This is a genomic window from Nitratireductor aestuarii (genome assembly GCF_014641695.1).
Classification (GTDB): domain Bacteria; phylum Pseudomonadota; class Alphaproteobacteria; order Rhizobiales; family Rhizobiaceae; genus Chelativorans; species Chelativorans aestuarii.
Genome location: NZ_BMIF01000013.1, coordinates 1 through 115,106, shown reverse-complemented (window position 1 = coordinate 115,106; position 115,106 = coordinate 1). Strand labels below are relative to the sequence as shown.

Annotated in this window: 102 protein-coding genes and 1 riboswitch; of the genes, 48 read left to right on the top strand and 54 right to left on the bottom strand. The window is 61.6% G+C overall.

All coding sequences use genetic code 11. The features are described 5' to 3' along the window. Positions 1-84: 84 nt before the first annotated feature. The 11 genes from IEX27_RS17730 to IEX27_RS17680 all read right to left on the bottom strand — a co-directional run bounded on the left by IEX27_RS17730 (position 85) and on the right by IEX27_RS17680 (position 11,642). Positions 85-1,059: a Bug family tripartite tricarboxylate transporter substrate binding protein gene (locus tag IEX27_RS17730; RefSeq protein ID WP_188722419.1), complete on the bottom strand. Its 975-nt coding sequence runs from the start codon at positions 1,057-1,059 to the stop codon at positions 85-87. 303 nt (positions 1,060-1,362) lie between these two features. Continuing rightward, complete coding sequence (locus IEX27_RS17725) at positions 1,363-2,340, bottom strand: Bug family tripartite tricarboxylate transporter substrate binding protein (RefSeq protein ID WP_188722418.1); 978 nt, start codon at positions 2,338-2,340, stop codon at positions 1,363-1,365. Positions 2,341-2,468: 128 nt separating this feature from the next. Beyond that, positions 2,469-3,092, bottom strand: coding sequence for a nuclear transport factor 2 family protein (locus IEX27_RS17720; RefSeq protein WP_188722417.1), 624 nt, complete (start codon positions 3,090-3,092; stop codon positions 2,469-2,471). A gap of 77 nt (positions 3,093-3,169) precedes the next feature. Further along, the gene (locus tag IEX27_RS17715; protein ID WP_188722416.1) at positions 3,170-4,675 is read right to left on the bottom strand and encodes a tripartite tricarboxylate transporter permease; all 1,506 of its coding nucleotides are present in this window, start codon (positions 4,673-4,675) and stop codon (positions 3,170-3,172) included. 17 nt (positions 4,676-4,692) lie between these two features. Beyond that, positions 4,693-5,154, bottom strand: coding sequence for a tripartite tricarboxylate transporter TctB family protein (locus IEX27_RS17710; RefSeq protein WP_188722415.1), 462 nt, complete (start codon positions 5,152-5,154; stop codon positions 4,693-4,695). 201 nt (positions 5,155-5,355) lie between these two features. Beyond that, positions 5,356-6,780, bottom strand: coding sequence for an aldehyde dehydrogenase family protein (locus IEX27_RS17705; protein ID WP_188722414.1), 1,425 nt, complete (start codon positions 6,778-6,780; stop codon positions 5,356-5,358). Positions 6,781-6,824: 44 nt separating this feature from the next. Beyond that, complete coding sequence (locus IEX27_RS17700) at positions 6,825-7,586, bottom strand: SDR family NAD(P)-dependent oxidoreductase (RefSeq protein WP_244630432.1); 762 nt, start codon at positions 7,584-7,586, stop codon at positions 6,825-6,827. After that, positions 7,583-9,097 carry a class I adenylate-forming enzyme family protein gene (locus IEX27_RS17695; RefSeq protein WP_188722413.1) on the bottom strand — a complete coding sequence of 505 codons (1,515 nt, stop codon included), beginning with the start codon at positions 9,095-9,097 and terminating at the stop codon, positions 7,583-7,585. The genes IEX27_RS17700 and IEX27_RS17695 overlap by 4 nt, the downstream gene beginning before the upstream one ends. Further along, positions 9,097-9,558, bottom strand: coding sequence for a MaoC family dehydratase (locus IEX27_RS17690; protein ID WP_188722412.1), 462 nt, complete (start codon positions 9,556-9,558; stop codon positions 9,097-9,099). The genes IEX27_RS17695 and IEX27_RS17690 overlap by 1 nt, the downstream gene beginning before the upstream one ends. Next, positions 9,558-10,583: an NAD(P)H-quinone oxidoreductase gene (locus tag IEX27_RS17685; RefSeq protein ID WP_244630431.1), complete on the bottom strand. Its 1,026-nt coding sequence runs from the start codon at positions 10,581-10,583 to the stop codon at positions 9,558-9,560. The genes IEX27_RS17690 and IEX27_RS17685 overlap by 1 nt, the downstream gene beginning before the upstream one ends. A gap of 120 nt (positions 10,584-10,703) precedes the next feature. Further along, positions 10,704-11,642: a DUF6282 family protein gene (locus IEX27_RS17680; protein WP_188722411.1), complete on the bottom strand. Its 939-nt coding sequence runs from the start codon at positions 11,640-11,642 to the stop codon at positions 10,704-10,706. Positions 11,643-11,759: 117 nt separating this feature from the next. On the opposite strand from IEX27_RS17680, the gene IEX27_RS17675 reads away from it, so the two are divergent. Next, complete coding sequence (locus IEX27_RS17675; RefSeq protein ID WP_188722410.1) at positions 11,760-12,536, top strand: IclR family transcriptional regulator domain-containing protein; 777 nt, start codon at positions 11,760-11,762, stop codon at positions 12,534-12,536. A 58-nt stretch (positions 12,537-12,594) separates the two neighbouring features. Here the strand turns inward: IEX27_RS17675 and IEX27_RS17670 are convergent, their stop codons facing one another. Next, positions 12,595-13,047 carry a MaoC family dehydratase gene (locus tag IEX27_RS17670; RefSeq protein ID WP_244630430.1) on the bottom strand — a complete coding sequence of 151 codons (453 nt, stop codon included), beginning with the start codon at positions 13,045-13,047 and terminating at the stop codon, positions 12,595-12,597. A gap of 194 nt (positions 13,048-13,241) precedes the next feature. Here IEX27_RS17670 and IEX27_RS17665 point away from each other — a divergent pair, with 194 nt between their 5' ends. Further along, on the top strand, positions 13,242-15,563 hold the full coding sequence (locus tag IEX27_RS17665; protein WP_188722409.1) for a xanthine dehydrogenase family protein molybdopterin-binding subunit: 2,322 nt from the start codon (positions 13,242-13,244) through the stop codon (positions 15,561-15,563). On the opposite strand, the gene IEX27_RS17660 is transcribed toward IEX27_RS17665, so the two are convergent. Together IEX27_RS17660 and IEX27_RS17655 are read right to left on the bottom strand one after the other, a co-directional pair. Further along, the gene (locus IEX27_RS17660) at positions 15,564-16,250 is read right to left on the bottom strand and encodes a response regulator (RefSeq protein WP_188722408.1); all 687 of its coding nucleotides are present in this window, start codon (positions 16,248-16,250) and stop codon (positions 15,564-15,566) included. Continuing rightward, a complete protein-coding gene (locus IEX27_RS17655) occupies positions 16,247-17,653 on the bottom strand; it encodes a sensor histidine kinase (RefSeq protein WP_188722407.1) in 1,407 nt (468 codons plus the stop codon). Before IEX27_RS17655 ends, IEX27_RS17660 begins: the two co-directional genes overlap by 4 nt. A 262-nt stretch (positions 17,654-17,915) precedes the next feature. Here IEX27_RS17655 and IEX27_RS17650 point away from each other — a divergent pair, with 262 nt between their 5' ends. From IEX27_RS17650 to IEX27_RS17625, 6 genes are all read left to right on the top strand, one after another. Continuing rightward, positions 17,916-25,268 (top strand): peroxidase family protein, encoded by a 7,353-nt coding sequence (locus IEX27_RS17650; protein ID WP_188722406.1) that lies wholly within the window; start codon positions 17,916-17,918, stop codon positions 25,266-25,268. 69 nt (positions 25,269-25,337) lie between these two features. After that, on the top strand, positions 25,338-27,092 hold the full coding sequence (locus IEX27_RS17645; protein WP_188722405.1) for a type I secretion system permease/ATPase: 1,755 nt from the start codon (positions 25,338-25,340) through the stop codon (positions 27,090-27,092). A gap of 8 nt (positions 27,093-27,100) precedes the next feature. Beyond that, on the top strand, positions 27,101-29,029 hold the full coding sequence (locus IEX27_RS17640; protein WP_188722404.1) for a calcium-binding protein: 1,929 nt from the start codon (positions 27,101-27,103) through the stop codon (positions 29,027-29,029). 11 nt (positions 29,030-29,040) lie between these two features. Beyond that, the gene (locus IEX27_RS17635; RefSeq protein ID WP_188722403.1) at positions 29,041-30,339 is read left to right on the top strand and encodes an HlyD family type I secretion periplasmic adaptor subunit; all 1,299 of its coding nucleotides are present in this window, start codon (positions 29,041-29,043) and stop codon (positions 30,337-30,339) included. An 83-nt stretch (positions 30,340-30,422) separates the two neighbouring features. Then, on the top strand, positions 30,423-31,883 hold the full coding sequence (locus IEX27_RS17630; protein ID WP_188722402.1) for a sensor histidine kinase: 1,461 nt from the start codon (positions 30,423-30,425) through the stop codon (positions 31,881-31,883). A 314-nt stretch (positions 31,884-32,197) separates the two neighbouring features. Further along, entirely contained in the window at positions 32,198-33,133 is a 936-nt protein-coding gene (locus IEX27_RS17625; protein WP_188722401.1) for an IS110 family RNA-guided transposase, read from the top strand. A gap of 14 nt (positions 33,134-33,147) precedes the next feature. Here the strand turns inward: IEX27_RS17625 and IEX27_RS17620 are convergent, their stop codons facing one another. From IEX27_RS17620 to IEX27_RS17610, 3 genes are all read right to left on the bottom strand, one after another. Next, positions 33,148-33,828, bottom strand: coding sequence for a response regulator (locus tag IEX27_RS17620; protein ID WP_188722400.1), 681 nt, complete (start codon positions 33,826-33,828; stop codon positions 33,148-33,150). 198 nt (positions 33,829-34,026) lie between these two features. Further along, positions 34,027-34,206 carry a hypothetical protein gene (locus IEX27_RS17615; RefSeq protein ID WP_188722399.1) on the bottom strand — a complete coding sequence of 60 codons (180 nt, stop codon included), beginning with the start codon at positions 34,204-34,206 and terminating at the stop codon, positions 34,027-34,029. 63 nt (positions 34,207-34,269) lie between these two features. Further along, positions 34,270-35,865, bottom strand: coding sequence for an isocitrate lyase (locus IEX27_RS17610; protein ID WP_188722398.1), 1,596 nt, complete (start codon positions 35,863-35,865; stop codon positions 34,270-34,272). 124 nt (positions 35,866-35,989) lie between these two features. Here IEX27_RS17610 and IEX27_RS17605 point away from each other — a divergent pair, with 124 nt between their 5' ends. Next, positions 35,990-37,390, top strand: coding sequence for a helix-turn-helix domain-containing protein (locus tag IEX27_RS17605; protein ID WP_188722397.1), 1,401 nt, complete (start codon positions 35,990-35,992; stop codon positions 37,388-37,390). Between the two features lie 3 nt (positions 37,391-37,393). Here the strand turns inward: IEX27_RS17605 and IEX27_RS17600 are convergent, their stop codons facing one another. The 8 genes from IEX27_RS17600 to IEX27_RS17565 form a co-directional block, all read right to left on the bottom strand. Next, on the bottom strand, positions 37,394-37,606 hold the full coding sequence (locus IEX27_RS17600; RefSeq protein WP_188722396.1) for a hypothetical protein: 213 nt from the start codon (positions 37,604-37,606) through the stop codon (positions 37,394-37,396). A gap of 15 nt (positions 37,607-37,621) precedes the next feature. Then, the gene (locus tag IEX27_RS17595; RefSeq protein ID WP_188722395.1) at positions 37,622-37,834 is read right to left on the bottom strand and encodes a hypothetical protein; all 213 of its coding nucleotides are present in this window, start codon (positions 37,832-37,834) and stop codon (positions 37,622-37,624) included. Between the two features lie 80 nt (positions 37,835-37,914). Next, entirely contained in the window at positions 37,915-38,835 is a 921-nt protein-coding gene (gene cbbX / locus IEX27_RS17590; protein ID WP_188722394.1) for a CbbX protein, read from the bottom strand. A gap of 63 nt (positions 38,836-38,898) precedes the next feature. Further along, positions 38,899-39,318, bottom strand: a complete 420-nt coding sequence (locus IEX27_RS17585; protein WP_188722393.1) for a ribulose bisphosphate carboxylase small subunit — start codon at positions 39,316-39,318, stop codon at positions 38,899-38,901. A 25-nt stretch (positions 39,319-39,343) separates the two neighbouring features. Continuing rightward, the gene (locus tag IEX27_RS17580; protein WP_188722392.1) at positions 39,344-40,801 is read right to left on the bottom strand and encodes a form I ribulose bisphosphate carboxylase large subunit; all 1,458 of its coding nucleotides are present in this window, start codon (positions 40,799-40,801) and stop codon (positions 39,344-39,346) included. 30 nt (positions 40,802-40,831) lie between these two features. Continuing rightward, a complete protein-coding gene (gene fba, locus IEX27_RS17575; protein ID WP_188722391.1) occupies positions 40,832-41,911 on the bottom strand; it encodes a class II fructose-bisphosphate aldolase in 1,080 nt (359 codons plus the stop codon). 13 nt (positions 41,912-41,924) lie between these two features. After that, positions 41,925-42,797 (bottom strand): phosphoribulokinase, encoded by an 873-nt coding sequence (locus IEX27_RS17570; protein ID WP_188722390.1) that lies wholly within the window; start codon positions 42,795-42,797, stop codon positions 41,925-41,927. A gap of 8 nt (positions 42,798-42,805) precedes the next feature. After that, positions 42,806-43,852, bottom strand: coding sequence for a class 1 fructose-bisphosphatase (locus IEX27_RS17565; protein WP_188722389.1), 1,047 nt, complete (start codon positions 43,850-43,852; stop codon positions 42,806-42,808). Positions 43,853-43,950: 98 nt separating this feature from the next. Here IEX27_RS17565 and IEX27_RS17560 point away from each other — a divergent pair, with 98 nt between their 5' ends. Further along, entirely contained in the window at positions 43,951-44,967 is a 1,017-nt protein-coding gene (locus IEX27_RS17560) for a LysR family transcriptional regulator (RefSeq protein ID WP_188722388.1), read from the top strand. Here the strand turns inward: IEX27_RS17560 and IEX27_RS17555 are convergent. The 4 genes from IEX27_RS17555 to IEX27_RS17540 all read right to left on the bottom strand — a co-directional run bounded on the left by IEX27_RS17555 (position 44,900) and on the right by IEX27_RS17540 (position 48,431). Beyond that, positions 44,900-45,253 (bottom strand): hypothetical protein, encoded by a 354-nt coding sequence (locus tag IEX27_RS17555; protein ID WP_188722387.1) that lies wholly within the window; start codon positions 45,251-45,253, stop codon positions 44,900-44,902. The genes IEX27_RS17560 and IEX27_RS17555 overlap by 68 nt on opposite strands. A gap of 109 nt (positions 45,254-45,362) precedes the next feature. Further along, positions 45,363-46,316 carry an ABC transporter permease gene (locus tag IEX27_RS17550; protein WP_188722386.1) on the bottom strand — a complete coding sequence of 318 codons (954 nt, stop codon included), beginning with the start codon at positions 46,314-46,316 and terminating at the stop codon, positions 45,363-45,365. Further along, positions 46,306-47,244 carry an ABC transporter ATP-binding protein gene (locus IEX27_RS17545; protein ID WP_188722385.1) on the bottom strand — a complete coding sequence of 313 codons (939 nt, stop codon included), beginning with the start codon at positions 47,242-47,244 and terminating at the stop codon, positions 46,306-46,308. The genes IEX27_RS17550 and IEX27_RS17545 overlap by 11 nt, the downstream gene beginning before the upstream one ends. After that, entirely contained in the window at positions 47,241-48,431 is a 1,191-nt protein-coding gene (locus tag IEX27_RS17540; protein WP_188722384.1) for a COG1470 family protein, read from the bottom strand. Before IEX27_RS17540 ends, IEX27_RS17545 begins: the two co-directional genes overlap by 4 nt. 714 nt (positions 48,432-49,145) lie before the next feature. Between IEX27_RS17540 and IEX27_RS17535 the strand changes: the two genes are divergently transcribed. Beyond that, positions 49,146-50,147: a LysR family transcriptional regulator gene (locus IEX27_RS17535; RefSeq protein WP_188722383.1), complete on the top strand. Its 1,002-nt coding sequence runs from the start codon at positions 49,146-49,148 to the stop codon at positions 50,145-50,147. Between the two features lie 4 nt (positions 50,148-50,151). Beyond that, positions 50,152-52,842, top strand: coding sequence for an insulinase family protein (locus IEX27_RS17530; protein WP_188722382.1), 2,691 nt, complete (start codon positions 50,152-50,154; stop codon positions 52,840-52,842). On the opposite strand, the gene pqqE is transcribed toward IEX27_RS17530, so the two are convergent. From pqqE to IEX27_RS17500, 6 genes are all read right to left on the bottom strand, one after another. Then, on the bottom strand, positions 52,808-53,971 hold the full coding sequence (gene pqqE, locus IEX27_RS17525) for a pyrroloquinoline quinone biosynthesis protein PqqE (RefSeq protein ID WP_188722381.1): 1,164 nt from the start codon (positions 53,969-53,971) through the stop codon (positions 52,808-52,810). The two genes, IEX27_RS17530 and pqqE, sit on opposite strands and share 35 nt — an antisense overlap. After that, positions 53,968-54,291, bottom strand: coding sequence for a pyrroloquinoline quinone biosynthesis peptide chaperone PqqD (pqqD, locus tag IEX27_RS17520; protein ID WP_188722380.1), 324 nt, complete (start codon positions 54,289-54,291; stop codon positions 53,968-53,970). The genes pqqE and pqqD overlap by 4 nt, the downstream gene beginning before the upstream one ends. Then, a complete protein-coding gene (gene pqqC, locus IEX27_RS17515) occupies positions 54,288-55,055 on the bottom strand; it encodes a pyrroloquinoline-quinone synthase PqqC (protein ID WP_188722379.1) in 768 nt (255 codons plus the stop codon). Before pqqC ends, pqqD begins: the two co-directional genes overlap by 4 nt. Further along, positions 55,052-55,972, bottom strand: coding sequence for a pyrroloquinoline quinone biosynthesis protein PqqB (gene pqqB, locus IEX27_RS17510; RefSeq protein ID WP_188722378.1), 921 nt, complete (start codon positions 55,970-55,972; stop codon positions 55,052-55,054). The genes pqqC and pqqB overlap by 4 nt, the downstream gene beginning before the upstream one ends. A gap of 38 nt (positions 55,973-56,010) precedes the next feature. Further along, the gene (gene pqqA, locus IEX27_RS17505) at positions 56,011-56,091 is read right to left on the bottom strand and encodes a pyrroloquinoline quinone precursor peptide PqqA (protein WP_188722430.1); all 81 of its coding nucleotides are present in this window, start codon (positions 56,089-56,091) and stop codon (positions 56,011-56,013) included. Between the two features lie 140 nt (positions 56,092-56,231). Next, entirely contained in the window at positions 56,232-57,065 is an 834-nt protein-coding gene (locus IEX27_RS17500; protein ID WP_188722377.1) for a universal stress protein, read from the bottom strand. Between the two features lie 202 nt (positions 57,066-57,267). Between IEX27_RS17500 and hemN the strand changes: the two genes are divergently transcribed. Continuing rightward, positions 57,268-58,644, top strand: coding sequence for an oxygen-independent coproporphyrinogen III oxidase (hemN, locus tag IEX27_RS17495; protein WP_188722376.1), 1,377 nt, complete (start codon positions 57,268-57,270; stop codon positions 58,642-58,644). Positions 58,645-58,713: 69 nt separating this feature from the next. Next, on the top strand, positions 58,714-59,016 hold the full coding sequence (locus IEX27_RS17490) for an alkylphosphonate utilization protein (protein ID WP_188722375.1): 303 nt from the start codon (positions 58,714-58,716) through the stop codon (positions 59,014-59,016). Between the two features lie 78 nt (positions 59,017-59,094). Here IEX27_RS17490 and IEX27_RS17485 read toward each other — a convergent pair whose 3' ends face one another. From IEX27_RS17485 to IEX27_RS17440, 10 genes are all read right to left on the bottom strand, one after another. Next, complete coding sequence (locus tag IEX27_RS17485) at positions 59,095-59,721, bottom strand: hypothetical protein (protein ID WP_188722374.1); 627 nt, start codon at positions 59,719-59,721, stop codon at positions 59,095-59,097. A gap of 94 nt (positions 59,722-59,815) precedes the next feature. Continuing rightward, positions 59,816-61,282, bottom strand: coding sequence for a SulP family inorganic anion transporter (locus IEX27_RS17480; protein ID WP_188722373.1), 1,467 nt, complete (start codon positions 61,280-61,282; stop codon positions 59,816-59,818). A 192-nt stretch (positions 61,283-61,474) separates the two neighbouring features. Then, on the bottom strand, positions 61,475-61,885 hold the full coding sequence (locus IEX27_RS17475) for a DUF3830 family protein (RefSeq protein ID WP_188722372.1): 411 nt from the start codon (positions 61,883-61,885) through the stop codon (positions 61,475-61,477). A gap of 15 nt (positions 61,886-61,900) precedes the next feature. After that, positions 61,901-63,310 carry a dihydropyrimidinase gene (hydA, locus tag IEX27_RS17470; RefSeq protein WP_188722371.1) on the bottom strand — a complete coding sequence of 470 codons (1,410 nt, stop codon included), beginning with the start codon at positions 63,308-63,310 and terminating at the stop codon, positions 61,901-61,903. Positions 63,311-63,318: 8 nt separating this feature from the next. After that, complete coding sequence (locus IEX27_RS17465) at positions 63,319-64,047, bottom strand: amino acid ABC transporter ATP-binding protein (RefSeq protein WP_188722370.1); 729 nt, start codon at positions 64,045-64,047, stop codon at positions 63,319-63,321. An 11-nt stretch (positions 64,048-64,058) separates the two neighbouring features. Beyond that, positions 64,059-66,944 carry an FAD-dependent oxidoreductase gene (locus IEX27_RS17460; protein ID WP_188722369.1) on the bottom strand — a complete coding sequence of 962 codons (2,886 nt, stop codon included), beginning with the start codon at positions 66,942-66,944 and terminating at the stop codon, positions 64,059-64,061. A 15-nt stretch (positions 66,945-66,959) separates the two neighbouring features. After that, positions 66,960-67,850 (bottom strand): dihydrodipicolinate synthase family protein, encoded by an 891-nt coding sequence (locus IEX27_RS17455; protein ID WP_188722368.1) that lies wholly within the window; start codon positions 67,848-67,850, stop codon positions 66,960-66,962. A 21-nt stretch (positions 67,851-67,871) separates the two neighbouring features. Further along, positions 67,872-68,564 carry an amino acid ABC transporter permease gene (locus IEX27_RS17450; protein WP_188722367.1) on the bottom strand — a complete coding sequence of 231 codons (693 nt, stop codon included), beginning with the start codon at positions 68,562-68,564 and terminating at the stop codon, positions 67,872-67,874. 121 nt (positions 68,565-68,685) lie between these two features. Further along, positions 68,686-69,507 carry an ABC transporter substrate-binding protein gene (locus IEX27_RS17445; protein WP_188722366.1) on the bottom strand — a complete coding sequence of 274 codons (822 nt, stop codon included), beginning with the start codon at positions 69,505-69,507 and terminating at the stop codon, positions 68,686-68,688. Positions 69,508-69,771: 264 nt separating this feature from the next. Continuing rightward, positions 69,772-70,413: a GntR family transcriptional regulator gene (locus tag IEX27_RS17440; protein ID WP_188722365.1), complete on the bottom strand. Its 642-nt coding sequence runs from the start codon at positions 70,411-70,413 to the stop codon at positions 69,772-69,774. Between the two features lie 110 nt (positions 70,414-70,523). On the opposite strand from IEX27_RS17440, the gene IEX27_RS17435 reads away from it, so the two are divergent. Continuing rightward, the gene (locus IEX27_RS17435; protein WP_244630429.1) at positions 70,524-71,198 is read left to right on the top strand and encodes a GntR family transcriptional regulator; all 675 of its coding nucleotides are present in this window, start codon (positions 70,524-70,526) and stop codon (positions 71,196-71,198) included. A gap of 104 nt (positions 71,199-71,302) precedes the next feature. Here the strand turns inward: IEX27_RS17435 and IEX27_RS17430 are convergent, their stop codons facing one another. After that, a complete protein-coding gene (locus IEX27_RS17430; protein ID WP_188722364.1) occupies positions 71,303-72,331 on the bottom strand; it encodes a phosphotriesterase family protein in 1,029 nt (342 codons plus the stop codon). Positions 72,332-72,437: 106 nt separating this feature from the next. Between IEX27_RS17430 and IEX27_RS17425 the strand changes: the two genes are divergently transcribed. The 4 genes from IEX27_RS17425 to IEX27_RS17410 are packed head-to-tail and all read left to right on the top strand — an operon-like array spanning position 72,438 to position 76,002. After that, on the top strand, positions 72,438-73,316 hold the full coding sequence (locus IEX27_RS17425; RefSeq protein ID WP_188722363.1) for an ABC transporter substrate-binding protein: 879 nt from the start codon (positions 72,438-72,440) through the stop codon (positions 73,314-73,316). 22 nt (positions 73,317-73,338) lie between these two features. After that, positions 73,339-74,202 (top strand): aspartate dehydrogenase domain-containing protein, encoded by an 864-nt coding sequence (locus IEX27_RS17420; protein WP_188722362.1) that lies wholly within the window; start codon positions 73,339-73,341, stop codon positions 74,200-74,202. Between the two features lie 9 nt (positions 74,203-74,211). Beyond that, positions 74,212-75,522 carry a M20/M25/M40 family metallo-hydrolase gene (locus IEX27_RS17415; RefSeq protein ID WP_188722361.1) on the top strand — a complete coding sequence of 437 codons (1,311 nt, stop codon included), beginning with the start codon at positions 74,212-74,214 and terminating at the stop codon, positions 75,520-75,522. Positions 75,523-75,579: 57 nt separating this feature from the next. Further along, positions 75,580-76,002, top strand: a complete 423-nt coding sequence (locus IEX27_RS17410) for a GlcG/HbpS family heme-binding protein (RefSeq protein ID WP_188722360.1) — start codon at positions 75,580-75,582, stop codon at positions 76,000-76,002. A 36-nt stretch (positions 76,003-76,038) separates the two neighbouring features. Here IEX27_RS17410 and IEX27_RS17405 read toward each other — a convergent pair whose 3' ends face one another. After that, entirely contained in the window at positions 76,039-76,473 is a 435-nt protein-coding gene (locus IEX27_RS17405) for an OsmC family protein (RefSeq protein WP_188722359.1), read from the bottom strand. Positions 76,474-76,764: 291 nt separating this feature from the next. Here IEX27_RS17405 and IEX27_RS17400 point away from each other — a divergent pair, with 291 nt between their 5' ends. Genes IEX27_RS17400 through IEX27_RS17380 form a run of 5 tightly spaced genes read left to right on the top strand, consistent with a single transcriptional unit; the run spans position 76,765 to position 81,655 of the window. Further along, positions 76,765-78,264: an ABC transporter substrate-binding protein gene (locus IEX27_RS17400; protein ID WP_188722358.1), complete on the top strand. Its 1,500-nt coding sequence runs from the start codon at positions 76,765-76,767 to the stop codon at positions 78,262-78,264. Positions 78,265-78,307: 43 nt separating this feature from the next. Next, positions 78,308-79,258 carry an ABC transporter permease gene (locus IEX27_RS17395; protein ID WP_244630434.1) on the top strand — a complete coding sequence of 317 codons (951 nt, stop codon included), beginning with the start codon at positions 78,308-78,310 and terminating at the stop codon, positions 79,256-79,258. After that, positions 79,255-80,109, top strand: a complete 855-nt coding sequence (locus IEX27_RS17390) for an ABC transporter permease (RefSeq protein ID WP_188722357.1) — start codon at positions 79,255-79,257, stop codon at positions 80,107-80,109. Before IEX27_RS17395 ends, IEX27_RS17390 begins: the two co-directional genes overlap by 4 nt. Then, a complete protein-coding gene (locus IEX27_RS17385; RefSeq protein WP_188722356.1) occupies positions 80,106-80,915 on the top strand; it encodes an ATP-binding cassette domain-containing protein in 810 nt (269 codons plus the stop codon). Before IEX27_RS17390 ends, IEX27_RS17385 begins: the two co-directional genes overlap by 4 nt. After that, a complete protein-coding gene (locus IEX27_RS17380; RefSeq protein ID WP_188722355.1) occupies positions 80,912-81,655 on the top strand; it encodes an ABC transporter ATP-binding protein in 744 nt (247 codons plus the stop codon). Before IEX27_RS17385 ends, IEX27_RS17380 begins: the two co-directional genes overlap by 4 nt. Here IEX27_RS17380 and IEX27_RS17375 read toward each other — a convergent pair. Both IEX27_RS17375 and IEX27_RS17370 read right to left on the bottom strand, forming a co-directional pair. Next, complete coding sequence (locus tag IEX27_RS17375) at positions 81,652-81,909, bottom strand: hypothetical protein (protein WP_188722354.1); 258 nt, start codon at positions 81,907-81,909, stop codon at positions 81,652-81,654. The two genes, IEX27_RS17380 and IEX27_RS17375, sit on opposite strands and share 4 nt — an antisense overlap. Before the next feature lie 175 nt (positions 81,910-82,084). Next, entirely contained in the window at positions 82,085-82,774 is a 690-nt protein-coding gene (locus tag IEX27_RS17370) for a fumarylacetoacetate hydrolase family protein (protein WP_188722353.1), read from the bottom strand. A 221-nt stretch (positions 82,775-82,995) separates the two neighbouring features. On the opposite strand from IEX27_RS17370, the gene IEX27_RS17365 reads away from it, so the two are divergent. The 7 genes from IEX27_RS17365 (at position 82,996) to IEX27_RS17335 (ending at position 91,605) form a co-directional block, all read left to right on the top strand. After that, positions 82,996-84,000 carry an ABC transporter substrate-binding protein gene (locus tag IEX27_RS17365; protein ID WP_188722352.1) on the top strand — a complete coding sequence of 335 codons (1,005 nt, stop codon included), beginning with the start codon at positions 82,996-82,998 and terminating at the stop codon, positions 83,998-84,000. Between the two features lie 2 nt (positions 84,001-84,002). After that, on the top strand, positions 84,003-84,821 hold the full coding sequence (locus tag IEX27_RS17360; protein WP_188722351.1) for an ABC transporter ATP-binding protein: 819 nt from the start codon (positions 84,003-84,005) through the stop codon (positions 84,819-84,821). Continuing rightward, complete coding sequence (locus IEX27_RS17355) at positions 84,818-85,705, top strand: ABC transporter permease (protein WP_244630428.1); 888 nt, start codon at positions 84,818-84,820, stop codon at positions 85,703-85,705. The genes IEX27_RS17360 and IEX27_RS17355 overlap by 4 nt, the downstream gene beginning before the upstream one ends. A 60-nt stretch (positions 85,706-85,765) precedes the next feature. Continuing rightward, positions 85,766-86,446 carry a GntR family transcriptional regulator gene (locus tag IEX27_RS17350; RefSeq protein ID WP_188722350.1) on the top strand — a complete coding sequence of 227 codons (681 nt, stop codon included), beginning with the start codon at positions 85,766-85,768 and terminating at the stop codon, positions 86,444-86,446. Continuing rightward, positions 86,443-87,273 carry a sulfite exporter TauE/SafE family protein gene (locus IEX27_RS17345; RefSeq protein ID WP_188722349.1) on the top strand — a complete coding sequence of 277 codons (831 nt, stop codon included), beginning with the start codon at positions 86,443-86,445 and terminating at the stop codon, positions 87,271-87,273. The genes IEX27_RS17350 and IEX27_RS17345 overlap by 4 nt, the downstream gene beginning before the upstream one ends. Before the next feature lie 60 nt (positions 87,274-87,333). Then, positions 87,334-87,536: riboswitch (cobalamin riboswitch) on the top strand. Positions 87,537-87,631: 95 nt separating this feature from the next. Next, entirely contained in the window at positions 87,632-90,472 is a 2,841-nt protein-coding gene (locus IEX27_RS17340; protein ID WP_188722348.1) for a ribonucleoside-diphosphate reductase subunit alpha, read from the top strand. A gap of 23 nt (positions 90,473-90,495) precedes the next feature. Beyond that, positions 90,496-91,605, top strand: a complete 1,110-nt coding sequence (locus IEX27_RS17335) for a ribonucleotide-diphosphate reductase subunit beta (RefSeq protein WP_188722347.1) — start codon at positions 90,496-90,498, stop codon at positions 91,603-91,605. A gap of 19 nt (positions 91,606-91,624) precedes the next feature. Here IEX27_RS17335 and IEX27_RS17330 read toward each other — a convergent pair whose 3' ends face one another. Further along, positions 91,625-92,545 carry a LysR substrate-binding domain-containing protein gene (locus IEX27_RS17330; RefSeq protein ID WP_188722346.1) on the bottom strand — a complete coding sequence of 307 codons (921 nt, stop codon included), beginning with the start codon at positions 92,543-92,545 and terminating at the stop codon, positions 91,625-91,627. A 132-nt stretch (positions 92,546-92,677) separates the two neighbouring features. Here IEX27_RS17330 and IEX27_RS17325 point away from each other — a divergent pair, with 132 nt between their 5' ends. The 14 genes from IEX27_RS17325 to IEX27_RS17260 all read left to right on the top strand — a co-directional run bounded on the left by IEX27_RS17325 (position 92,678) and on the right by IEX27_RS17260 (position 107,050). Beyond that, positions 92,678-93,649, top strand: coding sequence for an ABC transporter permease (locus IEX27_RS17325; RefSeq protein WP_188722345.1), 972 nt, complete (start codon positions 92,678-92,680; stop codon positions 93,647-93,649). Next, entirely contained in the window at positions 93,646-94,545 is a 900-nt protein-coding gene (locus IEX27_RS17320) for an ABC transporter permease (RefSeq protein WP_188722344.1), read from the top strand. Before IEX27_RS17325 ends, IEX27_RS17320 begins: the two co-directional genes overlap by 4 nt. 2 nt (positions 94,546-94,547) lie before the next feature. After that, the gene (locus tag IEX27_RS17315; protein WP_188722426.1) at positions 94,548-95,552 is read left to right on the top strand and encodes an ABC transporter ATP-binding protein; all 1,005 of its coding nucleotides are present in this window, start codon (positions 94,548-94,550) and stop codon (positions 95,550-95,552) included. Further along, the gene (locus IEX27_RS17310) at positions 95,549-96,595 is read left to right on the top strand and encodes an ABC transporter ATP-binding protein (RefSeq protein ID WP_188722343.1); all 1,047 of its coding nucleotides are present in this window, start codon (positions 95,549-95,551) and stop codon (positions 96,593-96,595) included. The genes IEX27_RS17315 and IEX27_RS17310 overlap by 4 nt, the downstream gene beginning before the upstream one ends. Further along, positions 96,592-98,175: an ABC transporter substrate-binding protein gene (locus tag IEX27_RS17305; RefSeq protein ID WP_244630426.1), complete on the top strand. Its 1,584-nt coding sequence runs from the start codon at positions 96,592-96,594 to the stop codon at positions 98,173-98,175. The genes IEX27_RS17310 and IEX27_RS17305 overlap by 4 nt, the downstream gene beginning before the upstream one ends. Further along, complete coding sequence (locus IEX27_RS17300) at positions 98,172-100,058, top strand: CocE/NonD family hydrolase (RefSeq protein WP_244630425.1); 1,887 nt, start codon at positions 98,172-98,174, stop codon at positions 100,056-100,058. Before IEX27_RS17305 ends, IEX27_RS17300 begins: the two co-directional genes overlap by 4 nt. Before the next feature lie 141 nt (positions 100,059-100,199). Beyond that, entirely contained in the window at positions 100,200-100,577 is a 378-nt protein-coding gene (locus IEX27_RS17295; protein ID WP_188722342.1) for a DUF6152 family protein, read from the top strand. A gap of 7 nt (positions 100,578-100,584) precedes the next feature. Continuing rightward, positions 100,585-101,058 (top strand): DUF6644 family protein, encoded by a 474-nt coding sequence (locus IEX27_RS17290; RefSeq protein ID WP_188722341.1) that lies wholly within the window; start codon positions 100,585-100,587, stop codon positions 101,056-101,058. 207 nt (positions 101,059-101,265) lie between these two features. Continuing rightward, a complete protein-coding gene (locus IEX27_RS17285) occupies positions 101,266-102,354 on the top strand; it encodes an ABC transporter ATP-binding protein (RefSeq protein WP_188722340.1) in 1,089 nt (362 codons plus the stop codon). Between the two features lie 31 nt (positions 102,355-102,385). Then, positions 102,386-103,675, top strand: a complete 1,290-nt coding sequence (locus tag IEX27_RS17280; protein WP_188722339.1) for an ABC transporter substrate-binding protein — start codon at positions 102,386-102,388, stop codon at positions 103,673-103,675. A 74-nt stretch (positions 103,676-103,749) separates the two neighbouring features. Continuing rightward, entirely contained in the window at positions 103,750-104,652 is a 903-nt protein-coding gene (locus IEX27_RS17275) for an ABC transporter permease (RefSeq protein WP_188722423.1), read from the top strand. A 2-nt stretch (positions 104,653-104,654) separates the two neighbouring features. Beyond that, a complete protein-coding gene (locus tag IEX27_RS17270; protein WP_188722338.1) occupies positions 104,655-105,470 on the top strand; it encodes an ABC transporter permease in 816 nt (271 codons plus the stop codon). Positions 105,471-105,476: 6 nt separating this feature from the next. Further along, positions 105,477-106,220, top strand: coding sequence for an aspartate/glutamate racemase family protein (locus tag IEX27_RS17265; RefSeq protein ID WP_188722337.1), 744 nt, complete (start codon positions 105,477-105,479; stop codon positions 106,218-106,220). Continuing rightward, complete coding sequence (locus IEX27_RS17260) at positions 106,217-107,050, top strand: GNAT family N-acetyltransferase (protein ID WP_188722336.1); 834 nt, start codon at positions 106,217-106,219, stop codon at positions 107,048-107,050. Before IEX27_RS17265 ends, IEX27_RS17260 begins: the two co-directional genes overlap by 4 nt. Positions 107,051-107,092: 42 nt before the next feature. On the opposite strand, the gene IEX27_RS17255 is transcribed toward IEX27_RS17260, so the two are convergent. The 4 genes from IEX27_RS17255 to IEX27_RS17240 are packed head-to-tail and all read right to left on the bottom strand — an operon-like array spanning position 107,093 to position 111,568. Next, complete coding sequence (locus IEX27_RS17255) at positions 107,093-107,974, bottom strand: amidohydrolase family protein (RefSeq protein ID WP_210315557.1); 882 nt, start codon at positions 107,972-107,974, stop codon at positions 107,093-107,095. Between the two features lie 4 nt (positions 107,975-107,978). Beyond that, positions 107,979-109,925: a TRAP transporter permease gene (locus IEX27_RS17250; RefSeq protein ID WP_188722335.1), complete on the bottom strand. Its 1,947-nt coding sequence runs from the start codon at positions 109,923-109,925 to the stop codon at positions 107,979-107,981. A gap of 15 nt (positions 109,926-109,940) precedes the next feature. Then, positions 109,941-110,873 (bottom strand): TAXI family TRAP transporter solute-binding subunit, encoded by a 933-nt coding sequence (locus tag IEX27_RS17245; RefSeq protein WP_188722334.1) that lies wholly within the window; start codon positions 110,871-110,873, stop codon positions 109,941-109,943. Between the two features lie 29 nt (positions 110,874-110,902). Continuing rightward, positions 110,903-111,568, bottom strand: coding sequence for a TetR/AcrR family transcriptional regulator (locus IEX27_RS17240; protein WP_188722333.1), 666 nt, complete (start codon positions 111,566-111,568; stop codon positions 110,903-110,905). A gap of 407 nt (positions 111,569-111,975) precedes the next feature. On the opposite strand from IEX27_RS17240, the gene proV reads away from it, so the two are divergent. The 3 genes from proV to IEX27_RS17225 are packed head-to-tail and all read left to right on the top strand — an operon-like array spanning position 111,976 to position 114,948. Further along, positions 111,976-113,106, top strand: a complete 1,131-nt coding sequence (gene proV, locus IEX27_RS17235; RefSeq protein ID WP_373869896.1) for a glycine betaine/L-proline ABC transporter ATP-binding protein ProV — start codon at positions 111,976-111,978, stop codon at positions 113,104-113,106. Positions 113,107-113,126: 20 nt separating this feature from the next. Continuing rightward, on the top strand, positions 113,127-114,056 hold the full coding sequence (locus IEX27_RS17230) for an ABC transporter permease (protein ID WP_188722332.1): 930 nt from the start codon (positions 113,127-113,129) through the stop codon (positions 114,054-114,056). 28 nt (positions 114,057-114,084) lie between these two features. Next, positions 114,085-114,948 (top strand): glycine betaine ABC transporter substrate-binding protein, encoded by an 864-nt coding sequence (locus IEX27_RS17225; protein WP_188722331.1) that lies wholly within the window; start codon positions 114,085-114,087, stop codon positions 114,946-114,948. Positions 114,949-115,106 lie beyond the last annotated feature (158 nt).

Sequence of the window (115,106 nt, the reverse complement as noted above, 5' to 3'; positions counted from 1 at the left end):
TCCGGGCCTCTTGCCCATCCACTTCAAAAAAACGGCGCAGAAGCTTCCAGAAGCTTCTGCGCCGAGTGGGAGGTTAGCTTACCTCTATTTCTTGACGCCCATCTCGGTCAGAAGCGTGCTGTAATGGTCGTATTCTTCCTTGAGAGCCTGAGACAGCTCTTCGCTGGAAATGAAACGAGGGTTCACGTTGGCGCGCCGAAGCGTTTCCTTGAACTCTTCCGTTTCACTGCTTGCCTTGAGCGCGGCTTCGACGGCCGCCAGCACTTCTGCCGGCGTTCCGGCCGGAGCCATTACCATCTGCAGACCGGTGCCGCGGATGGATTCAAAGCCCAGCTCGCCAAGCGAAGGGATGTCCGGATATTCCGGAAGGCGCTCGATGCCCGGCACTGCAAGCGGCGTCACGGTTCCCTGCTTCACCTGGGCGAAGGCGGCGGCATCAAGCATGAACTGGATGTCGCCCGACAGGACGGCCTGGACCACCTGGGCGGCGCCAGAATAGGGAATGTGATTGGCTTCGATGCCGACGGCGCGAAGCATGTCAACCGTCGCGATATGCCCGGTGGAGCCCACGCCGACGCTGCCATAGTTCAATTCGCCTGGATGCTCCTTCGCATAGGCGACGAATTCCTCGAAATTGTTGACCGGCAGCGACTTCGAAGCGACGAGCGCACGCGGCGCCTCGCTGACATTGGCAACTGCCTTCAGATCGGCGATCGGATCAAACCCGACGTCGGAAAGATGCGGAGCCGTGGTGATGATCGCATTGCCTGCGAGGAGCAGGATCGAACCATCGGCCGCACCACGTGCGGCGCGCTCGGCGCCGATCGTTCCACTGCCGCCACCAACATTCTCCACCACGAAAGTGGCGTCAAACTTCTTGCCCAGTTCGTCGGCCACAATGCGGCCCACAATGTCGCCCGAACCGCCGGGGGCGTAGGGCACGATCATGGTCACCGTATCGACAGGATACGGATCCTTGGCAGCCGCCGAGGCCATGAGCCCCCCGCTTACCAGAGCAGCACCCAGAAGCCCGCCGCCAATTCTTACAAAGATGTTCATTAACTCTCCTCCAAGAGAAACTGTCTGATCTACCCAGTACCAGCTTTCTGAGTCCTTCGGCCTTCCTTGGGAACGCTGACGGGATCCAGATCAATTGTTTGTTGGTAGTCCCAGACGGGAACTGGTGCCCACTGTTCCGGGGACTGCTCTATAGAGCATCCGCGGAAGGCGACAGGCAACAAATGGTTCAACGGCAGGCCTATTCCTGCCGTCTCATATCGCGCTATCGGCGAACTCCCCCAGCCGGCTAATAAGCCGCGAGCGGAGTTCCCGACAGTGTTAGACTTTGCAGCCTGCTGCGGATCAGCTCGGCTGGACCAGTCCTGCGTCGACCAGCGGGCGGATCGAGTCGATCTCCTTCTGAATGGTGACGCGCATCTCGTCCGGTGTATTGGCAACGGCCTGCAGCCCGAGGGTGGCAAGCTTCTCCTTGGCTTCCGGCGTGTCCGACCATTCCTTGATCGCCTGCTGGATCGCCAGCGCAATCTCGTCAGGCATTCCCTTCGGCCCGACCGCTCCGAACCATAGCGTGGCCTCAAAGCCTTCCACACCTGCCTCGGCTACAGTGGGAACATCCGGAATTTCGGGAAGACGCTGGGCCGAGGTCACAGCGAGCCCCTTGATTTTCCCGTTCTTGATATGCGGCAGATAGTTGGAAGGAGCATCAAGGGCGAAGTCGATGTGTCCGCCAAGGACGTCTGTCATGAGCGGCGGCGAACCCTTGTAGGGGATGTGGTTGAGCTCGACACCCATCTGCAGGCCGATGGCGGCGGCGCAAATGTGGCCCTTGGTGCCTGCACCGGGATTGCCGATGTTGACCTTGCCCGGATTTGCCTTGGCATAGTCAAGCAATTCCTGGAGGGTGTTCGCCGGCGCCTTGGAGCTGGCGGAAAGCAACGCCGGGCTTTCTGCAACAACCGTGATTGGTACGAAATCCTCCTGGGGATCGTACGACAGATCCTTTTGGACCACCTTGTTGGCCGCAATCGGCGCACTGCCGCTAACGAGGATCGTGTAGCCGTCTGGGGCAGAACGCGCGAGCTTGCTACCGGCAAGGGCGCCGGCCGCTCCCGCAATGTTCTCCACCGTGAACTGCTGGTTGTACTTCGCCGCCAGAAGGTCGGCCACCAGGCGAGCGATAATATCGCTGCTTCCGCCAGGCGGGTAGGCGGAAATGACGGTCACCGGTTTCTTCGACGGCCAGTCATCTGCGAACGAAATTCCGGTAGAGGCCAGCACTGCTGCGGACCCACCGAGAACGATGAGTTCACGTCTATTCATGGTCAATCCTCCCGATCCGTATCGGGCCTCCTCAGCGCCGATATCAATGGACATTAACCCGTCTCACGGGCATTCAAAATTCATGGTTGCAACCGTTCCGCCCTTTGGAACAGGGACTGGGCTGCAACTCAGTCCCCGCCCCGGAGCCAGCGTTCTTCCTCCTGGTGGAAGGCGCTCAGTTCCTCAGGACGGTCGTCCCCCAGAAGCTCCTGGTTCACCTTTATGCCGCGTGTGTGCTGCATGTAGCTCAAGAACTTGTAGGAAGGCCGCATGGTGGAAAGTACGTCCCAATCGATCGGCAAGACTTCCGAAGGATTGATCGGCTTCATTACATCGCGTTCGAAGAAGACGTGGAAGCTCAAGAGCTTCCACACTCCATCTTCTCGAACTGCACGCGAGTAAAAGCGGCAGAAGACAAAAAAATCCACCTCCACGCCCTCTACCTTGGCGCGGTTGAAGATGGTTGCCGGGCTCTCGACGGTCGCGCGATCGCCAACCACCTGCGCGAAGGCCGGGAACACCCAGTGTTTGCTGTTGCCGGTCTTCGTCATCCAGGTGCGCGTGGCGTCCACATAGGCCTGTCCACCGCGAGCGTCGTACCAGCTGGTGCGGATATAGGCGTCGCGGTGGAAGCAGTCGCTCATCACGTCGAAGCGCTGCTGGTCCCGGGCAAAGCGCTCGCGCCGCACCAGGTCAAACAGTTCCTCCCGATCGAGCATCGCCTGAAGTCTTGCTTCATTCTGCTGGTGCATTTTTTCTCCCTGAGACTGTTATTCAACGAAATCTGACAAGATACTGATATTAAACGGATGTTGTTCTACTTGGAGTATCAATCGACTTCCTGCAGCCCCTCCTCCCGCACCTTGCGGAACTGCGGCAGCAGGATCGAAGCAACCAGCAGCGCGGCGACAATCAACGTGCCGAGGCTCAGGGGGCTGGTAACGAACACGCTCGCGTCGCCATGCGACAGGAGCAGTGCGCGCCGTAGGTATTCCTCCGCCATAGGCCCGAGGATAAGCGCCAGGATCAGCGGTGCGGGCTCCGCACCCACCTTCCGGAAGCAGTATCCGAGCAGGCCGAACAGTGCCATCAGGTAGATGTCGAACACGCTGTTGCTGATGCTGTAGGCGCCGATGACCGTGAACACGCAGATGATCGGGAACAGGAAGTGGTACGGCACCGAGATGAGCCTCGCCCAGACGCCGACCAGCGGCAGGTTCAGGAACAGAAGCATCACGTTGCCGATCCACATGGATACGATGAGGCCCCAGAAGAGCGCCGGCTGTTGGGTGAGGATCTCCGGACCCGGCTGCACACCCTGAACGATCATCGCACCGATCATCAGCGCCATGGTCGCGGTGCCGGGAAGGCCCAGCGTCAGCATCGGGATGAAGCAGGTCTGCGCGGCGGCATTGTTGGCCGATTCCGGACCAGCTACACCTTCGATCGCGCCCTGACCGAACTGTTCGGGATGCTTGGACACCTTCTTTTCCAGCGCATAGGCGGAAAATGAAGCGAGCAGCACACCGGCACCCGGCAGCACGCCGAGGACAACGCCAAGGCCCGTGCCGCGCAGGATCGGCCCGACCATACGTTTCCAGTCTTCGCGTGTTGGGAACAGGCTGCTGACCTTCGCGATGGTCGCTTTCCGCGTATGCTCGTTCTCCAGATTGGCGAGCACATCGCCCAGGCCGAAGATTCCGGTAGCAATCACCACGAAATCGAGACCGTCGTAGAGATGGGGTGTACCAAACGTGTAGCGGGCAGCACCGGAGTTAACATCAGTGCCCACCATGCCGAGCAGCATGCCGAACAGCACCATGCCGAGGGCCGTCAGCAGTGATCCGCTGGTGAGAACCATGGACGTCACAAGTCCCAGCACGATCAGCGAGAAATACTCTGCCGGTCCAAAGGTGAGAGCCAGGCTTGCAAGCAGTGGGGCGGCGATGACGATGAACAACGTGCCGATACTTCCGGCAAAGAAGCTGCCGATTGCAGCGGCCGCAAGCGCTCGGCCGGCCTTCCCCTGCATTGCCATCTGGTGGCCGTCCAGCGTGGTGACGACCGATGACGCCTCACCCGGCAGGTTCATGAGGATCGCAGTTGTGGAACCGCCGTATTGCGAGCCGTAGAAGATGCCCGCCAGCATGATCAGCGCCGTATCCACCGGCAGGCCGAAGGTGAACGGCAGCAGCATGGAGATCGTGGCCACCGGCCCGAGACCCGGCAGCACTCCAACGGCAGTTCCAAGCACCACGCCGGCGAAACAATAGGCGAAGTTTGTGAAGGTTGTGGCAGTGGCGAACCCGAGCAGGATCCCGTCAAATACGTCCATGTCTTCCTCCCAGGATTCTAGAGGCCAACCGCCTGGAGCCACGTTCCGAACATCGGAATGGGGATCCCCAGGAGGCGGACAAAGAGCAGACCGCAGATTGCGGAGAAGACTGCCGCTGCGGCAGCGGTGCGCCAGTTCCACGAGAATTTAACGCTTCCCATGGCCGCGATGACGATCAGGACGAAAACCGACACCGGCAAACCCAGTCCCTCGACCAGAAGTCCAAAGATGACAATGGATGCGAGAACGATGGCCAGCGGTTTCAAACGGCCCCTTTCAACAATGGCCGTTTGTCCGATACGTCCGCGCAGCAGGATGGCCGCACCCGTCAGAGCGAGCAGCGCCGAGATGATGACCGGAAAATAGCCGGGACCCATTCTGGCGGTCGTTCCGAACGAATATTGGCGCGCCATCAAAAATGCGGTGACGCCGATGACCACAAAGAATGTCCCAAGTATAGTGTCTTGACGAATGTTCACGGAGCCTCCCTTCCGCTGGCCTGCCGCTCTACGAAACGGCAGAAGCGTTTATCTCCAGGCATCAGGTTAGGCTGTTCACTCGGCCAAACATAGCTTTCACCATTGGCGTTCCGACAAGTGGAACACGGAAGCCAGAGGCGAGCCACCAAGCGCAGCAGAGATATTTCTGCCGTTTAACCTGCAAGTTATTCTTTTTGGGCGCTACTCAGGGAATCCGACAAGCGCCTTTACTTCCAGATATTCCATGAAGCCATGTAAACCGAACTCACGGCCGTTACCCGATTGCTTGTAGCCACCAAAAGGCAGACTCCGGTCGAACGGTGCTCCATTGAAATAGACGCGGCCGGCCCGGATGCGGTTTGCCACCTTGCGTGCCCGCACCGGATCTGCGGACTGGACAAAGCCTGCAAGACCGAAGGACGTATCGTTGGCAATCGCGATCGCCTCTTCCTCCGTATCGTAGCTCATGATCGCGAGCACCGGCCCGAAAATTTCCTCGCGCGCAATGGTCATGTCGGACGTGACGTCACCGAACACGGTCGGACGCACATAGTAGCCATGGTTGAGCTCGGCCGGACGCCCTGGACCGCCGGCCACCAGCGTCGCACCCTCGTCCACGCCCAGCTGGATATAGCGCTGCACCCGGTCGGCTTGCGCCTGGCTGACAAGCGGACCCATGGTCGTCGCCGGATCCAGCGGATCGCCAAGCCGGATGCTGTCGATCGCCACGCGGGCAGCGTCAAATGCTTCATCACGGTGCGAGCGGTGCACCAGCATCCGCGTCGGCGACTGGCAGTTCTGCCCGGCATTGGTGTTGCAGGCATGCACGCCTGCAATGACGGACTTGCGGATATCGGCATTGGGCAGGATGATATTGGCAGACTTGCCGCCAAGTTCCTGGGCCACGCGCTTGACGCCATCGGCGGCGAGCTTTGCCACCTTGATGCCGGCAGAAGTCGAGCCGGTGAACGACACCATGTCGATCTCCGGATGAGAAGCGATCGCTTCTCCGACGGTGGGACCATCGCCATTCACAAGATTGAAAACGCCCGCCGGCAGCCCCGAGCTATGAATGATGTCGGCCAGCAGCATGGAGCTCAGCGGTGCAATCTCGCTCGGCTTCAGCACCACCGTGCAGCCCGCCGCAATCGCCGGGGCAACCTTGGACGCAACCTGGTTGAGCGGCCAGTTCCACGGCGTGATCAACCCGCACACGCCGATCGGCTCATGGCGGACGATACCCGTTGGCCAGCGTTCCTCGAACTCGAACTTTTCGAGGACACGGGCTGCTTCTTCAAAATGGAACAGCGCGACCGTAGCCTGGCGTTCGGTCGAGAAGGTGATGGGCGAGCCCATTTCCAGCGTCATCGTGCGAGCCAGCTCCGGCAAGTGGAGCTTGAAGCCGGCAATGATGCGCTCAAGATAGCGCAGACGCTCCTCGACACTCGTTTCCGAATAGGTTGCGAAGGCGCGCCGGGCCGCTTTTGCCGCCCGGTCAACGTCCGCAGCGGAGCCGAGGTTGATGTCGGCGATAGCCTCTTCCGTCGCCGGATTGATGACAGGCAACGGCTTGGGCTCGAGCGGATCGACCCAGGAACCATCAATGTAGAATTTCAATCTGTGCATCGGCTCCGGTCTCCTCTACCGCTGCCCCACTGGGTCTGCTTGATCTAAAGATGCCGGCCCTCATCAACCGGCACGACAATTCCTGTGGCGCTTGTCAGGTAGACGATGCAGGCGATTACCGCCCGCGCCACGTCGTCCGGCTGCGTCAGGCGGGCAAGCGGCTGCTTCTCCGCAGACTTCAGCAGCAGTTCCCGCGATCTGCCCGGAACGAAATCGGTGTCGACGCCCGCCGGAGACACGGAAAAAACGCGGATCTTTGGCGCCAAAACCTTCGCCAGCGCGATCGTCAGCGCGTCCACACCAGCCTTGGCCGCCAGATAGGCGAGGCTGCTTCCCTGCCCGGTCCGCGCCGCGATGGACGAAATGTTGACGATCGCCGCCCCTTCGCCCTTTTCAAGCAGCGGACGGAAGGCGCGGATCATGGCAAACGGACCGCGCAGGTTGGTGGTCACGGTCCGGTCGAAGATCTCGTCGCTCAACTTGTCGAGATCATTGGCCGGAACCGCCGTCGTCGCACCGCCATTGTTCACCAATGCATCCAGCCGGCCGAATGTGCGCTCCACCTCAGCGGCGGCTTCGATGATGGAAGCCGGCTCATCAATCGCGATGCGCAGAGCAATGTGGCCGGAGCCCTCAAGGCTCTGGACAACCGCCTCAGCAGCATCGCGGCGGCTGTGATAGCCGACAATGACGGTAGAGCCGAGAGCGGCGAGCCTGCGCGCGGTGGCCATGCCGATGCCACTGCTGGCGCCCGTGACAAGCGCCACTTGCGGAGCCCCAAGGGCAGGAATTGACGCGTCACTCACGGCCGTTTCTCCCAATAGGGCTTCCGCAATTCCTGCTTCAGCACCTTGCCGAGGGGCGACCTTGGAAGTTCGTCGCGGAGTTCCAGGGCGGAGAGCCGCTGCATCCTGCCGAGCTGGTCATTTGCCCATTCGAGCACGGCCTGCGGGTCAAGTTTCGCACCGTTGCGCGGCACGATGAAACCTAGCGGCGTCTCGCCCCAGCGTTCGCTCGGTATGGCAATCACGGCTGCGTCGCTTACATCCGGGTGGGCAAGGAGCTTCTCTTCAAGATCGGAGGCATAGATATTGAACCCGCCGGAGATGATCATGTCCTTGCGGCGGTCAACCAGCACGACAAAGCCGTCTTCGTCGAACATGCCGATGTCGCCGGTGCGGTGAAACAGCGTTCCCTCCGCATCGCGCCAGTAGAACGCACGGCTCGCTTCCTCATTGCGGAAATAGCCGGACATCATGGTCGCCGAGCGCCCGACAATCTCGCCGCGCTCACCGGCGGGCAGGAAATTGCCTGCTTCATCAATGACGCGGATGTCGTTGCCGTCGGCAGGCCTTCCCACCGTGTGCGCCTTGTGCGGAAAGGCGGTGAGGTCGAGAATGCAGGTGCAGCCGCCTTCGGTGAGGCCATAGACATCCAGGAAACGCCCCGGCCACCTCTCAAGCAAAGCCTGCTTGATGCTGGCGTGCAGCGGCGCACCGGTGCTCTGCTTTATCCTGAAAGATGTAAGGTCGCGATCGTCGAAACCTTCAACCGCCATCACGCGCTGATATTGCACCGGCACCAGCATCGTATGGGTCGCACGCTCCGCTTCGGCCAGATCGAGATAGGTCTGCGCATCGAACTTGGGCATCAGGATTACCCGCGCGCCATGGAAAAGGGCAGCGAGCAGCGGCATCAGCGTCGTGTTGGAATAGAGCGGCGTCGCGAGCAGCATGGTGCAATCCGGCCCAAGGCCGAAGAGGCTCCGCGCCGACTGCCGATAGCGCATTGTGTGAGAATGCACGATGCCCTTGGGCCGTCCCGTCGTGCCGGAACTGTAGATGATGTTGAAAGGTGTCTCGCCTGGCACAGGAACGGGAGCTTCGAGAGACGCTGCGATCAGCTCCTCCGGCATGCCCTTACCCGGCCGAACAGAGACGACCGGCGCGTTGGCGATCCCGTCCAGCATGGAAAGAGCATCTTCATGCGCGATGATGAGGTCCGGCTCGCAGTCCGTCAGCATTCCGGCAAGCGCATCGCGATGTGCCGAGACCGGCAGGGGAACGGCGCAGCCACCGGCAGCGATCGTAGCGAGATAGGCGACCACCAATTCAGCACTGGCGCCCCCCAGGAGTGCGATACGACCGCCGCCACTCGCCAGGATCGGGCGAAGATGGCCCGCGACCGAGAGCACATTGCTGCGTAGCTCACCCCAGCTGAGGCTCACCGAACCGCTGCGCAGGGCTTCTTCACCCTGACGCTCAACTCCGTGCGCAAGTATCTGCTTTACGATACTGTTTCCATCCTCGGGCGACATCACCGCTCATCCTCGAACAGAATAAGGCTGCGTGCCACCAGCGCGGGCTTTTCGGATCCTTCAAGCTCCAGCGTGGATTCGAACTCGACGCGTGTGCCAGTCGCCTGCCGCGTTGCCTGCACCGGGCTCATGCTCAACCGGATGCGGCTGCCGACCTCCACAGGCTTCAGGAAGCGGACGCGCTCGTAGCCGTAATTGAAGCCGCGCCCGCGCCGCTGGATGGAGAAAATCTCGCGCTGCAGCCACGGGATCAGGGACAGGAGATAGACCCCATGGGCGATGGTCTTGCCGCCCGGCATTTCGCGGGCGGCCCGCTCCGTGTCGATGTGCATCCAGTTGTCGTCACCGGACAGCCGGGCGAAATCGTCGATGTTCTTCTGCTCGACCAGGAACCAGTGGGAGGAGCCGATGGTCTCTCCCACATGGGCCTGGAAATCCGTGGCGTGTTCGACGGTCAGCATCACGCAGTACCCACCGCGTACGGAACCTCGGCAGCAGCGTCCGGATCGAGCGCCAGCACCACCTTGCCGATCTGCTCGTTGAGGTCGAGCAGCGTATGTGCGTCGCGCACCTCTTCCCATGGGAAGACGGCGTGGATGCGGGTCACGATCTTGCCCTGCTCGAGCAGAGGCCAGACCTGTTGCACCAGTTCCCGCGCAATCGCACCCTTGTAGGAGGCGGGACGCGGCCGCAGCGTCGAGCCGGTGAGCGTCAGACGGCGGCGCACGATGGCGCGGATATTGACCTCGGCGAATTCGCCCTTGTGGCTTGCGATGAACACCAGACGCCCATCCGGCTTCAACAGGTTGAGCTGCTTCTGGGTGTAGTCGCCCGCCTGTGCGTCCAGCACGACATCAACGCCTTCACCATTGGTGAGACGCTTGACCTCGCTCTCCCAGTCGCCGCGATAATCGATCGCGTGATGCGCACCGATCTCGAGGCAGGCCTGACGCTTTTCCGGCGTCCCGGCGGTCGCGATGACGGTGGCGTCGCGCAGCTGCCGCGCGATCTGGATCGCCGCCATGCCGACGCCGCTGGTTCCGCCCTGCACCAGCAGGCTCTCGCCCTGGGCAAGCTGTCCGAGCCAGATCACGTTGTTCCATGCAGTGAAATAGACCTCCGGGAGCGACGCTCCCTCGACATAGCTCAAGCCACGCGGGATCTGCATGCATTGCTCGGCGGGAACGCTGCAGAACTGCGCATAGCCGCCACCGTTGGTTAGCGCACAGACGCTGTCGCCGACCTTCGGCATCTCTACACCAGCGCCGACCTCTTCGACCACGCCGGCCACGTCGAGACCGGGGATGGGCGAAGCTCCAGGCGGCGGCGGATAAAGGCCGCGCCGCTGCTGGATATCAGGACGATTTACGCCCGCGGCAAGGACGCGGATCACCACTTGCCCTGCTTCCGCGCGTGGTTTGGGCATCTCGGTCCTGCGCAGAACCTCTGGTCCGCCCGGACGTTCTATCTCGATTGCCTGCATCATCCCGCCGCCTCCCGAATGGCTATTCGCCTGCATTGTAGTGGATTATCGGATTGGAAAGCCGACCTGGTCCATTCTTTTTCAAGCGTTGCCGACGTCAGCGCCGACAACGCAGTCTACCCCTCACTCGACGGGCAGACCCACCAGCCTTGCCGGGTTGTCGCGCACCATCAGGCGCACTTCATCCTCGGTGAAGCCGAGGGCAAGGCAGAGCTTGATAGCCTGCCGCATGCCTTCGACCGGCGTGGGATTGTCCACCTGACCGAGGTCCGAACCGATGGAGGAACGCTCCACACCGGCGGCAAGGATATGCTCCTTGAGTTCCTGCGGAGAAAAGACATTGAAGCGCGAGTCGATGTAGAGGCAGGCCGACTGTTCAACCAGCGCGCCAAGGTCGGCAAGCCCCGCGATATCGTCATAGGTGAAGTGCAGGCCATACATCGGGTGGTTGATCAGCAGCCGCTTCACGCCGCGCTTCTTTGCTTCCTCGAACAGCGTCCAGATCTCGGAAACATGCAGGTGACCGGACGACAGGATCGCGTCGGATCCCGCGATCAGATCGAGGATCTCCTTCACCTCATCCAAGAGGTTGCCGTAAGCATCGATGACCGTGATGCCGGGCGCAGGCTTCAGCTTGACGTTGGACGCAAGGCGGGTCTTGCCGTGCGAACTGCGGATGTGATTGGCCGATTGAGCCGTCGGCATCCAGATCAGCTTGGCGCCCATCTTGAGCTGCGCGTCCACCACGAACGGGTTCAGCCCGCCGACGGTATTGTTGAGCACAAGGCCGCTGTACATGGCGACGCCGAGGTGGCCCAGCACGCGATCCATGATCGGGATGAAGGGCGCGACCGAATAGTGATGGTCCTTGAACAGCAGGGCTCGCATGCCCGCTGCCGCCGCCTCTTCCGTGGCCTGGAAATGGTCCACCTGGCGCGGCATCGTTGATGGGCCAGAATGGACGTGTAGGTCCAGAGCGCCTTTCAGAAGCGCATTGGCTACCTCATCATCGATCGTGTCGATAAGCTCTCGCGCCTCTTGCCGGTACGTGCCCGAAGCCATGCAAAATTCCTCCGTGTTTGGTGAGGAGGACCATAGAGCTTGACAGTTTTGGTAGCCAACGTAAGGATCATGGCGTTTCGCGCAACGGAACAGGAGGGTCCAAGAGGGAGGGTCCACGTGGGAATTCGTGCCATTGAACGGGCAATGCTCGTGCTGCAGGAAATGAATATGCAGCCATACTCATCCATCGCTCATCTGCATGCCCGAACCAGACTGCCAAAGCCGACGCTTGTCCGCATCCTGCAGACGCTTGAGAGCCTGGGCTTTGTCGAAAGCGATCCGCGAGTCGGCGGATACCAGGTGAGTGCGCTGGTCGGATCGCTGAGCTCGGGCTTTCACAAGGAACCTATGGTGGTCGAAGCCGGCCGGCCCTGGGCAGTGGCGCTGACGCGCAAGTACCAGTGGCCGGTCTCGATTTCGCTGCTCGACCGCGACGCTGTGGTGGTGCGCTTCAGCACGGTGCCGGACAGCTCCATGTCGCCGTTCCACAAGACGATCAACATGCGCCTCGGCCTGCTGACGCGCGGCATGGGGCTCGCCTATCTGGCCTTCACGCCGAGGGAGGAGTTCGACCTGATCATCGAGATGCTACGGCATTCGGACGATCCGGAAAACATGCTGGCGCATGATCCGGCGCGGTTGGAGCAGCTTGTGAAGAAGGTGCAGGCCCAGGGCTTCGCCTCACGCGTGCGGCATGTGGAACCGCGCAACTCCAACACCATCGCCGTGCCGATCATGAACGAGAACGGCCGGGTGGTGGCGAGCCTGGGGCTCACCTATTTCACCTCAGCCTTTTCCGAGCCCGAAGCCTGTGAGCGCTACGTGCCATCCTTGAAATCGACCTCGGCCGAGATCACCCGCGACCTCGCCCGGATCAAGGACTCGTTCACCTAAAGCAGTTCCAGGAAAACTGGAAACCAGTTTTCCGTCCGGAACCGCGAAAACCAAAAACTCAGATCGGGCGACAGGGAACCTGCCCCAGCGACATCAGTGTCATGACGGTCTCGCCATCCTGGTTTGTCATCGTCACCTGGGTCTTGACGATACCGAACTCCGGCCTCGTCTTGTGGCGGTCAAGCTCCACGACCTCGCGGGTGACTTGCAGCGTGTCGCCAGGACGAACCGGGCGTCGCCAGCGCAGGGTGTCGATGCCGAGCCCCACCATGGGCGTCTCGCCATAGCCGCCTGATTCCACGAAGAGCTTCATGGAAAGCGCGGCGATCTGCCAGCCGCTGGCAATCACGGAGCCAAACCGGCCGGCCGCTGCCTTCTCCGGATCCGTGTGGATCGGCTGCGGATCGTAGTGGCGTGCGTAGGTGATGATATCTTCTTCCGTCAGGGTGACGGGTTTGCTCGTCCACGTTTCGCCGAGGCTAAAATCTTCGAAGTAGCGCCGCATGTTCATCCAATCGTCAACGTTGCCTTGGACCGAGACTATCGCCCCGGCGCCGCATTCCAAGTGCCGTGCTCCCGCCGTTCCGGCTGGCGAAGCGGGAGAATGATGGGGCGGAATCAGCATCGCTTGGCGGTTGTGACTGCCTGAATAGTTTGTATAGTCGCATCACCATTCTCCCGCATCATCGCCACGAAGAGCTATCCGTGAACGAGATCACCTTTGGAAAATCCGTCAGGCGGCGTGAAGATGACCGCTTTGTCTCCGGTCGGGGTCAGTATACCGATGACGTGCATCGCGAGGGGGCGCTCTGGACTGCGTTCGCACGGGCACCCGTCGCTTCCGCGAAGATCCTCTCTGTCGATGTGTCGGCTGCGCTCGAAGTCCCCGGTGTTGTTGCGGTTCTGACGGCCGAAGATCTTGCCACCGACGGCATTCCCGATTTTTCCGTCCCGATCGGTATTCACAACATCGACGGCAGCCCGACGAAAGCCACGCCGCGGCCCCTGCTCGCTCGTGACAGGATACGCTTCCTGGCCGAACCCGTGGCCATGGTGCTCGCCGAGTCGTCTGCCATCGCGCAGGACGCGATTGAACTCGTCACGATCGACTATGACGACATACCCGCAGTGCTCACACCGGCGGACGCGGGCGCAGAAGGTGCCGCGCTCCTCTGGGATGACCGCCCAGCAAACGAGGCTTTCCATTGGCGCGCGGGCGACGTAGAGGGCACCGCCAAGGCTCTCGCCTCGTCGCATCATGTCGCACGGCTCAGCACCCATATCACCCGCGTCTCGGCGATGCCGATGGAGCCGCGGTCGGCGCTTGCCTATGTCGATGAGAACGGCAAGTCCGTCCTGCAGCTCAGCCACCAGAACCCGCACGCCCTTCGCGCCAACCTCTGCGAGGTATTTGGGCTCGGCCGCGATGATGTCCGCGTCCTTATCGGAGACGTTGGTGGTTCCTTCGGCATGAAGTCGGCGTTTCTGCGTGAGGAAGCGATGGTGTTCTGGGCAGCGCGTCGGCTCAACCGTCCCGTCCGCTGGACCGCCACGCGGAGCGAAACCTTTCTCTCCGATGAGCAGGGTCGCGACGTCTACGTCGATGCGGAACTGGGTCTCGACGCGGATGGCCGCTTTACCGCCTTCCATGTCCGCTACGACATCAATGTCGGGGCCTATCTTTCCGGACGCTCGGCGGCACCGGTCCTCAACTTCGGCGGTATCGCGGGCGTCTACACGACACCCTATATCGTCGGCGAAGCTACCGCCTACTTTACCAACACACCACCCACCGCACCCTACCGCGGAGCGGGGCGTCCCGATGCGACCTATGTCATCGAGCGCATCATCGACATTGCCGCACAGGACATGGGCATCGACCCGGCGGAGCTGCGGCGGCGCAACCTGATCCCGCCTGAAGCCATGCCCTACCAGACGCCGTTCCTCTTCCGCTACGACTGCGGAGAGTTCGAGCGCAACATGAATCGGGCTCTGGAAATGGCTGAATATGAAGGCTTTCCTGCTCGTCAGAGGCAAGCGCGGGAGCGGGGCAAGTTGCGCGGCCTCGGCATTGCCAATCCGATTGAAGTGGCGGCAGGCCCCTACGCCAAACCGGGCAAGGACTTTGCCACCATCCGCGCCCACGCCGACGGTACAGTGACGCTCTACGCGGGCGCAATGTCGGTCGGCCAGGGACTCGACACCGCGCTGTCGAGCCTTGTTGCGGAGCGCCTTGGCCTGCCGCTTGAAAAGGTCCGCTACGTGCAGGGCGACACCGATGCCATGGACAATGGCAAGGGCAGCGGCGGTTCCGCCGCGCTGACGGTTGGAGGCTCGGCGATCGTCGTCGGCGTGGATGCGCTCCTGGAGAAGGGTCGCGAAATCGCGGCCGAAGAGCTTGAGGCGGCTGCATTCGACATCGAATATGTGAACGGAAGCTTCCGCATTGTCGGGTCGGATCGCCAGATCAGCCTTGCCGATGTGGCGGCGATTGCCGAACAACGCGCAGAGGATGAGGCAGGACTGTCCGCCGCCGGCGAATTCGTACCGCCCCATGCGACCTTCCCGAACGGCTGTCATGTCTGCGAGGTCGAGATCGATCCCGAGACTGGACGGACGGAAGTGATACGCTATGTCAGCGTCGAGGATGTGGGCCGGGTTTTGAACCCCCTTCTCGTCGAGGGACAGATCCACGGCGGCGTTGCGCAGGGTCTCGGACAGGTGCTGATGGAGGAAATCCGCTTCGGCAGTGACGGCCAGCTGGTGAGCGGCTCGTTCATGGACTACGCCATGCCGCGCGCCGACGATCTTCCCATGATCGAGAGCGACAACCTCGAAACGCCGACGGAACTCAACCCGCTCGGCGTCAAGGGTGTAGGCGAGGCTGGCACCGTGGGTGGAATTGCTGCAGCCATGAATGCCGTCAACAACGCGCTCGCGCAGGTCGGCGTCCGCCACTTCGACATGCCCGCAACGCCCAGCCGCGTATGGGAAGCGATCCGGAACGCTCAGGCTACCAAAGCATAGCTAAGCGGCATTCCGCCCATCGATCGCCCCGCGCGCCTTCGCCATGCCCCTATCCTGCCCGCGTTCTGCAAGGATCAGCGCGGCCTCGACACGGTTGCGGACGTTCAGCTTCCGGAAGAGGTTGGTGACGTGGAATTTCACGGTCTTCTCGCCGACGCCGAGATGTACGCCGATCTCGCGATTGCCGAGGCCCGTCGCGACCATCTGCAGGATACGGCGTTCCTGCGGGGTAAGTGTCGCCAAGGGATCAGGTTTGCTAGCCTTGCCCAGCGCGGTGAGCAGGTTGAAGCTCAGGTTCGGTGACATGAAGGTCTCGCCCGCCGCCACGCTCTTGACCGCGTGGATCAGATCGGTCGCGTTGATGCCCTTCAGCACGTAGCCGGCAGCACCCGCATCGACCGCGCGCATCACGTCGGTGGTTTCGCCCGACACGGTCAGCATCAGGATGCGGGGAGCCTCTTCCTTCACGGCAATGGCGGTGGCGGCTGCAATCCCGTCTCCGCCGGGCAAGGAAATGTCGAGCAGCATCACATCCGGGTGGTGCTTTTCCGCAAGCTCAATCGCCTCGCTTGCCGAACCTCCTTCAGCAACCACCTCGATCCCCTCGTCCAGCTCCAGGGCCTGCACGACGCCCGACCTGAACAATGGATGATCGTCCACGACAACAACTCTGACGCGCTCACTCATGGCTCTTCCCCCTGACCCAGATTGACTGTCATTTCTACGGTTGTGCCCGAGGCCGTGCGGCTCATGGAAAATGTGCCGCCGAGGCTTTCTACCCGCTCGCGCAGACCTGTGAGCCCCAAACCGCGACCCCGTGACCGGCCCGACGAACCTGAGCCGCCATCGCTGACCCTGAGCGACAGCAGGCGGCCGTCCACCCGACCTGTTACCGTCTGACCGTTGGCTCCGGCGTGCCGGAACGCGTTGTTCAGCCCTTCCTGCACAAAACGGTAGGCGCAGATGCGCAGGGCTTGCGAAACATTGCCACCGATCTCGTCGCAGTTCACGGTTACCACCGTTCCGGTGCGCCGTTCGTGCGCCGCCGCAGCCGATCGGATGGTCTCGCAGAGCGTCAGCCCGGCGATCTCGGGGATCATCAGGCCGTGCGCAATGGTGCGCATGTTATGCAGGGCCTCCTTCAGCACGCTCTCAAGCGACCGCAAAATTCCCTCTCGCTTCTCCCGTTCATCGGCGCGCCGGATCTGTTCCAGCTTCAGGGCGGCAAGGCTCACAAGCTGCGCCGGCCCATCGTGGAGCTCCGCGCCAACGTTGCGGAGATAGGCCTCGTTCATCTCGGCAAGGCGCGCCGAGGCACGCTGCACCTTGTCTCGCAGCTTCCGGTTCTGTTCGGAAACGAGTTCGATCTCTTTCAGGCGGTTTCGCAGGGCGAGCTGATGTTCAGCGAGCAATCGGCCGCTGTGCCAGACGATGGTGATCAAAGCGGCGCCGATGAGGAAGGTCGCCACGGCCATGACGATCCAGGTCTGCGTTCTCAGCCACAGCAGTTTCTCATGGAGAGGCTCCGCCAGTTCATGCACCTCGACAACCGCAATAACCCGGCCAGAGAGATGCTCGCGAATGGGCACATAGATCTCGAGGTAGCGCGTCTTCCACCCGCGGGCCACGTGTTCGCCTGCTGCGAGATCCGTATATCTCGCCTCTATATTGCCGGAAAGCGCGTGAAGAGCGCCGTCGGGTGTCTCGAAGCTGCCGCCCATGAGCTCGCGGCTGGTCGAATAGGCAATTGAACCGGTGGGCAGCCAGAGATCCACGTGCACGAAGCGCTCAGCGATGGGACCACTCTTCAAGAGAGCGTCCAACTGGACGATGCTGTCCGGCTCCAGGGCATCCTTCGTGGCAAGTTCCTGAACGACGGGCGAGATCAGGCTGTCGAGAAACAGCGCCGACCTGGTCGCCGTGCTGTCGATTGTGGCGCGTGCGATGATGCCGGAGATGATGAGGCCACCGACGGTCATTGCCGCCAGCATCACCATGCCGCCGGCGAGCGCGAACTGTGACGACTGGCTCATGCGGGTGAAGCCGTCAGCCCATCGTCTGCGCGGTACCGTGAATGCGAGAACCCCCATGATCCAATTCCCCGCCTCTTCCCCATTGCACATTATAACACGTTACGCGTCTGTGCACGTCCGATAGTCGGATGAGGATGCTGGACCAAAGTCGGGGTCGAGGCCAAGGCTACGGAACTGGGCCTGTTGCCCTTCTGGGGAAGTGATTTATCGGACCATCCGAAATATCTCCCCGCCCCCGTTCCCAGCATCATGTCTCCCAAGGCGCGATCTGTCCCCAGAGCAGAGCGCACGGTTTTCAAACCAAGACGGGAGGCGGAAAATGGTAAATATCGTCAAACACGATCTGGAGTTCATCCTCAAACAGATCAAGATCGCAGAACGGCATGCGGCGGGCGAAGATCTGGACAAGCTCGTTGCAGAAGCTGGCGGCTTCGATACGGAGTCGCCCGCCTCGCCGCAGGCTCATCTGTTGCCCTATGGCCTGCGCACGGTCGACGGCAGCTACAACAACCTCTTGCCTGGACGTAGCGAATGGGGTGCAGCGGACTATGAGTTCACGTACCTGACGGAACAAAGCTACGTTGAGGGCACTGGTACGTTCCCCTATTCCTTGAACAACGACTACGGTGCCAATGGCGACGTTGTCGACTCCCATCCGCGCCTGATCTCGAACCTGATCGTTGACCAGACGCTGGACAATCCGGCCGCGATCATTGCAGCGCTTGAACACGCTGGCGTCACCGGGGCCGCGCAGGCCACGGCTCTGCAGGACATTCGATCGGCCTATCAGACCCTGAAGGATCTATCGCCGAACTCGCAGAGCTATGCGACGGTAAAGGCCAACCTGGACACGTTGCTGGAGCAGCACGGCATCGAGATGGATGGCGTTACGATCCTGCTGCCGAACGTGTCGCCTGATATCGGCGACTCCGCGTCCTACAACTCGATGTTTACGCTGTTCGGCCAATTCTTCGACCACGGCCTCGACCTGGTCGCAAAAGGCGGCAACGGCACGGTCTACATTCCGCTCTCGCCAGACGATCCGCTCTACAATCCGGCCAGCCCGCAGACGAATTTCATGGTGCTGACCCGGGCGAGCACCGGTGAGGATGCGCGCAACACGACGACGCCCTGGGTCGACCAGAACCAGACCTATGGCTCGCACGCATCGAAGCAGGTCTTCATGCGCGAGTATACCTTGGTTGACGGCAAGCCGGTGGATACCGGTTATCTGCTGGGTCACCCCGATGGCATGGCTACCTGGGCTGACGTGAAGCAACAAGCACGGGAAATGCTCGGCATCGAGCTTTCCGACACGGACGTTGGTAACATCCCACTGATCGCCGCCGACGAATACGGCAATTTCATCCCTGGCCCGTACGGCTATCCGCAGCTCGTGGTGGGCGTTGGCGGCGACGGCATATTCGGTACGGCAGACGACGTGCTGGTCGAAGGCGATCCAGATAGTCCCGTGAGCCCGGCTGCCGTCAACGCCTTCCGCACCGGCCATGCCTTCATCGATGATATTGCGCACAATGCTGTGCCTACAGCTGGGCTTCCTGCTGATGATGACGATGTGGCCGGTAACATTATCCCGACCAATATGGGCAACAACCTTGCCTACGACGACGAGCTTCTCGATGCTCACTATGTGACCGGCGATGGTCGCGGCAACGAGAACATCGGCCTGACCGCGATCCACCATGTCTTCCACAGCGAGCACAATCGCATGGTGGACGAAACGAAGCGGGTGGCGCTGGAAGCTGCCGAGGACGGCGATCTCGCATTCCTTAATGAATGGCTGCTGGTGAAGGTTACCGCTCTCCCAGCTGACGACGATCTCGAAGATCTCGTCTGGGACGGCGCTCGCCTCTTCCAGGCCGCGCGCTTCGTCACGGAAATGGAGTACCAGCACCTCGTCTTCGAGGAATTCGCGCGCAAGATGCAGCCGGATGTCGATGCGTTCCTGTTCGAGCCGGATCCGGACATCAATCCGGCCATCTTCGCCGAGTTTGCGAACGTGGTGTATCGCTTCGGCCATTCGATGCTGAACGAAAACGTAGAGCGCCAGTATGCCGATGGCGAACGTGACGACATGGCGCTGTTCGAAGCGTTCCTCAACCCGGTGGGCTATGACAACAACGGGGCGCTGACGCACGAACAGGCTGCGGGTGCGATCATCCGTGGCATGAGCGGCCAGCTTGGCAACGAAATTGACGAATTCGTCACCAACACGCTGCGCAACCAGCTGCTGGGCATACCGCTCGACCTGGCAACCATCAACATCGCTCGCGGCCGCGACACCGGTATGCCGACGCTGAACGAAGCACGTGCCCAGTTCCAGGCGATGGCGGGTGGCGATACCCAGCTCAAGCCGTACGACAACTGGATCGACTTCGCGGTCAATCTCAAGAACCCGGCATCGATCGTCAACTTCATTGCAGCCTATGGCACGCATGCATTGATCGAGGCTGAAACCACGATCGACGGCAAGCGCGCGGCGGCGATGGCAATAGTCTTCGGTACGGACGAACAGGTGTGGGTGCCCGCGACGGACGACACGCCAGGCCATTACCGCACCATTACAGCTCCCTCGGCTGAGGATCGTGCCGCGTTCCTCGGCGCCAGCGGCGCCTATGCATCCAATCTTGGCGGCCTGAACAGAGTCGATCTTTGGGTCGGCGGCCTGGCCGAAAAGAAGATGGACTTCGGCGGCATGCTGGGCTCCACTTTCTCCTTCATCTTCGAAATGCAGATGGAACGGCTGCAGGATGCAGATCGCTTCTATTACCTGTCTCGCGTCCAGGGTCTGAACCTGATCTCGGAGCTGGAAGGCAATTCGCTTGCCAAGATGATCCAGCGCAACACGGACATTGGCGAGACCGGCACGGCCATACCGGGAGATATCTTCTCGACGCCAGACCGGGTGCTCTATGTCAATTACGACAAGCAGCTGGCCATGACGGGGCTCGATGATCCGCAGCACGAGAACATTTTCTGGGAAGCCCTTCTCGGCAAGATGGTCCAGCGTGGCGTTGACGCCCAAGACAGGAATTATCTGCGCTACGATGGTGTGGAGCACGTCGTCATCCAGGGTACCGATGATGACGACCATATCATCGCCGGTGAAGGTGACGACACGGTCTGGGGTGGCGAGGGCAACGATCGCATCGAGGCTGGCTACGGCGTCGACCATATCCACGGCGGCAAGGGCGACGACATCATCACCAATGCCGGCACCGACATCGGCCAGATGGACTTCCTGCATGGCGAGGAAGGCAATGACGTCATCCATGGCGGCAGTGGCCTTGCTCTCATCTTCGGCAATCAGGGCAACGACTTCCTGATCGCAGGTCCGGACGGCAAGCAGGTCTGGGGTGGCATCGGCGACGACTTCATCATGGGTGGCGACGGCATGGACTTCCTGCTGGGCGAAGCCGGTGATGACTGGATCGAAGGCGGCGACCGCTTCGACACGCTGGCGGGCGAGAACTCCGAGCTGATGTTCAACTCGACCATCAAGGGCAATGACGTCCTCAACGGCCAGGGCGGCGACACCGACTACGATGCCGAAGCCGGCGACGACATCATGTTCCAGGGCAGCGGCATCCAGCGCAATAACGGTATGTCCGGCTTCGACTGGGCGATCCACAAGGACGATCCGAACGCGGCAAATTCCGACCTCGGCATCCCTATTTTCGCCAATCAGGAGGCCTTCATCCTGCGCGACCGCTTCGACCTGGTCGAAGGCCTGTCGGGCTGGAAGCACAACGATACGCTGACCGGTCGCGTGGTCCCTGTGAACACGCGTGTCGAAGCAACCGGTACGGCCGCAATTCCAGCGCCGGGCATGCCGCTCTACGCCTACTCAAACGCACTGCTTGAAGAGAACGTGAGCCTCATCGACGGGCTCGACAAGATCGTCGCGCACCTGACTGCCTACACCGAAGTGGGCCGGGACGGCGTTCCGGTGCAGGTTCTCTTCGAGACGGCGGATGCATCCGACATTCTGCTCGGTGGCGGCGGCAGCGACCGCATCAAGGGCCTCGCCGGTAACGACATTATCGATGGCGATAAGTGGCTGAACGTCCGCATCCGCATCACCGTCGGAGACCAGGTCTATACCGCCGACGGCATGAGCAAGAAGGTCTACCGCGAAGCTGACATGGTGAATGGCGAGCTCGTGGAGGGAGCCGTCGCGCAGTTCGGCGGCAAGGGCCTCGACACCCTGATGCTGGAAGGGGAACTCAATCCGGGCCAGCTCTCCATCGTGCGTGAGATCGTCGACGGCAACAAGGCGGGCGACATCGATACGGCTGTCTACACCGACGTTCGCGTGAACTACGACTTCGGCGTGAACAAGGACGACAGCCTCTATGTCGAACACGCCCCGCCTGCCTCGGATGAAACTGACCCGCTGACCGACAACATCGAAGGCGTAACGGAACGGCCGGTTCTGGACGGCCGCGACACCGTCCGCAACATCGAAAGGCTCGAGTTCACCGACCTCACGATGAACGTGATCAACGGAACAGGCGCAACCGAAACGCTGAACGGCGACCAGGAGGACACCGGCCTCATCCACGATGTTCTTATGGGCTTCGACGGCAATGACATCCTGAACGGCGGTGAAGGCAATGACGTGCTGATCGGTGGCGCGGGCAACGATACACTGCGGGGCGGTGCCGACGACGACCTCTACGTCTTTGGCATCAATGATGGCGACGACAAGATCGAGGACTCCTCGGGCAACGACCGCATCAAGATCGCGACCAATGGCGCGAGCCTTGATGCGCTCAACTTCGGTCGAGCCAACAACGGCGACCTGGTCATCAACGTCAACGGCAATGAGATCCGTGTCGTTGGCCACTTCAACGGCAACTCTGTCGAGACGATCAACTTCGACGGCGGCGACTTCAAGGGCTACCAGCTCTACCTGGCCGACGACGAAGGCGACGAGGTCTTCCGCGGGTCCTTTGCCCTCAGCACAGCCGTAGCAGCAGACGAAAACGGCGTACTGACGCTTCGGGCAGAGGCTGGTGTCAGCACCATCCTCGCCGACGCTCAGGGAGCCGGTGCAACGACCCTGCTGGGTGACAGCGCGGACGACATGCTCTTCGGCAACAACGGCGCTGATAGGCTCAATGGTGGTGCAGGCGCGGATCTGCTGGTCGGCGGCGCTGGTAACGACACCTACATTGTCGACGACTACGGCGATACCGTCGTAGAACTCGCCGGCGGTGGCACGGACACGATCGAAGCCAGCATCGACAGCTACAATCTCGATGCTAATGTCGAGCGTCTGACCTACACCGGAACGGGCGACTTTACCGGTGCAGGCAATGAGCTGGACAACATCATCCGCGGTGGTGCAGGCAATGACAGCCTCTACGGCGGTGGTGGCAATGATACGCTCCACGGCGATGAGGGTGACGACTATATCAGCGGTGGTGACGGAGACGACACGCTGAACGGCAATGCCGGCAACGACTACCTCGATGGTGGTGACGGAAACGACACGCTCAACGGCGGTGCCGGTGATGACATCATCCGGGGCGGCGCAGGGGATGACACCATCACTGGTGGCGGCGGAAATGACATCCTTGTGTACGACACGCCGGACTTCGGCCATGACAGGGTCATCGGCTTCGACGCCAACCCGAATGGTGGTCAGGACAGGATTGACCTGCGCGGCCTCGGTATCACCGACGCCAACTTTGACACCAGGGTGGTAATACAGACCGGCGCAACCGAAACTGTCATTACGATCGATGGTGAGAGCACGATCACGCTCGAGGGAGTGACGGGAGCCGGCGCTAACGCAATTTCCTGGGCCGACTTCATCCTCGAGGGTCAGACCGACATCATCGGTACGCCTCAGGACGACACGCTGACCGGAACTTCGGCCAGCGACACCATCCGCGGCGAATTGGGGAACGACACGATCAACGGTCTGGCCGGCGACGACATCATCTTCGGCGGCGCAGGCAACGATGAAGTCTTCGGCGGCAGCGGCGACGACGTCATCCACTGGCAGGCGCCAAGCGGAGGCTGGGACGTGGTCGATGGCGGATCGGAAGGCATTGCTGGCGATACGTTCGTCATCACCGGCGACGACTCTGTCTACGAGATCTTTCGCTTCTATCCGGCTGAAGATGCGCAGGATGTCATCCCGGGGCTCGTGCTTCGGGGTGCAGCCACCGAAATCGTTGTCACACGCACGGTCGTGGCCAACGGCGTCGAGGGCACGCCTGAGGTGATCGCCGAACTGACCGAGATCGAGGAAATCGTCCTCAACGGTACCGGTGCGGGCGGCGACCGCTACGAATTCATCGGCGACTTCGCGGAATCCGGTGAAGAAACGAGCCTGCGTCTCAACACGCTGACGGTGATCGGTTCAGCGGGTGATGACACGGTCGACATCTCCGGTCTGGCATCGGCACACCGCCTGGTGTTCAGGTCCAATGGCGGCAACGACAAGATCATCGGCCCGATGCGTCCTCAGGATGTCATCGTCCTGCCTCCGAACACGACGCAAGACGACTATGACGTCGTGCAGAACGTGGACGGCACGATGACGCTGGTCGGCACCAGCAGCAACTTCAAGATCACCTTCTCCACGCAGAGCGGCATACCGAACATTGCGCTGGACAACGGGGACAATGAACTTGTGATGCAGGCGATCCAGCTCGCTTCCCTCGCCCTCAACGACGGTGAAATCATCGACGAAGGCAACGAGGATGAGCAGGGCGCGCCCGGCCAGAACGAGAACCCGGACACCAACGGCGACGAGGGTGGCGACACCAACGACACCGAGACGCCGCCGACCGGGAACGAGCCTCCCGCCAACCAGGAAGAAGATCCTGCAGAGGAAGTGCCCGGGCCTTCGGGCGACGATCAGGGCAACGAGAATGTTGTTCTTGGTGTAGCGGGTGAAGATAGCTTGAACGGTACGAGTGGTCGCGACGTGATGATCGGTAAGGGCGGCAATGACGTCATCTCCGGTGGAAGCGGCGCGGACATGATCTTCGGCGACGACGGCGACGATCTTCTGTTTGGAGAAGCCGGGAACGACATGATCGAGGGCGGTGACGGCGACGACCGGATCTTCGGCGGTGACGGCGATGATACCTTCCTCGCCACCAAGAACGACGGCGATGACTTCTACTTCGGCGACGCGGGCATCGACACGCTGGACATGAGGACGATCACGGCAGACGTGTTCGCTGATCTCAGCCAGGGCTCGGTGAACAGCGCACAGACTGGCAACGACAGTCTCTGGGACGTTGAGAACATCAAGACCGGCATCGGCAATGACGTCATCGTCGCCAACTCTGCGGTGAACGTCATGGACGGTGGCGCGGGCGAAGATACCTTCATCTTCCTGTCATCCGCTGATGCCGATGGCGATACGCTCCTGAGCTTCCAGCCCGGCGACAAGATCGATCTCAGCGGCATCGATGCGAACCTTTCGCTCGGCGGCAACCAGGCCTTCACGCTGGTTTCCGATGCCTTCACCGGGGCACATGGCGAGCTTCTGGTCACCCACGAGAACCGCGACGGCCAGGACTACACCGTGGTCCAGGGCAACACGTCGGGCGGCGCTGAGGCGGACTTCAAGATCTCCATCAAGGGATCGCACAACCTCACCTCGAGCGACTTCGAGCTCTAACGAACCGGAGGCCGGGGGCGTCAAAAGCGCTCCCGGCTTTCCCAACAATGATGACTGGGGGAGTGTGTCATGCGTCAACGGGACAAGAAGCAGGTTTCAAGCAACAGAAGCGCGGAGAAGCTCACGAAGGGTTTTCGTTCTATCGCGGTCTTTCTGTTCTTCATGTCGGGGATCATCAACATTCTGGCGCTGACCGGCGCTTTCTACATGCTGCAGGTCTATGATCGTGCGCTGACCAGCGCGAGCATGCCCACCCTGCTCGCCATTTCGCTACTGGCTGTCGGGCTCTACTTCTTCCAGGGCCTGTTCGATATGCTGCGCTCGCAGATCCTGGTGCGGATCGGCGCCCGGCTCGACCGGCAGGTCGCCCCCCTCGCCCATCAGGTCGCTGTCGACATGCCCCGTTTCGGCTTCTCGACGGCTGAAGCCCTGGAGCGCGGGCGCGACGTCGACACGGTGCGCGGCTTCCTTAGCGGACAGGGACCGGTTGCACTCTTCGACCTGCCGTGGATGCCAATCTTCATCCTCTTCGTCTACACGCTGCATCCGCTCCTCGGAGCGCTCGCGATCGGTGGCGCCGTGGTCCTGACCCTGCTTACCATCGCTACCGAGCTGATGACGCGCAATCTCCAGAGCTCGACGCATCATGCTGTTGTGACACGCAACACGATCGCCGACTCCAATGCCCGCAATGCCGAGGTGCTGAAGGCGATGGGCTTTGCGAGCCGCGCTGTCGCCCGCTTCAACCGCGCCAATGAGGAGCATTTGACCCTCCAGACGCGGGCGAACGACGTGACCGGCACCTTCGGCGCGATCTCCCGCGTGCTGCGCATGATCCTGCAATCGGCGGTGCTGGGCCTCGGCGCGTATCTCACCATCCAGGGCCAGTTGTCACCCGGTGCGATCATTGCGGCCTCCGTTGCTTCGGCAAGGGCGCTCGCGCCGATCGACCTTGCCATCGGCAACTGGAAAGGCGTCGTCGCCGCCCGCTCCGCCTATGGTCGCCTGAAGGAGACGGTAGCGGCACTCGCGTCCATGACCACGCCGCTCGAATTGCCGGCTCCGACCTGTTCGCTGAAGGTGGAAGGTGTGACCGTGGCTGCTCCGGGCTCCGGCCGCGTTCTCCTGAGCGACGTCACCTTCGAACTGAAGGCCGGCGACGCGCTCGGCATCATCGGTTCCAGCGGCGGCGGCAAGACCACCCTCGCCCGCGCTCTGACTGGCATCTGGCCAACGCTGCGCGGCAGCGTGCGGCTTGACGATGCGGATCTCGCCCAGTGGAACGATGCGAAGCTCGGCTCCTACATCGGCTTCCTGCCGCAGGAAGTGGCGCTGCTGGATGCAACCATCGAGGAAAACATCGCTCGCCTTGAGGAAGCGCCGGACCCGCATGCGGTCGTGAAAGCCGCCGCAGCCGCCGGCGTGCACCAGATGATCGTCCGCCTGCCGGAGGGTTACAGGACCGAGCTCGGACCCATGGGTGCATCGCTCTCCGGTGGCCAGCGCCAGCGCATCGGGCTCGCCCGCGCGCTCTATGGCGACCCGTTCCTCGTCGTGCTCGACGAACCAAACTCCAATCTCGACGCCGAAGGCGAAGCTGCACTAACCACGGCAATTGAAAGCGTGAAGCGCCGCGGCGGTATTGTCGTCGTCATCGCACATCGGCCGAGCGCACTGGCAGCAGTCGACCTGGTGGCGGTGGTTCAGAACGGCAAGATGTCAGCCTTCGGGCCGAAGGAAGAAATACTTGCCGCGATGCTGCACTCCACGCCTCCTGCAGCCGCACCTGGCGTCACCAAGGTTAGGGAGCGCGCCGCTGGCTAAGCGCGCGAATGGCCATGATCATCAACGTCAAAGGTACAAAGCAGACACAGGTCGAAACGGATCCGGGGCAGAAATATCTGCACAGCGATCTCGACCGGAAGACGCAGACGCCATTCGCGATCGGCATGATCCTGATGAGCTTCGCGCTCTACCTGAAGTCGTTCCTCGGCGGTTCAGAACCCGAGCGGGTGGCGCAGGACGAGCACGCAGAGGAATCCCAGGGCGATGCCGACCCGATGGGCGGGTATATCGCGGCTGACATCATCGAGCTGCCTGTCCAGCCGAAGGGAAGCGCCGGCCAAGTGGTCGAACACGTCCCGATGCTGAGCGAGGAGTTTCCGTCGGGGATCTTCTACGATCCGATCATCGGGCCGATCGCCTACGAGATCGATCCGGAAAGCGTGTTCGCGACAAGGCCGCTTATCGTTGCCGCACTCGCCGCCAACGACAACGACCACCTGAACATACCACCAGTTACCTCGGGTGGCTCCAACCCCACTGGTCCTGGATTGCCCCCCAATCCCACCACACCAGGCCAGGGAGCCCCCGAGGGACCTACCAACCCCGATCCGGACGATAATGACGACGGCGATACCCCCGGAGGAGGGGACGATGAGGAAGACGGGGAGGACCGCACCAACCGCGCACCCCGCAGCGGCGGACCAATCACGCTGTGGGACCTGAGCGGTTGTGCGCCCTTCCTCATCGGTCTTTCCGACCTCCTCGGTAATGCGGTCGACCCTGACGGGGACACGCTGGCCGTGCGGAACGTGGTAGCATCGCATGGAACGATGACCTGGGAGGACGGGCAATGGTCCTTCCAGGCAGAACCCGGGTTCGAGGGCCTCGTGGTGCTGCGCTACGAGGTCACCGACGGCGAATACTCGTTCCAGCAGGTTGCCTATATCCAGGTCCAGCCCAACACGATCCAAGGGACGGTTGCCGACGACAATATCGTCGGCACCGACTGCGGGGAGATCATCATGGGTCTCGCCGGCGACGATAACATCTACGCCCGCGCCGGTGACGACGTGATCTATGGCGGCGACGGTGACGATCATATCGTTGCTGGCGCCGGCGACGACGTGGTGTTCGGCGGCAATGGCGATGACATCATCTTCGGCGGGGACGGAAATGATGTGCTCTACGGAGAGGCGGGCGACGACTACCTGGCCGGCGACGACGGAGACGACATCCTTTTCGGTGGCGACGGCAATGACTGGATCTTCGGCGGTGCCGGAGACGATGTTGCCGACGGCGGCGATGGCGACGACCTGATCTACGGCGGTGACGGCAACGACACGCTGAAAGGTGGCAACGGGAGCGACATCGTCGCGGGCGGTGCCGGTGATGACCTGGTGATTGCAGCAGCCGATGCGGCCGACGACCAGTACGACGGCGGCGCAGGCTTCGATACCCTCGACTATTCGGCAACGAGCGAAGGCATTGTTGTCGATCTCGCGGAAGGCATTGCTACCGGCGAAGAGATCGGAACCGATACCTTCACCGATTTCGAAACCATTGTCGGCGGAACGGGCGACGATCATTTCGTCGCCGGCGAAGGAGAGTTCACGCTGGCCGGCGGCGGTGGCGATGACGTCTTCGAGTTCCTTCCGACGACCGAGCCTGCCGTCGTCGCGGAGACGACACCAGCGCCGACGGCCAACTACACAATCCTCGACTTCGACGTCGGCGACCGGGTGCGGATGTCCAAATACGACATCTTCGAACGGGCCCTCGACAAGTATGAGGACACGTTCGAGGAGATTTATGGCGACGACTTCGACGACGATGACATTCCGATACGCTACCGCCACGACAACGTCGACGCGCTCAATCAGACCATCATCGAGGCGGATTTCAACAATGACGGGATCTGGGAAACGGTCGTGACGATCGAGGGAACCCGGGCCTTCTTCATCATCGAGCATGCTTAGGGGAGGTTGCTATGCGCAACAGGGGCAATGAAACATTTCGCATCGGATCACGCGTGATCGCGGGTACGGTGCTTGGAGTTCTTCTGGTTGGCGGCGCTGGCGGCTGGGCTGCGACAGCCCAGCTTGCGGGGGCTGTGATTGCACAGGGCCAGGTGGCCGTCGACCAGCGGATCAAGGCGATCCAGCATCATGATGGCGGCATCGTCAGCGCGATCCTGATCCGCGAGGGCGACGTCGTCGAGGAAGGCCAGGTGCTGATGCGCCTCGACGACACCCAAACCCGGGCGGAACTGTCGATCATCGACGCGCAGATGCTGGAACTGACGGTGCGCCGCGCCCGCCTTCTTGCCGAGCGCGACCTGCTCGACACGATAGAGTTCCCGCCTCGCCTCGATCTCGGCAATCGTGATGTGCAGTTTCTGGTCAATGGCGAGACCCGTCTCTTCGACGGCAATCTGGCGAACCGCGAGAGCCGGAAGCAGCAGCTCGAGCTGGTGCTGAGCCAGGTGGCCGAGGAGATCAGGGGACTGGAAGCCCAGCTGGGCTCAAAGGGCGACGAAATAAAGCTCGTCGACGAGCAACGCGCCAAGATTGCGCATCTCGTCAGCAAAAAGCTGATGGAGCACACGCCGCTCTATTCGATCGAGCGGGAAGTCGCGCGGATGCTTGGCGAGCGCGGAGAGATCGAGGCTTCGATCGCGCGCGCCCGCACCAAGATGAACGAGATCCGGCTCCAGATCCTGGCCGTCGATGAAATGGCCCGCACGGAAGCGCAGCGGGAGCTGACCACGGTCGACACCAAGCTTTCGGAACTGCGCGACCGGCACATGGCGATCTCCGACCGACTGTCGCGCACGGAAATCCGTTCACCGATTGCAGGCACTGTTCACGAGCTCAACATTTACACCATCGGTGGTGTCATCACGCCTGCGGAAGTGCTCGCCACGGTGGTGCCGGTCGATGCCCGACTGAAGGTGGAGGTAATGCTGCCGCCCAACTCCATCGATCAGGTGGCCGTCGGCAGCACGGCCCGCATCCGCCTGCCCGCGCTCAACCAGCGCACGACGCCGGAACTCTTCGCCCGCGTTTCGCACGTCTCGCCTGCCACCACGCGGGACCAGGCGACCGGGCAGTATTATTACAAAGGCGATGTGGAGCTGAAGGAAGGAGAGATCGAGAAGATTGGCGAAAGCAAGCTCATCCCCGGCATGCCGGTGGAGGTGTTTGTCACGACAAGCGAGCGCACGGCCCTCTCCTACTTCGTCAAGCCTATCACAGACCAGCTGAGCAAGGCGTTCCGTGAGCGCTGATGAAATTTAGATCCTCGGCTCAATAAACAGGTTATCGAGGTGAATAACATGTAGTAGTCTCTTCCCGTTGGTGGGGCCAGTTCATGCCGCATACGGGAAGAGACAGGGGCACCCTTTTCGGGCTTAGCCTCTCCATGCAATTCATGGCAGCCGCAGCCGTGGTCCTGTGCGTGTCCATGGCGGTTCTTGGCTCATGGGTAAACCACCAGATCACCCGCAGCGTTCTTGCAACGTCCGGATCGGCCGCAGTCGGCTTCCTGCAGGCTTTCGTCGAGCCCATTCTGCGAGAGCTCGATACACACGAAGAACTGCCGCCACAGGTGCATGAAAAGCTCGACGCGCTGTTCGCGGAGGGCGAGCCAATCCTCACAAGCTTCGTGACCCTGAAGCTCTGGCGTGCCGACGGCACCGTGCTCTACGTCAACAAGCCGAAGTCGCTCATCGGAAAACAGTTTGCGTCGAACGATGTGGCGCGGGCTGCGTCCGGTGAGGTCGTCGCCGAATTCGAGGACATGAAAAGCGAGGAAAGCGCTCACGAGCAGTCGCTCGGCCTTTCGCTTATCGAGGTCTATGCGCCACTCCGCGATGCGTCGGGAAACATCATTGCCGTCGGTGAGGTCTACGAGAACGCGACCGTTCTCGATCAACAGCTGGACGTCAGCGAATTCCGCACCTGGATCTTCGTCTGTTTCACCACGGTCGTCATGCTCGCTTTCCTCTACCTGATCGTCCGGCGGGGAAACCAGCTGATCGAGCGGCAGCGCTCGGCGCTACAGCAGCGCTTCCAGGAAACGATCGCCCTTGCCCGGACGAACCAGCATCTGCGGGTCGAAGCTGACAAGGCCCGGCTTGACGCCAATGCTGCCAATGAGGAATTGATCAGCCGCATCGGCCTCGACCTGCACGACGGACCGATCCAGCTCCTCAGCCTTCTGATGCTGCGACTGGGGCGGCTGCGTCGCAATGACATGAGCCCGGATGAGCAAGCTGTCGTGACGTCCATCCAGAAGCTGACGGCCTCTGTCATCCGTGAATTGCGCGAACTTTCAGCCGGGCTTGTGCTGCCTGAAATCAGCGAGATCGGGCTTGTGGAGGCAATCCGCCACGCCGCCGAGCGCCATGAAAACCTCACCGGAACCACCGTCGAGGTGGATCTCGGCCCCCTGCCCTCAGCCCTGTCGAACGCGCTCAAGATCTGCATCTATCGCATCATTCAGGAGTCCCTGAACAACTCTTTCAAGCATGCTGGTGGCCAAGGCCAGCGCGTCTCGGCTCGGGAGAACAAGGGGCGGATCCTGCTCACCATCTCCAACAGCGGTGAACAGATCATGGAGACCGTGGAGGAGACCGGGACCAGCGTGAGGACCAAGCTCGGCATGCACAGCATCCGCAACCGGGTCGCGACGTTCGGGGGCGAATTGAACATCAAGTCCGATGAGCAGGGCACAATCGTTTCGGTCGAGCTGCCGCTCGTGGCACCGACACCCGCCAGTGATCCGCTACCCATAAGCAAAGCGGATCAAGATGTTAGCGAACAGGTTTGATCCAGTGTCTGAACTAGAGCAGTTCAGACTTACAGAAACTCTGAACTGCTCTAATTCTTTGTTTTCTCGCGGTTCCGGACGGAAAACCGGTTCCCACTTTTCCTGGAACCGCTTGTCTTATGACTTTCTTCGCTGAACGGGCGAATATGAACCGCTGCGAGAGGGTTGTGGCCCTCCCTCAGCGGCGAGGGTCGGATCGATGAACCGCGGACTATTCAGGTTCGAACTAGAGTGTGATCGCCCTCGTCTTTCTCCCTGGTCCTGAACGGATACACGGAGTTTGGCTCCGATGACAAGCAGAGGACGAGCGAAAGATGACCCACGATACCATCGGCGTCGACATCTCAAAAGACCATCTCGATGCCTATCGCATGAGCGATGGTGCTAGCCGCCGCTTCACCAATGACCGAGCCGGTCACACAGCCCTCCTGTCATGGCTCGGGGCATCGCATCCCCGCGTTATTTACGAGCCGACAGGACCCTATCACCGGACCTTCGAGCGCAGGCTGGCAGACGCAGGCTTTGCACTGGTCAAGGTCAACCCGCGCCAGGCAAGACGGTTTGCCGAAGCCACCGGCAAGCTGGCCAAGACCGATCGGCTGGACGCGGCGATGCTGGCGCGCATGGGCGCACTGCTTGAGCTCGAGGCCAGACCGGCATGCAGCCCGATCCTCAGCGATCTCAAAGACCTGCATATGGCCCGCGAGGCGCTGGTCAAGGACCGCACGGCGGCCAAGAACAGGGCGACGACCCTGACCCTGGCCATCCTCAAGCGACAGAATGGCGAGCAGCTCAGGCAGATCGCGCGCCAGATTGCCGCTATCGAGGCAGAGATCATGACGCACATCAAGGCCGATCCTGAACTGGCGCATCGCTTCGCCATTCTCGTCTCGATCCCTGGCGTCTCGACGATCACCGCCTTCGCGCTCCTGATCGACATGCCCGAACTGGGTTTGCTCAACAACGGTCAGGCGGCATCACTTGCAGGGCTCGCGCCCATTGCAAGGCAGTCGGGCACGTGGACCGGCCGCGCTTTCATTCGCGGCGGCCGGGCCAATGTCCGGCGGGCACTCTATATGCCGGCCCTCGTCGCAATCCGGTTCAACCGGGACCTCAAGGCAAAATACGATCAGCTCAAGACAGCCGGAAAAGCGTTCAAAGTCGCCATCACGGCCATCATGCGAAAAATGATCATCCTCGCAAACGCACTGCTGCGGGATGGCCGAAAATGGGCACAGTCCGTGACTTGACCAACACGGATACTCTAGTTGAGCAATGTGCTGCGCTGAGGTTCGCCGCGCGGCGCAACGAATGTCCCCAGTTCCTGGGCGGCGAGGACAACTTCCACGCGGTTGCGCGCATGCAGCTTCTGCATCAGCAGCGTCATGTAATGCTTGACCGTCTTCTCGCTGATCTTCAGCCGTTCAGCGATTTCCTTGTTCGTGCGCCCCATTAGCAGCAGGCGGACGATCTGGTCTTCGCGCACGCTGAGCTTGACTGACTGCCCCACCGGCTTTCGCGTCGACGTGTTGCGCAGCGCCGAGATCACCTTGCTGGCAAAGCTCGGTGTGATGAAGGTCTCGCCCGCCATGACGGTGTCGATCGCCTGCAGAAGTTCGTCATCCGTGCTGCCCTTCAGCACGTAGCCGGTTGCCCCCGCCTCCAGCGCCTTGACGGCGTGGTCGATACCGGCGGAGGCCGTGAACACGATGATATGCGTCGGCGGCGAAATTTCATGGCTGCGCCGGATTGCCGAAAACGCATCGCCCGGCATGTTGAGATCCACGAGAATGATGTCGGGATTTTTCTCCGAGATCTGTTCGACATCGGACGCGCAGCGCCCCGTGCCTACAACTTCAAACTCGGGCATTTCGGAAAAGATGTGAGCCAGTCCTCCAAGCAGGACCGGATGATCGTCCACAAACGCGATTGAAATCTGACGCATAACAAGCCCCCCTCCGTTATGGCGAAACGATTTTCGCGGGAAGCAGAGGCGCTTTCAACGTATCCTAATGGTGGTAAGGGAACATCACCGAAAGGCGTAACCCAGACGTGGGCCTAGCCGGTGCATAGGCTGCGCATGATGTCGGGCGAATGCAGTGGTTGCAATCGCCCGGAGAAGGCTATCCTCAGAAAACTCGCCTCAGCCGATGCGGCCGAGGCGGTGATAGAGGCTTGAATACTTCCCGAGGTTCGGGTCGTCCTTGGCTTCCTGCAGGTAATGCGCGATGGCAGTGCGCAGGAGCTTGAAGTCTTCGTTCGAGAAGACCGCGCGGGGACGCTGCGGTTCGCTTGGCTTCTGGATTTCAGCGGTTTCTGTCATGGTATGCACTCCAGATAGGGCGGCGAGAGGTTAGGGAATACCCCTCGCCTTGGTCCCGGCGGGTCAGGCGGCCGAGAACTGGTTCATGGTGTTGTGAGCGCCGCCAGCCTTGAGCGCTGCTTCACCGGCAAAGTATTCCTTGTGATCGTCACCGATGTCGGAACCGGCCATGTTCTGATGCTTGACGCAGGCGATGCCCTGGCGGATCTCCTTGCGCTGAACATTGGCAACGTAGCCCAGCATGCCAGCCTCACCGAAGTATTCCTTGGCGAGATTGTCGGTCGACAGAGCAGCCGTATGGTAGGTCGGCAGCGTGATCAGGTGATGGAAGATGCCGGCACGCTGCGCTGCGTCGCGCTGGAAGGTGCGGATCCGCTCGTCAGCCTCGGCAGCCAGTTCGCTCTCGTCGTAGTCGGCGCTCATCAGGCGGGCACGGTCATAGGCCGAGACATCCTTGCCTTCTGCCTGCCAGGCGTCAAACACCTGCTGGCGGAAGTTGAGCGTCCAGTTGAAGGACGGCGAGTTGTTGTAGACGAGCTTCGCGTTCGGAACGACTTCGCGGATGCGGTCGACCATGCTGGCGATCTGGCCGATATGCGGCTTTTCGGTCTCGATCCAGAGCAGGTCGGCACCGTTCTGCAGCGAGGTGATGCAGTCGAGAACGACGCGGTCCACGCCCGTGCCTTCACGGAACTGGTAGAGGTTCGACGGCAGGCGCTTCGGGCGGACTAGCTTGCCATTGCGGTTGATGAGGACATCACCGTTAGCGCTGTTCAGATCCGTGATCTCCTCGCAATCGAGGAAGGAGTTGTACTGATCGCCCAGGTCACCCGGCTCCTTGCTGAAGGCGATCTGCTTGGTCAGGCCGGCGCCCAGCGAGTCCGTGCGGGCAACGATGATGCCGTCTTCAACGCCGAGCTCGAGGAAGGCATAGCGGCAGGCGCGGATCTTGGCGATGAAGTCCTCATGCGGAACGGTGACCTTGCCGTCCTGATGGCCGCACTGCTTCTCGTCGGAAACCTGGTTCTCGATCTGCAGCGCGCAGGCACCAGCCTCGATCATCTTCTTGGCGAGCAGGTAGGTCGCTTCGGCATTGCCGAAACCGGCGTCGATGTCGGCGATGATCGGAACGACGTGCGTCTCATGGTTGTCGATGGCGTTCAGGATCTGCTGTTCGCGGATCTGGTCGCCAGCCGAGCGTGCATTGTCGAGGTCCCGGAACATCATGCCGAGCTCGCGGGCATCGGCCTGGCGCAGGAACGTGTAGAGCTCCTCGATCAGCGCTGGAACGGACGTCTTCTCGTGCATCGACTGGTCCGGCAGCGGGCCGAACTCAGAGCGGAGTGCTGCAACCATCCAGCCTGAGAGGTAGAGGTAGCGGCCCTTGGTGGTGCCGAAGTGCTTCTTGATCGAGATGATCTTCTGCTGGCCGATGAAGCCGTGCCAGCAGCCGAGCGACTGTGTGTAGTTTGCCGGGTCGAGATCATAGGCGGCCATGTCGCGGCGCATGATCTTGGCGGTGTAGCGAGCGATGTCGAGTCCGGTGCGGAAACGGTTCTGCAACTGCATCCGTGCTGCGGATTCAGCAGAGATGCCGTTCCAGTTCTGGTTGGTTCCGATGACCTGATCGAGGTCGCGAATGCTGGCCCTGTAGTCCATGAATGCCTCCGTAAAGTTGAAGGCAACCTACCCGCCACCGCCGGATACTCAATCCGGTTCGTTGTGCACTTGTCATTCCTTACAAACAATGCTTGTAAGGTTGTAAGGATGTAAAGGTGCTCCCATGGCGGACTTTGTAACGTACCTTGGACCAAGGATCAGGCGGCTGCGGCGCGATCTCGGCCTGACGCAGGCCGAAATGGCGGCGGATCTCGAAATCTCGCCCTCCTACGTGGCACTGATCGAGCGTAACCACAGGCCGGTGACCGCCGAGATCCTTCTGCGTCTTGCCCGCGCTTACAAGGTCGACTTCTCTGACCTGAGCGAAGGCACGCAGGAGGAACTGCAGACGAAGCTCCGCACCGCCTTTCGCGACCCTCTTCTTGCGGACGTAGAGATCTCCGCTTCCGAACTCGGCGACGTGGCAAACAGTTTCCCGACCTTTGCGGAAGCCTTCATCCGGCTGCACACGACCTACAAGGAAGAGCAGCTTGCGCTCGCGGAAAAACGACAGGACAGGCCGGGCGCCAGCGCCAGCTCGTCCGGCGACCCAGTGGCGGCAGTGCGCAATTTCCTCGCCGCCCGCAAGAACTGCTTTCCCGCGCTCGACTCGGCATCCGAGACCCTTGCCGCAAAGATCAGCGAGGAAGGCGGGTTCGCCGCCCATCTGAAGAAGCGCCACAACCTTATCGTCCGCCGCCTCCCCTCGGACGTCATGGTTGGCTCCGTCCGTCGCCTCGACTGGCACCGCAAGGCAGTGCTGCTCGATGAAACGCTCGACGCTGCGAGCCAGAACTTTCAGCTGGCCCAGCAGCTTGCCTATCTCGAACTCGAGCCGCAGATCGCCCAGGCTGTTGAGGAAGGAAACTTCCCCAATGACAACACCCGTCGCCTCGCCACACGAACGCTCGCAGCCTATTGCGCCGCCGCGATCCTGATGCCCTATGCGCGTTTCGCCAAGTCGGTGGAAACACGCCGCTATGACATCGAGGGACTGGCGCGCGAGTTCGGCACCAGCTTCGAACAGACTGCCCATCGCCTGACCACGCTGCAGAAGCCCGGTCAGGAGCGCGTCCCCTTCTTCTTCATCCGCGTCGATGCCGCCGGAAACGTCTCCAAGCGGCTGAACAGCGGCACCTTCCCATTCGCCCGCCACGGCGGCGGGTGCCCGCTTTGGACCGTGCATCAGACCTTCAAGATGCCACGCCAGATCGTGACACAATGGCTGGAACTGCCGGACGGCCAGCGCTTCTTCTCCGTCGCCCGCACCGTCTATTCAGGCGGCGGAAGCTATCGGGCGCTCAGCGTCGAGCGTTCCGTCGCGCTTGTCTGTGAGGCTAAATACGCGGACCGTCTGGTTTATAGCGATGGTCAGCAGAACGTGGCTCCGACGCCGATCGGCATCGCCTGCCACCTCTGCCACCGCATCACCTGCACCGCGCGTTCCGAGCCGCCGATCGGTCGTCAGCTGCTGCCGGACAATTTTAGAAGGACAGATACACCGTTCGGCTTCTCGGACTCCTGAGCACTACTTGTTGGTGCGACCGGTCTGATCGGGGTTCACGCCGCCCTGCTGCGTGACGTCGTTCTCGACATCACCTTCAAAGGTATTGTCGCCGCCGGTGCCTTCCTCATCAAGGATATCGCCGCCCTTGATCGTGCCTTTGGAAGTGCCAATTCCGGGGTTCTCGCGCAGATCCTTGTCGGATGGTGTCTCCGTCTTGGGGTGCTTGCTGGTCATGGAATACTCCTGCGGTCAGGGACGGCGGTTGGCCGCATGGTCCTGGCCCTGCTCGGATTTGATCGCGTTGCCGTCCTGCCCGCGTTCCTGCGAATGCTGCTTCTTGTCCCGGTTCGACAGGACCTCGTTCTCACCGACGGTATCCTTGTCGAGTTCGGTCATCGCGCCCGAACCGGAACCCTTTCCTTGCGATCCCTTGCCGATGTGTTTCTTGTCGGCGTTAGCCATGGAAACTCTCCTCGTGTTTGAGGTGGTGGTGAAGGGCTAGTGCTGTGGACGAAACCTCCACCATCCGGTCTTGTTCCAGACTATGAACCTGCTGCCGCCGCATCGAAAACGCGGCTGGCGCGGATATCTTCGGCGCGGATGGTCGAGAGTTCGTCAGCATCGAGCGGGCCGCTCGCGGTCTCGAACAGCCGGTTTGCCTGACGCAAGCGCGCCCTGTCGAGCGCATTGCGGATGGAGCGCGCATTGGCGAAGTGCGGCTGCTGACGGCGGCGAGAGATGTAATCGCGCATCGCCGCCTCGGCTTCCTCATCGAGACGATAGTTCTGCTTCTCCAACATCTTCACCCCGATCTGCAGCAGCTCCGGGTCGTCGTAGTCAGGGAAGTCAATGTGGTGAGCAATCCGCGAGCGGAACCCCGGATTGCTCTCGAAGAAGCGCTCCATGCGCGCCGCATAGCCGGCGAGGATCACCACCAGATCGTCGCGCTGGTTTTCCATCACCTGCAGAAGGATCTCGATCGCCTCCTGTCCGTAATCGCGTTCGTTCTCGGGGCGATAAAGGTAGTAGGCCTCATCGATGAACAACACGCCGCCCATTGCCCGCTTCAGCACCTCCTTGGTCTTGGGCGCGGTGTGGCCGATGTACTGACCGACGAGATCATCGCGCGTCACGGAGACGAGATGCCCTTTGCGGATATAGCCGAGCCGGTGCAGCAGGTCCGCCATGCGAAGCGCCACCGTGGTTTTTCCGGTACCGGGATTGCCGGTGAAGCTCATGTGAAGCGTCGGCGTTTCATGCGCGAGCCCCATGCTGCGGCGGGCACGCTCCACCAGAAGCAGCGCCGCCGTCTCGCGGATGCGCTTCTTCACCGGGGCAAGGCCGATCAGATCGCGGTCAAGCTCCGCCAGCACCTCGCCGACGCCAGACGCCTCGTATTCGGCGCGCAGATCGACGGAGGTCGGAACGCTGTTTGCCTCTTCGGCGAGTGCCGTTGCAGACATGGGAGTCTCCTGTTGCCCATCCTCCAGGTCCAAAGGCCCTCATGGTGAGGAAGGGTTGCACAGTCAGCTATAGCGTTGGCCGGCGGGCCTGTCCGATGCGTAGGACCGGGTCGTGTAGCCCATCATGCGGCCGCCGCGTTCGTGCCGTTCCAGCTGGAAGCCAGGTTCGTCAGGAGGACGGTTGACGATGAAGGAGAGCTTCACCGACTCCCAGCCATGAGTGGCATCGAACGCGACGACACGGATGTAGCGGTCGCCGTACACCTTCCGGCACTCCGCCAACTCGAACATCAGTGCGGCTGCATCAGGATTGTCGAACATCGGGTGCCCCCACATATCCCAGTAGGTGTTGCGGGGATGCGGGTCGTCGGTGAATTCGAGGCTCACCGCCCAGCCATTGTCGATGCAGTACTGTACCTGCGCCCGGATCTGATCGTCAGTGAGATCGGGCAGGAATGAGAATGCTCCCTGGGTGATGCGCATTGGTTTTCTCCAAGATCGGGTTGGCTCATTCCGCTGCCGTCGCAACGGGCACGAAGTCGGGTGTATCGGTCGAAGCGTAGTTGAAGGAGACGTCCTTCCACGTCTCGAGCGCCTGCTTCAGCGGCATGCAATGACGCGCCGCAGCCTCTAGGATCTCAGGCCCTTCGCGGACATAGTCCCGGCCTTCGTTGCGCGCGAACACCATCGCTTCGAGCGCCACGCGGTTGGCCGTTGCACCCGCCGCAATGCCCATCGGGTGACCAATTGTGCCGCCGCCGAACTGCAGCACCACGTCTTCGCCGAGCAGGTGCAGGAGTTGGTGCATCTGGCCGGCATGGATGCCGCCGGAAGCCACCGGCATCAGCCGGTTGAGCGACGCCCAATTCTGGTCGAAGAAGATGCCGTTTTCGAGCCGCATCGGGTTAAACTCCTCGCGGCAGACGTCGTAATAGCCTTTGGTCGTCGCCGGATCACCCTCCAGCTTGCCGACCACCGTGCCCGCATGGATGTGGTCGACGCCCGCAAGCCGCATCCACTTGGCGATGACGCGGAAAGAGACGCCGTGGTTCTTCTGGCGCGTGTAGGTGGAATGACCGGCGCGGTGCAGATGCAGGACCATGTCGTTTTTCCGCGCCCACTTCGCCATCGACTGAATGGCCGTATAGCCGATCACGAGGTCGATCATGACGATCACCGAGCCCAGCTCCTTGGCGAATTCGGCGCGCTCGTACATGTCCTCCATGGTCGCGGCGGTAACATTGAGGTAGGTGCCCTTTATCTCGCCTGTCTCGGCCTGCGCCTTGTTGACGGCCTCCATGCAGTAGAGGAAGCGGTCGCGCCAGTGCATGAAGGGCTGTGAGTTGATGTTCTCGTCGTCCTTGGTGAAATCGAGACCACCTTTCAGCGCCTCATAGACCACGCGGCCATAGTTGCGGCCGGAAAGGCCGAGCTTCGGCTTCACGGTGGCGCCGAGCAGCGGCCGACCGAACTTGTCCAGACGCTCGCGCTCCACGACGATGCCGGTCGCCGGGCCCTGGAAGGTTTTGACGTATGCCGTTGGCAGGCGCATGTCTTCGAGCCTGAGCGCCTTCAGCGCCTTGAAACCGAAGACATTGCCGATGATGGAGGCGGTCAGGTTTGCGATCGAACTCGGCTCGAACAGGTCGAGATCATAGGCGATGTAGGCGAAATACTGGCCGGGCGTGTGCGGCACCGGGTCCACGCGATAGGCTTTGGCGCGGTACTTGTCGCAGGCGGTCAGCCGATCGGTCCAGACGACGGTCCAGGTAGCCGTGGAGGATTCACCGGCAACGGCTGCCGCCGCCTCGACCGGGTCCACACCTTCCTGTGGCGTGATGCGGAAGAGCGCGATGATGTCCGTATCCTTGGGCTCATAGTCCGGTTCCCAGTAGCCCATCTTCTTGTATTCGAGGACGCCGGCCGAATAGCGTGCGGCGCCGGTGAGCGTTGTGGTCTCAGCCATGGTCGTGTTCCTTTCTTCGGTCCGGTGCCGTCAGGCAGCCCTGGCTATGGTTGATTGGGGATCGAGTTCGCCGCTGGCGTAGCGCTTCGCCATCTCGTCCATGGAGATGACCTTGATCTTCGGCGCGTGCCCGGCGGTGCCGAAGCGCTCGAAACGGTCGCGGCAGAGCTCCCGCAGCGCATCCATTGCAGGTTTCAAAAACTTGCGCGGGTCGAACTCGGCCGGATCTTCCACCGCGACACGGCGGAATTGCCCGGCCATCGCCATGCGGCAGTCGGTGTCAATGTTGACCTTGCGGACGCCGTGGCGGATGCCGCGCTCGATCTCTTCGACTGGAACGCCATAGGTCTGCGGCATCCGCCCGCCGAAGCGGTTGATGACGTCCTGCAGTTCCTGCGGCACCGAGGAAGAGCCGTGCATCACCAGATGCGTGTTCGGCAGCCTCCGGTTGATCTCCTCGATCACATGCATCGCGAGAATGTCGCCGTCCGGACGACGCGAGAACTTGTAAGCCCCGTGCGAGGTGCCACAGGCGATGGCCAGCGCATCGACGCCCGTCCTGCGGACGAAGTCCACCGCCTGATCCGGATCGGTCAGCAGTTGGTCGTGCGAGAGCTCCCCTTCCGCGCCGTGGCCGTCCTCGGCCTCACCGCCTCCGGTCTCCAGAGAGCCCAGCACGCCAAGCTCGCCTTCCACGGAAGCGCCAACCCAGTGGGCCATGCGCGCGACGCGCTCGGTGATCGCAGCATTGTATTCATAGCTTGCGGGTGTCTTCGCGTCGGCCGCGAGCGAACCGTCCATCATCACGGAGGTGAAACCGTGGCGGATGGCGCTAAGGCAGGTGGCCTCGTCATTGCCGTGGTCCTGATGCAGGCAGACGGGAATGGACGGATACATCTCCACCAGCGCGTCGATCATCTTCGAGAGCATGATGTCGCCCGCATAGCTGCGCGCGCCGCGCGACACCTGAAGGATGACTGGTGCATCGCAGGCCTTCGCCGCCTCCATGATGGCAAGGCCCTGCTCCATGTTGTTGATGTTGAAGGCTGGGACGCCGTAGCCATGCTCGGCGGCATGGTCGAGCAGCTGTCGCAACGTGATCTTCGCCATGGTCAGTTCCTCCTCAGGACGCGCGCTGCTTGCGCTCTATGAGTTGCAGGATGAGCGGGGTCAGGATCAGCTGCATCGCCAGATCCAGCTTGTTGCCCGGCACAACGATGGAATTCGCCCGCGACATGAAGGAGTTGTGGATCATCGCCAGCAGGTACGGGAAATCGATGCCGCGCGGGTTGCGGAAGCGGATCACCAGCATCGATTCATCAGGCGTCGGTATCCAGCGGGCAATGAACGGATTGGAGGTATCCACCACCGGCACGCGCTGGAAGTTGATATCCGTCTCGGTGAACTGCGGGGTGATGTAGCGGACATAGTCCGGCATGCGGCGCAGGATCATGTCCATCACCGCTTCCGTCGAATAACCGCGTGCCTCGCGATCGCGGTGGATCTTCTGGATCCATTCCAGATTTATGACCGGCGCGACACCGATCTTGAGATCGCAATGGCGGGCGAGGTTCAGCGTCTCGCTGACCACGCAACCGTGCAGCCCTTCATAGAAGAGCAAATCCGTCTCCTCAAATTCACGCCAGGGAGTGAAATTGCCGGGCTGAATGCCGTAGTCTCTGGCCTCTTCCTGGTCATGGACATAGGTGCGGGTGCGCCCTGTGCCGTGCCGGCCGTACTCCTCGAAGATCGACTCGAGCAGATGCAGCTCGTTCGCCTCGACGTTGAAGTGGGTAAAGTTGGGATTGCCCCGGGCGGCCTCCTCGGCGACCTTCCTCTTCATGTCCTCGCGATTGTAGCGATGGAAAGCATCGCCTTCGATGAAGGCGGCCCTGATCTGCTCGCGGCGGAAGATCAGCTCGAAGATCCGCTTGACCGACGTGGTGCCGGCGCCCGAGGAACCCGTGATCGATATGATTGGATGGCGGACTGACATGGCTCACCTCACGCACGCAACAGGCCGCGGCGATTGAATAGCGGCGCGCGCTCCGCGATGGAGCTTGGCTGGGAGAGGTAGCGGGTGACGCGATTGACTTCGCGGCTCGCGCCGAAGACGAGCGGCACCCGCTGGTGCAGGCTTTCCGGCTCCAGATCGAGGATGCGGTTCAGCGTGTCGCTGGCAGCACCGCCAGCCTGCTCGATGAGCAAGGCGACAGGATTTGCCTCATAGACGAGCCGGAGGCGTCCGTCCCGATAGCCCCTGCGCTTATCGCCCGGATAGAGATAGACGCCGCCGCGCGTAAGGATGCGGTAGCACTCAGCCACCATCGAGGCGATCCAGCGCATGTTGAAGTCCTTCTCGCGCGGACCTTCCCTGCCCTTCAGGCAATCGTCCACGTAGAGGCGGATGCCCTCGTCCCAATGCCGGTAGTTGGACATGTTGATGGCAAATTCCTGCGTCCGCTCCGGGACTTGCGGCGCCCGGGGTGTGAGAACGAACGCGCCGTGTGCCGGCGAATAGGCGAAAAGATGCGTGCCGCTGCCGAGTGTCAGCGCCAGCGCCAGCTGCGGCCCGTAGATGAAAAAGCCCGCAGCAAGCTGACGATGTCCCGCCTGAAGAAAAGGTGCGGCCGGATTTGAGCCCGGCACGCCAGCAGTCGGGAGAAGAGAGAAAATGGTGCCTATCGAGATGTTCGTGTCGATGTTTGAGGATCCGTCGACCGGATCGATGGCGACGGCAATCGGTGCGTGTTCGTCGAGAAGCAGTGCTTCCGGCCGCTCTTCAGAAGCATAGGCTGCCACACGGGCTTCGCGGCAGGCAGCGAGAAACATCTCGTCAGCCTTTACGTCCAGGCCCTTCTGGTCGTCGCCTTCTCCATTGGAACCACGCCTGGCGCCGAGTTCATCCGGAAGCGGACCTGCTCCGATCAGTTCCTTCACCTTCACGGCGGTGGCCGCGAGCTGGCGAATGGTGCCGGCGACTGCAAGCTGAACATCGTTTCCTCGCGATGCGTAATCAGCCAGAAAGCTTTGCAGGGTCGTGGTCATCATGCTTCCTCCTCAGATGAACCAGGTCAGGAAAGCAGACGACAAAAGGTAAGTACATTTTAATTACTTTACGTTGGCACTAAAATTAGTTTAGCTATGCCATGCGCAACCTTACACTCCGACAGCTCCGCACCCTTCAGGTGGTAGCCAGCCACGGCAGAATTGTCAGTGCTGCCAAGGAGTTGGCGCTAACTCCTCCAGCAGTGACCATCCAGCTCCGTCAGGCTGAGGAAGAGCTCGGTCTGGAGCTCTTCGACCGCCTGCGGGACGGTTTGCGACCGACCACCGCTGGGCTGGCGGTGATTGAAGCGGCGGGTGCGATCGAGGATAGGCTGCGCCAGCTCGCCGAGGAGATCGATGCGATCAAGGGTGTGCGCGCAGGGTCACTGCGGCTGGGCGTCGCCTCAACGGCAAAATATTTCGCGCCGCGCATGATGGCGGGTTTCATGAAGCAGCACCCCAACATCCAGGTGCAGCTCCTGGTGGGAAACCGCGCCGAAATCATCGAGAAACTAAGGACGCATGAGGTGGACATTGCCGTCATGGGTCGTGCGCCGCGGGACCTGCCGGCAACGGCCGTCGCCTTCGGCGATCACCCGCTCGTCATCATTGCGCCGCCTGATCATCCGCTGGCTCCTGTGCAGGACATTTCGAAAGACCGCATTGCGCAGGAGAATTTTCTCATCCGTGAGCCTGGATCCGGCACCCGCAGTGCGCTCGAGATCTTCCTGAGCGATATTCCGGGCCGTGTCGAAGCGCTCGGGCTCGAGATGGATTCGAACGAGACCATCAAGCAGGCTGTTATGGCGGGCCTAGGCATTGCGTTCATCTCCGCGCACACGATCGAGGCTGAGGTTCAGGCAAAACGGCTGGTCATTCTGGATGTAGTCGGGCTGCCGGTCCGGCGCCAATGGTTTGCGGTTACCCGTGCGGATCGCGCAATGTCGCCTGCAATGGCGGCGTTCAAAGCGTTTCTGTTGAGCAATGGTGCCAGGTACCTGCCCGTGGTCGGCACGCTCTATCCCGAAACGGCGATCAGAAAAACCCGGCCTAAAGGGGCGAATGCTGATGGAAAGCCAGCTTCCAGCCGTCGTCGCGGCGGAAATAACCGGAGCTGACGAGCGCGGAATATTGCATGCCGTCGGCCCTCGTCACGTCTGCCTTGTAGCTGATGATGGCGGCTTCTCCGCAATGCAGGAACTGCCGGTCGCCCATGGTAAGCTCCCGCCACCTGTTCACCAGTGTAGCGGTGGCAGCCACCTGATCGCGATCGAACACGCCATGCATTTCGCCAGCCTGCGGAAAAGCAAGCAGCGCTTTCTCGTCGAGATGCTCGAGAAAATGGTCCCGGCCTCGCAGCCAGAAGCCTTCATCAATGGCGAACAGTTGATCTTCAAGTGTCATGCGGCACCTCCCCACCTACAACAAGGGCCGCCCTTAGATGTTCCCCGATTCCCGCCGGAGCGCAAGACCCCAGCGGGAACAAATCGTGAAAATATTCAGATCATGCCGATCAGGCCCTCACCTCCTGTCGCTGGAAGACGACATAGGTCAGCGTGAACAGGATCAGCATGGCGGCGACCAGGCTGACGATCTGCGGCCACACGATCAGCAGGCTCTGTGTGGTTGGCAGGGGAGCCCCGACCACCGCACCGCGCAGCTGGTGCGCGAAGACCGGGCCGACGGAGCGCGCCTGCGGGTCAAGCAGCAGACCAGTCACCTCGCCATAGAGCGTCTGCGGCGAGAACCGCGCGATGAGCTGCTGCCACTCGAAGCGGTTGACGATGCTCATCGGATCGAACGGATCGATCGGTGCGATGATGCCCGCAACAAGCGGCGCGATCATGCTCCAGAACACCGTGAGCACCAGCCAGACCGAGAGCGCGGCAAGCGCCGAAGTCGCGGGCGAGCGCACCACCGTCGAGAAGGCGATGGCGAGCGCCAGCCACACGCCCGCATAGGCCAGTGTTACCGCGAGCCATGCCACGCCCCGGACGATGTCCGCCGCAGATGGCGGCAGGCCGAGGAACATGATGCCAAGCCCCACCATCATCAGCCAGAGGGTGAGCAGCGCGATCGCGATGACAAGCAGACCGCCGAGGAACTTTCCGAACAGCACCGCATCGCGATAGATGGGCTGCGCCAACAGGCGGCTAAGCGTCCGCCGGTTGAACTCGCCATTGATGGCATCAAAGCCTAGCGCGATCGCCACCAACGGAAGCAGGAAGCCCAGGAAAGCCGCGAAGGATGGCAGCGGCTCCCTCGCCACCGTAAAGAGCTTCAGGAACAGGTGCGGATCTTCAGCCGTCGTGTCGCGGATCCGGTCGATGGCGCCATAAACGGAGCCGATGGCGGTCAGCAGCACCAGAAGCATGATCAGGTGCATGCGCGCACTGGTCATGTGGTCTGCCGCCTCCTTCAGCGCCACGGTGCCCACGCCGGTGAACGGAGAACCTTCACGCCGCATTTGCGAACTCCCTGAAATAACGGTTATAGGCTTCATCAAGGCGGGCGCGGCGGAGGTTCATGTTCTTGAGATTTCCGCCCGCTTCCACAATCCGCCGTGCCAGCGTCGGGCGCACGTCGCTCACCGCCTCCACCTGCCAGATGCCGGGGCCGCTATCCACGACGGACGTGATACCGTTCTCGCCCTGCAGAATTTGCGCGAGATCGATGCCATCGGCCTCCACATCGATGAGGAAGGAGCCGCGCCCAATGCGCTCAGCCAGTTCCTCCACCGTGCCGAAGAAACCGATGCGGCCCTTGTTGAAGAGCGCCACGCGGCTGCAGATCGACTGCACCACATCCAGCATGTGCGAGGAAAGCAGGATGGTCATGCCGCCCTGCGACAGCTCCAGGATCAGTTCCAGCAGTTCCTGCGTGGACTGCGGGTCGAGACCGGACGTCGGCTCGTCGAGGATGGCAACCTTGCAGTCCCGCATGAGCAGCTCGGCAATGCCGAGGCGCTGGCGCATGCCGCGTGAGTAGGTTGCGACAGGCTTGTCGGCTGCTTCGGTCAGACGCACGCGAGCGAGGGCAGCGGCGATGCGCTCCTTCGCAAGTTCGCGGCTCATGCCGGCAAGTCTCGCCGTGTAAGCGAGGTTTTCGCGGCCGGTCATCTGGTCATAGAAGCCGACTGCGTCCGGCAGGTACCCCACCTCGCGCTTGACGGCCAGCGGCTGGCGCAACGGATCCTTGCCAAGAATGGTGACGGAGCCTTCCGTCGCCTCGGTCAGCCCCAGCAGCATCAGGATCGTCGTCGTCTTGCCGGCCCCGTTGGGGCCGAGCAGTCCGATGACTTCCCGCTCATGTACGGAAAGGTCTATGCCCGCCACGGCGACCGCGTCACCGTAGCGCTTGGCTAGACCTTTCGCCTCCAGAACCACCGCGCTCATCGCCGTCCATACCTCATAACTGCCCCGCCTAGGATCAGAGCCGCGGCTGCGATAATGGCAAGCCCGGCAGCGCCCCAGACGGTCGATGTCTTGACGGTTACGCGGAACTGCGCGCTTTCGGAGATGTTGTCATTCTGCGCCCTGACGGTCACCATGTAGTCGCCGGTGATCGCCTGCTCGGAAGGGGTGATCTTGACGTTCACCTCACTTGCCGAATTGGGAGCGATCTGCGCGATTTCCTTGGGTTCAAACTCGACGTTCCAGCCCGTCGGCTGGGAAGCGGAGAGCTCAATATCTTGCGCAGGCGCCGAGCCTGAATTCGCCAGCGTGAAGGTGAAACTCGTCTCGCGTCCTGCGACTGCCTCACCGGAGAGACGCTCCTGTGGGCCAATGATCGCCACCTGAGGCTCGCCGGTGACGTCGAGCTTGAGGTCAGCCGTGCCGGTCAACCCCTCGCCCGAAACCTCGAAGCCGGCCTCATATTGCCCGGCCGAAACGCTGCGCGACGGGATCACCTCCAGCGTAACGGTTTCGGTAGAGCCGGCGGAGATCGGTACGCTTGTGATCTCTTCCGAGCCGTAGCCCTTCTTGAAGCGGGTATGGAAACCGTTCGGCACCTTGGCTGCCAGATTGAACAGGCCGTCTTCCGCGCCCTCGTTCTTCACGCGGATCTTGAAGGAGAAGGTTGATCGGGCGCTGCCGCGAAGGGCGGGCAGTTCAGGCTCCACCGACAGTCCGGAGGTCACCGGTTCCGTCTCGGAAAGGCGGACTACCAGAGGCAGCGAGACCGTGCCGCTGTCGGTACGGGCACGAACTTCGATCGGATACTTCCTGTCCGTTTCGGCATCTTCCGGCGGGGTGAGGTCGAGCGTCAGCCGCTCACTCGAGTCAGGCGAAACGATCGCGGCGGTGACCTCGCGACCACCCCCCTTGAGCGACCATTCCCAGCCTTCCGGAACGCCGGTGACCTCAATGGAGGCGCGCTGCGGCGGAAGGTTCTGGTTGCGCAGCGAGAGCGAAACCGAGTGGTTTTCGCCTGGCTTGATCGTCATTTCAGGCCAGGATGTGGTGAGCCAGAAGCCGCTCAGTTCAGCTGTCTGGGCGCCACTCTCCTGCGCCGACGCGGGCGGTGCCAGCAACGTTGCTCCAAGGGCTGCAGCCATCAATGTTCTTGTGATAGTCCTCATCATGTTCTCCCTGATCATCACAAAGACAGTCAGCAAAAAAACGGAGGAGCGGTCCTGCCCGTAACGGGCAGGCACCATTCCTCCGCAAAACCAGTCGGTGGGGCTTGTTCTAGGGAGCGTGCTGCGCCCTTGTGCGGGGAGCGCGATCGCATCTCAGGTCTCGTTGAATGACCGCAGCACGGCATCGGCCGACCCACGTACGGACGACGGCCGGCGGTCTGTTTAGAGACGGCGAAAATCTGCAGCGTACCGTGTGGCAGGCAGACGATCATCTTCAGGCTCCGGGACGTTTCCTTCCAGACTCTCGGAATTTAGGGGAATGGATCAGGGCAGCGTCAGTCGCTGCAGGGGGTTCTCACATGAAAGAAGCCGCTGTCCCTCCCCGGCCTTTCCTATTCCTCCCGCGGAACCCCGTTCTTACCTGCTTCAGAAATGTTGCTTCGCCGGATGTCTCCATTCAGCAAAGGACGGAACATTGTCGCGTTCTCCCTAAGGACCAACAGTTCTTGTTAGATCGATTTCAGCTAGTTACGGCTTTTTCCACTTTCAAGAGGCTGATCATCGCAGACAGCGCTCCTGACGCACCGCAGGGCGTTTGAGGACCGGATTGCCAATAGTTTCAATCTATAATTCGCATAGGGTCACATTCACAGCAGGGTATGGTAATGACGTGAGACAGTTCGCGGCGCGAGTCAGGAGCGCCAAGGGAGGTCCATGTCCTACGCGGAAGTGTTTCGGAAAGCCGGCAGGCGCAACGGCGAAATCACGCTGCAGCGCATGCGCATCTTCTGGGCTGTCGCGCATAGCGAAACCCTGACCAAGGCCGCCAAGCAGCTGGGCCTTTCCCAGCCCACACTCTCCCAGCAGATCGCCAGCCTGGAAGCGGCCGTCGGCACCCCGCTCTTCGAGCGCCGCTCAAACCAGATGATCCTGACGGAGGCTGGGCATTTCCTCCTGCGCAAGGCGGAATCCGTGCTGCGCAACATGCAGGAACTGGAAGATGGCCTTGCCGAATTCAGCGACGGCGTCCGCGTCACGCTTCGCATCGCTGGCTTAAGCTCGATGCTGCGCCTCGTGCTGCCACCGGCCATTGCGCGCAACCACGAGCTCTTCCCTGACGTGGAATATGACATCCACGACTGCGCGCCGCCGGACATTCTCGAAATGCTCTATGGACGGCGGGCGAATATCGGCCTCATCAATGCAGGAGCCGTGGCCAGCGCCAGCACCGGCTTCATGCAGGTGCCGCTGCTCGAAGACCCTTACGTTCTCGCCGTTCCAAAGCGGCTGGAGCTGGAAGGGGTGGTCCACACGAATGAACTGACGCCAGAGGCACAGGAGCTGCTCAACCGGTCGATCCGTTTTTCCTTCGGCTCCGCCCACTCCGAACACGTGCAGGAATGGTATGCGGACCTGCTGCCCGACAATCGTCCGATCGCCAGCACGCGCGGCTATGGCGATGCGCTGGCACTCGTTCGCGCCGGGATGGGCGTCTGCCTGACGCCAGCGCTGGCCTGTATCATGGATTCGACGCTGACGGCGGACCTGAACCTCTATCGCGTGTCGTTCCCGCCGCGAAAGATCGTTGCGCTGGTGCCGACGCAGTATCGTCGGACGCAGCCCTATGCGAGTTTTCTGGAAGCGCTGCAGGAAGCTTCCGCGAGCCTCAAGCTGCCGCCGATGATGGAAACACCGCCGCTTCTCGCCGGCGGATGAGAGCATGACAGCCTCGGCGTTCAGGCCTGAGCGCGAGCTGGAGATCCCGGAGCGCGCGTCCGTTGCCCGGTCCTTCACTCACCAGGCAACCGGAGCGCAGGTTCTTGCGCTCAGCAACGGCGACGCAAACAAGTGCTTCGGCATCACCTTCCGCGCCGAGACTCCGGATGACACGGGCGTAGGGCATATTCTGGAGCATTCTGTGCTCTGCGGATCGAGGCGCTATACGTCCGCCGCACCCTTTGCGGAACTGCTCAAGGGCTCGCTGCAGACGCATCTGAATGCCTCGACCTTGCCGGACCGGACCATCTACATGGCTGCAAGCCAGAACCGGGCCGACTTCTACAACCTGTTCGACGTCTATTTCGACGCGGTGTTTCATCCCCTGCTCCGTGAGAGCACGTTCCGCCAGGAACGTGGCGTCGTCTACAACGAGATGAAGGGCGTCTATGCCGATCCCGCCGCCCGGCTTGTGCGAGAATTACGGGCGGCACTCTTTCCGGACACCTTTTACCGCTTCGATCATGGGGGCGATCCGGCCGCGATCCGTGAACTCACCCTTGAGGCGATGCGACGCTTCCATGCGCAATACTACCATCCCGCCAACGCGCTCGTGTTTCTCTCAGGCGATCTTGATGTAGCCGAGGCACTGGCGTTTCTGGATCAACGCCTTGCCGGCTTCGGACCTCGGTCGCCAGCAGAGCGTCCGCCTCTTCAGCCACCCGTCCCTCAACCTCGAAGGCGCGCTATGGCGGGATTAAGTGGGCACGTGATGCGCGGATGGGTTCTGCCGCCGCCAGGTGATGCTGTCGAGGCGCTGGAGCAGGACTTTCTTTCGGAGCTGCTTTCAGGCTGGGAAGCTGCTCTGCTGCAAAATGCGATCCGGAAAGCAGGTCTCAGCGGCCGGGTGATGACGGGGCTGTCGCGCGAGACGCTGCAGCCAGTACTCTCCATCGGTCTCATTGGCACAGAGCCAAAGCAGGCGGTCCGCTTTGATGAAGTGATTGATGGGGCGCTTTCCGAGCTCAAGCCTAACTTGGTCGATACGGCCCTTCACCGACTGGAATTCCGTCTTCGCGAGAATGATGGCGGGCGACTGCCTCCCGAGCTGGCGCTCATGCATCGAGTGTTGGGCCCTTGGCGCGCAGGGTTTGATTCCATCGAATTCCTGATTTTTGATCAGCCGCTTAGGACTCTCAGTCAACGTATAACTTCAGGCGAATACCTGCGCGACCGGATACGCACGCTGATCACCCACAACCCGCATCAGGCGACAGTGGTGCTTGATCCTCGGCCGTCAAGTGCACCAAAGGCAAAGCTGCAGGAACCTCTGCCCTCCAATTCAGAAGCAGAGACTTCTTCCAGCGTTCCGATCCTCAGCCTCGACCAGATCCCGCATGAGGAAGCGATCATCCCGCAGGAGATCGTGCAGCAATCCGATCCCTGCATTCTGGTGCATCCCCAGCCCACGAACGGCATCTGCTACCTCCAGATCGGCTTTCCGCTGGACCACCTGCCACTGTCGCTCCTTCCACTTGCGCCACTGTTTGGCCGGATGCTTCTGGAAGGTAGCGAGAGCATTCGCCACCGAAAGAACCGCCTGCTCGGCAACGCTTCCGTGGAAACGCATGTTCTTGCCGGAGGCGGCACCTGGTTGTTCCTTCGGCTTGGGGGAATGCAGGCGAAGCTGAGCGCCATTCTTGGGCTGGTCACCGACATGCTGGCCGCCCCGCTGCTCGCCGACCGCGACCGCTTCGCGGAACTGCTCTCAGACGAAATTGCCCGGCACCAGGCCTCTCTGCTACCGCGCGGTCATGAGTATGCCGACCTAGCCGTCTCCGCTGCTCTGCATGAAGCGGGAGCAACGGCGGAATTGCTGCAGGGTTACTCCCAGCTGCAGTTTCTCCAAGGCTTGAGGGACAGCGAGTGGGAAACTGTGAAGAGTAATTTGGAGCAGCTGCGGCGAGCGCTCGTCCAACGGAAGGGCATGGTCTGCAGCGTGACCGTTGAGCCGCATTTTGCTAAGGCAAGCGGTGCGGCCGTAGCGCAATCTCTGCGCCAGTTGCCGGAAGGCGATGCGGTCGAGCCCATGGCGGTTCCTGAGCTCAGCAACTCAACCGGAATCCCGATCAATACGCCGGTCAACTTCGTGGCCTTGGGCATTAAGCTGCCCCAAGATGAACGCCGTGGCGCCTTCGCCGCGGCTGCCCGTCACATCGCCGGAACCTGGCTGTGGAACCGCGTGCGGATGGAGGGTGGAGCCTATGGTGCACTGGCGCGGTTTGCTCCTCTTTCCGGCAGCCTTCGGTTCCTGTCGTACCGCGATCCTCACCTGCTGCGGACGGTGGATACCTTCAGCGGAGTGCCTGATTTCCTGCGCGAACCGATCACAGACAAGGAACTCCGCCAGAGCATCATCAGCGCTGTCGCGGAACTGGACCGCCCAAAGCTTCCGCGCGACCGCAGCCTGGGGGCGACGTTCTCCCACCTATCGGGCGATGTGCCAGTGCGACGGCAGGAGCGACGCGAATGCCTTCTCTCAGCTACGAGAGCCGATCTTCACCACCTTGCGGAGCTGATCGAAGCCCAGCAGAAGCACGTCGCCGTACTGGGTTCGCAAGCGGCGTTGCAGGCAGCACTTGAGGAGCGGCCCGGTCTTTTCAGGACCGATTGGCTTCCGGCGTGCCGCCCTTGAAATTGCGATAGATGAACTGATCGGAGCCTTCGGCTTCCGTCTTTGCCGCGCGGAAAATCTTCTCATGGAAGGGCGAGAAGCTGCAGGCGGGATCCGTGGCGGAAGCATTGCCCGTCAGCGCGAAGGCCTGGCAGCGGCAGCCGCCGAAATCCTCTTCCTTCAATGCGCAACTGCGGCAAGGCTCCGGCATCCAGTCGGTGCCGCGATAGAGGTTGAGCGCGGGCGAGTTCTCCCAGATCCAGGCCAGTGAGTGATCGCGGATGGAGTCGAACTGCAGCCCGGTGATGGATTCCGCCGCATGGCAGGGCAGCACCTTGCCGGAGGGCGAGATGTTGAAGAACTGCTGGCCCCAGCCACCCATGCATTTCTTGGGCTGCAGCGCGTAGTAATCGGGGATCACGTAGTCGATGGCCAGAATGCCGTGCAGCCGCTCGCGCGCTTCCTCAACGATCTGCGTCGTCCAGTCGACCTGTTCCTCGGTCGGCATTAACGCGGCGCGGTTCTTCAGCGCCCAGCCGTAATACTGCACATTGGCGACCTCCAGCCGCTCGGCATCGAGCGCCACAGCCATCTCGATAATCTCGGGCAACTGGTGCAGGTTCTGCCGGTGCATCACGGCGTTGATGGTGAGCGGCAGCCCAAGCTCGCGCGTCCAGCGGGCGGCTTCGAGCTTCTTTCCATGCCCGCCCCTGTAACCGCCGACACGATCAGCAAGCTGAGCTTCGCTGCCCTGAAAGCTGATCTGAACGTGCGAGAGGCCCGCATCGCTGAGCTCGGCAAGGCGGTCGCGCGTCAGCAGCACGGCTGAGGTGATGAGGTTGGAGTAGAGTCCGACTTCCGTGGCATGGCGGATGAGTTCGGCAAGGTCCCGCCGCGCGGTCGGCTCGCCGCCCGAGAAGTGAATCTGCAGCACGCCCATGTCCGCCATTTCGGAAATGACGCGCTTCCATTCGTCGGTAGTGAGCTCCGCGTTTGCGCGATCCAGCTCCACGGGATTGGAGCAATAGGGACATTGCAATGGACACCGGTGCGTGATCTCGGCCAGCACCGACATCGGGATGCCGTAGCTCTTGCCGGCGCCGGAAAGCGGCTTTGTTTCGGCCTTCGGCTGCTCAAGCAGATCGCTCATGATTTCTCCTCCGCCGCATTGATCAGGTAACCCTTGTCGGCAAGATCCTGCAGGAGGGCGATGACGTCAGTGCGGATCAGCTCCCGATCGGCAGCGTATTTCTCCGAGAGTAAGTCCACGACATCTTCGATACTGCGCTCACCGTCGCAGAGGTTCAGGATCTCGATCGCTGTTTCGTCGGGCACGAGAACCCGCTCCGGTACCAGCAGCACCCAAAGCTCGCGCACCTTGTCGAACTTCAACCGCGCATGGCGGGCGAGCCTCGGCCGGCTTGCGTCGGTCAGTTCAAGACGAAGGGTGCGGGCTGGGACAGCACTCATCCGTTCACCTCCGGACGGAAAGCGCCGGGTGGAACATGGCCGCTGACATAGGCGTGATAAAGCGCGTCGAGCTGCACCCAGAGCACATTGGTCTTGAAGATCAGGGCATCGCAAACGGCCTGCCGCTCTTCCGGATTACGCGCGTTCTCCTTCACATATTTCAGAGCAAACTGAGCGTCTTCGGGAGCCTGGGTCATGCGCCGCTTGAAATAGGCCATGACGTCGGGCGTGATGAAGTCGTAGTGCTCCAGCATGCCGACGATGCGCTCTTCGTGCAGGGTGGGAGCGAAGAGCTCCGTTAGTGAGGAGGCAATCGCTTCCAGCGGCGAGCGCTGCGCCACGAAGTTAACATAGGCATCCACTGCGAAACGCGTGGCCGGCAGAATGCCCTTCGTGGATTCCACATAGGCGCGGTCCAGTCCCAGCCCGTCGGTAAGGATGAACCAGCGTTCGATGCCGCCTTCGTCACCCGCAATACCGTCGTGATCCTCGATACGCTTGCGCCATTCGAGCCGGATGTTGCGGTCGCGGAACCGCGAGAGAACATGCGCATCCTTGATGGGGATGGAGCTCTGGTAATAGAACCGGTTAAGCGCCCAGGCCTGCACCTGCCCCTTGTTGAGCTTGCCGCTGTGCAGCATGCGGTGGAACGGGTGCAGGTTGTGATAGCGCCGCGCACCGATCTCGAAGAGGCGTGCTTCCATCGCCTCCGCGCTTTCCAGCGGGCTATCATCAATGTCGGAAAATACCGGTGCAACGTTCATAGTCTGAACTCCATTCCGTCTCGGCCGATCTGCCATCCCGCTTCCTCGGCCTGATAGCGCTCGTCCGAGCCGGGCCGCAGAACGGGGTTTGAATTGTTGATGTGCAGGAAAACCTTCTGCCGGATCTTGAGGCGTGAGAGCCCTGCCATGGCGCCGTCTTCGCCCGACATGGAGATGTGGCCCATGCGCCGGCCGGTCTTCTGGCTTAGGCCGGCTGAAATCATCTCGTCGTCGCGCCAGAGTGTTCCGTCGAAGAAGACAAGTGGCGCGCCTTCGAGGCGGCTCGCAAGTGCCGGAGTGATCTCGCCGCAGGCTGCTATGAAGAACAGTTCGCCGCCATCCTGCGCCTTGATGTGGAGCGCGATGGTATCGCCCTCCTCCTCCGGCCTGGCGCTTTCAGTGCCTTCCAGATACCAGGCGGGCTTGCCGGGAACGACGAAGGCCGTGACCTCCAGTCCGGAAGGTCTTCCGTCCGGCAGATGAGGCTCGAAGGTTTTTTCCACCTCAACGGCGTAGCGCGCGACCGTTTCGGGTCGCAACACGTTGAAGATGCTGTTTTCGGCGAGCACCGAGAGCACCTTGCGATGCGCATAAATGGAGAACGGCGTTCCTTCGCGCAGGGAAAGCAGGCCGGCAACAGCATCCACCTCACCATTGGTGAGGAAGACGCCCGAGATCGGGCTGTGCCGAAGGGCTGTGCCCTGCGGGTGAAGTGACGGCGTCGCGTTGATCTGCTCGCGGATATCCGGTGAGGCGTTGATCAGGAACCAGTGCCGGTCATCGCAGGTGATGGCGACGGAAGCCTGCGTCGCCTGACGCGAGCGGCTCGTTCGCGCCTCACGGCAATTGTCACAATTGCAGTTCCATTGGGGAACGCCGCCGCCTGCCGCAGCGCCCAAGACGATAGCTCGCAACATTGCTGACTTACCTTTTAGGGATGCGGCAGGCGAACGCGTTACTTGCGCTTCGCGCAGGCGTACATGTTGATTTCCATGCCCACCTGCACTTCAACGATCTTGGGTGATTTCCAAGCCATATTGAATACTCCTCTTTGAAAGCTGGGTCTGGTACCCAACAGGAGTCTGCATGTCGGAGGCCTGACGATCCATCTATGGTTACCATAGACAACCCTCGCACCCTGGCGCGAGGGTTCGGAGAGTATGCAGCTTCGAGCGCTCAGTGTGACAGCAACACAGGCAATTGCAGGTCGTCCAGAATGTTGCTGGTGGCGCCACCCAGCACAAACTGCCGTAGCCGGGAATGGCCGTAGGCGCCCATCACCAGTACATCTGCTTCGATGGCCTTCGCCTCAGCCTGCAAGGTATCGCCTATGCGGCGACCTTTGGTGCGCACCTGATGAGCCTCAGCCTGGAGGCCTCGCCGTTCGAGATAGCTGGCGAGCCGATCGGCAGCGGTTGTGTCCTTTATGGCCTTCTCGTCCGTGACCACGATCACTGAGGCGGACTTTGCGCTTCCAAATACCCTGAACGCGTCCGCAACCGCGCGGGCAGCGACGCGGCTTCCATCCCAGGCGATCGCGATATGATCGGCTGCCGTGGGAACGGTTTTCGGCATCAGGAGGACGGGACGTCCGGAATCGAAGATGAGCGCTTCGGCAATGGTCCTGACGCAGCGGCTGTCTGGCTCCCAGCCAAGCAGCGTAACATCATGGTAGCGGGCGGCCACCATGGCGCCTGTGCCGAACTCTGCCTCTAGCAGGCGGAGGCTCAACTCTTCATGCTTCACACCAAGTGACTGCGCATTTTCCGCGATAGCTCGGAGCAGTGCCTCTCCACGCTTGCGACTGGCTGCTTCCGTATCCTTGATCACCTTCGACAGGTCGAGCAGCGTTCCGGCAAGCGCGTTCGACACTTCCGGCACGCGCACCTCAATTGCAAGCGCGTAGAGCCTGGCGCCGAGAAGCTGCACCATTTTCGTCGCATTGGCCGGCACAGAAGCGTCGGCGGGATCAGGATAGGTTACAAGCGGCAGCAGGGCTTCGATGGACATGGAATCCTCCTCTCTCGGAGCACGCAGTCAATGAAGACGCCCCCGAAGCTCTATGCTTTGAGCTTCCTCCGCGAAAGAAGCGGATCGGGTGGGGCAATATGCCCGATACTATCGCAGATGGAGCGTTGGCCAGCCTTGATCCTTGTCAATGCGTGGGGTGGCTGTCGGTGCACAAGTGGCGCTGACAGCAAAGGGGATTTGCATGCAACGAGCAGGTGAACAGATGACCGGCGCCGCGCCCGCAGGCTTGACGGGTCGCCTTTCCGCATCCTTACCACGCTATACGAGCTACCCGACGGCTCCACACTTCCACACCCGGATCGATGACGCGGCGTTCCGTGGCTGGCTCGGTCAGGTGCGCGAGGGCGAGGAAATATCCCTCTATATCCACATTCCCTTCTGCGACCGCCTATGCTGGTTCTGCGCCTGTCACACCAAGATGACGTTGCGCTACGAGCCGGTTGCCGCCTACCTGAAGTCGCTGAAACAAGAGATCGCCACCGTCGGCACCCTAGTGAAGGGCGCACGCGTACGCGCGCTGCATTTCGGCGGGGGATCGCCTACGATCCTCAAGCCAGAAGATGTCGTCGCGCTCAATGAGGCGCTGCGCAGCGCTTTCGACTTCCTGCCTAACGCGGATATCAGCGTCGAACTCGACCCGACCGACATGGATGAAGCGCGGCTCGATGCCTTCGCTGCAATCGGCATGACCCGGGCGAGCCTCGGCGTTCAGGATTTCGATCCGAAGGTGCAGAAGGCCATCAACCGCGAGCAGGGCTTTGAGCTGACGAAGAGGGTCGTGGATGGCGTCCGCGCGCGCGGCATCCGTTCGCTCAACCTCGACCTGCTCTACGGCCTGCCGCACCAGACGCTGAAAGGTCTGGAGGTGACGCTTGCGCGAGCGCTACAGCTCTCGCCGGACCGTATCGCGCTCTTCGGTTATGCGCATGTGCCCTGGTTCAAGAAGCACCAGACGATGATCGATGAAGCGGCCCTCCCCGGTCCGGAAGAACGCCTGGCCCAGCAGCAGCTCGCGGCAAGGCTGATCGTGGAGGCGGGCTGGGAGGCGATCGGCCTCGATCACTTCGCCAAGCTTGATGACTCGCTAGCGCAGGTTGCGCGCGAAGGCCGCCTCTGCCGCAACTTCCAGGGCTATACGGATGACGGCTGTGAGACGCTGATCGGCCTCGGCCCCTCCTCCGTCTCACGCCTGCGCCAGGGCTACGCGCAGAACAACCCCGCCATCAATGTCTACAGCAGCTGCGTGGAGGAAGGCCGGCTTGCCGTCGCCCGCGGCATCGCCTTTACCGAGGAAGATCGCGCCCGCGCCTGGGTGATCGAGCGGCTGATGTGCGACTTCGCCTTCTCGGCAGAGCGGCTCGTGAGCCTGTTTGGCCCGATCGGCCAGCAGATTGTTGAAGAGGCTGAGGCTTTGGCTCGTGAGGACGACACGCTGCTCATCCGGAACGGCGATCTGTTCCAGATGCCGGAGGAGTCGCGCGTTCTGGTGCGCATCGCGGCCGCCCATTTCGACGCTTATCTTGCGAAGGGCAATGCGCGGCATTCCGTGGCGGTTTGATCTCGGCTGCTATCCGCGCTAAGGGCGCTGACAAACGCATTCCAGAAATCCCAAGGAAGGGCACTGCAGTTGAGTGATCAGAACGACGACTACGTCTACGATGAAGCGACCGGAGAATGGCGTCCCGCTTCCGAAGTGGCAGCAGAGAGGGCCAAGGCGGCAGAAGTTCGGGATGCCTCCGGCAATATTCTCGCTGACGGGGATTCCGTCGTCCTGATCAAGGACCTCAAGGTCAAGGGCGCCGGTCAGACGCTGAAACAGGGCACCCTGATCAAGTCGATCCGGCTGACCGAGAACCCCGAAGAGATCGACTGCCGTCACGACACGATCAAGGGGCTGGTGCTGCGCACGGAATTCGTCCGCAAGCGTTGATCAGTTACAAACGTTTAACCCCAAGGAAGCCGTCGCGCAGCCACGCGGCGGCTTTGTCTTACCTATGGAAGAGCAGGATCAGTTGGCCTTGAAGCAGTAGAAGTAGCCGTTGCCGCCTGTGCCGATCAGCGCTTCCTGTCCGCAACCGCGCGATGGATGGGCTGCATTCCACGAAGTACCGGTCGCCAGGGTTTCAGGGCCCATACGGTCATGGTGCCCGAGCATGGCGCTGCCCTCGCCATTGAGGGTCCAGTCGCCACAGGTCTGGCCCGCTGCCAACGTGCCGTCGGCATTGGAGCCTGTGAGAATGTCGTGCTGGTTCGGGGTCTCGCCTCGACCGGAAACCGGCTCGCCCTTTTCCGTAAGGGCTGTGGCCTTGGTGATATTGTTCTGCTCGCTGTGCAGCTCTTCAACACTGTTGGCGATGATCTCACCCTTCGCATTCGCCCAGGGTCCCGAGCCTATCCGGTCTTTCGCATTCACCCCTTCAGCGCTGAGATAAGCCCGCCACTCACCTCCCGTGGCGCCCGCCTCTTCCGCAAGCTGCTGGCAATGGGCGTCCGCCCCTTCGAGGCCGCCCAAATTGGCGCCGTCGCCAAGACCGACGCTCGTGATGAAGAAACCAATATCGGTATTTTGCGCGAAAGCAGCGGGTACGGCAGTCAACAGTAGTGCGGCAGATGCAGCCAGAACAATCGGCTTCATTCTCAGTCCTCCTCTGGTGAGCGTGAGGACCCATCAGAAAGCAATTCCTGCCAGCCGGCAAACATTCTGCGATCACGAATGGTTGAAGGTGGTTTTAGACTTCCTTCAGCCTAGCCTGTTCATCAAGCCGGGTGATCAGGCTTGCGCTTGCCTCGTTGAGCCCGATCACCTGCGCCGGAACCCCGTGGGCACGGAAACGCTGCACCACCTTTTCAAGAGCTGCAACCGCCGTAATGTCCCAGAAATGCGCCTTTGACACGTCGATCGTGACCTTCATTTCCTCTGCCGCCTGGATGTCGAACGCGTCGATGAACGCGTCGGAGGATGCGAAGAACACCTGACCGGCGACCCGGTAGTGCACCTCCCTCGCCTCCTCGTCGACTTCAGTCGCGATGTCGAGCAGCCGAGCGACCTTGAAGGTGAAGAACACGCCGCTCAAGAGAACACCAACTGCTACGCCGACCGCCAGGTTGGAGGTGAAGACGGTCACCAGCACCGTCACCAGCATGACCATGCTGGAGGTCTTTGGATGCACGACCAGTGTCTTCAGTGACTTCCAGTCGAAAGTGTCGATCGACACCATCACCATGATTGCAACCAGCGCGGCGATTGGGACCTGCGAGACCCATGGCTTCAGGATGACCATGAGGACCAGCAGCAGCACGCCGGCGAAAAGCGTCGAGAGGCGGCCACGCCCGCCGTATTTCACGTTGCTGACGGTCTGGCCGATCATGCCACAGCCGGCAATGCCGCCGAAGAGGCTGGAGGCGATGTTGGCAAGGCCGAGGCCCGTGCACTCGCGGTCCTTGGAACTCGTCGTGGCCGTGAGGTCATCGACCACGCTCGCCGTCATCAGCGATTCCAGCATCCCGACCATGGCGATCGCGAGCGCCGGTCCGATGATGATGGTCAGCGTTTCCCAGGTGAGCGGCACCATTGGCCAGCTGAAGATGGGCAACGCGTCGGGCAGCTGACCAAGATCCGCCACCGTCTTCACCGGCAGATCCATGAAAACGGAGACGAGCGTCAGCAGCAGGATGCAGATGAGCGGCGACGGGATGGCCGTCGTGATCCGCGGCGCGAGGTAGATGACCACGAGCCCAGCCGCCAGCATCGCATAGGCCAGCGCATCCCCGCCGATGATATGCGGCAGCTGCGCGGCGAAGATCAGGAGGGCGAGCGCGTTGACGAAGCCCGTGCGCACCGACTGGGAAACGAACCGCATCAGCGCGCTGAGGCCCAGCACGCCGAATAAGATCTGGATCAGCCCTGCGAGCAGACCGGCAGCGAAGAGATATTGCACGCCATGAATCGCGACTAGCGGAGCAACGACCAACGCCACCGATCCAGCCGCCGCCGAGATCATTGCAGGCCTTCCGCCCGTAAACGCGATCACGATGCCGATGATGAACGATGCGAAGAGCCCAACCTGCGGATCAACGCCCGCCACAAAGGAAAAGGCGATCACCTCGGGGATGAGCGCGAAGGTCGCGACCGCTCCGGCAAGCATTTCACGGACAGGGTTGGCGGACCATTCCCGGCGGATGGACGATAAGTTCATTGCAAATCTCTGAGAAGGTAGCGGACGCCCCGGCGTGCTAAGGCGGCCACAGTTTCACGCGGCGTAGGGAAAACGTCCTTGCAGGTCAATCGGTAGATGACCTGCGCGGCAACGTGTCGTGGAAGAAGGCCACAAAAGAAAATGCCCCGGAACAGTGCTCCGGGGCATTTTCAAAGGCGTTCGAGGGCTCGATCAGGCCAGCTCAAACTTGATGTCGTGCGCGCCTTCCCACAGGACCTTGTTGCCAAGCTCGGGGAGCTTGTCGAGGTTCGAGGTGAGCGTCAGAAAATGGTTGCCGGAGAGCTGGCCAACCTTCGAGGAGAAGTCGACGCCACCATAGGCGAGCAGGATTTCTGCCTCGCTCTCACCACCCGGATACAGAATGAAGTGTCCGGGAGCCGGATGGCTGGTGTTGTTCTCAAAGCCGACGCTGAAGTGGTTGTCGCCAAGCGGAACCCAGACGCCCTCGCCCGACCAGCGCACGTGGATGATCTTGTTTTCGAAAGGCAGGAGCTTCAGAAACGCCTCGCAGGTCTTCGGAGCCTTTTCGGTTTCCAAAACAGCGTCGAAGACGAACGGGCCGGCGGTGACTTTCAGGTTCATGTCAAGTTCCAGTTATCAGAGAGAATTGGGGGTGCGGGTGCGGGCCGTCTGATACTGGCCGTCGCCCTTCTTGCCGACGAGCTCGCCGTCGCTGACCATGACGCTGCCGCGCAGGATAACCGTGGTAGGCCAACCGGTTACCTCGATTCCTTCATACGGCGAGTAATCCGCGCCGTCGTGGAGTTCGGCGTGACGGATGGTGCGCTTGACGCTCGGGTCCCAGATCGCGATATCCGCGTCGGAGCCGATCGAAATCGTGCCCTTCTGCGGATAGAGGCCATAGGTCTTGGCGTGGTTGGTCGACGTCAGTGCGACGAAGCGCGAAAGGTCGATACGGCCCTTCATGACGCCTTCCGAGAACAGGATCGGCATACGGGTCTCCACGCCCGGAATGCCATTCGGGATGTGGCGGAAGCTTTCCTTGCCCTTCGGGAATTTCTTGCCGCGTTCATCGTCGTACTTGAACGGGCAATGGTCGGACGAGAACAGGTCGAACACACCCGTCTCGATGCCGCGCCAGCATTCTTCCTGCGCAGCCTTGTCGCGGGGAGGCGGTGAGCACACGAACTTCGCGCCCTCCCAGTCCATGCCGTCGAGGTCTTCTGCCGTCAGCATCAGGTACTGCGGGCAGGTCTCGCCAAAAACCTTGAGGCCCCGGGCGCGGGCGCGCGAAATCTCTTCCATCGCCTGACCGTTGGAGACATGGACGATGACGATCGGCACATCAGCGATCTCGGCAAGCGTCAGCGCACGGTGGGTTGCCTCGCGCTCCACGGCGGCCGGACGGGTCGAGGCGTGGGCGCGCGGCGCAACATCGCCGGCAGCCTCGTGCTTCTCTATCAGGTAACGGATCGCGTCCTCGTTCTCGCAGTGGATCATCACCGTGGAGCCGGTGGAGCGGGCGACGTCCAGCGTCTTCAGGATTTCTGCATCGTTGAGACGCAGGCCCTCATAGGTCATGAAGACCTTGAAGGAGGCGTAGCCCTCGCCCGCGAGCGCCGGCAGTTCCTGACCAAGCAGCGTCGGGTTCGTCTCGGAGACGATCAGGTGGAAGCTGACGTCGGTGTAGAGGTTGCCCTCGGCCAGCTTGTGATAGGCGTTCAACGTCTGGCGGAGCGGCGTTCCCTTCTCCTGCAGGCAGAACGGCAGGACCGTCGTGTTTCCGCCGAAGAGTGCCGAGCGCGTTCCGGTCTCGAAATCGTCGGCCATGGAAATCCCCTCGCCCGAGGGCTGGGAGATGTGGACGTGGCTGTCGATGCCGCCCGGCAGAACGTACTTGCCGGTAGCGTCAATCACCTTCTCGGCACCATCCAGCGAGGTACCGATCTGGACGATCTTGCCGTCCTTGATGGCGATGTCCGCGGTATAGACATCGGAGGCCGTTGCGATGGTTCCGCCTTTGATGATGAGATCGAACGTGCTCATGGTCATCCTCAATGGTGCAGGATCTTGCCGAGAAACGCCTCGGTGCGCGGGTTGTGGCGGTTGTTGAAGAATTCTTCGGTCGGGCGATCCTCGACGATCTCACCCTGATCAATGAAGACTACGCGAGTCGCGACCTTGCGGGCAAAGCCCATTTCATGGGTGACGATCATCATCGTCATGCCTTCAGCGGCAAGGCTGGTCATGACGTCCAGCACTTCCGAGATCATCTCGGGGTCGAGCGCGGAGGTCGGCTCATCGAAGAGCATCGCCTTCGGGTTCATGGCAAGCGCGCGGGCAATCGCAACGCGCTGCTGCTGACCACCCGAAAGCTGGCTCGGGAACTTGTGCGCGTGATCGGCAAGGCCGACGCGATCGAGGAGCGCCATGGCCGTCTTCTGTGCGGCGCTCTCGTTGCGGCCGAGCACGATGCGCTGCGCCAGCATGATGTTTTCAACTATGCGCAGGTGCGGGAAGAGCTCGAAGTTCTGGAACACCATGCCGACCAGCGTGCGCAGTTCCGGCAGGTTGGTCTTCGGATCGTTGACCTCGATGCCATCGACCTTGATCGACCCTTCGCTGATCGGCTCCAGCGCGTTGACGCACTTGATCAGCGTCGACTTGCCCGAACCGGAGGGTCCGCACACAACGACAACTTCACCCTTCGCAACGCTTGTGCTGCAATTCTTCAGGACAGCGAAGTTGCCGTAGTATTTGGTAACGCCGTTGATTTCGATCATCATCGCTCTCCTTAAAAACGCCCGATGGAATAGGGCGTGAGATCGCGGCCCGGATCGCGGCCGCATATGAGTTCTGCTGTAAGCTGGCCAACGATCGGGCCAAGCGTGAAACCGTTGGATGTGACGGCATTGAAGAAGCCCGGCATGGCCGGATGCTCGCCGAGGATCGGCGCGCCGTCGATATTGATGTTCATGGCCGCCCAGGTGCGGATGACATGCAGCTTGCGCAGACCCGGAACCACATGCTGCGCAACCCAGACATTACCTTCAATGCTGGAGAACATCGGGCGCGGATGGCTGTGGACCGGATCGAGCCCGGCCGTCCAGCCGCCGCCGATGATGAAATTGCCGTTCGTCGCCTGTTTCAGCGTCAGGTGACGGTCCGCATGGGCTACGAGATGCGAGATCGCCGGGGCCGCCGCTTCCGTCACGATCATCTGCAGCGGTGCGCCAAACACCGGCACGTTCAGGCCGAGCATCGCGCCGATGCGTGAAGCGAAGGCACCTGCCGCATTCACAACCTTGCCGGCGCGGATGACACCGCGCGACGTGGTGATCGTGTAACCCGTCCCGGACTTCTCAAGCGAGAGCACTTCCGTGCGGTCGAAGACGCGGGCACCGGCTGCAATGGCTGCATCCATCACATGAGGTGTTGCAACCAAGGGATTGATCTTGCCTTCCAATGGGCAGTAGGCGCCGCCAATCATCAGCGGTGACAGCGAGGGCTCAAGCTTTTCAAGATCAGCCTTGCCTATGACATGGCATTCAATGCCCATTTGCCGTTCGACGCTGGTCTTTTCCTCGAGGAAGCGCATATGCGCCTCGGTCTCGCCAACCATCAGACCACCGGTGATCTTCATCTCGAAGTCTTTGCCGGTCTCGTTCTGAAGCTGCTGCCAGAGCAGGATGGAGTCGCGCTGGAGCGGCAGGGTTTGCGCTGCAGCACCGCCGCCGCCTTCTGCGCGGGCGCCATGGTCGAAGGAAAGAAGCTGCGCGTGAAGGCTGCCGGCATTACCGCCCGATGCGAGACCACCCGGGAAGGCGCGTTCGAGCACGACGACATCCTGACCAGCACGGGCGAGGAAGAGCGCCGTGGAAAGTCCGGCAATGCCGCCGCCGATGACCACGGTCGCAGCTTCCTTCACCGGAAGCGGATCCTTGTGGGGCAGCGGAGGACGCTCGGGCAGCAGCGCGCGCTTGTGGCCACCCCATTCCGGCTTTTCGAGGGCAAGGGCCGCGAGCGGGATCGGGCGGAGCGGCATCTGCGGCGCAAGCAGACCGTTGGTGTCGTTGAGCGGCTTGCCTGCAAGCTTCGTCAGAGTACGGCTGCAATAGCGGCTCTGGCAGCGGCCCATGCCTGCGCGGGTAAGACGCTTCAAGGTTGCAATGTCGGGCGGGCTCGCATCAGCCGTGCCCTTCAGCGTTCGTGCAAGAACGCTCTCGCAACGGCAGGCGATGGTGGCGTCAGAAACAGAGGTTTCAGGCGTGGTCGGCGCAAAGAGCTTCCAGAGTGCAGCCTGGAAGGCCGTGGCGCGGGAAAGCTTGCGCTCGGCCGCCGCGTCGGGCTCTGCCTTCAGGCTGAGCTTCCTTGCGATCGCGAGGCCCGCGAGCCTGCCAGCGGCCATGGCGACATGCGCGCCGCCGAAGCGAGAAGCCTCGCCGACAATGTGAATGTGCTTCAGCGAACTTTCACCATCAGAACCGCAGACGGCCTGCAGGGTCCCGTCTTCCCGGACGCTGTGGGCGCAGCCCAGAAGCCGCGAAAGTTCGTTCGATGAGGTAAAGTCGCCGCCGAGCAGAACCGTGTCCACCTCGAGCGTCGCGGTGCCCTTCGGTCCCGAAACGGTGACCGAGCGAACGCGCTCGTCACCGTGAATTTCCGTGACTTCCGACCGCCAGGCGAACTTCACACCAGCCTGCTGGAGACGGGCAATTTCCTTCATGCCCTTGATGGCGAGCGCCGGGTCATGCCGCAGAAGCGCTGCCGACTCTACGGGACGCGTCCAAGGGGCGGCGGCACGTTCGACAAGCTGCAGCACCGTGCCTCCAGCCTTGACGATTTCGGCGGCGACCTGAATGTTGAGCGGACCGTTGCCCGCGATCAGGACGCGCTTGCCGGGCAGCGTTGCATAGCTGCGCAGAAGCGTTTGGGCCGCGCCTGCGGTCATGACGCCGGGGAGCGTCCAACCCTTAATCGGCGCGGGACGCTCGAATGCACCGGTGCCGATGATGAGCATCTTCGGATGGCAGTAGAAAGCGCCATCAGGTCCGAGACAACCGATGACCGGAAGCCCATCCTCGTCATGCGCAGCCCCCCAGACGGTTACACCGCCAAGGATGGTGACGCCAAGCGCCAGCGCCTGGGCAATCAGCGCTGCGCCATCACTTGCCTGCCGGTCGCCTTCTAGTTCGCGGCGGGCCGAGCTGGTGTTCGGTTGCTTGTAGAACTGGCCGCCAGCCGAGTGACGCTCGTCGACGATGGTGACGGAAGCGCCGGCGGATGCGGCGGCGATTGCGGCGGAAAGGCCCGCGGGGCCGGAACCGATGATGAGCAGATCCATCGAGCGCTGCTCGATCGTCTCCGGTATCGCACGAAGATCGGCAACCTCAGCAGAAGCGATATCCGGCTTGGCCTGCTGGCGGTCGATGTGCATGCCATCGGCAACCGGCGTCATGCAAGCGCGCTGGCTGGTGCGTCCGTCGACCGTCACGAGGCAGTCGTGGCAGACACCCATGCCGCAGAAAACGCCGCGCTTCTTGCCCGCGGCATCCGTCGAAAAGTCGGGGCGGCTACACTGCGTCAGCGCAGCCGCGATCGAGAGGCCGGCTTCGACGGTATGCGCAACGCCATCGACGAAGATCGTTGCCTGAGCGTTTTGTTGTGTCGGAGCCAGCATCATTTCAGTCCTGCATCAGCGGGCGTAGCGAAGGTTGAACCGCTCGACCAGCGCCTTCATCTCGGCATCCTTTTCTGCCGGCAGCGGCAGGCGCGGCGGCAGCGGGTTGCCAGCGGCAAAGCCCATGTGGGTCAGCAGCGACTTGGAGCCTGCGACATAAGCCTGTCCGCCAACTGCGTTGATGATCGGCAGCCACTCGAGATAGAGCGCCTTGGCCTCATCATACTTCTTCTCGTCAGCGGCGAGTTCGAAGATGCGGGCCATCGGTCCGGGAGCCACGTTGGAGGCAACCGCCACCCAGCCCTCAGCGCCCATGACGAAGGACTCAAAGCCCATGATGCCACCGAAAGGCGTCATGTTCTTGCCTGCCAGACGGATGATGTCGCGGATGCGGAAAACCTCGAGCGTCGATTCCTTGACGTAGTCGCAGCCCTTGATCTCGGCGATGCGCGCCAGCAGCTCCGGCTTCATGTCGACGTTCGACGTTGCCGGGTTGTTGTAGACCATGATCGGGATCGAGATCGCCTCGGCAATGGTCTTGTAGTGCTGGACCAGCTCGTCGTCGGTCGGCGTCGAATAGAACGGCGGGATGATCATGACGCCATCGGCGCCAAAGGCTTCGGCCTTCTTGCTCAAGCGAACGGCTTCGCGGGTGTCTTCCGCGCCGGTACCGATCAGGACAGGAACGCGACCAGCAGCCGTGTCAATCACGGTGCGGGCAACTGCATCCCAGTCTTCTTCGGAGAGCGACAGGAATTCGCCGGTGGAGCCGAGCGGGATCAGGCCATGGATGCCCTGCTCGATCTGCCAGTTGGTGAAGTCGGCGAGAGCAGCGAGGTTGGCGCGGCCATCGGCGTCAACCGGGGTGATCATCACGGTGTAAACACCGCGAAACTTCTTGGACATGACGTATTCCTTGTCTGAAATTTAGCGCTTGTGCGGGACGGCGACCTGAGCTGTCGACTGGCCGAAGCGCCGCTCGATCCGCCGCTGGACGAAGTCCCATAGCGTGGTGAGCACGAGGTAATAGATGGCGGCGACCGCGAAGAGCTCAAGCACCATGAACTTCTCCTGGATCAGGACCTGCGTGCGGCGCAGCAGTTCTTCCATGGAGATGACGGAGGTGACCGAAGTGGTCTTGAGCAGGCCGTTGACCGAGTTGCCGAGCGGCGGAATGATGACCTTGAATGCCTGCGGCATCACGATGTAGCGCATGATCTGGCGCTCGGTCATGCCGAGGGCGCGAGCGGCGCGGGACTGGCCTTCAGGCACGGCCTCGATGCCGGCGCGGATGATTTCCGCAAGATATGCCGCTTCGTTCAGGGCGAGGCCGAGGAGAGCTGCCTCAATCACCGAGAAGCGGATGCCGAGCTGCGGGAGCGCGGTGTAAATGACAATCAGCTGCACAAGCAGCGGCGTTCCCCGGAAGAGCCAGACATAGAACCAGGCGACGCCGCGAACGGGCGCGAACTTAGACCGGCGCATCAGCGCGATCACGAAGCCAAGGATCAGACCGGCGATCAACGATACGCAGGTGAGCCAGATGGTAGTGAAGACCCCGCCCAGAATGAACGGATTGACGAGATAATCAAAGAAGCCGGACCAGCTCCAGATCGACATGGGGAAAGCCTTTCAAGCCGGGGAGATGGGCGCCGGGCGGGCCGGCGCCGCGATCGGGTTCAGCGATCACTGGATCGTTCGCATCAGTCAGGAACGATCCAGGTTGGCGGAAGCGGTTGGCTTAGCGGCCCGGACCCTTCACCGAGTAGTCGGACTCAGGCATCGGCAGACCGTAGCTGTCGAAGAGGGCAACGAGCGAACCGTCTGCCTTCATTTCCTTCAGAACTTCGGCAACAGCGTCAGCCAGCGCGGGGCTCTTGAGCGCGAACGCAACCGGAGCCGGGTAGAGGCCGCTCACCGCACGGCGGAAGTCGCCACGGCTGTCGTATTCCTTGGCAACGGCGTCGATCGAGACAACGCCATCGAGCTGGCCAGCACGGAGAGCCTGGTAGGCGAGCGCGAAGTTGTCGAACGTCTGAATCTTGAGGCCTTCCTTGCCGGCAGCCTTCAGCTCTTCGTCGAGCAGGCGCGTCTTGGTCTCTTCGAAACCACCGATCTCAACGCCGATGCGCAGGCCGGCGAGATCTTCCTTGGTCTTCACCGCGTCATTGCCGGAAGCGACGGAGACGCTGATCGCCTGTGCTTCGTACTGGATCATCTGCATCATGGCGGCGCGTTCTTCGGTGTAGAAGATGCCGGTGTTGATCATGTCCCAACGGCCAGCTGCGAGACCCGGGATCATCGCGGAGAACTCGATGCGAACGTATTCCGGCGTCAGGCAAAGACGCTTGGCGATCTCTGCGCCGAGTTCGACGCGCATGCCCTTGAGCTCACCTGCCGAGTCGACGAACTGCAGCGGAGGCAGCGTCGGGTTGGACGACATCACGAGCGTGCCTGACTTGATCAGCTCGGAGTCCGCAACCTTCGGGGTGCAGTCCTGCGCCAGTACGGCGGTGCTGGAGGCAAGGACGACAGCGGCGGCGTATGAAATCTTGCGAAACATTTTTCTTGTCCCTCTGGACTGTTGCTCTTGGTTTTAGCCTAAGAATGCTTGCTTCAATCGCATTCATTTGGTATACCAATTCTATACACAGAGCAGAGAAGCCTTGCAAGCAGTTTTCACGCTCTCACGAACAACAAAATTGGTGACAGAAAGGGAGCCCGCGTGGAGCTGCCAGCGAGTTTCACCGTCAAGCGAGATCACGTGACGGCCAGGGAAGTGCGGAGACAAAAGCCTTTGGAGCGCACCCGACAGGGAACGCCTGCCCTAGTATGTGGCCAGCACGTTCTTGCGGATCTGATCGAGATGGGCCGCCATGGCGGCACGCGCAGCCTCCGCATCCCGCGCGGCAAGCGCCTCGAGAATCGCCTGATGGTCCGAGAGACCGGGCTTGCGTTGCGCGAGCTTGCGCTGCCGCTCGAAGATGGTGGTGTAGCGGCGCATCTGCTTGATGGTGTCGGCCATGAAGGGGTTGCCGCTCGCGATAGCGATTCCATCGTGGAGCGAGTCGTCAAAGCCCCAGACGGTTGCAGGTTCCGGATCCGGATCGGCGTCGATCGCCTGCAGCATTTCCACAAGCTGAGCGACTTCCTCGGCTTCGATCGATTCAGCCGCCAGGGCCGCGGCAGCCGGCTCGAGCAGAAGGCGGACCGCCACACTGTTCAGGTAATCGGCAAGCGTGATCACGCGCACAATGAGTACGCCCTTGGCATTGCGGACCAGAAGCCCCTGCCCTTCCAGACGGCCGAGCGCGTCGCGCATCGGAGAACGCGAAACGCCAAGACGCTCGGCAAGACGGCGCTCCTGCACAACAGTGCCGCCGGCAAGCTGGGCCGAGAGAATCTCTTCGAGCAATGTTTCGTAAGTCTCGTCGGCGAGGCTCTTCTCCGTCACGACACTGTCAATCATGGCTTCGCAATCCGATCCAATTACCGCTCCGTTGCTATGAACGATGAAACGAGGCAAGAAAAGTCCCAAGGACGGATTGTCATGGGCAGTGGGGGATACCGAGCGTGACCTTGACCGAGAATCGAGCCGATCGCGGCAAGAACCCGAGACAGGGCGACAAGCTGGCTTCTCAGGCCTATCGAGCCGTCTCCGACATGATCCGCAGGCGCAGGCTTGGCGCCGGCCACGTCATCGTGGAAGCCCGACTTGCCGAACTGCTCGGCGTATCGCGTACCCCATTGCGCGAGGCGCTGCAGCGCCTTGAAGGCGAGGGTCTGGTCTACAAGGGCGACGGGCGCAACTATGTCGTCCGCCAGGTCGACATCGGTGAATATATCCAGAGCCTGAAGCTCCGCCTCCTGATCGAGCCGCACGCCGGCGTGCAGGCGATGCCGTTCATCCCCGGACGCAGGCTCTACGAGGTTCGCCGCGAGATCGACGAGTTGATGGCAGCAACCACCTACCACATCGATTCGCACTGGGATTCCGACGACAACCTGCACAACCTGCTGATCGATTACTGTGGGAATCAGGTCATGGCGGAAGTGCTGCGCAAGCTGCGCGCGACAACCCGCCTGTTCGAGATCGGCCAGCTTCAGGACCGCCTGAAGCCCGACTCGGCCGAACATCTCACCATCATCGATGCGCTGCAGCGCCAGGACGCCGACGCCTGCTTCAAGGCAGTCGGAGCCCATATCGAAAGCCTGATCGCCTTCGCACGGCTGCACATCGGGATTGCGGACTGACGCTAGAGCAATTCCAGGAAAAGTGGGAACCGGTTTTCCGTCCGGAATTGTTCTAAAACAAAGATTTAGATCATTTCCGCGTTTCCGTGAAACACTGAAATGAGCTAAACGAACGCCAGCAGCCTTGCAGGCGTCGCCACCAGCAGCTTGTGGATCTCGCTGTCGGCGAAGCCGCGATCCTTCATCAACGGAATGACGTTGCGCAGCATGTGGCTGTAGCCATGCCCGCCGTAGGTCTGGAGGCGGGAACGCGTGCAGATGTCGTGGGAGGCGACGACATTGTCGGAAAGCCCCTCCTCGAACAGCCTTCGGATCGCATAGATGCGCATCCAGTCGGTCGGCAGATCGGCAATGCCAAGCCAGTATTGCGATTGCTCGATACCGAAGAAATCGTATTCGACGACGCAGCCGCGACGCGCCAGCGCAACCACCTGATCATCGCTGGTGAAGGTGCGCTCCATGTGATCGATGATGACGCGCGAGAGGTCAGCCCCCGCCGCTTCCAGGATATCGAGGATCTCGAAGGGCGCGTCCGGATGGCGTCCGGGGTGGACGGTGATCGAAGCGCCTGTTCGCTGTTGCGTCTTTGCAGCGGCCTGTAGCGAGCGGCGCTCGAACGGCGTCAGCGGCCATGAGCAGCCGATCTCACCGATGATGCCGCAGCGGACATCGGTACCCCACGCGCCTTCCAGCACCTGAGCTGTCATGATCTCGGTCAGCTCTTCAACAGAGAGGGCGAGTGTCGTCTGATCCTGATAGGCTTCCGTGTAAAACCCGGCTCCGAGAATAATGTGCACACCAGTGGCGAGGCTCACTTTCCGCAAGCCTTCCGGATCAGGGCTCAGGCCTCCGATGGTCATTTCCACGATCGTTCCGCCGCCAGCGTTGCGGAAGCGCTCGACCTCCCGCGTCGCAACGGAGACATCCTGCATGCGGTGATTGCCGGGAAAGTCGTTCGGCCGCCAGGTCACGTCGAAGACGTTTTCCAGCGTGATGACCACCTCCTCCTCCGGCCTCACGCGTCGCGCTTCAGGTGTCAGCTCGAACAGGATGTGCTCATGCATCAGCGTCTGGCCAAGACCTGAGGCAGGGACCAGCCCCGTTACCGTCTGCACCATGCCTGTACGCGCCATACCCGCCTCCTGCATCTATCCCTTGTAGTTCGCATATAACTGGTATACCGTACGAATACAAATAATTTACGGAGAAGCAATCAAGCTTCCCGAGGGGAAAAGGACCATGACAGACAACATTTTGAAGCCTGCCTTCGCCTCAGGGTTACCTACGCGCCGCAGCGTTCTGCTCGGCGCAGCAGCTACCGGTGCAAGCCTCGCCCTGGGGGGACGCACCGCCTTTGCCGAGGCTAGGCTTGCGCCTCCAGCGATCATCAAGTCAGGCACACTCGTGATGTCGACCAACCCGACGTTGCCGCCCCTGCAGTTCGTGGATTCGGCTGGCGAGGTCCAGGGCATGCGCATCGAACTCGGCAAGGAGCTCGCCAAGGCCCTAGGTCTGGCGCCCGAGTATGTGAAGGTTGAGTTTGCGACCATGGTGCCGGGCCTCGCTTCCGGACGCTGGGACATGATCAACACCGGCATCTACTGGACCGAAGAGCGCTCGAAGCTCATGTACATGATCCCTTACGAGCGCGCTGCGATCAGCTTCATCGTGCCTAACGGCAATCCGAAGAAAATTGAGAAGTGGGAGGATATGGCAGGCCTCGCCGTGGGGGTCGAGCTTGGCGGCATCGAGGAGAAGCGCACCCGTGAAGTCGACACCATGTTAAAGGAGGCTGGGCTGCAGGGTATCACAGTGCGCGTCTTCAACAATTTCTCCGAGGCCTTCCAGGCGCTGCGTGCCGGCCAAGTCGATGCCGCGACTTCGATCGACGCAACTGCGCAGTTCCTTCAGGACAAGGGTGAATTCTACCGAGCAGTTTCCGGCCTTTTCCCGCAGACGGCAAGCCTTGCCTTCGCCAGCAAGGAGCTCGCCGATGCTTCAGTCGAAGCGCTGAACAGCTTGCGCAAGTCTGGATACTATGACGACCTTTTCGCCAAGTACGGCGTTCTGACCATCGAGGAAGAACTCTTTGCCATCAAGGGACCCGGCCCGGCGTAAGGCCCTTGGCAGGAAAATCGTTATGACGTTCAGCCAATATGATCCCGCGCCGACCGCGCGGGATCAGGTTACTCTGACAGCCCGCAGCGAGTCTCTCGGCATCATCGGCTTCGGGCCGATTGGCCGGAGGCTGGCCGAGCGCTTTGCTGCGGCCGAAAGTGGTCCTCGCCTCGCCGCACTTCTCATTCGCGAGCGCCAGCTTGAGGAAGCCCGCCGCCTCGCTCCAGGCGTCACACTCTGCACTGATCTCGATGCGTTCATCGCGGCAGGACCCAGCATTGCAGTCGAATGCGCTTCTCCCGCGACCTTCGCTGCAAGCGCACCGAAGCTGCTCGCCACTGGATGTGACATCATTCCGCTGTCGCTGGGCGCCTTCGCTGATCCGGCCGCCGAAACGCTGCTCAGAGAGGCAGCAGAGCGAGGCCCCGGCCGGATCGAGGTGCCTGCGGGCGCGCTCGGCTCGATCGGCTTTCTTGCGGCGGGGCGGGAGAACGGTCTTTCCCGCGTGAATGTCACCGTCGGCTATCCTCTCCAGCGCTGGCAGAAGATGGGAGCCGAGCGATTTGCGCCAGTAACCTCAGTGCAGGTTGCGACACCTTTCCTTGAGGCAAGCGCACGCGAAATCGCGCTGCATTTCCCCGGCCACCTCAACGTCGTCACTGCCGCAGCGCTCGCCGGCCTTGGCCTTGATGAGACGCGGGTGGAGCTCGTTGCCGATCCGGCTGCAAGCCAGGCCTGGTTCCGTATCGAGGCCATCTCCGCTTCAGGACCGGTTACCCTCTTCGTCGGCGGGCGCGACGCTCCGGTCGAGGAAGACCCGCTCGACTACACCACCTTCAGCGCAATGCGCCTCTTGCGCCGCCGCTCGGCCCCCATCGCCATATAGAGATAAACCATGCACGACGTGATCGAGACCATCCGCAACCGGGCAGAAGCCGACAAGGACGCTATCCTTGGTTCGCTGCGCGAATACATCAGGCGCGCACGCGACGGCGAGGATGCCGTTAAGGACCTGTTCGCCCGCACGGCGGAAGCTCTTGGCTGCACCGTTTCCCTGCATGACTACAGCCCGGCGGACGTCGAGCTGATTGAGGAATTTGCGGGCGAGATCGCCATTGATCCGCAGCCCCGACGCAGCGTCGTCGCCCATCTCAAAGGAACCGGAGGCGGTCGCAGCCTGATCCTCTTCGCCCACCCGGATAACGAGCCTATCCCTGCGGAGACTGGCTGGAAGCACGACCCGTTTGCTGGAGAGATCGTCGACGAGCGGATGCATGGCTGGGGCATCGCGGACGATCTTTCCGGCATTGCAGCGGGCCTGCAGGCGATCGAACTGCTGCGTTCGCTCGGGCTTCAGCCTGCGGGCGACATCCACATCGCCAATACGCCGTCGAAGCGCCATGCCCGTGGCGTCCACCGGCTTTTGCAGGAAGGGCTGACGGCAGATGCTGCCGTCTACCTCCACCCGGCCGAATCCGGCGTCGGCATGAAGGAGGTGAAGGCTTTCACCTCCGGCGAAGTGGACTTTCGCATTGTCATCCAGGGCAAGCAGCCTCCCACCACAGAGCCGCTTCAGACGGCCTTCGCGCATCAGGGTATCAATGCCATCGACAAGGCCTACGTCATCTGGGACGCGCTGAAGAAGCTCGACGCCGAACGTGCCGAGCGCGTAAAGCACCCCGCGCTTGACGCACAGGTTGGCCGTTCGACCAACCTGATGATGTCCTACATTGAGGCTGGCAATCCGAAGCGTCTCTCGCGAATTGCCGAGACATGCACGCTCGGCGCAGCGCTTGCCTTCCCGCCGCACGAAAAGCTGAGTTCCGTCTGTGCCGAGATCGAGGCTGCGGTTGGAGAGGCGGCAGAGGCCGACGAGTGGCTGCGCAACAACCCGCCGAAGATCATCTGGGACGCTGGCACTACCGGGGCGGAAGTCGCGCGCGACCATCCCCTGGTTGAGGCTGCGTTTGCAGCGGTTGCAGGCGTTTCGGGCGGCGAGCCCTTGGTCAACCCGATGCACACGGGCAGCGACATCCGCGTGCCGAACGTCCAGAAAGGCATTCCGACGATCGGACTCGGGCCGCTTTGCGGCGACCTCACCCAGAACGGTAGCCGTGATGAATGGGTGGACGCGGAGGATCACGTCCGTTTCGTCGCCGCCATCGCTGGGATTATCGCAAACTGGTGCGGGACCTCGGCAAAATAGTGTGCTAGTCGCTCGGCTTAAGCGCGACCATTGATCCATTGTAAGAAGGAAAGTTACATGCTGAAGATTACGCGACTGGACATTGCGGATGCCCGGGTTCTCATCGCTGGAGCGGCGGAGAAGGCCAAGGAAATTGGCGTCCCGATGTGCATCGCCATCACCGATGAAAGCGGCAACCTGATTGCGTTCGAGCGCATGGACGGCGGCAAGGTGACCTCCACCACGATCGCCATCGACAAGGCCTTTACCGCTGCTGGCGCCAAGAAGGCGACGCACGATTACGGCACCGCGAGCCAGCCTGGCGCTCCTGCCTACGGCATCGCTTCGGCAATCGGCGGCCGTCTGATGGTTGTTGGCGGCGGCCTTCCGGTCATCGTCAACGGTGAAGTCGTTGGCGGCATCGGTGTGTCCTCCGGCACCCCTGCGCAAGACCGCGAAGTTGCCGAAGCCGGAATTGAAGCGTTCCTGAAGACGGTTTAAGCATGGAGGCTCCGCGCCATGCGGAGCCTTACCCCTCTAGGCGTCAGCCGGAATGTCTGCCACGTCGCGGATTTCCACATCGCTCATCAGCGTATTGCCCACGGTGCAGATGCGGTGCGCCTCATCGATGAGCCTCTGACGCTCCTCTTCCGAAAAGTCGCCGTCTATCGCAAAGACGCAATCGAACCGGGCAATCCGCGACGGCTGATCAGGCGCCTTTTCGTGCTGCACATCGACCTTTACCGACGCCAGCCTTTCGTGCAAGCCAAAGCTTCGGGCAGCAATCCGCACGCTCAGCACAAGGCAGCCTGCAAGGGCCGCATCCATGAGCTCGAGTGGCGTCATGCCGCTTTCGCGCGCCCCGTTTGCAAGATCGACGCTCGCACCGGATGACCGCGCGGTTACATTGCCCTGCCCCTGCCCGGGCAGGAAGGCTTCGACCACATTGGACCTCTTGACGATATTCACCATGACACGCTCGACACTTGCTTGAGTGGGGGCGCGGACTCCGTTCGCACCCGTTTGCCTCAATGTATGGAGCCGAAGCAGCCGCGGCAATGACGCTCAATGCAAGCCTCGTACAACGGGTAAAAACTTTATCCGGCAAATAATTGCGTGAAGAATGAGATTGCGCGAAAACCGCTTCTGGTAGAACCTGTTTGCCTCGCGGGTCGCGGAGGAAATGACTACATTCACCTCCACATAGTCTGGCGCCCGGTTCTGGCCGGGTCGCGGGGGTGGAAGACACGAAGGAGACATGAGATGACGCGTAGACAGAGTTGGGCTGGCTGGGGTGCCGGAGTTGCCACGGCCATGATGCTGGTGCTGGGCAGTGCCCAGGCGCAGGAGGCAAACCCGAACGCCACCATTCGTATCGGCTCGCTCTATGAGCCGCAGAACCTCGACAATACGGCCGGTGCCGGTCAGGGCATCAGCGAGGCCTTCAATGGCAATGTCTATGAGGGCCTGTTCCAGCTTCTGGACGATGGTTCTGTGCAGCCAAGGCTTGCGGAGGATTATTCCGTCAGTGAGGACGGCCTCACCTATACCATCAAGCTCAAGTCGAACGTGACCTTTCACTCCGGCGATCCGCTGACGGCTGCTGATGTGAAGCACAGCATCGAGCGCGTGACGGCAGAGACCTCCAAGAGCTCGCGCAAGAACAGCCTGGCCAACATCGAGAGCATCGAAGCGCCGGATGACGCCACAGTGGTCATTCACCTGAAAAGCCGCTCGATCTCGCTGCCCTATAACCTCACCTATGTCTGGATCGTCAACGACGCAGCCGCGGACCTTACCTCGGCAGCCGACGGCACCGGCCCCTACAAGCTCGACTCCTGGCGTCGCGGCTCCAGCATCAGCCTCGTTCCCAACGAGAACTACTGGGGCGAAAAGCCGAAGAACGGCGGCGTGACCTACACCTACTTCACCGAGGCCACGGCTCTCAACAACGCGCTGCTGACCAACGCGGTCGACATCATCACCAGCGTGCAGAGCCCGGACTCGCTTGCCCAGTTCAAGGACAATCCGTCCTTCACCGTTTCGGAAGGTGCTTCGACGACCAAGGAAGTGCTGGCCTTCAACGATCGCGTCGAGCCCTTCAGCAACACCAAGGTGCGCAAGGCGATCACCCGTGCGATCAACCGAGAGCAGCTGCTGAACTCCATCTGGGGCGAGTACGGCACGCTGATCGGCTCGTTCGTGCCGCCGACCGACCCGTGGTACGTCGACCTGAACGATGTTGACGCCTACGACGTGGAAAGCGCCAAGCAGCTGCTGGCCGAAGCGGGCTTTGCCGATGGCTTCAGCTTCACGCTCGACACGCCGAACTACGACCCGCATCCGATCGTCGCCCAGTTCGTGCAGAACGAGCTCGCAAAGGTCGGCATAAAGGTGAACATCAACATCATCACCGCCAACGAGTGGTACACGAAGATCTATCAGGCGCGCGATTTTGAGGCGACGCTGCAGGAGCACGTGAACCATCGCGACATCGTGTTCTACGGCAATCCGAACTTCTACTGGGGCTACAACAATCAGCAGGTGGTCGATCTGATTGCAGGTGCTGAGGCGAGCGCCACGGAAGAAGAGCAGGTGGAAAAGCTGAAGGAAGCAAACCGCATCATCGCCGAAGACGCTGCAAGCACCTGGCTTTATCTCTATCCGCAGATCGTGGTATCGAGTGCTTCGGTAAGCGGGTATCCGGTCAACGGACTGAACTCGCAGTTCTTTGCCTATGATATCGTGAAGCGCGGGCAGTAGCCGGCAAGGCGAGCCGCGGAGGGAGGGAGTTATACTCGCTTACATTCTTCGGCGGCTTGCCATCCTTGTTTTTTCGCTGCTGGTTGCCTGCGTCGTCCTCTTCGTGCTTCTGCGGCTCCTTCCCGGAGACCCGGCGAATGCCCTGCTCTCGGTTGGAGCCGATGAGGCGCAGATCGCGGCAGCCCGGCGGCAGGTGGGTTCCGACCTGCCGCTGCCCCAGCAGTTCCTGCAGTTCATCACCAGCCTTGCGCAGTTTGATCTCGGCACGTCCTTCGTAAGCCGTACGTCGGTGCTGGACGAGATCATGGCGCGGCTCGCCGTCACGGTGCCGCTGACGCTACTCTCCTTCCTGCTGGCGATCGTGGTTGCCGTTCCGCTCGGCATCATCGCCGCCGTCAAGGCGGACCGCTGGTATGGCGCGGCAATCTCCGTGGTCTCACAGCTGGGCATCGCCATCCCCGTGTTCTGGGTCGGAATTCTTCTGGTTACCGTCTTTGCGGTGAACCTGCGGCTCTTCCCTTCCGGCGGTTTCCCGCCGCAGGGATGGAACGCACCGCTTGAAGCGCTCAGAACGTTGTTCCTGCCGATCATCACCATCGCCATCGTGATGTCCGCCTCGCTGTTGCGCTATGTTCGCTCGGCCACGCAGGACGTTCTGGGCAGCGACTATCTGCGCACGGCGCGCGCCATGGGCTCGGGCTTCGGCGAGGCGCTGGTGCGTCATGGCATCCGCAATGGCGCGGTTCCGGTCGTGTCGATCCTAGGGATTGAGCTCGCCACCACACTGCTCGGCGCAGTTGTCGTGGAACGCGTCTTCACGCTGCCAGGCCTCGGCTCCATGCTGCTGCTCGCCATCGAGCAGCGCGACTATCCCAACATTCAGGGCGTGCTTTTCATCTCCACACTGCTGGTTCTGCTGATCGGCTTCCTGGCCGATCTCGCCCAGCGGTTCATCGATCCGCGCCTGCGGGAACGCTCGGGGAGCCAGCCATGACCGATGTTCTCGAAACCACGCCACCCGCACGCCGCACATCCCGCTCGCTGACGCTGAGCGTGGGGCTGGTGCTGGTGGGCCTGCATGTTTTCGCGGCCATTCTCACCCTCATATGGACGCCTTACGAGCCGACGGCCATGACGGGCGGACGGCTGGAAGCGCCGTCCTTGGCGCACTGGGCGGGAACAGACCGGCTCGGCCGCGACCTCTTCACCCAGATCATGATCGGATCGCGCATCGCCCTCTTCGTGGGAGCTGGTGCAGTCGCCATCGCCTCGCTGATCGGTGTAACGCTCGGTGTGCTCGCCGCCTTCGCGACGCGGACACTTGATGACGCACTGGCAGCGACCTTCGATATCCTGATCGCCTTCCCAACGCTTCTGCTTGCCATGCTCGTAGTGGCGGCGACGGACAGTGCCAGCCTCTTCTCGGCAATCCTGGCGCTGGGCATTGCCATCTCGGCCATTGTCGCGCGGCTGACCCGCATCCTGGCCAAGCGCGTGCTGGCGATGGACTACATCACCGCCGCGAGGACGGCGGGCTCGTCCTGGGCCAGCATCGTCTTCCGCCATGTGCTGCCCAATATCTGGCCGACCTTGTCAGTAAACTTCGCACTGCAATTCGGCATCGCGATCATCGCGGAAGCCTCCCTCTCCTATCTCGGCCTCGGCGCACCGCCGCCCAATTCTTCCTGGGGAAGGCTCCTGCAGGAGGCGCAGGGCACGGTCTACACCGCACCCTTCGGAGCCGTCGCTCCCGGCCTTGCGCTGGTCTCGCTCGTCATCGGCATGAACCTGCTGGCTGACGGTCTGCGCGACATTGGCGATCCGACCCGGAGGGGCCGCCGATGAGCCTGCTCAAGATCGACAAGCTTACCATCCGCGCGGGGGGACAGGCGCTGGTAAAAGACATGTCACTCACCATCGAACCCGGCGCACGCGTCGGGCTGATCGGCGAATCCGGTTCCGGCAAGTCGTTGACGGCTTTCGCCGCCGTTGGCCTGCTGCCCCAGGGACTGGAAGCAAAAGGTTCGATCCTCCTTGACGGCGTTGAGGTCGTGGGAGCACCGGAGGAGACACTTCGCCCGTTGCGCGGCAGTGCCGCCGCCTTCGTGTTTCAGGAGCCGCTGACCGCGCTCGACCCGCTCATGAAGATCGGTCGCCAGGTGGCCGAACCCATTGCCCGACGTCGCCGCCGCGAAGGCAAGTCCGCCAAACGCTCCGAAATTGTCGCCGAGGTGCGCCATTATCTTGAACGCGTCGCCCTGCCCGACATCGACCGGATCATGAACTCATACCCGTTCCAGATTTCCGGCGGCCAGCGCCAGCGCGTGGCGATCGCCATGGCGCTCGCCTGCCGCCCGAAATTGCTGATCGCCGACGAACCCACGACGGCGCTCGACGTGACCACGCAGGCGGAGATCCTTGAGCTTCTCTCAACCCTCGTGCGCGAGGAAGGCATGGCGCTCCTCTTCATCAGCCACGACCTGCCGGTGGTGGCCAAGGTGGTTGAGGAAGTAACCGTGCTGCGACGCGGCGAGATCGTTGAACAGGGTCCTGTCCGAACCGTATTCGGCTCGCCGCAACATGAGTACACGAAAATGCTGGTCAATGCCGCGGCGGCTTTCGACCGTGCGCTGGGAGAGCCCGTGCAATGACGTTGATCTCCGTCGAAGCGATAGCCTTCAGCTATGGCCGCAAGCCCGTGCTGCACGACGTTTCCTTCACCGTGAAGAAGGGCATAAATCTTGGGCTCGTGGGTGAGTCCGGCTCAGGCAAATCCACCATCCTGAAGCTGCTGCTCGGCCTTGAGCGTCCAGCCAGCGGCGCTATCCGCTTCCAGGGCGAGACGCTGAACTTGCGGGACCGCGAGTTCATGCGCCGCTACCGCCGTTCGGTGCAGGCTGTGTTCCAGGATCCCTATTCCTCGCTTGACCCGCGCCAGACAGTCGAAGCAATCATTGCAGAGCCCTTACGCGCGCTGAAGATTTCAGGCGACCACCACGCGGCAATCGTGCAGGCGCTTGCCGACGTGGGCCTGCCGGCCGACGCCATCTCACGCTATCCGCACGAGTTCTCCGGTGGCCAGCGCCAGCGCATCGCACTTGCGCGTGCCATCGTCGCGCGGCCCCAGCTGGTGCTGGCCGACGAAGCGGTAAGCGCGCTCGACCTCTCCACCCGTATTCGCATTGTAGAATTGCTGAAGGAGCTGTCGCAGGCGATCACCATCCTGCTCGTCTCGCACGATCTCGGCGTCGTCGCCGCACTCTGCGAAGAGATCATCATTCTGGAAAAGGGCCGGATCGTGGAGGCTGGTCGCACGGCCGACATCCTCGCCAACCCGCAGCATCCCTACACGCGCAAGCTGCTTGCCAGCGTGCCCCGCATGCCGGCTTAATTCTTCAGCAAGCCATTTAGCTGATCCTGCTCCTGCTCGCCAACCAGCACGCATTTGTAGCGAACGCGCAGAACGTTCTGGCCCTTGTAGGTTGGCTGGTGCGAGTCTCCAGCTGCGCGGATTTCAGCCTGTTTCCTGCACTCGGCAGCTGAATAGACACCCAGAGACGCGGTTTCTATCGCTGCTGTCTCGATGCCTGAAGCAGGCGGCAGGAAATAGATCGCGACAAGGATTGCGACGAGTGTCTCGGTCATGCGGGTGCGTAGGTCCTTCGCATCAAATTGCGTGTGGGGAGTACCCGCTCGCGCGTGTCATGCACAAGGGAAATGTTTGCTCCCGCGCCGGGACGCTGTTGCGCGACAGAGAAAGGCACGAGCTGACGGCGACGACAGTCGCAATCAGCTCGCAGCGCGATCGTTACTGATGCGATCAGCTGAGCGGTTCGCCGATCGACACCGTAAGCGAGGAAAGCCCGTCGAAGGTTGCGACCAGCTCGTCACCCGGCACCACCGGACCCACGCCACTTGGCGTACCGGTCAAGATGACATCGCCCGGCGCCAGCTCGAAGAACTCCGATAGCCGCGAAATGATCTCCGGGATCTTCCAGATCAGCAGCGAGATGTCTGACTCCTGCCGCGTCTCGCCGTTGACGGTCAGCTTGATCTTGCCCGTGTTGAGCTTGCCGGTTTCCGTGACCGGCGTGATCGCGCCCACGGGAAAGGAATTGTCAAACCCCTTCGCGATCTCCCACGGCTTGCCGTTGCCCTGGATGTCGCGGCGGGTCATGTCGAGACCGACTGCGTAGCCCCAGATGTGGTCTTCGGCCGCTTCCGGCGAAATGTTGCGTCCGCCCTTGCCTATCGCCAGCACAAGCTCGACCTCATGGTGGTAGTTCGAGGTTTGCAAAGGATAGGGAATTGTCGCCCCATCGAGCACGACGGAGTCCGCCGGCTTGCCGAAGAACAGCGGCGGGTCACGATCGGCGCTGCCGCCCATCTCCTCCACGTGCGCCACATAGTTCCGGCCAATGCAATAAACTCTGCGAACGGGAAACAGCTTGCCCGATCCGGCGACAGGAATGGTCGCCTGCTTGGGCGGATCGATAACGTAGTCACTCATCGATAGATCTCCTCCACGTGACGCATGGCATCACGAACGGCATGTCCGGGACCCAGCGCGTGCGCGAAGGCTAGCATGTATGATTTTCAGATCAACCGAGATCATACATTATTTTATCCTTGACACTCCGTCATGTATTCCAGAAGCTCTACTTGTACTGGAGGAGGAACCAGTCACACAGCCGAGAAAAGATCAGCGATAATTTCATTCGGGAGGAGAGAATGAACGCTTTCAAACGCATCGGCATTGGCCTGGCGTTGGCAGTCACAGCCGCGTCGGGTGCATGGGCGGAAACATCGGAACTCACGGTGGTTTTCCCCAACCCATCCGCGATCAACAACTATCCGCTGCACGTCGCCATCGGCGAAGGCTATTTCGAGGAGGAAGGCCTCAAGATCAACGTCGAGATCGTCAATGGCTCGGCGTCGGTGCTGCAGCTACTGGCATCCGGCCAGGCCCATATCGGCCAGCCCGGACCCGCGCCGCTGCTGAACGCCCGCGCCCGCGGCGAGGACGTGGTCTTCATCTACAATCACTTCGCGAAATCCGTCTTTGGCCTCGTCGTACCGGATGAATCGCCGGTGAAGACCCCCGCTGATCTCAAGGGCGTGACGATCGGCGTCGGCACGGCGGATGGTGCGGAAGTGGGCTTTGCCCGCAGCATTCTGACCGACAACAACCTCAAGGAAGGCGAGGATTATGAGTTCCTGGCCATCGGCGATGGCGGAACCGCGGTTGCAGCCTTCGTGAACAAGGAAGTCGGCGCCTATTCGGCAGCCGTGTCGGATGCGGCCATCATTTCCGCTCGCGGCATTCCGCTGCGCGAGATCACGCCGGAGCCTTACCTTGAGTATTTCGGGAATGGCTATGCGGTCACCCGCGCATTCCTGGACGACAACAAGGAGACGATCACCAAGTTCGGCCGCGCTCTGGTGAAAGCCACCAGATTCGGGCTGGATCCGGCCAATCGCGAGACGGTGCTCAAGCACGTGGCAGCTTCAAACCCGCAGGAGAGCGAGGATCCGGCCTTTGCCGAAAATCTGCTGACGGTGGTGCAGGACCGTTCACAGCCGGTCAAGAAGAGCGACCCGCTCGGCTACCAGCCGCCGGAAGCCTGGCAGAAGTGGCAGGAGAGCCTCGTTGCCAGCGGCGACCTCGAAAAGCCGTTCGACAATCTCGAAGAAGCCTACACAAACGAGTTTGTGGAAGCCTGGAACGCCGATTGAGAATGACCCAGGCAGTCCAAACGGCCATCCAGGCGTCGGCAGAACGCCTGGGGCCACCCGTCTATCAGCTCAGGAACGTCACCCGCTCCTTTGCGGCCGGAAGGATCAAGGCGCTCGATCCGGTTGACCTTGATCTGCGGGAGGGATCGTTCTCGGCCGTCATCGGTCCATCGGGCTGCGGCAAGTCCACCCTTCTGAAAATCATGGCGGGGGTCACCCCGCCTACCACCGGCAGCGTCATGCTCTACGGCTCGCCCGTGGTCGGTCCCCGCACTGAAATCGGCATGATGTACCAGCAGGCCACCCTGTTCCCGTGGCTCACGACCATCGAGAACGTCCTGCTGCCGATCAAGATCCGCGAGGGAGCGGCGGCCGCCACAGCGAAACGCGAGCAGGCGCAGGCGCTGCTCGACCTTGTCGGCCTCACCGGCTTCGAGAATGTCTATCCCAAGCAGCTCTCCGGCGGCATGGCGCAGCGCACTTCCATCTGCCGGATGCTGATCACCGAGCCGCAGGTGCTTCTGCTCGACGAACCGTTCTCGGCGCTTGACGAACTCGTCCGCGACTTCATGAACATAGAGCTCCAGCGCATCTGCATGTCGCGCAATGCCACCGCGCTGCTCATTACCCATTCCATTCCGGAGGCGGTGCTGCTTTCCGATACCGTCTACGTCATGTCGCCCCGACCCGGCCATTTCGTCGAGGCAGTCGACATCGACCTGCCGCGGCCGCGCACGCTCGACATGATGACCTCGCCGGAATTCGGCGAATACGTCCGCCACATCCGCAACCGTCTGGATCTGGAGGCTGCTTCAGCATGACCATGGCAACGGAACGCGACCTGGGGCGGCCCGTCACCGTCGAGCCCGCCTCGTTTCCCGAAACGGTCTGGACCGAGAAGGTCACCATAATCGATCTGATCCCGCGCAGCGTCGCGATGATCGGCCTGCTCGTGATCGTGCTCACGCTCTGGTGGTCGGTGCACCACTTCCAGATCGTCTCACGCATCATCCTTCCGTCTCCGCAGGAGGTGGCCGCCGACATCATCTTCGTCGGCAAGAACCTGCTTTCGGGCGGCTATATGCTGGCGGCTCTCTGGATTACCACCAAGGAGATCCTGTTCGGCTTTGCGATCGCCATCGCGATCGGCTTCACGCTCGGCGTCATCGTCGGCGAAACGTCCTTCGGCGAGCGGGCGCTGCTGCCCTATCTCGTAGCGATCGACACCATGCCGAAGGTGGCCTTCGCACCGCTCTTCCTCGCGTGGCTCGGTTTCGGCATCGGCTCCAAGGTGGCGCTTGCCGCCTTCATCGCCACCTTTCCCATAGTGGTGGGGACGGCTGCAGGCCTCCATGCCTCCGACGAGAATGCCCGAATGATGTTCAAGAGCCTTGGCGCCACCCGCTGGCAAACGCTCTTCCAGATGAAGATCCCGACCGGCCTGCCCCACATCTTCACCGGCCTCAAGATCGGCGCGGTAGGCGTGATGGCGGGCGCGATCACCGCCGAATTTCTTGGCGGCGGCAAGGGGTTGGGAGAGCTCATCCGTGTGGCCGCAAGCCAGCTGCAGACGCCGCGCGTCTTCTCGCTGATCCTTTACCTGAGCGCGCTCGGCTATCTCCTGTTCTGGCTGGTGGTTTTCGCGGAGCGAAGAATCGTCTTCTGGCACCGATCGACGGTTGCTGGTATCGAGACGCGGCATTGATGAGCAGGGGTAAGGGCGGGAACATGCGTGTCGGTGGCTAGCTCAACGAAAGCCGCGCAAGTGAAACGAAACGAACGCGAGACCACCGCGACGATCGTCTACAACGCGCTGAAACAGGACATCGTGCAGGGTGTCCTGCCGCCCGGCCACAAGCTCCTGATCGATCAGATCAGCGAACGTTACGGCATCGGCACGAACCCGGTTCGGGAAGCGCTGAACCGCCTGTCATCGGAGCGGCTGGTGGAGCGGGTGGACCAGCGAGGTTTCTCGGTGCCGCCGATCTCGCTTGAAGACTTTCGCGACATCGTGAACACCCGCTGCTGGGTGGAGGGCAAGGCGCTGGAAGAGTCCATCAAGAACCGCACGGAGGCTTGGGAAGACGCGATCATTCTCGCCACCCACAAGCTGAAGAATACGCCGATCCACTTCTACGACGGCAGCAATGCTGACGATCCTCAGCCTGACAACAGCCTGTGGGAAGAGCGCCACCGCATATACCACCGCGCGTTGATCGCCAATTGCGGATCGAAGCATCTGCTGCATTTTGCCGACGAACTGATGCTGCTTGCCGAGCGCTACCGCTTCATTTCCATGGCAAACAGCTATCCGCGCCGCAACAGCGTGGACGAGCACCAGGCGATCACCGATGCCGCACTCGCCGGGAACGTGGGGCAAGCCGTGGAAGCCCTCCAAAGCCAATACCGGCTGACGCTGAAGATTTACGAAGAGATCATGTCATGATGGGGTCTGTCGACCTGCAGACCCTGTTCATCATCGCCGTTCTCCTGCTGATCGCCGGTGCTGCAACCGGGTTCCTGGCGGGCCTGTTCGGCGTTGGCGGTGGGGCGGTTTCGGTGCCCGTGCTCTTCGAAACCTTCTCGTTCATGCAGCTTGCCGACGAAGTGCGAATGCCGCTTGCCGTTGGCACGTCGCTCGCGCTGATCATCCCGACCTCGATCCGCTCGGTCCGTGGCCATTTCAAGCATGGGGCCGTCGACCTCTCCGTCCTGCGGACATGGGCGGTGCCCATCCTCGCCGGCGTCGTCATCGGATCGTTCATTGCCCGCTACGCCGATCCCTGGATCTTCAAGGTGGTCTTTATCGGCGTTGCCGGCCTTGTATCGGTCAGAATGTTGCGGGGCGCAGGCTGGCGCGTCTCCGAAGAGATTCCGGGCAAGCCCGTCATGAGCGTCTACGGCCTCGTGATCGGCCTCCTCTCCTCCCTCATGGGCATTGGCGGCGGGGCTCTCTCGAACCTTGTGCTTTCGCTCTACAGCACGCCCATCCACCGGGCGGTTGCAACGTCCTCAGGCGTAGGCGTGCTGATCGCCGTTCCGGGCACCATCGGCTACATCCTCGCAGGCTGGGGAAAGCCGGCGCTGCCCTTCGACGCGCTCGGCTATGTCTCGCTGCTTGGCCTGATACTCCTGTTGCCAACGTCGATTCTGACGACGCGTCTTGGCGTCCGCATCGCGCACAGGCTGGAAAAGCGGAAGCTGGAAGTGCTCTTCGGCCTATTCCTCCTCGCCGTCTGCCTCCGCTTCGTCTACGCGGTTGCGTTCGGGTGATGTCCGCAACATACCGCGGGATAACTGGCCCAACAAATTGACAACCTTGCACCGATGACATCAATATATTGTTGTTACGGTCTTCCGTGCCACCCGGTTCGGAAGCTAAGAGGGAAGCCGGTGACCTATGGGATTCCGGCGCTGCCCCCGCAACTGTAAGCAGTGAGTTTCTGTCGATCCTGCCACTGGCGCCAAGGCGCTGGGAAGGCTGACAGAAGCGTTGACCTGTGAGCCAGGAGACCTGCCGTGACGCATTGTTTCGAACCTCGGGCGGGGTGTCCCGGTGGTGCGCATTGCTCCGGCCTCCGCTGGCTCGACTGCGTCCGCCCTCCCCGTCCGTCAACGACACGGGGATATCATGTCGGCGACGTCCATACTTCAGCATGAGGAAACGAGCTTCGTTCCTCTGTCCGCAAAGCCGGACGAAATCATTTTTCACGAGCCTGGCTATCACATCATCCGGCGCAATGGAGCCATCACGCCCTTCGATGCACGCAAGATCAGCGTAGCGCTGACGAAGGCCTTTCTGGCCGTGGAAGGGTCGGCAGCCGCAGGCTCCCGCCGGGTCCACGAGGCAGTTGAGGAGCTGACCGAACAGGTGGTTTCCGCGCTCATGAGGCGTTCCGGCGAAGGCCGTCTCTTCCACATCGAGGATGTGCAGGATCAGGTTGAGCTCGCGCTGATGCGCGGCGAACACCACAAGATCGCCCGCGCCTACGTGCTCTATCGCGAGGAGCGTGCCCGTGAACGTGCGCAGGAGAAGGCGGTCGAGAGCCTAGCGACACCGGCGATCAACATGACAGCCGAAGACGGTTCACGCCGCCTGCTGGATGAGACGCGACTTGCCGCAATCATCGAGGAAGCCTGCGAAGGCCTCGATGCGGTTTCAGCCGCTCCGATCCTGACTGAGACCCGGCGCAATCTCTACGACGGCATCACGCAGGACGAGCTGTCGCTCGCGCCCATCATGGCAGCACGAACCCTGATCGAACAGGAGCCGAATTACGCTTACGTTGCCGCCCGCCTGCTCATGGACCGGCTGCGCCGCGAAGCGCTGACGCTGGTTTCCGACCGCGCCGAACAGGCGACGCAAGCCGAAATGACAACGCGCTACGCAAGCTACTTTCCGGAATTCATCCGCACGGGTGTCGAGGCGGGTCTTATCGATCCGGAGCTCTCGCGCTTCGATCTCAAGCGCATCGCCGCCGCCCTGAAGCCCGAGCGCGACCTGAACTTCCAGTATTTGGGCCTCCAGACGCTCTATGACCGTTATTTCCTGCACCGGCAGGGCAAGCGTTTCGAGCTGCCGCAGGCCTTTTTCATGCGCGTCGCCATGGGGCTCGCCGTCCGCGAGGTAGATCGCGAGGCGCGCGCCATCGAGTTCTACGATCTGCTGTCGTCCTTCGACTTCATGGCATCGACGCCGACGCTCTTCAACTCCGGCACCACGCGGCCACAGCTTTCGTCCTGCTTCCTGACGACGATCGGCGATGACCTCGACGCTATATTCAAGGGCGTCAAGGACAATGCGTTGCTCGCCAAATATTCGGGCGGCATCGGCAATGACTGGACGCAGGTCCGCGGTCTCGGCGCCCACATCAAGGGCACCAATGGCGAGAGTCAGGGCGTGGTGCCGTTCCTCAAAGTCGCAAACGACACGGCCATCGCCGTCAATCAGGGCGGCAAGCGGAAGGGTGCGGTCTGCGCCTATCTCGAAACATGGCACGTCGACATCGAGGAATTCCTCGACCTGCGCAAGAACACGGGCGACGACCGCCGCCGCACCCATGACATGAACACCGCCAACTGGGTGCCGGACCTGTTCATGGAACGGGTCGAGGCGGATGGAGAATGGACGCTGTTTTCGCCTGACGAGACGCCGGACCTGCACGACCTCTACGGTCCCGCCTTCCGCGCAGCCTACGAAGCCTATGAGGCGAAGGCTGCGCGCGGCGAAATGAAGGTCTTCCGTAAGCTACGCGCTGTCGATCTCTGGCGCAGGATGCTCACCATGCTGTTCGAGACCGGGCATCCGTGGGTGACCTTCAAGGACCCCTGTAACATCCGCTCGCCGCAGCAGCATGTGGGCGTGGTGCACTCGTCCAACCTCTGTACCGAGATCACGCTCAATACATCGAAGGACGAGGTTGCCGTCTGCAATCTCGGATCCATCAACCTCGTCAACCACATCAGCGGCGACGGTCTCGACATGGAGCATCTGGCGCGCACGGTGAAGACAGCCATGCGCATGCTGGACAATGTGATCGACATCAACTTCTACACGATCCCGGAAGCGCGTGCGTCGAACCTCCGCCACCGTCCGGTCGGCCTCGGCCTGATGGGTTTTCAGGACGCGCTGCAGAAGCTGCGGATCGCCTATTCCTCGCCGGAAGCGGTGGAACTTGCGGATCGCTCCATGGAAGCGATCAGCTACCACGCGATCTCGGCTTCGGTTGATCTGGCCGCCGAGCGCGGGCGCTATTCGAGCTTCGAAGGCTCGCTCTGGTCGAAGGGCATTCTGCCGATCGACTCGATCCGGCTGCTCAAGGAAGCCCGTCCGGGCGTCGATATGGACGAAACCTCGACGCTCGACTGGGAGAGCCTGCGCGAGCGGGTGAAGACCGTCGGCATGCGCAATTCCAACACGATGGCGATCGCGCCAACGGCGACGATCTCCAACATCTGCGGCGTGTCACAATCGATCGAGCCCGCCTACCAGAACCTCTTCGTCAAATCCAACATGTCCGGCGACTTCACCGTGGTGAACGCTCAGCTTGTGCACGACCTGAAGGCGCGCGGCCTCTGGGATGAGGTAATGGTGTCTGACCTGAAATATTTCGACGGATCGGTCGGCCAGATCGACCGCATCCCGGACGACCTCAAGATCCTCTATGCCACCGCCTTCGAGATCGATGCTTCCTGGCTGATCGAGGCTGCCTCACGGCGTCAGAAGTGGATCGATCAGGCGCAGTCACTCAACCTCTACATGGCCAATCCGAGCGGGCGGAAGCTCGATGAACTCTACCGCCTCGCCTGGCGCAAGGGTTTGAAGACCACCTACTACCTGCGCTCGAGCTCGGCCACCCATGTGGAGAAATCTACCCTCAAGGGCACGGACGGCAAGCTCAACGCGGTGACGGCAGCCGCGTGGGGCAAGGCCTGCGCCATCGACGATCCCGAATGCGAAGCCTGCCAGTGAGCAGAGAACAAGGAGAAGAAGACATGCTCGACTGGTCCGAAACGAAGAATGAAATCCGAGTTGGCGATCATCCTGTCGCCGATGCCACCGGCCTCGGTGAGATTGAACGCGGGGCAGCCCGCGTGAGCGTAAGCGACAAGCGGATGATCAACGCCCGCGCCGACGTCAACCAGCTCCTGCCGCTCAAATACCGCTGGGCCTGGGAGAAGTATCTCGCCGCCTGCAACAACCACTGGATGCCCACGGAAGTCTCCATGCAGGCAGACATCGCGCTCTGGAAGTCGCGCGACGGGCTAACGGAAGACGAGCGGCGCATGATCAAGCGCAACCTCGGCTTCTTCGCAGCGTCGGAAAGCCTGGTCGCAAACAACATCGTGCTCGCCATCTATCGCCACCTCACCAACCCTGAGTGCCGCCAGTATCTGCTGCGCCAGGCCTTCGAGGAGGCGATCCATACCCACACTTTCCAGTATATCGTCGAAAGCCTTGGGCTCGACGAGGGCGAGCTCTTCAACATGTACCGCGAAGTGCCGTCGATCACCGACAAGGCGGCCTGGGCGCTCAGGCACACGAAGAACCTGGACGATCCGGATTTCCGAACCGGCACGACGGAGTCCGATCAGGATTTCCTGCGCGACCTCGTCGCCTTCTATGTGATCTTCGAGGGCATGTGGTTCTACACGGGTTTCGCGCAGATCCTGTCGCTTGGACGGCGCAACAAGATGGTGGGCATCGCCGAGCAGTACCAATACATCCTGCGCGATGAATCGATCCACCTGAACTTCGGAATCGACGTGATCAACCAGATCAGGGTCGAGAACCCGCACCTCTGGACGCAGGCGTTTCAGGAGGAGGTGCGCGGGATGATCGCAGAGGCAGCGGAACTGGAAGCTGCCTACGGACGGGATACGATGCCGCGCGGCTTCCTCGGGCTCAACGCGGACCTTTGCGAGCAATACATGCACTTCATCGCCAACCGGCGCTGCTCGCAGCTGGGCCTGAGAGCCGTCTTCGCCGAGACGGAAAACCCGTTCCCATGGATGTCGGAGGCTATGGATCTCAAGAAGGAGAAGAACTTCTTTGAGACGCGCGTGATCGAATACCAGAGCGGCGGGGCGCTGAGCTGGGACTGACCTTGCTCGGAGCGGGTCCCTATCCGCTCCCCTCACCCAGCGGGGTCTTCGCCAGCGCCTGCAGTTCGGCGGTCGCTTCCTGCATGAATTTCTGGCCGATGGGCGACAGGCGGGGCTGGTCCGAATAGACGAAGGCGAACTGGTGCGGTGCGGCGGGTTCGAACGGGCGGATGTCGATGTCGAGATCAAGGCAGTCCTGCACCAGCAGCGCATTGACGACGGCAATGCCTATCCCCTGTTCCGCGAAGCCGCAGGCCGAGGCTACCGAATGCGCCTCGATGCGGATCGAGGGCGCCACGCCATGGGCCGAGAAGACGAGATCGAGGTCGTGACGTGGCGCGCGGCGCCAGCCGAGAAGCACCAGCGGCTCGCCACGCAGATTGGACGGGCGGATGACCTTCAGGCCGGACAGCCGGTGCCCGCGCTGCATGACGCAGACGGAGCTCGCCTCGATCAGGTCGGATCGCGTGATGATGTTCGACGCATAGGGTAGCCGCAGAAAGGCGAGGTCCGCCTGCTTTTCCTCCAGCATGCGCTGGATCACGTCATAGGTGCCGTGCAGCACTTCCAGCCGGACCTCCGGATGCTCCTTGAGGAAAGCGGCGATGATCTTCGGCATGATGCGGCGTGAAATGCTGGGCGGGACGGCGATCCGCAGCATGGCGTTGGCATGCTGGCCAGAACGGATGTTCTCGGCCGCGTCGCGCAGCGCATGAAGGCGCTCCATGACATCGGCGACATGGGGCTCAGCAAGCTTGTTGGCGCGCGAAGGCACAAGGCGCACGCCGTCGCGATAGAAGAGCTCGAGCCCCAGGTCTTCCTCAAGCTGATCGATGCGACGGCTGATCGCCGATTGCGAGATCCCAAGAAGGGCGGCCGCGGCCTGCGTCGAGCCAGTGCTCATCACGGCGCGGTAGGCCTCCAGGTTCTTGAGCTTCATCAGCCTCCCCCAATCTTTTATGCAAAAAACGCATAGAAAATCCCACTAATCTCATAATATTGCAAGCATCGCGCCCGCGTGATTTGCTCCGTTCAAGAGCGCAGAAGCGACGCTTGTCGAGGAGGAGGACCTTTGACCGCATTTGTAATCCGGCGTCTGTTACAGGCGATGGTGGTGCTGTTCGTAACATCGGTGATCGTGTTCACCGGCGTCTACGCTATCGGCGACCCGCTGGAGATCCTGCTGCCAGCCGACGCGACCATGGCGGAACGTGCCCAGGTGGCTCGTTCTCTCGGCCTCGACCAGCCACTCATCGTACAATACGGCCGCTTCCTGATGAATGCGCTGAGCGGCAACCTCGGCACCTCCTTCGTCTACAACCGTCCTTCCATCAGCATCATTCTTGACCGCCTTCCCGCCACGCTTGAACTCGCGTTCAGCGCGCTCGTGCTCGCCATCATCATCGGCATTCCGCTCGGGCTCTGGTCGGGTCTACGGCGCGGTAGTGCAGTGGACGAGACCATCATGACGGGCTCGATCCTTGGCTTCAGCCTGCCCAACTTCTGGCAGGGGATGATGCTGATCATGATCTTCTCGGTCTATCTCGGCTGGCTCCCCTCGACCGGTCGCGGCCAGACCGGCACGATCCTGGGCATCGAGACGAGCTTCGCTACCTGGGACGGCATTCGGCACCTGATCCTGCCCGCCATCAACCTGTCGCTTGCCAAGATTTCGCTGGTGATCCGGCTGACGCGAACGGGGGTGCAGGAAACCATGCCGCTTGATTTCATCAAGTTCGCCCGCGCGCGCGGGCTCTCTTCCCGCCGCATTGTTACCGTGCATGTCCTGAAGAACATTCTGATCCCGATCATCACCGTAATAGGCGTCGAGTTCGGCTCACTCATCGCCTTTGCGGTGGTCACGGAAACGATCTTCTCCTGGCCCGGCGTCGGCAAGCTCATCATCGACAGCATCAAGGTTCTCGATCGTCCTGTCGTGGTCGCCTACATCCTCGTGGTCGTGACCATGTTCATCACGATCAATCTCATCGTCGACATACTCTATTCCATTCTCGACCCGCGCATCCGGAGCAAGGCTCCATGAGCGCCCTCACCCTTCGCCTGTTCGGGAACGGCATCCTTGCGACCGCGCTAAACGGCATCTTCGGCAGCCTCAAGGCAACCATCGCCTTCTTCATCTGCATCGTGCTGATCCTCGCCGCAGTCTTCGCCCCGTGGCTCGCGCCACAGAACCCCTACGATCTGATGCAGATCGATTTCTTCGACGCGAAGCTGCCGCCGATGTCGGAAAGCATGAACGGCATGGTCTATCTGCTGGGCACCGACACGCAGGGGCGCGACATGCTTTCCGCCATGCTTTACGGCCTGCGCACCAGCCTTGGCGTTGGTCTCACCGCCGGCCTGCTGGCGCTTGTCGTGGGCTCCGCGCTTGGCCTGCTGGCGGCTTACGCCGGTGGCCGGATCGACGCGCTGATCATGCGCGTGGTGGACCTGATGCTCGGCTTTCCGACCATCCTGATCGCGCTCCTGATCCTCGCCGTGCTTGGCCAGGGCACCTGGAAGGTGATCATGGCGCTGGTGCTGGTGCAGTGGGCCTATTTCGCCCGTGCTGCCCGTGGCGCGGCACTGGTCGAGGTCAACAAGGATTACGTGGAAGCCGCCCGCTGCCTTGGCCTCGGGCGGGGACGCATCCTGTTCTCGCACCTGTTGCCGAACTGTCTGCCGCCGCTGATGGTGATCGGCACCATCCAGATCGCGAGCGCCATCGCGACGGAGGCTACGCTCAGCTTCCTCGGTATCGGCCTGCCTATCACCGAGCCGTCGCTCGGGCTGCTGATCTCCAATGGCTATCAGGTTCTGCTCGCAGGGCTCTACTGGATCAGCGTCTATCCCGGCCTCCTGCTGCTGACGCTGGTCTTCGTCATCAACATCGTCGGCGACCGCCTGCGAGAAGTGTTCAACCCGAGGCTGGCGGCATGACGATGGACGCGACCAACAGCACCGAAACGATCCTCGAAGTCAGCGACCTGCAGACCCACTTTTTCACCCCGGCGGGGGTGGTGAAATCCGTCGATGGCGTCAGCCTGACCCTGAAGCGCGGCGAAATCCTCGGCCTGGTGGGCGAGTCCGGCTCTGGCAAATCCATCACTGGCTTCTCCATTCTCGGTCTGGTCGACCCGCCCGGCCGAAATGTTGGCGGCTCCATCCTCTTCAGAGGCGAGGAGCTGCTGGGGGCAAGCGAGGAGCGGCTGCGCAGCCTGCGCGGCAACCGCATCGCCATGATCTTCCAGGATCCGATGATGACGCTCAATCCGGTGCTGTCGATCAAGACGCACATGATCGAGACGGTGCTCGCGCACGAAAGCGTAAGCCGCAGCGAGGCGTTAGCCCGCTCCATAGATGCGCTGCGCATGGTCGGCATTTCGCAGCCGGAAAAGCGCATCGAGAGCTATCCGCACGAGTTCTCCGGCGGCATGCGCCAGCGCGTCGCCATCGCCATCGCGCTCCTGCACAAGCCCGACCTGATCATTGCGGACGAGCCGACGACTGCACTCGACGTCACGATCCAGAGCCAGATCCTGTCGGAAATGCAGAAGCTCTGTCGGGAGCTCGGCCTGGGTCTCATCTGGATCAGCCACGATCTCGGCGTCGTTGCCGGCCTCGCCGACCGCATCGCGGTCATGTACGCGGGACGGATCGTGGAACAGGGCACGGTCGATGAAGTACTCGACACGCCACGCCATCCCTATACGGCCGGCTTGATCGGCTCGGCACCTGCGGCCAACAGCCGTGGTTCCCGTCTCACTCAGATCCGCGGTGCCGCACCGCATCCGCTTAACCGTCCGGAGGGTTGTGCCTTCCGCACCCGCTGCGACTACGCGACGGATATCTGCCGACAGGAGCCGCCGGAGACCAGAGGCAGCAACACGCAGAGCTGGCGCTGCTTCCACCCGCTTGCCACGTCAAACCTGGAGACGCTGCCATGACGGATATTTTCACCGAGGTGAGGAACGTCTCCAAGCGCTTCAGCGCAAAGCCGGATTTCGCGGAAAAGCTCGCCATCAAGCTCGGCGCGGCGTCCACCCCGCCTGTTGTGCATGCGCTCGACGGCGTCGACCTGCAGGTGCGGCGCGGCGAAGTGGTGGGTCTTGTGGGCGAATCCGGCTGCGGCAAGTCCACGCTCGGCCGCATCATCGCAGGCATGCTGCCGCCGACTGAAGGTGAGGTCTATGTGGAGGGTGCAGAGCGCAGCCAACTCAGGGGGCAGGCTGCAAGACATGCACGGCTCAACACCCAGATCATCTTCCAGGACCCGATGTCGTCGCTCAACCCGCGCAAGCGCGTGGTCGACATCGTGGGAGAAGCTCCGGTTGCTCATGGCCTGATCCGGCGGGGCGAGAAGCAGGCCTATGTCGAAAACCTGCTGCAGACGGTGGGGCTCGACCCATCCATGGCAGACCGCTATCCGCACCAATTCTCGGGCGGCCAGCGCCAGCGCATCGGCATTGCCCGCGCGCTTGCGGTGAAGCCTGAGTTCCTGATCTGCGACGAGAGCATTGCCGCCCTCGACATCTCCATCCAGGCGCAGGTGATCAACCTGTTCATGGACCTGCGCCGGCAGCTCGACCTCACATACCTCTTCATCAGCCACGATCTTTCCGTCGTGAACCACATCGCAGACCGCGTGGTGATCATGTACCTCGGTCGCATCGTGGAAGAAGGCTCCGCAGATCAGATCTTCGACGGGCCCAATCATCCCTACACGGCGGCGCTTCTTTCGGAAGTGCCGCGCATCGACCGCAGGCACCGGACTTTCCAGACGATTAAGGGCGAGATCCCCTCGCCCATGAACCCGCCGCCCGGCTGCCATTTCCATCCGCGCTGTCCGTTTGCCTTCGACCGCTGCCGTGCAGAGCGGCCGGCGCTGCGCACGCTCGCGGACGGCCGACGGAGCGCCTGCCATCTCAACGATCTCGATCAGAGACCGAATTTCAGCGTCACAGAGCAAGCAAGGGAGAACTCGCTATGACAATCATGAAAAAATGGGGAACTGCCGCGATAGCGGCCGCACTGCTGTCATCCACCGCCTTCACGGCCATGGCGGCCGACGTGGTCATCGGCCGCGCCAACGAGCCTTCGGCCATCGACCCGCAGTTCTCGCGCACCGGCAACAACCAGATGACTGCCGACAACATGTTCGAGACGCTGCTGCGCACCGACGAGAACCTGCAGATGCATCCGCATCTTGCGACGGAATGGCAGAACCTCGATCCGCTCACATGGGAAATCTCGATCCGCAAGGATGTAACCTTCCACGATGGTTCGCCGTTCACCGTCGATGACGTGATCTACTCGTTGGAGCGCACGGACGAGGTGCCGAACAGCCCGGCTCCGTTCACCGACATGGTGAGCTCCGTCGACAAGCTGGAAAAGATCGACGATCACAAGTTTCGCCTGATCACCAAGGCACCCAACCCTGCCCTGATGGAGCAGATAGGTCGCGTCTTCATGGTCTCCAAGAAGGCGACCGAGAACGCAACGCTTGAAGACTTCAACTCCGGCAAGGCCGCGATCGGCACAGGTCCCTACAAGTTCGTGGAGTGGCGTCCAGCTGAATCGCTGAAGCTGACCGCCTATGACAATTATTGGGGCAAGAAGCCCGACTTCGAGAACGTCGAGTTCCGCTTCATCGCCAATGACGCGGCGCGCACGGCAGCTCTACTCTCAGGCTCGGTCGACATCATCGATTCCGTTTCGCCGTCGGACGTCCCACGTCTGGAAAGCTCGGGCAATCTCAAGGTCTTCCCGGTCGAGTCCGGCCGCCTCGTCTATCTCGCGCTCAATATGCGTGACGATACCGCTCCGGGCGTGGTCGACGCTTCCGGCAAGCTGATCGAGCCAAACCCGTTCCGTGATGCAAAAGTGCGCAAGGCCATCTCCAAGATGATCGACCGTCAGCTTCTGGTTGATCGCGTACTGAACGGCGCGGGTGTACCTTCCGCGCAGATCGTCCCCTCGGTGCTTGGCGGCTATGTGGAAGACCTGCAGCCTGAGCCGGCCAACCCGGCAGAAGCCAAGGCGCTGCTGGCTGAGGCCGGCTTCCCGGAAGGCTTCGGCATCACGATCTATTCGTCCAACGACCGCTTCCCCGGCGACGGCGACATCGCCCAGGCGCTCGGCCAGTTGCTCGCCCGCGGCGGCCTGAAGGTCAACGGCGTGCAGACGCAGCCCTACAATGTCTACTCCGCTGCCGCGACCAAGGGCGAGTACGGCGCCTACATCTTCTCGCTCGGCTCCTCGACGCCAAACGCGGAGGCAAACCTGCGCTCGCTGCTGCAGACCTACAGCAAGGAAGCGGGCACTGGCGGGTTCAACCGCATGCGCTATTCCAACGCGGATTTCGACGCCGCGCTGAACGAAGCGATCGAAGAGTTCGACCAGGAAAAGCGCATGGAGAAGCTACAGGCTGCAACCCGCATCGCCATGGAAGACCAGGCAATCGTGCCGCTCTACTTCCAGAAGATCTACTGGGCTGCACGCGAGGGCATCGACTTCACGCCGAACCTTTCGGAACGCACCGTAGCCAGTGACGTGCGGATTGCGAAATGAGTTTCGTGCCAAATGAACTGACGCCTCCTGTCCCCGTGGCAGAAGGCGTGCTCGTGCATCGCAACGTGATGGTTGCGATGCGTGACGGAGTTCACCTTGCGACCGACGTCTACCGCCCAGCGGTAGACGGACGTCCGGTGGAGGCAGCGCTACCGGTCATTCTGGAGCGCACACCTTACAACAAGCGCGGAACGTCCCGCACCGAATGGTCGATCAACAACCCCAAGCCCAAGTCTCGCGAGGAGCTGGCGATCCATCTCGTCCGCCTAGGCTATATTTCGGTCTGGCAGGATTGCCGCGGTCGCTATGACAGCGAAGGGCATTTCGTAAAATATCTGTCCGAGGGTGAAGACGGGTATGATACGATGGAATGGCTGGCGCACCAGCCATGGAACAATGGTCGGATCGGCACCCAGGGGCTTTCCTACAACGCCCACACACAGATGGCGCTGGCGTGCCTCAACGCTCCCGGTCTCGCCGCCATGATTGTCGATTCCGGTGGTTTCGCGAACGCCTATACCTGCGGCATCCGCCAGGGCGGCGCTTTTGAACTGAAGCAGGCCACCTGGGCCTATCACCGGGCACAGGAAGGCACGGACGAAGTCACAGCCCGGGCAGTCGCAGCCGAAAACCTGAACGACTGGTTCACCCGGATGCCCTGGACCAAGGGCCGCTCGCCGATCCGCTGGAACCCTGAATACGAAGACTACCTGCTCGAGCAATGGCAGCAGGGCACATTCGGCGACTTCTGGAAGAAGGTCGGCATCTACGCTGCCGGCTACTATGAGACCTTCCCCAAGGTCCCGACCATCTTCATGTCGAGCTGGTTCGACGCCTACGTCAGCTCGACACTGGAAAACTATGTCGGCCTCAAGGGCGATCCCGAGCGCCCGCTGACGCTGATCATGGGACCATGGACCCACGGCAACCGATCGCAGCGCGTTTTCGGTGACGTGGATTTCGGCCCCGCCGCCTACTTCGACGGGCAGATCGACGAGGACTGGCTTTCCTTCCGCGAGAAATGGTTCGCCCGCTACCTCAAGGGCGAGACAGACAAGGAGCTTGCCGGGCGCGTCCATGTGTTCCTGATGGGTACCGGAAGCGGCCGCAGGACCGAGGAAGGTCATCTGGACCATGGCGGCCGCTGGATTGAGAGCACCGACTGGCCGCTGCCGGATTCGCGCGAGCAGAACCTTTATCTCCACGCCGACATGGCGCTCAGCGCCAGTGCGCCGGAGGCCCCGAACGCTTCCATCAGCTACAACTTCGACCCGGCTGATCCGGTGCCGACCATCGGCGGGTCGCTCACGTCAGGCGAGCCGATCTTCACCGGCGGTGGTTTCGACCAGGTGGAATCGGAGGAGTTCTTCGGCTGCAAACGCCCCGGCCTGCCGCTGACCGCCCGCCACGATGTGCTGAGCTTCGAGACCGAGCCGCTTGCAGAAGACGTGGCGATCATCGGCCCGGTCGAGGTTGAGCTGTGGGTGACCACCGATGCGCCGGACACCGATTTCACCGCCAAGCTGGTGGACGTCTATCCGCCGTCGGAGGACTACCCGCGCGGCTATGCGCTCAACATTACGGACGGCATCTTCCGCGTGCGCTATCGCAACGGCTTTGACCGGCCGGAGCCGGTGCAGCCGGGCGAAGTGTTCAAGATTACCATCGTTCCGTTTGCTACCGCCAACCTGTTCAAGAAGGGCCATCGCATCCGGCTCGACATCTCGTCATCCAACTTCCCGAAGTATGATGTGAACCCGAACACGGGCGAGCCGGAGGGTACCAGCCGACGCAGGCGGATTGCGACCAACACCGTCTTCCTCGACCGTGACCGTCCGTCCGTGCTGAAGGTGCGCGTCTGCGACAACATCGGACGGGAGTGACAGGCTCTTCGTGAAGGCGGTGGTATCAGCCGCCTTCACCGCCTTCCGGCCTGCCTCATCTCTTTGTGAGTGGACGGTCTTACCCTAAGCGTGCACTCTGGCGACCTCTGGACTACGGCATCAACGGTGAGGAGGATTGCCATGGCCCCGAAACCGCAAACCATTCTTGCCGGCTTCTTTGCTTCAACACTTTTCGCAACGACAGCTCTTGCCCACCACGGCTGGAGCTGGGCGGAAGGCGAGCAGAGCGAGCTCAAGGGAACGATCCAGGAGATATCGTTCGCACCACCCCACCCTTCCCTTGTGGTTGAGGCCGGTGGAGAGACCTGGGAGGTCGATCTTGCCAATCCCACGCAGACCCAGCGCTCCGGCTTTGTTCCGGGAGCAGCCAACGTCGGTGATGAGGTGACGGTGGTAGGCAACCGTTCGCTCGACAAGAACGAGAAGCTGATGAAAGCGGTACGCATCACGATTGGGGACAAGAGCTTCGACATCTACCCTGATCGCATCAGGAACTGACGGTCACTTGCTGGAATTATTCAACTGGCTCTCCGGCAGTGCCCTTGCGCAGACACTGACAATGTCGCCAAGGCTCTACATGTTCGTCAACGCCGCTCACATTCTGTCGATCGGGATCCTGGTCGGCGCGATCATCCCGCTCGACCTGCGTGTGCTCGGCTTCTTCCGGAGCGTGCCGCTCAATATCATCGGTCCGTTCCTCTCGCAGACCGCCATGGTCGGCACCGCCCTGACAGTGGCCTTCGGCGTAATGCTCTTCAGCGTGCGTACCAAGGAATATGCCGCTAACCCGGCTTTCCTGGCGAAGATGGCGTTGCTCGCCCTTGGCGTCGCCAATGCCCTGCTGTTCCAGGTATTCGCTCCCTGGCGGCAAAGACCTGTGCAGAACTGCCCGACTGCTTTGGTCCGGGTTATGGCGGGCCTGTCGCTGGTCACCTGGATATCCGCGGTGATAGCCGGCCGCTGGATCGGCTTCGTTTAAGCGGTCAGTGCAACTTCATAAACGTGTTACTTGGCTGCACAAGCTCTCTACAGCATTCAGCACAATATTTGAGCAGGGCATGTAAGTCTTTTGGCCATTTGACCTGCTCACTACGAAGAATAGTTTGCAGATCAAGGGCTTGAGCCCACAAAGTGCAGTTGGCATAGCTGATGCATGATACCTCCACGAAAGGGATGGAGGTCCCCCATGTCCAACGCCGCTACGATCGACATTGTCTCTGTGTCCAAGGTCTACGGTTCAACGACAGCCGTAGAAAGCGTCAGTCTCAAAATTCCGGCTGGCAGCTATTGCTGCCTTCTCGGCCCGTCCGGTTGTGGCAAGACCACGACACTCAGGATGATAGCCGGGCACGAGCGGGTGTCGGCAGGCGACATCAGGCTCGGCAGTTCCGTTGTTACCGACCTGCCGCCGGCCAGCCGCGGCACAGCCATGATGTTCCAGTCATACGCGCTGTTTCCGCACCTCGATGTGGCGGACAACGTCGCCTTCAGCCTCAAGATGAAGGGTGTTCCGAAGGAAGAGCGCCGCGCCCGCGCGCTGGAAATGCTGAAGCTCGTGCAGCTGGAAGCCTATGCCAACCGCCGCCCTGCCCAGCTTTCGGGCGGGCAGCAGCAGCGCGTAGCGCTCGCCCGCGCCCTCATCACCAATCCGGAAGCCCTCCTGCTCGACGAGCCTTTATCCGCGCTCGACCCGTTCCTGAAGGTGCGTGTCCGCGCCGAGCTGAAGAAGCTGCAGCGCTCGCTGGGTATCACTTTCGTCCATGTCACCCACAGCCAGGAAGAGGCCATGGCGCTCGCCGACCTGATCGTGGTGATGAACGACGGCCGCATCGAGCAGGCGGCACCGCCGCGCGACATCTTCGAGCGCCCTGCCACCGCCTTCGTTGCCCGCTTCATGGGCGATCACAACGTGATCTCCGGGAAAGCCGCGGGCTATGCTGACGGGATGCTGTTACTCGACGTTGCGGGCGGCGGCACCTTTGCGGGGACGGGCCCGGCGCGTGAGCACGGCTCCAGTGCCGACATTGCCATCCGCACGGACCGGGTGCGGATCGGAGAGCCTGTGCAGCCCGGCCTCGGGTTCACCGGCATCGTACAGAACGTCGAGTATCGGGGTTCATCGGTGAAGCTCAGCGTCTCCGGCGCCGGCATCAGCGACTTCACAGGAATTCTGAGTGACGCCGACTTCTTCGCGAACCCCGTGAAGATCGGCGATGCAGTACCGCTTTGTTGGGAGGCGCAGGACACGATCGTGCTCCAGCCTCTCGACGCCTGATTCAACAATAACTGAACAGAGGGGAACTGACATGACAGAGAATACTGAAAAGAAGACGGGAATAACCCGTCGTACACTTCTGAAGACTGGCACCGCGGCTGCGGGTCTCGCAGCCGGCTCCGGCGCGATTACCGGCTTCCCGCACATCTGGGCGCAGAACCCGATCACGCTCCGCCAGTTCGGCACGGGCGTGTCGAACCTCAACGCGGTTGCCCAGAAGTGCAAGGAAGACCTCGGCATCACGCTCGAAATGACGGCGATGGACTCCGACGCCGCCGCCCAGCGCGCCGTCACCCAGCCGGACAGCTACGACATTGCCGACGTCGAGTACTGGATCCTGAAGAAGGTGTTCCCGGCGGGCGTCATCCAGCCGATGGATGTCTCGAAACTGAAGTACTACGACAAGATCGTGCCGCTCTTCATCACCGGCAAGCTGAATCCGGAGTCCGAGATCGCCCAGGGCACCGCCCCCCACACCGTCGGTTTCGTCGAAAAGCCTGAAGACAAGGCCTTCGCCAAGGAGCCGACGCAGTGGCTCACCATGGTGCCCACCATCTATAACGCCGACACGCTCGGCATCCGCCCCGACCTCGTGGGCCGCGAGATCACCTCTTGGGCCGACATCATGGATCCGGCCTACAAGGGCAAGAGCGCCATCATCAACATCCCGTCGATCGGCATCATGGACGCAGCCATGATCATGGAGGCCATGGGCGAGATCAAGTACGGCGACAAGGGCAACATGACGAAGGAAGAGATCGACAAGACGATCGAATTCCTCATCAAGGCCAAGCAGTCTGGCCAGTTCCGCGCCTTCTGGAAGACCTTCGACGAAAGCGTCAACCTCATGTCATCGGGTGAAGTGGTCATCCAGTCCATGTGGTCGCCGGCCGTGGCTGCTGTCCGCTCCAAGGGCGTGCCCTGCGTCTACCAGCCTCTCAAGGAAGGCTACCGCGCATGGGGCGGCGGTCTTGGCCTCGCCAAGCATCTATCGGGCGCAAAGCTCGACGCGGCCTATGAATACGTCAACTGGTACACGTCCGGCTGGGTCGGCGCATACCTCAACCGTCAGGGCTACTACTCGGCCTGCATGGAAACGGCCAAGCAGTACATGTCCGAAGACGAATGGGGCTTCTGGGTGGAAGGCAAGCCTGCGCAGGGTGACATCCTCTCACCCGATGGCCAGGTGATGGAGAAGGCCGGGACCGTGCGCGACGGCGGCTCCTTCGATGACCGCATGGGCAAGGTCTCCTGCTGGAACTCGGTCATGGACGAGGACCGCTACATGGTTCGTCGCTGGAACGAGTTCATCGCAGCCTGATCCGCTAAGATATCGGCCCGGCTTCTGCCGGGCCGGTACTCCACCGCTCACACCGGAGTCTGCTGTTGGCCGTCATGATCGAAGACACAACCGCTGCCGCCCCTGCTGCCTCAAGGGGCCGTTCCGCGCGCCTGCCGCGCATGGCGCCCTACCTGCAGGCACTGCCGCTGACGCTAATTCTGGGGCTCTTCCTGCTGCTGCCGATCATCATGATCGCGGTCGTGTCCTTCTGGGATTACGACTTCGCGATGATGTATCCGGACTTCATGACGTTGAACTACGAGGAGACGCTGGGCTCCTGGGTGACGTGGAAGACCTATCTCAACACGTTGAAATACGCGGTTCTGGTCTGGGCGATCACCCTCTTCACCGGCTTCTGGGTGGCCTATTTCCTCGCCTTCTATGTGCGCACTACCGGCATGCAGATGGTGCTGTTTCTTGTCTGCACCGTGCCGTTCCTCACCTCGAACATCATTCGGATGATCTCGTGGATCCCGGTGCTCGGCCGCAACGGGCTGGTGAATTCCATGCTGATCGAGGGCGGCTTCATTTCAGCCCCCATCGAATGGCTGCTTTACTCTGACTTTGCCGTGGTGCTGGCCATGGTCCACCTCTACACGCTGTTCATAGTGGTGCCGATCTTCAACACGCTGATGCGCATCGACCGCTCGCTGATCGAAGCCGCACGCGATGCCGGCGCCTCCGACTGGCAGATCCTCTGGAACGTCATCATTCCGCTGGCGAAGCCCGGCATGGCGATCGGCACGATCTTCGTCGTCACGCTTGTCATGGCTGACTTTTCCACCGTGCAGGTGATGTCGGGCGGCCAGAGCGCATCGGTCGCGCTGATGATGAAGAACCAGATGTCGCTGATGCAATATCCGGCGGCGGCGGCCAATGCGGTCGTGCTGCTTGCGGTGGTGCTGCTGATGGTGGCGGGCATCCTGCGTGTCGTTGATATTCGCAAGGAGCTTTGACGATGCACGAACGGCGAACCTTCGGATTCTACGTCCTCGCGACCTTCTTCGCGCTCTTCGTGCTGTTTCTCTATGGGCCCCTGTCGGCGATCATCATCCTGTCCTTCCAGGGGCCGAACGGTGGGCTGACCTTCCCTCTCAACGGCGTTTCGCTGCACTGGTTCGGCAACCTCTTTGAAACGCAGGCCGTTGGCGATTTCGGCGGCAGCTTCCGCCGTTCCCTTGCGCTTGCCTTCATGGTGATGGCGATCACCGTCGTCGCGTCGCTGATGGCTGGTCTCGCATTCCGCCGCCGCTTCGTGGGCGCGACACCGCTCTTCTATCTCGCGGTGGCGAGCCTGGTGGTGCCGTCGATCATCATTTCGCTCGGCATCGGCGTGCTGTTCCAGCAGCTGGGCTTCCGGCCCGCCTGGTACAGCTCCGCGCTCGGCGCACACCTCACCTGGACGCTGCCGTTCGGCGTGCTGATCATGTTCGCGGTCTTCAATCGCTTCTCGCCTTCATACGAGGAGGCCGCGCGTGACCTCGGGGCTTCCAGCTGGCAGACCTTTGCGCACGTGGTGCTGCCGATGATCGCACCGAGCCTTGTGGGCGTGGCACTCTTCGGCTTCACCCTTTCCTATGACGAATTCGCCCGCACGCTGATGGCCGCAGGCACCTACAACACGCTGCCGCTCGAGCTCTATGCCATGACGACGAACGTGACGACACCGGTGCTCTATGCGCTGGGCACCATCACCACGCTGTTCTCATTCATCGTCATAGCAGCGGCGCTGGGCTTCATCGTCTATGTCAATCGGAGGCGGGCGCGCGCCTGATCAGCCATGCGCATATTGGTCGTCAATCCCAACACCACCGCCTCGATGACAGAGACCATCGCAGCCTCTGCCAAGCTTGCCGCGTCTTTCGGAACAGAGATCGTGGCTGTCACCTCGGCGATGGGGCCAGCCTCGATCGAAGGCTATTACGACGAGGCCTTTGCCGTGCCAGGCCTGCTTGCGGCCATCGCCGAGAGCGAACGGAGCGGCGCCGACGCAGCCGTGATCGCCTGTTTCGACGACACCGGGCTCGATGCAGCGCGCGCCATGGCCAGCATCCCCGTTCTGGGCATCTGCGAGGCGGCGCTCAGCCTTGCAGCCTTCGTCGCCCAACGCTTTACCATCGTCACCACGCTCGAACGATCGCGTGTGCCCATCGAGGGGCTGGTACAGCGCTACGGCATGGCAACGCGCTGCAAGGTGAGAGCGGCTGATATCCCGGTCCTCTCGCTTGAAGATCCGGCATCCGGTGCTGGCGAGCGGTTGCGTGAGGAGATTATCGTAGCCCTGGAGGAGGACCGTGCGGAGGCAATCGTGCTCGGCTGCGCGGGCATGGCGGACATGGCGCGGGAGCTACAGGCGGAGTACGGCGTACCGGTGATTGACGGCGTCAGTGCCGCCGTGCGGCAGGCAGAAGCGCTGGTGGCACTCGGCCTCATGACCTCAAAGCGCGGCGCCTATGCAACCCCACTCGCCAAGCCCTATTCAGGTATGCTTAAGTCCTTCGAGCCATCGGGGGGTGCAGCATGAGTGAGAACCGCGAAATCCGCGTCTTGTCGCCAGCGGAAGTGGAAACGCTGATCGACTGGGCCGCTGGAGAGGGCTGGAACCCAGGCCTCGCCGATGCGCCCGCGCTGCGCGCGGCCGAACCCGAAGGTTTCCTCGGCATTTTCGACCGGGGCGAGATGATGGCCGGCATCTCTGCCGTCGCCTATGGCGAGAAATTCGGTTTCATCGGTCTCTATATTTCCCGACCGGATATGCGTGGAAAGGGCTACGGAAAGGCTGTCTGGGATGCGGGCATGGCGCGGCTCGAAGGCCGCACGATCGGCCTTGATGCCGTCCCGGCCCAGCTCGAAAACTATCGCAGCATGGGTTTTCTTCCTGCCTACAAGACCTACCGCTTCAGTGGCCGCTTTGAGGCAAAAGAGAGCGGTGACATCAGACCCATTACGCCTGAGCGGGCTGCCGCCATCTCCGTTTTCGACACACGCTTCTTCCCGGAACCACGCCCCAGCTTCATCAAGAACTGGCCGAAGGCGCCGCGCATCGCGCTCGCGGCCATGGATGGTGCTAATGTCCGTGGATACGGCGTTGCCCGTGAGTGCCGGGAAGGCTTCAAGATCGGCCCGCTCTTCGCGGAAGATCTGGAGACGGCTGTCTCACTGCTTGCCGCACTTGGCGCGGCCTGTGGCGCGGAGATTCATATCGACGCGCCTGAGGTGAATGCCGAATTCACCGACATTCTGGTCAACGCCGGAATGACACGCGGATTTGAGACCACGCGTATGTATCGCGGCCCGGCACCTTCGTTTGAACTGGAGGGTGTTTTCGGCGTGACCACGCTGGAGCTTGGGTAAAGGGACGCCGCGCACCATTGAGGTGCGCGACGTCGCAAATTTCTAAAGCGTTTCGGGCCAGTAGAGACGCGTGGGGTTGTCGACCAGCAGGGTCTTCAAGCTTTCCTCGGTTGGAGCGATGATCTTGAGCAGGTCAACCAGCGCACCATCGTCCGGCATGTTCGCCCTGATGTTCGGGTGTGGCCAGTCAGTGCCCCAGAGAACGCGGTCCGGGAAGCGCTCCACCAGAATGCGGGCGAACTCAGCGGCGTCATGGAACGGAGGACCGGCGCGGGACACGCGCTCACATCCGCTCACCTTGACCCAAAAGCGCTTGTCTTCCATCAGCTTCAGCAGCAGCCTGAAGGCGAGCTGATCCGTTCCCTTGCTGGCATCGACGCGTCCCATATGGTCGATGATCATGGTCACGTCGATCTTCTCAAGGAAGGGCGCGAGCCCCTCGAGCTTCTCCGCATCGAAATGCACCACGATGTGCCAGCCGAGCGGCTTGATCTTTTCCACGATCTCGAGTACCGCGTCGTGATCGGCCCCCTCGCCCAGGTGGTTGACGAAATTGAACCGCACACCCCGCACACCTGCGTCGTGAAGCGCCTGCAAAGCTTCCGGCGTCACGTCACGCTCAACCATGGCGATGCCGCGCCATTTGCCGTCGCTTGCCAGAAGCGCGTCCACCATCGCAGCGTTGTCCGTGCCATGGCAGCTTGCCTGCACGATGACGGCGCGGGAGAGCCCCAGATGATCGTGCAGCGCGCGCAGTCGTTCCTTGGGTGCATCCTCCGGCCGATAGGTGGCCGAGGTCGAGTATGGGAAGACGTCACCCGGTCCGAAAACATGGCAATGGGCGTCACAGGCGCCTTCAGGCAGCCGGATGTCCGGCTTCTTCGGGTTTGGATGGGGGGTGAGATTGGGGGAGAACATATTCATGAGGCTAGTTGACTTGCGCTTCTACGGATTTGGTTGAGCTGGCGGTGGTCAGGCGGAAGATCGTGAAGCCTGCGATCGCAAGACCGGCGATCCGGGCCAGAAGGGTGAGCGGGTCATAGGAATCGACCGCTGTCGGCCAGCAGATGAGTAAGGTGGCGACGACCAGAAGGCCCCGTTCACCCCAGGTCATCGGCCTGACCAGCCAGCCGGAGAAGGCGATGGACAGCGTGACGACGGCGCAGGTGGAAAGCACGATGGCCAGGAAGATCTGTGCGCCCGAACCCAACATCAGAATGCCGGGCATGGTGACGAAGAGGAACGGCACGAAGAGCTTGACGAACCCGAGCCGGATGGACTCCACCGCCGTTTCATTCGCACCCGCGCCGGAGATAGAGGCGGCGGCATAGGCGGCAAGCGCCACAGGCGGGGTGATCGCCGACACCAGACCGAAGTAGAAGATGTACATGTGCGCGGCGATGGGCGGCAGGCCGAGACGGACCAGCGCGGGCGCCACCAGCACCGCCAGCAGCAGGTAGGCTGCCGAGGTCGGCAGGCCCATGCCAAGGATGAAGGAAGCGAGCGCCGTCAGGAGCAGGATGGCCCATATGCTGCCGCCGCCAAGCTCGGTGATCAGGCTCGAAACCATCAGGCCCATGCCGGTAAGATTGAGGACGCCGATGACGCCACCCGCTGCAGCCACGGCGGCAACAATGGGCAGTGTCGAGAACAGCGTGTTGCGGCAGACGACCAGCAGGCCGGTGAGACCGATGCGCGTATCCTTGCGCCATGGGCTGATGAGAAGTGCCAGCATGATGCAGTAGACGGCAGCCCTCGTCGGCGTCATGCCGGTCGCCATCAGGTAGACGATCCCGATCAGCGGCAGGAGCAGGTAGCCCCGCTTCTTCAATGTCTCGAACAGCAGCTTCAAGCCGGCGTCGGGGTCGCGCGGCAGGTTCAGCTTGCCCGCCTCAAGCCGGACCGCAACGATCAGGGCCAGCACGTAGAGAAGGCCAGGAACGAGTGCGGCAAGAGCGATGGTGGAATAGGGAACGCCGATGATTTCGGCCATCAGGAAGGCAGCCGCGCCCATGACCGGCGGCAGGATCTGCCCCGCCGAAGAGGCGGCCGCTTCGATTGCGCCGGCCAGACGGGCGGAATAGCCCACATTCTTCATGAGCGGGATCGTGAACGTACCGGTGGTGACGACATTCGCCACTGCGCTACCGTTGATGGTACCGACCAGCGCGCTGGAGAGTGCGGCCGACAGACCCGGTCCGCCCTGAACCCGGCCCGTGAGGCCACGCGCCACGTCAACGAAGACCTGGCCCGCACCCGTTGCCATCAGCAGCGTGCCGAGGAAGGAGAAGAGGAAGATGTATTCCACCGCCACGCCCATGGGCACGCCATAGAAGCCTTCGGTAGAGAGGACCAGCGTCGATGTTAGGCGGGCCAGATCATAGCCGCCATGGCCGTACTTGCCTGGGATCAGATAGCCGAAATAGGCATAGAGCAACGCAACGAGCAGCAGCACGATCAGCGACCAGCCGAGCGACTTGCGCACCAGCACCAACGTCACGGCGAGGACGCCTACGAACATGACTTCATCGAGGCGGGTGGACATCGCTCCGCGCATGATGATGTCGAAATAGGACTGCCAGAGGTAGGGTCCGGGTATGATGGCGACGAGCGCCAGGAGGTAGAGAGCCATGCGCTCCAGTCCGAGACGTGCCTGCAGACCAAAGGCCAGCAGGCCCGCCATGGCCACCGTCGAATAGAACGTCGACCGCAGGATGAGCGCGGTAATGCCCCCGAAGAATGCGCCATAGATGACGATCGCAGTGACCGCAGCGGCCAGCACCGTATAGAGGACGGAAACTGCCACCGTTTCGGCACGGGTGCCGTTGCTGTCGGGCAAGGCGATGCTGTCGTACAATTCGGAAAAGTATCGCATGGCTCTGGCTATCACTTACCTGGCGACTTCGTCGAAGTAGCGCTTTGCGCCCGGATGCAGCGCGATCGGCGTGTTGGGCCCGGTTTCAACGCTGATCTCGGCTGCCTGCGGATGCACTTCGGCGAGCTGACCAAGATTGTCGAACAGGGCCTTGGTGATGGCGTAGATGGTCTCTTCGTTGGCGTCCTTGCTGGTGAAGAGGGTTGCCGGATCGTTGATCAGGAGTACCTTCTCCTCCTGTCCCTCGTAGGTGCCTGGCGCCAGCTCATAGACCTGATAGAAGGGATACTTCTCAAGCATCGGCTTGACGGTTTCCTCATCGATCGAGAGGAGAACCATGTCCCGCTGCGAGCCAAGGTCGATCAGGGCAGCCGTGGGCGCGCCGGCAAGAACCACGGCAGCGTCGATCTGCTGGTTCATCAGCGCTGCGGTTCCTTCGTTATAGGAAAGGAACTGCGCGTTGGCCGGATTGAAGGCGCCATAGGCCTCGAGCAGGCGCTGAGCGAGAACGGCGGAGTTCGATCCGGGCGGACCAAGGTTGATACGCTTGCCGGCGAGATCAGCGATCGTCTTGATGCCGGTGTCCGCAGTCGTGGCAATCTGCAGCACGGCCGGATAGAGATAGGCGATCGCCTCGACGGGAAGCGCCTGCTCGAACGGGGTTTCTCCTACACTGGCCTCATAAAGGGTGGATGAGGAAGAAAAGCCGAACGTCATCTGACCAGCTGCAACGCGGCGGATGTTTTCCACCGAAGCGCCGGTAACCTCAGCACGTGCCGTGGCGTTGGGCAGGTTCTTGTTCAGAACCTCGGCCATGCCTGCGCCGATGATGTAGAACAGGCCACCTGTTCCCCCGGTGCCGATGGATATGCGGTCCTGAGCCTGTCCCGGCGCTGCGAGCATCGCAAGCGCCAGTCCAGCCCCCGCTATCAGTTTCATTAATTTCATTGGAATCCTCCGCTTGAATAGAACCGGCGTTACGCCGCGTGGCCCGGACGTGCCTGACGCCCGGAATTTGCCAGGCTGCGGAAGTTCACGTAGGCAGCTTCCACAACCTGGTGGACCGCAGCTTCGCGGTCGTTGCCGTCAACCTGTCCGTCTGACAGACGGGTGACGCGTTCGGGATTGGTCAGGGCATAGTAGAGCGAACCCAGAAGAAACTGGCTTCGCCAAACCAACCCTTCGACATCCGCATTGGGTACACAGTCGGCGATGGCATCGAGAAAGGCCCGGCTGGTGCCGTCGAAGGTAGCGGCGATGATGGCCTTGGCGTCTTCGTTTCCTTCGGCCGACAGGATGGCGCGCATACGGGTGAACTCGGCTCCCCCGCCATCATGCCCCGACGATGAGATGAAGGCTGGAATGACATAGGCCCGCAGGACTGCCCTCAGCCGATCATCTGGATCGTGAATGCGGCGCGCTTCGCCCAGCAGCTCGAGGCGCCGCTGATTCATCGAAGCGGCATTGTGCTGATAGATTTCGCGCAGAAGGGCGGACTTCGAGCCGAAATGGTAGGTCAGGCTGCCGACATTCACGCCCGCCTCCTTGGCGATCTCGCGCAGCGACACCGCGTTGTACCCGTTTGAAGCAAACAGCTTGATGGCCGCTGCCAACAACGCCTCCCGCACATTTCCTCGCGCCATCGTTCCTCACTCGAATGCCCTTGGTATTTGTACAGTTGTACAAGAAAGCCGTACGAGTCAATAACCAACAGCAGATAAGTCGATGGGATAGAACCTTCCGACTTCAGCCTCCCATTCCCCCACAGGCTCATGTCGCAATTTGGCCATAAGGGTGGACATCGAGATCTCGATCTGTATTATGCAGCAAAACTCATATATCTGCGTTCATTTGCGTGCCATTCTAAAAATGTCGCGCAGAACGTTCATCAATAGTGGAAAACAGGGGCTGGTTGATCTGTCGCGCAAGGCAGGTTTGAACTTTCGAAATAGCATTGTCTATCGAGAACGAACCCTCAGATGCGGGTGAAAGCATCAAAATTCGACTTCAGAATGTCTTCAAGATATTCGGAGATGATACAAAGCGCGCAATGGACCTAGTGCGGGCTGGTAAGAGCAAGGCAGAGATCCATGCTTCCACCGGCAGCATGATCGGCGTGGAGAATGCCACGTTCGACATCAAGGCTGGCGAGATCTTCGTCATCATGGGGCTGTCAGGCTCCGGAAAATCCACACTTCTTCGTCTTTTGAACCGCCTGATCGAACCGACGGCCGGCTCCATCGTGGTCGATGGCAAAGACATCACCTCCATGTCCCGCGCCGAGCTCATCGAACTGCGCCGCCGTGACATGAGCATGGTTTTTCAATCATTTGCGCTGCTGCCGAACCGGACTGTGCTGAGCAACGCCGCTTTCGGGCTGGAAGTTGCCGGCGTTGGTCTTGCGGAACGCAGCGAAAAGGCGCTCAACGCGCTTGAAGCCGTAGGCCTGCGGGACTACGCCAACAGCAAGCCGGACGAGCTTTCCGGCGGCATGAAGCAGCGTGTGGGGCTGGCCCGGGCACTGGCGAGCGAGCCGACCATCCTGCTGATGGACGAGGCGTTTTCCGCGCTCGATCCGCTGATCCGGACCGAGATGCAGGACGAGCTCATGCGCCTTCAGGCCGAGCACAGCCGCACCGTCATTTTCGTCAGCCATGACCTGGACGAGGCCATGCGCATCGGCGACCGCATCTGCATCATGCAGCACGGGCGTGTCGTACAGATCGGAACGCCGGATGAGATCGTCTCCAATCCGGCTAACGACTATGTGCGGTCGTTCTTCCGAAATGTTGACGTTTCGCATGTCTTCAAGGCAGGCGACATCGCCCGTAAAAGCCAGCTGACGATCATTGACCGGCAGGGTGTTTCCGGTGCTGCGGCTCTGGAGCAGATGGAAAAGACAGGGCGCGAGATCGCCATCGTGGTTGGCCGCGATCGGAAATACCACGGCATGGTGAGCCAGGAAGCGCTGGTCGACCGCATCAAGAGCAGGTCAGCCGATCCGTACCGCCACGCCTTCCTGCAGGACATCGAGCCTATCGCCGAGGATGAGCCGCTCGCCAATGTGCTGGGCGTCGTTGCCGGCCACCGCTGGCCCGTCCCCGTCGTCGATGCGCGCGGCCGCTATGTCGGCTCGATCAGCAAGTCCTCACTTCTGGAAACGCTCGACCGCGTCGGGTAAGTGCCCGGGAAGGAAATACCATGGAATTCGATTTCAGTGTCGGCGCTGGCGCCGACTTCGTCGTCAATTACATTCTCGACAATTTCACCCCCGTGCTGGACGGGATGGCCTATGCCATCAGCATCGTCACGGATGGGTTCAAGGGCGTTCTCGAAGGCGTTCCGCCCGTTCTCGGAATTGCTATCCTGACGCTTCTGGCGCTCTGGCGCGTGGGTCTCGGCTTCGCCCTGTTCACGGCGCTGTCGATGGGGCTGATCGTGCATATGGGCCTCTGGGAAGCCACGATGCAGACGCTTGCGCTGGTGCTTTCCGCCACGATCATTGCCGTCGCCCTTGGTATTCCGACAGGCATCGCCATGGCGCGGTCGGAGCGGGTGGCAAGCCTGTTCCGCCCCGCACTCGATCTGATGCAGACGATGCCTTCCTTCGTCTATCTCATTCCGGCGGCAATGTTCTTTGGCCTCGGCGCAGTGCCCGGTACTATCGCCACGGTCATCTTCTCGATGCCCCCGGTCGTGCGGCTCACCAACCTCGGCATCCGGCAGGTTCATGCCGAGTTTGTCGAAGCGGGCCTCGCCTTCGGCTGCACGCCTTCGCAGCTGCTCTTCAAGGTGCAACTCCCGAATGCCCTCCCCTCCATCATGACGGGCGTAAACCAGACGATCATGCTGTCGCTCTCGATGGTGGTGATTGCGTCGATGATTGGCGCCGGCGGTCTTGGCAATCAGGTGCTGACGGGCATTCAGCGGCTGAACGTCGGCATGGGCTTTGAAGGCGGATTGGCCGTGGTCATCCTCGCCGTCCTGCTCGACCGCATCACCCAGAGTTTCGGCAGGGAAGGATCAGGCTTCCTCAGTCTGTTCGCTGCTCGCAAGGCAAAGCAGAGCCCTGAGCCAGCCACAACAAACAGCGTCCAGAATGGCGAAAGCAAACAAACCGCAACCGCTTGAATTTAGAAAGAACAGAAAAGGAGTATCCATGTTCAAAACTGTATCTCGCTTGGGATTGGCCGCGCTCGTTGCAGGCCTCGTCTCAACGACGGCAATGGCACAGGGTACCAGCACTGTGAAGATCGGCTGGGCCGCCTGGTCGGACGCCGAGTTCGTCACCAAGCTTGCCGCCAGGCTGATCGAAGACAATTTCGGCACCAAGGTTGAGCTCGTCCAGACCGACGTTGCGCCCCTCTATCAGGGCCTCAGCCGTGGCGACATCGATGTGATGATGATGGCATGGCTGCCGGAGACCCACGCGGATTACTACAAGCGCATCGAGAACGATGTGGAGACGCTGGGAACCGTCTATGACGGCGCAAAGCTTGGATGGGTTGTCCCCACCTACATCCCGGAAAGCGATATCGCTTCGATCGAGGATCTTACCAAAGATGACGTCAAGGAGAAGCTCGGTGGCGAGGTTCAGGGCATCGATCCCGGCGCCGGTCTGACGCGCCTGTCGGAACAGGCCGTTAAGGACTACGGTCTCGATTATGAGCTGAAGATCTCGAGTGAGGCTGGAATGCTGACGACCGTCGACCGGGCGATGCGTTCCGAGAAGTGGTTCGTCGCGACCGCGTGGAGCCCGCACTGGATGTTCGGAAAATATGAGCTGCGCTACATCGAGGACCCGAAGGGTTCGCTTGGCGCTGCCGAGCATGTCGACATCCTTGCCCGCAAGGATTTCTCCGCCGAGCAGGCTGAGGTCGCCGAGTTCTTCACGCGAATGAAGCTGCCGATCGATGAGCTCGAGGCTGCGATGTTCGAGGCGCAGGAAACGTCCTACGAAAAGGCGGTCGAGAACTACATCGAGAAAAATCCCGAGCGAATCAAGGAATGGCTCGGCGAATAATCTGAAGAAACGGCGGCAGAGATGCCGCCGTTCAGACTGCTGACAAACCTCTGGCGTTAGCTGGAGGTTTTTGATTCACTGGGGCATGTTGAAGAAACCTGCTCCAGTTCAGACGGCGATCGAGATGGTGACGCTCGAGAGCCTTGTTCCAGCAGATC

Coding starts and splice junctions, on each gene's coding strand:
- IEX27_RS17730 (WP_188722419.1), bottom strand. CDS start 1,059: ATGAACATCTTTGTAAGAATTGGCGGCGGGCTTCTGGGTGCTGCTCTG.
- IEX27_RS17725 (WP_188722418.1), bottom strand. CDS start 2,340: ATGAATAGACGTGAACTCATCGTTCTCGGTGGGTCCGCAGCAGTGCTG.
- IEX27_RS17720 (WP_188722417.1), bottom strand. CDS start 3,092: ATGCACCAGCAGAATGAAGCAAGACTTCAGGCGATGCTCGATCGGGAG.
- IEX27_RS17715 (WP_188722416.1), bottom strand. CDS start 4,675: ATGGACGTATTTGACGGGATCCTGCTCGGGTTCGCCACTGCCACAACC.
- IEX27_RS17705 (WP_188722414.1), bottom strand. CDS start 6,780: ATGCACAGATTGAAATTCTACATTGATGGTTCCTGGGTCGATCCGCTC.
- IEX27_RS17695 (WP_188722413.1), bottom strand. CDS start 9,097: ATGTCGCCCGAGGATGGAAACAGTATCGTAAAGCAGATACTTGCGCAC.
- IEX27_RS17690 (WP_188722412.1), bottom strand. CDS start 9,558: ATGCTGACCGTCGAACACGCCACGGATTTCCAGGCCCATGTGGGAGAG.
- IEX27_RS17685 (WP_244630431.1), bottom strand. CDS start 10,583: ATGATGCAGGCAATCGAGATAGAACGTCCGGGCGGACCAGAGGTTCTG.
- IEX27_RS17680 (WP_188722411.1), bottom strand. CDS start 11,642: ATGGCTTCGGGCACGTACCGGCAAGAGGCGCGAGAGCTTATCGACACG.
- IEX27_RS17670 (WP_244630430.1), bottom strand. CDS start 13,047: ATGAACATGCGGCGCTACTTCGAAGATTTTAGCCTCGGCGAAACGTGG.
- IEX27_RS17660 (WP_188722408.1), bottom strand. CDS start 16,250: ATGAGTGAGCGCGTCAGAGTTGTTGTCGTGGACGATCATCCATTGTTC.
- IEX27_RS17655 (WP_188722407.1), bottom strand. CDS start 17,653: ATGGGGGTTCTCGCATTCACGGTACCGCGCAGACGATGGGCTGACGGC.
- IEX27_RS17650 (WP_188722406.1), top strand. CDS start 17,916: ATGGTAAATATCGTCAAACACGATCTGGAGTTCATCCTCAAACAGATC.
- IEX27_RS17645 (WP_188722405.1), top strand. CDS start 25,338: ATGCGTCAACGGGACAAGAAGCAGGTTTCAAGCAACAGAAGCGCGGAG.
- IEX27_RS17640 (WP_188722404.1), top strand. CDS start 27,101: ATGGCCATGATCATCAACGTCAAAGGTACAAAGCAGACACAGGTCGAA.
- IEX27_RS17635 (WP_188722403.1), top strand. CDS start 29,041: ATGCGCAACAGGGGCAATGAAACATTTCGCATCGGATCACGCGTGATC.
- IEX27_RS17630 (WP_188722402.1), top strand. CDS start 30,423: ATGCCGCATACGGGAAGAGACAGGGGCACCCTTTTCGGGCTTAGCCTC.
- IEX27_RS17625 (WP_188722401.1), top strand. CDS start 32,198: ATGACCCACGATACCATCGGCGTCGACATCTCAAAAGACCATCTCGAT.
- IEX27_RS17620 (WP_188722400.1), bottom strand. CDS start 33,828: ATGCGTCAGATTTCAATCGCGTTTGTGGACGATCATCCGGTCCTGCTT.
- IEX27_RS17615 (WP_188722399.1), bottom strand. CDS start 34,206: ATGACAGAAACCGCTGAAATCCAGAAGCCAAGCGAACCGCAGCGTCCC.
- IEX27_RS17610 (WP_188722398.1), bottom strand. CDS start 35,865: ATGGACTACAGGGCCAGCATTCGCGACCTCGATCAGGTCATCGGAACC.
- IEX27_RS17605 (WP_188722397.1), top strand. CDS start 35,990: ATGGCGGACTTTGTAACGTACCTTGGACCAAGGATCAGGCGGCTGCGG.
- IEX27_RS17600 (WP_188722396.1), bottom strand. CDS start 37,606: ATGACCAGCAAGCACCCCAAGACGGAGACACCATCCGACAAGGATCTG.
- IEX27_RS17595 (WP_188722395.1), bottom strand. CDS start 37,834: ATGGCTAACGCCGACAAGAAACACATCGGCAAGGGATCGCAAGGAAAG.
- cbbX (WP_188722394.1), bottom strand. CDS start 38,835: ATGTCTGCAACGGCACTCGCCGAAGAGGCAAACAGCGTTCCGACCTCC.
- IEX27_RS17585 (WP_188722393.1), bottom strand. CDS start 39,318: ATGCGCATCACCCAGGGAGCATTCTCATTCCTGCCCGATCTCACTGAC.
- IEX27_RS17580 (WP_188722392.1), bottom strand. CDS start 40,801: ATGGCTGAGACCACAACGCTCACCGGCGCCGCACGCTATTCGGCCGGC.
- fba (WP_188722391.1), bottom strand. CDS start 41,911: ATGGCGAAGATCACGTTGCGACAGCTGCTCGACCATGCCGCCGAGCAT.
- IEX27_RS17570 (WP_188722390.1), bottom strand. CDS start 42,797: ATGTCAGTCCGCCATCCAATCATATCGATCACGGGTTCCTCGGGCGCC.
- IEX27_RS17565 (WP_188722389.1), bottom strand. CDS start 43,852: ATGATGACCACGACCCTGCAAAGCTTTCTGGCTGATTACGCATCGCGA.
- IEX27_RS17560 (WP_188722388.1), top strand. CDS start 43,951: ATGCGCAACCTTACACTCCGACAGCTCCGCACCCTTCAGGTGGTAGCC.
- IEX27_RS17555 (WP_188722387.1), bottom strand. CDS start 45,253: ATGACACTTGAAGATCAACTGTTCGCCATTGATGAAGGCTTCTGGCTG.
- IEX27_RS17550 (WP_188722386.1), bottom strand. CDS start 46,316: ATGCGGCGTGAAGGTTCTCCGTTCACCGGCGTGGGCACCGTGGCGCTG.
- IEX27_RS17545 (WP_188722385.1), bottom strand. CDS start 47,244: ATGAGCGCGGTGGTTCTGGAGGCGAAAGGTCTAGCCAAGCGCTACGGT.
- IEX27_RS17540 (WP_188722384.1), bottom strand. CDS start 48,431: ATGAGGACTATCACAAGAACATTGATGGCTGCAGCCCTTGGAGCAACG.
- IEX27_RS17535 (WP_188722383.1), top strand. CDS start 49,146: ATGTCCTACGCGGAAGTGTTTCGGAAAGCCGGCAGGCGCAACGGCGAA.
- IEX27_RS17530 (WP_188722382.1), top strand. CDS start 50,152: ATGACAGCCTCGGCGTTCAGGCCTGAGCGCGAGCTGGAGATCCCGGAG.
- pqqE (WP_188722381.1), bottom strand. CDS start 53,971: ATGAGCGATCTGCTTGAGCAGCCGAAGGCCGAAACAAAGCCGCTTTCC.
- pqqD (WP_188722380.1), bottom strand. CDS start 54,291: ATGAGTGCTGTCCCAGCCCGCACCCTTCGTCTTGAACTGACCGACGCA.
- pqqC (WP_188722379.1), bottom strand. CDS start 55,055: ATGAACGTTGCACCGGTATTTTCCGACATTGATGATAGCCCGCTGGAA.
- pqqB (WP_188722378.1), bottom strand. CDS start 55,972: ATGTTGCGAGCTATCGTCTTGGGCGCTGCGGCAGGCGGCGGCGTTCCC.
- pqqA (WP_188722430.1), bottom strand. CDS start 56,091: ATGGCTTGGAAATCACCCAAGATCGTTGAAGTGCAGGTGGGCATGGAA.
- IEX27_RS17500 (WP_188722377.1), bottom strand. CDS start 57,065: ATGTCCATCGAAGCCCTGCTGCCGCTTGTAACCTATCCTGATCCCGCC.
- hemN (WP_188722376.1), top strand. CDS start 57,268: ATGCAACGAGCAGGTGAACAGATGACCGGCGCCGCGCCCGCAGGCTTG.
- IEX27_RS17485 (WP_188722374.1), bottom strand. CDS start 59,721: ATGAAGCCGATTGTTCTGGCTGCATCTGCCGCACTACTGTTGACTGCC.
- IEX27_RS17480 (WP_188722373.1), bottom strand. CDS start 61,282: ATGAACTTATCGTCCATCCGCCGGGAATGGTCCGCCAACCCTGTCCGT.
- IEX27_RS17475 (WP_188722372.1), bottom strand. CDS start 61,885: ATGAACCTGAAAGTCACCGCCGGCCCGTTCGTCTTCGACGCTGTTTTG.
- hydA (WP_188722371.1), bottom strand. CDS start 63,310: ATGAGCACGTTCGATCTCATCATCAAAGGCGGAACCATCGCAACGGCC.
- IEX27_RS17465 (WP_188722370.1), bottom strand. CDS start 64,047: ATGATCGAAATCAACGGCGTTACCAAATACTACGGCAACTTCGCTGTC.
- IEX27_RS17460 (WP_188722369.1), bottom strand. CDS start 66,944: ATGCTGGCTCCGACACAACAAAACGCTCAGGCAACGATCTTCGTCGAT.
- IEX27_RS17455 (WP_188722368.1), bottom strand. CDS start 67,850: ATGTCCAAGAAGTTTCGCGGTGTTTACACCGTGATGATCACCCCGGTT.
- IEX27_RS17450 (WP_188722367.1), bottom strand. CDS start 68,564: ATGTCGATCTGGAGCTGGTCCGGCTTCTTTGATTATCTCGTCAATCCG.
- IEX27_RS17445 (WP_188722366.1), bottom strand. CDS start 69,507: ATGTTTCGCAAGATTTCATACGCCGCCGCTGTCGTCCTTGCCTCCAGC.
- IEX27_RS17440 (WP_188722365.1), bottom strand. CDS start 70,413: ATGATTGACAGTGTCGTGACGGAGAAGAGCCTCGCCGACGAGACTTAC.
- IEX27_RS17430 (WP_188722364.1), bottom strand. CDS start 72,331: ATGGCGCGTACAGGCATGGTGCAGACGGTAACGGGGCTGGTCCCTGCC.
- IEX27_RS17425 (WP_188722363.1), top strand. CDS start 72,438: ATGACAGACAACATTTTGAAGCCTGCCTTCGCCTCAGGGTTACCTACG.
- IEX27_RS17420 (WP_188722362.1), top strand. CDS start 73,339: ATGACGTTCAGCCAATATGATCCCGCGCCGACCGCGCGGGATCAGGTT.
- IEX27_RS17415 (WP_188722361.1), top strand. CDS start 74,212: ATGCACGACGTGATCGAGACCATCCGCAACCGGGCAGAAGCCGACAAG.
- IEX27_RS17410 (WP_188722360.1), top strand. CDS start 75,580: ATGCTGAAGATTACGCGACTGGACATTGCGGATGCCCGGGTTCTCATC.
- IEX27_RS17405 (WP_188722359.1), bottom strand. CDS start 76,473: ATGGTGAATATCGTCAAGAGGTCCAATGTGGTCGAAGCCTTCCTGCCC.
- IEX27_RS17400 (WP_188722358.1), top strand. CDS start 76,765: ATGACGCGTAGACAGAGTTGGGCTGGCTGGGGTGCCGGAGTTGCCACG.
- IEX27_RS17390 (WP_188722357.1), top strand. CDS start 79,255: ATGACCGATGTTCTCGAAACCACGCCACCCGCACGCCGCACATCCCGC.
- IEX27_RS17385 (WP_188722356.1), top strand. CDS start 80,106: ATGAGCCTGCTCAAGATCGACAAGCTTACCATCCGCGCGGGGGGACAG.
- IEX27_RS17380 (WP_188722355.1), top strand. CDS start 80,912: ATGACGTTGATCTCCGTCGAAGCGATAGCCTTCAGCTATGGCCGCAAG.
- IEX27_RS17375 (WP_188722354.1), bottom strand. CDS start 81,909: ATGACCGAGACACTCGTCGCAATCCTTGTCGCGATCTATTTCCTGCCG.
- IEX27_RS17370 (WP_188722353.1), bottom strand. CDS start 82,774: ATGAGTGACTACGTTATCGATCCGCCCAAGCAGGCGACCATTCCTGTC.
- IEX27_RS17365 (WP_188722352.1), top strand. CDS start 82,996: ATGAACGCTTTCAAACGCATCGGCATTGGCCTGGCGTTGGCAGTCACA.
- IEX27_RS17360 (WP_188722351.1), top strand. CDS start 84,003: ATGACCCAGGCAGTCCAAACGGCCATCCAGGCGTCGGCAGAACGCCTG.
- IEX27_RS17355 (WP_244630428.1), top strand. CDS start 84,818: ATGACCATGGCAACGGAACGCGACCTGGGGCGGCCCGTCACCGTCGAG.
- IEX27_RS17345 (WP_188722349.1), top strand. CDS start 86,443: ATGATGGGGTCTGTCGACCTGCAGACCCTGTTCATCATCGCCGTTCTC.
- IEX27_RS17340 (WP_188722348.1), top strand. CDS start 87,632: ATGTCGGCGACGTCCATACTTCAGCATGAGGAAACGAGCTTCGTTCCT.
- IEX27_RS17335 (WP_188722347.1), top strand. CDS start 90,496: ATGCTCGACTGGTCCGAAACGAAGAATGAAATCCGAGTTGGCGATCAT.
- IEX27_RS17330 (WP_188722346.1), bottom strand. CDS start 92,545: ATGAAGCTCAAGAACCTGGAGGCCTACCGCGCCGTGATGAGCACTGGC.
- IEX27_RS17320 (WP_188722344.1), top strand. CDS start 93,646: ATGAGCGCCCTCACCCTTCGCCTGTTCGGGAACGGCATCCTTGCGACC.
- IEX27_RS17315 (WP_188722426.1), top strand. CDS start 94,548: ATGGACGCGACCAACAGCACCGAAACGATCCTCGAAGTCAGCGACCTG.
- IEX27_RS17310 (WP_188722343.1), top strand. CDS start 95,549: ATGACGGATATTTTCACCGAGGTGAGGAACGTCTCCAAGCGCTTCAGC.
- IEX27_RS17305 (WP_244630426.1), top strand. CDS start 96,592: ATGACAATCATGAAAAAATGGGGAACTGCCGCGATAGCGGCCGCACTG.
- IEX27_RS17300 (WP_244630425.1), top strand. CDS start 98,172: ATGAGTTTCGTGCCAAATGAACTGACGCCTCCTGTCCCCGTGGCAGAA.
- IEX27_RS17295 (WP_188722342.1), top strand. CDS start 100,200: ATGGCCCCGAAACCGCAAACCATTCTTGCCGGCTTCTTTGCTTCAACA.
- IEX27_RS17285 (WP_188722340.1), top strand. CDS start 101,266: ATGTCCAACGCCGCTACGATCGACATTGTCTCTGTGTCCAAGGTCTAC.
- IEX27_RS17280 (WP_188722339.1), top strand. CDS start 102,386: ATGACAGAGAATACTGAAAAGAAGACGGGAATAACCCGTCGTACACTT.
- IEX27_RS17275 (WP_188722423.1), top strand. CDS start 103,750: ATGATCGAAGACACAACCGCTGCCGCCCCTGCTGCCTCAAGGGGCCGT.
- IEX27_RS17270 (WP_188722338.1), top strand. CDS start 104,655: ATGCACGAACGGCGAACCTTCGGATTCTACGTCCTCGCGACCTTCTTC.
- IEX27_RS17265 (WP_188722337.1), top strand. CDS start 105,477: ATGCGCATATTGGTCGTCAATCCCAACACCACCGCCTCGATGACAGAG.
- IEX27_RS17260 (WP_188722336.1), top strand. CDS start 106,217: ATGAGTGAGAACCGCGAAATCCGCGTCTTGTCGCCAGCGGAAGTGGAA.
- IEX27_RS17255 (WP_210315557.1), bottom strand. CDS start 107,974: ATGAATATGTTCTCCCCCAATCTCACCCCCCATCCAAACCCGAAGAAG.
- IEX27_RS17250 (WP_188722335.1), bottom strand. CDS start 109,925: ATGCGATACTTTTCCGAATTGTACGACAGCATCGCCTTGCCCGACAGC.
- IEX27_RS17245 (WP_188722334.1), bottom strand. CDS start 110,873: ATGAAATTAATGAAACTGATAGCGGGGGCTGGACTGGCGCTTGCGATG.
- IEX27_RS17240 (WP_188722333.1), bottom strand. CDS start 111,568: ATGGCGCGAGGAAATGTGCGGGAGGCGTTGTTGGCAGCGGCCATCAAG.
- proV (WP_373869896.1), top strand. CDS start 111,976: ATGGACCTAGTGCGGGCTGGTAAGAGCAAGGCAGAGATCCATGCTTCC.
- IEX27_RS17230 (WP_188722332.1), top strand. CDS start 113,127: ATGGAATTCGATTTCAGTGTCGGCGCTGGCGCCGACTTCGTCGTCAAT.
- IEX27_RS17225 (WP_188722331.1), top strand. CDS start 114,085: ATGTTCAAAACTGTATCTCGCTTGGGATTGGCCGCGCTCGTTGCAGGC.